Origin of the sequence: Streptomyces sp. Ru62, from assembly GCF_002920615.1 — a bacterium.
Taxonomy (GTDB): domain Bacteria; phylum Actinomycetota; class Actinomycetes; order Streptomycetales; family Streptomycetaceae; genus Streptomyces.
This window is the reverse complement of the sequence record NZ_PQSU01000005.1, coordinates 230,686-343,884: the sequence shown is the minus strand read 5'-3', so window position 1 is coordinate 343,884 and position 113,199 is coordinate 230,686. Positions and strand designations below refer to the sequence as shown.

The 113,199-nt window shown below is 71.9% G+C and carries 102 protein-coding genes, 4 pseudogenes and 1 riboswitch (2 of these 107 cut by a window edge); of the genes and pseudogenes, 74 read left to right on the top strand and 32 right to left on the bottom strand.

Going from position 1 to position 113,199, the window contains the following annotated elements; translation table 11 throughout:
- From C3492_RS09615 to C3492_RS09605, 3 genes and pseudogenes are all read left to right on the top strand, one after another.
- Positions 1–706 carry the 3' portion of an ABC transporter ATP-binding protein gene (locus C3492_RS09615; protein WP_103811304.1) on the top strand. Its footprint begins 1,100 nt before the window's first position, so only the last 706 of its 1,806 coding nucleotides appear in the window; the start codon falls outside the window, past its left edge; it ends in the stop codon at positions 704–706.
- A complete protein-coding gene (locus C3492_RS09610; protein WP_103811303.1) occupies positions 703–2,586 on the top strand; it encodes an ABC transporter ATP-binding protein in 1,884 nt (627 codons plus the stop codon). The genes C3492_RS09615 and C3492_RS09610 overlap by 4 nt, the downstream gene beginning before the upstream one ends.
- A gap of 70 nt (positions 2,587–2,656) precedes the next feature.
- A pseudogene (locus C3492_RS09605) lies at positions 2,657–3,529 on the top strand (alpha/beta fold hydrolase).
- Between the two features lie 22 nt (positions 3,530–3,551).
- Here C3492_RS09605 and C3492_RS09600 read toward each other — a convergent pair.
- Positions 3,552–4,061, bottom strand: a complete 510-nt coding sequence (locus tag C3492_RS09600; RefSeq protein ID WP_181140286.1) for an RICIN domain-containing protein — start codon at positions 4,059–4,061, stop codon at positions 3,552–3,554.
- 268 nt (positions 4,062–4,329) lie between these two features.
- The gene (gene glgX, locus C3492_RS09595; protein ID WP_181140285.1) at positions 4,330–6,573 is read right to left on the bottom strand and encodes a glycogen debranching protein GlgX; all 2,244 of its coding nucleotides are present in this window, start codon (positions 6,571–6,573) and stop codon (positions 4,330–4,332) included.
- Between the two features lie 230 nt (positions 6,574–6,803).
- On the opposite strand from glgX, the gene C3492_RS09590 reads away from it, so the two are divergent.
- The 6 genes from C3492_RS09590 to C3492_RS09565 all read left to right on the top strand — a co-directional run bounded on the left by C3492_RS09590 (position 6,804) and on the right by C3492_RS09565 (position 13,100).
- Complete coding sequence (locus C3492_RS09590; protein WP_181140284.1) at positions 6,804–8,027, top strand: Ig-like domain-containing protein; 1,224 nt, start codon at positions 6,804–6,806, stop codon at positions 8,025–8,027.
- A 158-nt stretch (positions 8,028–8,185) separates the two neighbouring features.
- Positions 8,186–9,415, top strand: coding sequence for an Ig-like domain-containing protein (locus C3492_RS09585; protein ID WP_181140283.1), 1,230 nt, complete (start codon positions 8,186–8,188; stop codon positions 9,413–9,415).
- A gap of 80 nt (positions 9,416–9,495) precedes the next feature.
- Complete coding sequence (locus C3492_RS09580; RefSeq protein ID WP_103811299.1) at positions 9,496–10,263, top strand: enoyl-CoA hydratase/isomerase family protein; 768 nt, start codon at positions 9,496–9,498, stop codon at positions 10,261–10,263.
- Between the two features lie 194 nt (positions 10,264–10,457).
- Entirely contained in the window at positions 10,458–11,066 is a 609-nt protein-coding gene (locus C3492_RS09575) for an ATP-binding protein (protein ID WP_181140282.1), read from the top strand.
- Between the two features lie 79 nt (positions 11,067–11,145).
- Positions 11,146–11,913, top strand: coding sequence for a polysaccharide deacetylase family protein (locus tag C3492_RS09570; RefSeq protein ID WP_374938333.1), 768 nt, complete (start codon positions 11,146–11,148; stop codon positions 11,911–11,913).
- Positions 11,913–13,100, top strand: a complete 1,188-nt coding sequence (locus C3492_RS09565) for a beta-propeller fold lactonase family protein (RefSeq protein WP_103811297.1) — start codon at positions 11,913–11,915, stop codon at positions 13,098–13,100. Before C3492_RS09570 ends, C3492_RS09565 begins: the two co-directional genes overlap by 1 nt.
- Here C3492_RS09565 and C3492_RS09560 read toward each other — a convergent pair.
- The gene (locus C3492_RS09560; RefSeq protein ID WP_103811296.1) at positions 13,067–13,720 is read right to left on the bottom strand and encodes a GNAT family N-acetyltransferase; all 654 of its coding nucleotides are present in this window, start codon (positions 13,718–13,720) and stop codon (positions 13,067–13,069) included. The two genes, C3492_RS09565 and C3492_RS09560, sit on opposite strands and share 34 nt — an antisense overlap.
- 48 nt (positions 13,721–13,768) lie before the next feature.
- Between C3492_RS09560 and C3492_RS09555 the strand changes: the two genes are divergently transcribed.
- Both C3492_RS09555 and C3492_RS09550 read left to right on the top strand, forming a co-directional pair.
- Positions 13,769–14,680, top strand: coding sequence for a MerR family transcriptional regulator (locus tag C3492_RS09555; RefSeq protein WP_103811295.1), 912 nt, complete (start codon positions 13,769–13,771; stop codon positions 14,678–14,680).
- Between the two features lie 59 nt (positions 14,681–14,739).
- Complete coding sequence (locus tag C3492_RS09550) at positions 14,740–14,952, top strand: EF-hand domain-containing protein (RefSeq protein ID WP_103811294.1); 213 nt, start codon at positions 14,740–14,742, stop codon at positions 14,950–14,952.
- 51 nt (positions 14,953–15,003) lie between these two features.
- Here the strand turns inward: C3492_RS09550 and C3492_RS09545 are convergent, their stop codons facing one another.
- Together C3492_RS09545 and C3492_RS09540 are read right to left on the bottom strand one after the other, a co-directional pair.
- A complete protein-coding gene (locus C3492_RS09545) occupies positions 15,004–15,837 on the bottom strand; it encodes an ABC transporter ATP-binding protein (protein WP_103811293.1) in 834 nt (277 codons plus the stop codon).
- Positions 15,834–17,519, bottom strand: coding sequence for a 2-isopropylmalate synthase (locus C3492_RS09540; RefSeq protein ID WP_103811292.1), 1,686 nt, complete (start codon positions 17,517–17,519; stop codon positions 15,834–15,836). The genes C3492_RS09545 and C3492_RS09540 overlap by 4 nt, the downstream gene beginning before the upstream one ends.
- A gap of 207 nt (positions 17,520–17,726) precedes the next feature.
- Between C3492_RS09540 and C3492_RS09535 the strand changes: the two genes are divergently transcribed.
- The gene (locus C3492_RS09535) at positions 17,727–18,419 is read left to right on the top strand and encodes a FadR/GntR family transcriptional regulator (protein WP_103811291.1); all 693 of its coding nucleotides are present in this window, start codon (positions 17,727–17,729) and stop codon (positions 18,417–18,419) included.
- A gap of 86 nt (positions 18,420–18,505) precedes the next feature.
- Here C3492_RS09535 and C3492_RS09530 read toward each other — a convergent pair whose 3' ends face one another.
- Complete coding sequence (locus C3492_RS09530; RefSeq protein ID WP_103811290.1) at positions 18,506–19,423, bottom strand: AraC family transcriptional regulator; 918 nt, start codon at positions 19,421–19,423, stop codon at positions 18,506–18,508.
- Between the two features lie 102 nt (positions 19,424–19,525).
- On the opposite strand from C3492_RS09530, the gene C3492_RS09525 reads away from it, so the two are divergent.
- Positions 19,526–20,518, top strand: a complete 993-nt coding sequence (locus C3492_RS09525) for a zinc-dependent alcohol dehydrogenase family protein (protein ID WP_103811289.1) — start codon at positions 19,526–19,528, stop codon at positions 20,516–20,518.
- A gap of 130 nt (positions 20,519–20,648) precedes the next feature.
- Positions 20,649–21,311, top strand: a complete 663-nt coding sequence (locus tag C3492_RS09520; RefSeq protein ID WP_103811288.1) for an NADPH-dependent F420 reductase — start codon at positions 20,649–20,651, stop codon at positions 21,309–21,311.
- Between the two features lie 32 nt (positions 21,312–21,343).
- Here the strand turns inward: C3492_RS09520 and C3492_RS09515 are convergent, their stop codons facing one another.
- Both C3492_RS09515 and C3492_RS09510 read right to left on the bottom strand, forming a co-directional pair.
- On the bottom strand, positions 21,344–21,901 hold the full coding sequence (locus C3492_RS09515; protein ID WP_103811287.1) for a glycoside hydrolase family 25 protein: 558 nt from the start codon (positions 21,899–21,901) through the stop codon (positions 21,344–21,346).
- Between the two features lie 36 nt (positions 21,902–21,937).
- A complete protein-coding gene (locus C3492_RS09510) occupies positions 21,938–22,969 on the bottom strand; it encodes a phosphatidylinositol-specific phospholipase C domain-containing protein (protein WP_181140280.1) in 1,032 nt (343 codons plus the stop codon).
- Between the two features lie 235 nt (positions 22,970–23,204).
- Between C3492_RS09510 and C3492_RS09505 the strand changes: the two genes are divergently transcribed.
- A complete protein-coding gene (locus C3492_RS09505; RefSeq protein ID WP_103811286.1) occupies positions 23,205–24,203 on the top strand; it encodes a M28 family metallopeptidase in 999 nt (332 codons plus the stop codon).
- A 78-nt stretch (positions 24,204–24,281) separates the two neighbouring features.
- On the opposite strand, the gene C3492_RS09500 is transcribed toward C3492_RS09505, so the two are convergent.
- The 4 genes and pseudogenes from C3492_RS09500 to gcvT form a co-directional block, all read right to left on the bottom strand.
- A complete protein-coding gene (locus C3492_RS09500) occupies positions 24,282–25,649 on the bottom strand; it encodes an L-serine ammonia-lyase (protein ID WP_103811285.1) in 1,368 nt (455 codons plus the stop codon).
- Between the two features lie 62 nt (positions 25,650–25,711).
- Positions 25,712–26,977 carry a serine hydroxymethyltransferase gene (gene glyA / locus C3492_RS09495; RefSeq protein WP_103811284.1) on the bottom strand — a complete coding sequence of 422 codons (1,266 nt, stop codon included), beginning with the start codon at positions 26,975–26,977 and terminating at the stop codon, positions 25,712–25,714.
- Between the two features lie 14 nt (positions 26,978–26,991).
- Positions 26,992–27,369 carry a glycine cleavage system protein GcvH gene (gcvH, locus tag C3492_RS09490; protein WP_014675120.1) on the bottom strand — a complete coding sequence of 126 codons (378 nt, stop codon included), beginning with the start codon at positions 27,367–27,369 and terminating at the stop codon, positions 26,992–26,994.
- Positions 27,370–27,507: 138 nt separating this feature from the next.
- Positions 27,508–28,625 (bottom strand): annotated as a pseudogene (gene gcvT, locus C3492_RS09485) (glycine cleavage system aminomethyltransferase GcvT).
- 155 nt (positions 28,626–28,780) lie between these two features.
- A riboswitch (glycine riboswitch) is annotated at positions 28,781–28,876 on the bottom strand.
- Between the two features lie 179 nt (positions 28,877–29,055).
- Here gcvT and C3492_RS09480 point away from each other — a divergent pair.
- The 10 genes from C3492_RS09480 to C3492_RS09435 all read left to right on the top strand — a co-directional run bounded on the left by C3492_RS09480 (position 29,056) and on the right by C3492_RS09435 (position 40,764).
- Positions 29,056–29,724, top strand: coding sequence for an AAA family ATPase (locus C3492_RS09480; RefSeq protein WP_103811283.1), 669 nt, complete (start codon positions 29,056–29,058; stop codon positions 29,722–29,724).
- Between the two features lie 66 nt (positions 29,725–29,790).
- Entirely contained in the window at positions 29,791–30,582 is a 792-nt protein-coding gene (locus C3492_RS09475) for an enhanced serine sensitivity protein SseB (protein ID WP_103811282.1), read from the top strand.
- 169 nt (positions 30,583–30,751) lie between these two features.
- The gene (locus tag C3492_RS09470; RefSeq protein WP_103811324.1) at positions 30,752–31,537 is read left to right on the top strand and encodes an enhanced serine sensitivity protein SseB C-terminal domain-containing protein; all 786 of its coding nucleotides are present in this window, start codon (positions 30,752–30,754) and stop codon (positions 31,535–31,537) included.
- Between the two features lie 350 nt (positions 31,538–31,887).
- Entirely contained in the window at positions 31,888–32,886 is a 999-nt protein-coding gene (locus C3492_RS09465; RefSeq protein WP_103811281.1) for an ABC transporter permease, read from the top strand.
- A 34-nt stretch (positions 32,887–32,920) separates the two neighbouring features.
- Entirely contained in the window at positions 32,921–34,696 is a 1,776-nt protein-coding gene (locus C3492_RS09460) for an ABC transporter substrate-binding protein (RefSeq protein WP_103811280.1), read from the top strand.
- Between the two features lie 72 nt (positions 34,697–34,768).
- Positions 34,769–35,776 carry an ABC transporter permease gene (locus tag C3492_RS09455; RefSeq protein WP_103811279.1) on the top strand — a complete coding sequence of 336 codons (1,008 nt, stop codon included), beginning with the start codon at positions 34,769–34,771 and terminating at the stop codon, positions 35,774–35,776.
- Positions 35,773–36,867 carry an ABC transporter ATP-binding protein gene (locus tag C3492_RS09450; protein WP_103811278.1) on the top strand — a complete coding sequence of 365 codons (1,095 nt, stop codon included), beginning with the start codon at positions 35,773–35,775 and terminating at the stop codon, positions 36,865–36,867. The genes C3492_RS09455 and C3492_RS09450 overlap by 4 nt, the downstream gene beginning before the upstream one ends.
- Entirely contained in the window at positions 36,864–38,567 is a 1,704-nt protein-coding gene (locus C3492_RS09445) for an ABC transporter ATP-binding protein (protein ID WP_103811277.1), read from the top strand. The genes C3492_RS09450 and C3492_RS09445 overlap by 4 nt, the downstream gene beginning before the upstream one ends.
- A gap of 98 nt (positions 38,568–38,665) precedes the next feature.
- Positions 38,666–40,057, top strand: coding sequence for a M1 family metallopeptidase (locus C3492_RS09440; RefSeq protein ID WP_103811276.1), 1,392 nt, complete (start codon positions 38,666–38,668; stop codon positions 40,055–40,057).
- Between the two features lie 47 nt (positions 40,058–40,104).
- The gene (locus C3492_RS09435; RefSeq protein ID WP_103811275.1) at positions 40,105–40,764 is read left to right on the top strand and encodes a trimeric intracellular cation channel family protein; all 660 of its coding nucleotides are present in this window, start codon (positions 40,105–40,107) and stop codon (positions 40,762–40,764) included.
- Here C3492_RS09435 and C3492_RS09430 read toward each other — a convergent pair.
- Positions 40,673–41,932 (bottom strand): esterase family protein, encoded by a 1,260-nt coding sequence (locus C3492_RS09430; RefSeq protein WP_103811274.1) that lies wholly within the window; start codon positions 41,930–41,932, stop codon positions 40,673–40,675. The genes C3492_RS09435 and C3492_RS09430 overlap by 92 nt on opposite strands.
- A gap of 165 nt (positions 41,933–42,097) precedes the next feature.
- Here C3492_RS09430 and C3492_RS09425 point away from each other — a divergent pair, with 165 nt between their 5' ends.
- Entirely contained in the window at positions 42,098–42,961 is an 864-nt protein-coding gene (locus C3492_RS09425) for a thioesterase family protein (RefSeq protein ID WP_103811273.1), read from the top strand.
- On the opposite strand, the gene C3492_RS09420 is transcribed toward C3492_RS09425, so the two are convergent.
- Positions 42,948–43,547: a TIGR03086 family metal-binding protein gene (locus tag C3492_RS09420; RefSeq protein WP_103811272.1), complete on the bottom strand. Its 600-nt coding sequence runs from the start codon at positions 43,545–43,547 to the stop codon at positions 42,948–42,950. The genes C3492_RS09425 and C3492_RS09420 overlap by 14 nt on opposite strands.
- A 100-nt stretch (positions 43,548–43,647) precedes the next feature.
- Between C3492_RS09420 and C3492_RS09415 the strand changes: the two genes are divergently transcribed.
- Positions 43,648–44,610 (top strand): YafY family protein, encoded by a 963-nt coding sequence (locus tag C3492_RS09415; RefSeq protein WP_103811271.1) that lies wholly within the window; start codon positions 43,648–43,650, stop codon positions 44,608–44,610.
- Positions 44,611–44,637: 27 nt separating this feature from the next.
- Here C3492_RS09415 and C3492_RS09410 read toward each other — a convergent pair whose 3' ends face one another.
- Complete coding sequence (locus tag C3492_RS09410) at positions 44,638–45,264, bottom strand: TetR family transcriptional regulator (RefSeq protein ID WP_103811270.1); 627 nt, start codon at positions 45,262–45,264, stop codon at positions 44,638–44,640.
- Between the two features lie 145 nt (positions 45,265–45,409).
- Between C3492_RS09410 and C3492_RS44140 the strand changes: the two genes are divergently transcribed.
- From C3492_RS44140 to C3492_RS09400, 3 genes are all read left to right on the top strand, one after another.
- The gene (locus C3492_RS44140) at positions 45,410–45,577 is read left to right on the top strand and encodes a hypothetical protein (RefSeq protein WP_014675136.1); all 168 of its coding nucleotides are present in this window, start codon (positions 45,410–45,412) and stop codon (positions 45,575–45,577) included.
- Positions 45,578–45,629: 52 nt separating this feature from the next.
- Positions 45,630–45,914, top strand: a complete 285-nt coding sequence (locus C3492_RS09405) for a DUF4190 domain-containing protein (protein WP_103811269.1) — start codon at positions 45,630–45,632, stop codon at positions 45,912–45,914.
- A 403-nt stretch (positions 45,915–46,317) separates the two neighbouring features.
- The gene (locus tag C3492_RS09400; RefSeq protein WP_103811268.1) at positions 46,318–47,487 is read left to right on the top strand and encodes a cysteine desulfurase family protein; all 1,170 of its coding nucleotides are present in this window, start codon (positions 46,318–46,320) and stop codon (positions 47,485–47,487) included.
- Here C3492_RS09400 and C3492_RS09395 read toward each other — a convergent pair.
- On the bottom strand, positions 47,480–48,166 hold the full coding sequence (locus C3492_RS09395; protein ID WP_103811267.1) for an N-acetylmuramoyl-L-alanine amidase: 687 nt from the start codon (positions 48,164–48,166) through the stop codon (positions 47,480–47,482). The two genes, C3492_RS09400 and C3492_RS09395, sit on opposite strands and share 8 nt — an antisense overlap.
- Positions 48,167–48,272: 106 nt before the next feature.
- Between C3492_RS09395 and mnmA the strand changes: the two genes are divergently transcribed.
- Complete coding sequence (mnmA, locus tag C3492_RS09390) at positions 48,273–49,403, top strand: tRNA 2-thiouridine(34) synthase MnmA (protein ID WP_103811266.1); 1,131 nt, start codon at positions 48,273–48,275, stop codon at positions 49,401–49,403.
- A gap of 28 nt (positions 49,404–49,431) precedes the next feature.
- On the opposite strand, the gene C3492_RS09385 is transcribed toward mnmA, so the two are convergent.
- Positions 49,432–50,223 carry an alpha/beta fold hydrolase gene (locus C3492_RS09385; RefSeq protein WP_103811265.1) on the bottom strand — a complete coding sequence of 264 codons (792 nt, stop codon included), beginning with the start codon at positions 50,221–50,223 and terminating at the stop codon, positions 49,432–49,434.
- Positions 50,224–50,286: 63 nt separating this feature from the next.
- Positions 50,287–50,610, bottom strand: coding sequence for a DUF427 domain-containing protein (locus C3492_RS09380; protein WP_103811264.1), 324 nt, complete (start codon positions 50,608–50,610; stop codon positions 50,287–50,289).
- A 66-nt stretch (positions 50,611–50,676) separates the two neighbouring features.
- Here C3492_RS09380 and C3492_RS09375 point away from each other — a divergent pair, with 66 nt between their 5' ends.
- The 5 genes from C3492_RS09375 (at position 50,677) to C3492_RS09355 (ending at position 57,693) form a co-directional block, all read left to right on the top strand.
- Positions 50,677–51,207, top strand: a complete 531-nt coding sequence (locus C3492_RS09375) for a TIGR00730 family Rossman fold protein (protein ID WP_103811263.1) — start codon at positions 50,677–50,679, stop codon at positions 51,205–51,207.
- A gap of 40 nt (positions 51,208–51,247) precedes the next feature.
- The gene (locus C3492_RS09370) at positions 51,248–51,946 is read left to right on the top strand and encodes an SDR family oxidoreductase (protein ID WP_103811262.1); all 699 of its coding nucleotides are present in this window, start codon (positions 51,248–51,250) and stop codon (positions 51,944–51,946) included.
- 31 nt (positions 51,947–51,977) lie between these two features.
- Positions 51,978–52,985: a methionine synthase gene (locus C3492_RS09365; RefSeq protein WP_103811261.1), complete on the top strand. Its 1,008-nt coding sequence runs from the start codon at positions 51,978–51,980 to the stop codon at positions 52,983–52,985.
- Positions 52,986–53,000: 15 nt separating this feature from the next.
- Positions 53,001–55,196 carry an NAD-dependent DNA ligase LigA gene (ligA, locus tag C3492_RS09360; protein ID WP_103811260.1) on the top strand — a complete coding sequence of 732 codons (2,196 nt, stop codon included), beginning with the start codon at positions 53,001–53,003 and terminating at the stop codon, positions 55,194–55,196.
- A gap of 259 nt (positions 55,197–55,455) precedes the next feature.
- Positions 55,456–57,693 carry a bifunctional diguanylate cyclase/phosphodiesterase gene (locus tag C3492_RS09355; protein ID WP_103811259.1) on the top strand — a complete coding sequence of 746 codons (2,238 nt, stop codon included), beginning with the start codon at positions 55,456–55,458 and terminating at the stop codon, positions 57,691–57,693.
- A 27-nt stretch (positions 57,694–57,720) separates the two neighbouring features.
- On the opposite strand, the pseudogene C3492_RS09350 reads toward C3492_RS09355, so the two are convergent.
- A pseudogene (locus tag C3492_RS09350) lies at positions 57,721–58,298 on the bottom strand (TetR/AcrR family transcriptional regulator).
- Between the two features lie 95 nt (positions 58,299–58,393).
- Here C3492_RS09350 and C3492_RS09345 point away from each other — a divergent pair.
- From C3492_RS09345 to gatB, 6 genes are all read left to right on the top strand, one after another.
- On the top strand, positions 58,394–58,765 hold the full coding sequence (locus tag C3492_RS09345; protein ID WP_103811258.1) for a DUF4267 domain-containing protein: 372 nt from the start codon (positions 58,394–58,396) through the stop codon (positions 58,763–58,765).
- A 70-nt stretch (positions 58,766–58,835) separates the two neighbouring features.
- On the top strand, positions 58,836–59,330 hold the full coding sequence (locus C3492_RS09340) for a cupin domain-containing protein (RefSeq protein ID WP_103811257.1): 495 nt from the start codon (positions 58,836–58,838) through the stop codon (positions 59,328–59,330).
- Between the two features lie 93 nt (positions 59,331–59,423).
- Positions 59,424–59,720 carry an Asp-tRNA(Asn)/Glu-tRNA(Gln) amidotransferase subunit GatC gene (gatC, locus tag C3492_RS09335; RefSeq protein ID WP_004925108.1) on the top strand — a complete coding sequence of 99 codons (297 nt, stop codon included), beginning with the start codon at positions 59,424–59,426 and terminating at the stop codon, positions 59,718–59,720.
- Between the two features lie 5 nt (positions 59,721–59,725).
- Entirely contained in the window at positions 59,726–61,228 is a 1,503-nt protein-coding gene (gene gatA / locus C3492_RS09330; RefSeq protein WP_103811256.1) for an Asp-tRNA(Asn)/Glu-tRNA(Gln) amidotransferase subunit GatA, read from the top strand.
- The gene (locus C3492_RS09325) at positions 61,225–61,464 is read left to right on the top strand and encodes a hypothetical protein (protein ID WP_103811255.1); all 240 of its coding nucleotides are present in this window, start codon (positions 61,225–61,227) and stop codon (positions 61,462–61,464) included. Before gatA ends, C3492_RS09325 begins: the two co-directional genes overlap by 4 nt.
- Positions 61,465–61,480: 16 nt before the next feature.
- Positions 61,481–62,995 (top strand): Asp-tRNA(Asn)/Glu-tRNA(Gln) amidotransferase subunit GatB, encoded by a 1,515-nt coding sequence (gene gatB / locus C3492_RS09320; RefSeq protein WP_103811254.1) that lies wholly within the window; start codon positions 61,481–61,483, stop codon positions 62,993–62,995.
- A 48-nt stretch (positions 62,996–63,043) separates the two neighbouring features.
- Here the strand turns inward: gatB and C3492_RS09315 are convergent, their stop codons facing one another.
- Positions 63,044–63,841: a methyltransferase domain-containing protein gene (locus C3492_RS09315; RefSeq protein WP_258055575.1), complete on the bottom strand. Its 798-nt coding sequence runs from the start codon at positions 63,839–63,841 to the stop codon at positions 63,044–63,046.
- 76 nt (positions 63,842–63,917) lie between these two features.
- On the opposite strand from C3492_RS09315, the gene C3492_RS09310 reads away from it, so the two are divergent.
- The 7 genes and pseudogenes from C3492_RS09310 to C3492_RS09280 all read left to right on the top strand — a co-directional run bounded on the left by C3492_RS09310 (position 63,918) and on the right by C3492_RS09280 (position 69,568).
- A complete protein-coding gene (locus C3492_RS09310; protein WP_103811252.1) occupies positions 63,918–64,226 on the top strand; it encodes a hypothetical protein in 309 nt (102 codons plus the stop codon).
- A 54-nt stretch (positions 64,227–64,280) separates the two neighbouring features.
- A pseudogene (locus tag C3492_RS09305) lies at positions 64,281–64,511 on the top strand (MMPL family transporter); the annotation flags it as partial.
- A gap of 17 nt (positions 64,512–64,528) precedes the next feature.
- On the top strand, positions 64,529–65,101 hold the full coding sequence (locus C3492_RS09300; RefSeq protein ID WP_103811251.1) for a GNAT family N-acetyltransferase: 573 nt from the start codon (positions 64,529–64,531) through the stop codon (positions 65,099–65,101).
- 57 nt (positions 65,102–65,158) lie between these two features.
- Entirely contained in the window at positions 65,159–65,758 is a 600-nt protein-coding gene (locus tag C3492_RS09295) for a hypothetical protein (RefSeq protein ID WP_103811250.1), read from the top strand.
- 240 nt (positions 65,759–65,998) lie between these two features.
- Positions 65,999–66,190, top strand: a complete 192-nt coding sequence (locus C3492_RS09290) for a hypothetical protein (protein WP_103811249.1) — start codon at positions 65,999–66,001, stop codon at positions 66,188–66,190.
- A 95-nt stretch (positions 66,191–66,285) separates the two neighbouring features.
- Positions 66,286–69,324 (top strand): AAA family ATPase, encoded by a 3,039-nt coding sequence (locus C3492_RS09285; protein ID WP_181140289.1) that lies wholly within the window; start codon positions 66,286–66,288, stop codon positions 69,322–69,324.
- Positions 69,325–69,361: 37 nt separating this feature from the next.
- On the top strand, positions 69,362–69,568 hold the full coding sequence (locus C3492_RS09280) for a DUF6191 domain-containing protein (protein ID WP_103811248.1): 207 nt from the start codon (positions 69,362–69,364) through the stop codon (positions 69,566–69,568).
- Between the two features lie 35 nt (positions 69,569–69,603).
- On the opposite strand, the gene C3492_RS09275 is transcribed toward C3492_RS09280, so the two are convergent.
- Positions 69,604–70,749, bottom strand: a complete 1,146-nt coding sequence (locus C3492_RS09275) for a sorbosone dehydrogenase family protein (protein WP_103811247.1) — start codon at positions 70,747–70,749, stop codon at positions 69,604–69,606.
- Between the two features lie 344 nt (positions 70,750–71,093).
- Entirely contained in the window at positions 71,094–72,092 is a 999-nt protein-coding gene (locus C3492_RS09270; RefSeq protein WP_103811246.1) for an aldo/keto reductase, read from the bottom strand.
- Positions 72,093–72,167: 75 nt separating this feature from the next.
- Here C3492_RS09270 and C3492_RS09265 point away from each other — a divergent pair, with 75 nt between their 5' ends.
- The 6 genes from C3492_RS09265 (at position 72,168) to serA (ending at position 82,119) form a co-directional block, all read left to right on the top strand.
- Positions 72,168–73,145, top strand: a complete 978-nt coding sequence (locus C3492_RS09265) for a 2-hydroxyacid dehydrogenase (RefSeq protein ID WP_258055573.1) — start codon at positions 72,168–72,170, stop codon at positions 73,143–73,145.
- A gap of 386 nt (positions 73,146–73,531) precedes the next feature.
- A complete protein-coding gene (locus C3492_RS09260; protein ID WP_181140278.1) occupies positions 73,532–76,549 on the top strand; it encodes a bifunctional diguanylate cyclase/phosphodiesterase in 3,018 nt (1,005 codons plus the stop codon).
- Positions 76,550–76,792: 243 nt separating this feature from the next.
- Positions 76,793–78,643 carry an acetolactate synthase large subunit gene (locus C3492_RS09255; RefSeq protein ID WP_181140277.1) on the top strand — a complete coding sequence of 617 codons (1,851 nt, stop codon included), beginning with the start codon at positions 76,793–76,795 and terminating at the stop codon, positions 78,641–78,643.
- A 20-nt stretch (positions 78,644–78,663) separates the two neighbouring features.
- The gene (gene ilvN, locus C3492_RS09250) at positions 78,664–79,188 is read left to right on the top strand and encodes an acetolactate synthase small subunit (RefSeq protein ID WP_103811242.1); all 525 of its coding nucleotides are present in this window, start codon (positions 78,664–78,666) and stop codon (positions 79,186–79,188) included.
- Between the two features lie 118 nt (positions 79,189–79,306).
- A complete protein-coding gene (gene ilvC / locus C3492_RS09245) occupies positions 79,307–80,305 on the top strand; it encodes a ketol-acid reductoisomerase (protein WP_014675170.1) in 999 nt (332 codons plus the stop codon).
- A gap of 224 nt (positions 80,306–80,529) precedes the next feature.
- Complete coding sequence (gene serA / locus C3492_RS09240) at positions 80,530–82,119, top strand: phosphoglycerate dehydrogenase (protein WP_103811241.1); 1,590 nt, start codon at positions 80,530–80,532, stop codon at positions 82,117–82,119.
- A 66-nt stretch (positions 82,120–82,185) separates the two neighbouring features.
- Here serA and C3492_RS09235 read toward each other — a convergent pair whose 3' ends face one another.
- Positions 82,186–83,718 carry an MFS transporter gene (locus C3492_RS09235; RefSeq protein WP_103811240.1) on the bottom strand — a complete coding sequence of 511 codons (1,533 nt, stop codon included), beginning with the start codon at positions 83,716–83,718 and terminating at the stop codon, positions 82,186–82,188.
- Positions 83,719–83,815: 97 nt separating this feature from the next.
- Here C3492_RS09235 and C3492_RS09230 point away from each other — a divergent pair, with 97 nt between their 5' ends.
- Positions 83,816–84,400 (top strand): TetR/AcrR family transcriptional regulator, encoded by a 585-nt coding sequence (locus tag C3492_RS09230; RefSeq protein WP_103811239.1) that lies wholly within the window; start codon positions 83,816–83,818, stop codon positions 84,398–84,400.
- Positions 84,401–84,412: 12 nt separating this feature from the next.
- Here C3492_RS09230 and C3492_RS09225 read toward each other — a convergent pair whose 3' ends face one another.
- Positions 84,413–85,702 (bottom strand): helix-turn-helix domain-containing protein, encoded by a 1,290-nt coding sequence (locus tag C3492_RS09225; RefSeq protein WP_181140276.1) that lies wholly within the window; start codon positions 85,700–85,702, stop codon positions 84,413–84,415.
- A 165-nt stretch (positions 85,703–85,867) separates the two neighbouring features.
- On the opposite strand from C3492_RS09225, the gene C3492_RS09220 reads away from it, so the two are divergent.
- The 5 genes from C3492_RS09220 to C3492_RS45500 all read left to right on the top strand — a co-directional run bounded on the left by C3492_RS09220 (position 85,868) and on the right by C3492_RS45500 (position 90,437).
- Positions 85,868–86,794 carry a proline dehydrogenase family protein gene (locus tag C3492_RS09220; protein ID WP_103811237.1) on the top strand — a complete coding sequence of 309 codons (927 nt, stop codon included), beginning with the start codon at positions 85,868–85,870 and terminating at the stop codon, positions 86,792–86,794.
- Between the two features lie 39 nt (positions 86,795–86,833).
- Positions 86,834–88,465 (top strand): L-glutamate gamma-semialdehyde dehydrogenase, encoded by a 1,632-nt coding sequence (gene pruA / locus C3492_RS09215; protein WP_103811236.1) that lies wholly within the window; start codon positions 86,834–86,836, stop codon positions 88,463–88,465.
- A gap of 96 nt (positions 88,466–88,561) precedes the next feature.
- Entirely contained in the window at positions 88,562–89,455 is an 894-nt protein-coding gene (locus C3492_RS09210) for an alpha/beta fold hydrolase (RefSeq protein ID WP_103811321.1), read from the top strand.
- Positions 89,452–89,973, top strand: a complete 522-nt coding sequence (locus C3492_RS09205; protein ID WP_103811322.1) for a GNAT family N-acetyltransferase — start codon at positions 89,452–89,454, stop codon at positions 89,971–89,973. Before C3492_RS09210 ends, C3492_RS09205 begins: the two co-directional genes overlap by 4 nt.
- Before the next feature lie 332 nt (positions 89,974–90,305).
- A complete protein-coding gene (locus C3492_RS45500; RefSeq protein WP_103811235.1) occupies positions 90,306–90,437 on the top strand; it encodes a hypothetical protein in 132 nt (43 codons plus the stop codon).
- A gap of 49 nt (positions 90,438–90,486) precedes the next feature.
- On the opposite strand, the gene C3492_RS09195 is transcribed toward C3492_RS45500, so the two are convergent.
- On the bottom strand, positions 90,487–92,043 hold the full coding sequence (locus C3492_RS09195; protein ID WP_103811234.1) for a metallophosphoesterase family protein: 1,557 nt from the start codon (positions 92,041–92,043) through the stop codon (positions 90,487–90,489).
- A 143-nt stretch (positions 92,044–92,186) separates the two neighbouring features.
- Here C3492_RS09195 and C3492_RS09190 point away from each other — a divergent pair, with 143 nt between their 5' ends.
- From C3492_RS09190 to C3492_RS09150, 9 genes are all read left to right on the top strand, one after another.
- Complete coding sequence (locus C3492_RS09190; protein ID WP_103811233.1) at positions 92,187–93,230, top strand: 3-isopropylmalate dehydrogenase; 1,044 nt, start codon at positions 92,187–92,189, stop codon at positions 93,228–93,230.
- A 236-nt stretch (positions 93,231–93,466) separates the two neighbouring features.
- The gene (locus C3492_RS09185) at positions 93,467–94,555 is read left to right on the top strand and encodes a branched-chain amino acid aminotransferase (RefSeq protein WP_103811232.1); all 1,089 of its coding nucleotides are present in this window, start codon (positions 93,467–93,469) and stop codon (positions 94,553–94,555) included.
- A gap of 232 nt (positions 94,556–94,787) precedes the next feature.
- Positions 94,788–95,510 (top strand): urease subunit gamma, encoded by a 723-nt coding sequence (gene ureA, locus C3492_RS09180; RefSeq protein WP_103811231.1) that lies wholly within the window; start codon positions 94,788–94,790, stop codon positions 95,508–95,510.
- Positions 95,507–97,249, top strand: a complete 1,743-nt coding sequence (locus C3492_RS09175) for an urease subunit alpha (RefSeq protein ID WP_103811230.1) — start codon at positions 95,507–95,509, stop codon at positions 97,247–97,249. The genes ureA and C3492_RS09175 overlap by 4 nt, the downstream gene beginning before the upstream one ends.
- 11 nt (positions 97,250–97,260) lie before the next feature.
- Positions 97,261–98,301, top strand: coding sequence for an agmatine/peptidylarginine deiminase (locus tag C3492_RS09170; RefSeq protein WP_103811229.1), 1,041 nt, complete (start codon positions 97,261–97,263; stop codon positions 98,299–98,301).
- A gap of 18 nt (positions 98,302–98,319) precedes the next feature.
- Positions 98,320–98,928 carry a TetR/AcrR family transcriptional regulator gene (locus C3492_RS09165; protein ID WP_103811228.1) on the top strand — a complete coding sequence of 203 codons (609 nt, stop codon included), beginning with the start codon at positions 98,320–98,322 and terminating at the stop codon, positions 98,926–98,928.
- 60 nt (positions 98,929–98,988) lie between these two features.
- On the top strand, positions 98,989–100,290 hold the full coding sequence (locus C3492_RS09160; protein ID WP_103811227.1) for an MFS transporter: 1,302 nt from the start codon (positions 98,989–98,991) through the stop codon (positions 100,288–100,290).
- Between the two features lie 284 nt (positions 100,291–100,574).
- Positions 100,575–102,185, top strand: a complete 1,611-nt coding sequence (cimA, locus tag C3492_RS09155; RefSeq protein WP_103811226.1) for a citramalate synthase — start codon at positions 100,575–100,577, stop codon at positions 102,183–102,185.
- A 13-nt stretch (positions 102,186–102,198) separates the two neighbouring features.
- Positions 102,199–102,624: a VOC family protein gene (locus tag C3492_RS09150; protein ID WP_103811225.1), complete on the top strand. Its 426-nt coding sequence runs from the start codon at positions 102,199–102,201 to the stop codon at positions 102,622–102,624.
- A 25-nt stretch (positions 102,625–102,649) separates the two neighbouring features.
- Here C3492_RS09150 and C3492_RS09145 read toward each other — a convergent pair whose 3' ends face one another.
- The 4 genes from C3492_RS09145 to C3492_RS09130 all read right to left on the bottom strand — a co-directional run bounded on the left by C3492_RS09145 (position 102,650) and on the right by C3492_RS09130 (position 106,014).
- A complete protein-coding gene (locus tag C3492_RS09145) occupies positions 102,650–103,252 on the bottom strand; it encodes a GPP34 family phosphoprotein (RefSeq protein WP_103811224.1) in 603 nt (200 codons plus the stop codon).
- Positions 103,253–103,274: 22 nt separating this feature from the next.
- Complete coding sequence (locus tag C3492_RS09140) at positions 103,275–103,565, bottom strand: muconolactone Delta-isomerase family protein (RefSeq protein ID WP_103811223.1); 291 nt, start codon at positions 103,563–103,565, stop codon at positions 103,275–103,277.
- 78 nt (positions 103,566–103,643) lie between these two features.
- The gene (locus C3492_RS09135; RefSeq protein WP_103811222.1) at positions 103,644–104,132 is read right to left on the bottom strand and encodes a hypothetical protein; all 489 of its coding nucleotides are present in this window, start codon (positions 104,130–104,132) and stop codon (positions 103,644–103,646) included.
- A 16-nt stretch (positions 104,133–104,148) separates the two neighbouring features.
- The gene (locus tag C3492_RS09130) at positions 104,149–106,014 is read right to left on the bottom strand and encodes a ricin-type beta-trefoil lectin domain protein (protein WP_181140275.1); all 1,866 of its coding nucleotides are present in this window, start codon (positions 106,012–106,014) and stop codon (positions 104,149–104,151) included.
- A 124-nt stretch (positions 106,015–106,138) separates the two neighbouring features.
- Between C3492_RS09130 and C3492_RS09125 the strand changes: the two genes are divergently transcribed.
- On the top strand, positions 106,139–109,153 hold the full coding sequence (locus C3492_RS09125) for a glycoside hydrolase family 3 N-terminal domain-containing protein (protein ID WP_103811220.1): 3,015 nt from the start codon (positions 106,139–106,141) through the stop codon (positions 109,151–109,153).
- 53 nt (positions 109,154–109,206) lie between these two features.
- Positions 109,207–110,577: a hypothetical protein gene (locus C3492_RS09120; protein WP_103811219.1), complete on the top strand. Its 1,371-nt coding sequence runs from the start codon at positions 109,207–109,209 to the stop codon at positions 110,575–110,577.
- A 10-nt stretch (positions 110,578–110,587) separates the two neighbouring features.
- On the opposite strand, the gene C3492_RS09115 is transcribed toward C3492_RS09120, so the two are convergent.
- Together C3492_RS09115 and C3492_RS09110 are read right to left on the bottom strand one after the other, a co-directional pair.
- The gene (locus C3492_RS09115) at positions 110,588–110,770 is read right to left on the bottom strand and encodes a DUF397 domain-containing protein (RefSeq protein WP_103811218.1); all 183 of its coding nucleotides are present in this window, start codon (positions 110,768–110,770) and stop codon (positions 110,588–110,590) included.
- Positions 110,767–111,588 (bottom strand): helix-turn-helix transcriptional regulator, encoded by an 822-nt coding sequence (locus C3492_RS09110; protein WP_103811217.1) that lies wholly within the window; start codon positions 111,586–111,588, stop codon positions 110,767–110,769. Before C3492_RS09110 ends, C3492_RS09115 begins: the two co-directional genes overlap by 4 nt.
- A gap of 112 nt (positions 111,589–111,700) precedes the next feature.
- On the opposite strand from C3492_RS09110, the gene C3492_RS09105 reads away from it, so the two are divergent.
- A complete protein-coding gene (locus tag C3492_RS09105; protein WP_103811216.1) occupies positions 111,701–112,138 on the top strand; it encodes an ATP-binding protein in 438 nt (145 codons plus the stop codon).
- A gap of 118 nt (positions 112,139–112,256) precedes the next feature.
- On the opposite strand, the gene C3492_RS09100 is transcribed toward C3492_RS09105, so the two are convergent.
- Complete coding sequence (locus C3492_RS09100; protein WP_103811215.1) at positions 112,257–112,862, bottom strand: YceI family protein; 606 nt, start codon at positions 112,860–112,862, stop codon at positions 112,257–112,259.
- A gap of 223 nt (positions 112,863–113,085) precedes the next feature.
- Here C3492_RS09100 and C3492_RS09095 point away from each other — a divergent pair, with 223 nt between their 5' ends.
- A protein-coding gene (locus C3492_RS09095) for a hypothetical protein (protein ID WP_014675203.1) crosses the window boundary here: on the top strand, positions 113,086–113,199 show its 5' portion. It continues 393 nt past the right edge of the window; 114 of the gene's 507 nt are visible here — the first part of the coding sequence; the start codon lies at positions 113,086–113,088; its stop codon lies off the right edge, out of view.

Here is a 113,199-nt window from a genome sequence, read left to right as displayed (position 1 = left end):
CGGCTCCCCGCCCCTGCTCACCGCCGTCGACCTGCACGTCCGCCCCGGCGAGTCCATGGCCCTCGTCGGGGCCACCGGCAGCGGGAAGACCACGCTCACCGCGCTCGTCCCCCGGCTGCACGAGGTGACCTCCGGGCGGATCACGCTCAACGGCGTGGACATCGCCACCATGTCCCGCGAGGAATTGCGCGGCAGGGTCGCCGTGGCCTTCGAGGAACCCACGCTGTTCTCCGCCAGTGTCGGTGAGAACGTGCTCATGGGCGCCCCGCGGGCCGCGGGGAAGGCGGAACTCGACCGGGCCCTCGCCATCGCCCAGGCCGACTTCGCGCACGCCCTGCCGCAGGGCACCGACACCCGCGTCGGCGAGCAGGGCCTCAGCCTGTCCGGCGGCCAGCGGCAGCGCCTCGCGCTGGCCCGGGCGGTGGTCGGCCGGCCCGAGTTCCTGGTGCTGGACGACCCGCTGTCCGCCCTGGACGTGCACACGGAGGCCGCCGTCGAGGCCGCGCTGCGCCAGGTGCTCGCCGACACCACCGCGCTGATCGTGGCCCACCGCCCGTCCACGGTGCTGCTCGCCGACCGCGTCGCCCTGCTCTCGGGCGGCCGCATCGCCGCGGTCGGCACCCACCAGGAACTGCTGCGTGAGAACGCCGAGTACGCCCGTCTGATGTCCGCCTCGGCATCCGGGGAACAGGAGGACTCCCGTTGACCACCACGACCCCCTCCACCCCCGCCGTCAGCGACGACGACACCGACGGGCCGGCCCGTCCCCGGGACCCGGGCGACCCGAGCGGCCCCGGCGACCAGTTCGACCGGGACGTCCTGCCCAGCCCGCCCGGCGCCACGGCCGCACTGCTGCGCTCGCTGCTCGCGCCCCTGAAGGCCCGGGTCACGCTCACCACGCTCCTGCTGCTGCTCCAGCAGGCGGCGGTGCAGGCGGGCCCGCTGCTGGTGGCGTACGCCATCGACACCGCCGTACCCGCGTTCCGGGACGACCGGAACGGACCGCTGTTCGCGGTCGCCGCCGGCTATCTGCTGTGCGCCCTCGCCTCCGGTGCGCTCCAGTTCGCGTTCATCGAGACCTCCGCCCGGGTCAGCCAGGACGTGCTGCTGGACCTGCGCGGGCGGATCTTCCGGCACGCGCAGGCGCTGAGCGTCGACTTCCACGAGCGGTACACCTCGGGCCGGCTGATCTCCCGCTCCACCACGGACGTCGAGTCGCTGCGCGAACTCCTCGACGAGGGGCTCCAGGAGCTGGTGACCGTCATCCTGTCCTTCGTCTACATCTCGGCGATGCTGCTCTGGCTCGACCTCGGCCTCGGCGCGGTCGCGGTGGCGTCCTTCCTGCCGCTGTACCTGCTCGTCCGGCTCTACCGGCGGCGCGCGGCGCGGGTGTACGGGGCGCGGTCCACGGCCATCGCGGCGGTGATCGTGAAGTTCGTGGAGACGATGAACGGCATCCGGCCGGTGCGCGCCTTCCGCCGCGAGGCCGCGAACGACGCCGAGTTCGCCGTGCTGAACGCGCGGCACGAGCGCACGAACGGCGACTCGCTGCTGGAGATGGCGCGCTATGTGGTCGGCTCCCGGCTGGTGGCCAACACCGCGGTCGCCGGGATCGTGCTCTGGGGTGCCTACCGGGTGGCGTCCGGCTCGCTGGAGCTGGGTGTGCTGGCGGCGGCCGTGCTGTACCTGCGCCGGCTGTACGACCCCATCGACCGGCTCGGCATGTTCCTGAACTCCTACCAGTCGGCCGCCGCCTCCCTGGAGAAGATCGCCGGGCTGCTGGCGCAGACGCCGTCCGTGCCGGAACCCGAGCACCCCCGCGAACTGCCGCCGCTGAAGAGCGAGTTCCCGGGGCGCGAGGTCGTCTTCGACGGGGTCCGGTTCGGCTACCGCACCGGCGGTGAGGTGCTGCCCCGCTTCGACCTGACCCTGCCCGCCGGGCAGACGGTCGCGGTCGTCGGCTCCACCGGCGCGGGCAAGTCGACCCTGGCCAAGCTGCTCGCCCGGTTCTACGACCCCTCCGCCGGGCGCGTGCTGCTGGACGGCGTGGATCTGCGCGAGCTGCCGATGCCCGAACTGCGGCGCGGGGTGGTCATGGTGACGCAGGAGGCGTTCCTGTTCTCCGGCACGGTCGCCGACAACATCGCCATCGGCCGGCCCGAGGCCACCCGGGAGGAGATCGAGCGGGCCGCGAAGGCGATCGGCGCGCACGAGTTCATCAGCGCCCTGCCCGACGGCTACGACACCGACGTCCGCAAGCGCGGCGGCCGGATCTCCGCCGGGCAGCGCCAACTGGTCGCCTTCGCCCGCGCCTTGCTCGCCGACCCGGCCGTGCTGATCCTCGACGAGGCGACCAGTTCGCTGGACATCCCGGGGGAGCGGGCGGTGCAGCGGGCGATGGCGACGGTGCTGCGGGGCCGTACCGCCGTGGTGATCGCGCACCGGCTCTCCACCGTGGAGATCGCGGACCGGGTGCTGGTGATGGAACACGGCCGGATCGTCGAGGACGGCCACCCGGACGAACTCATCGGCGGCACGGGCCGGTTCGCCGACCTGCACAGGGCGTGGCGGGACAGCCTGGCCTGACGTGCGGGGTACGGAAGTCTGCCGAAACCCGGTCGCCCTCGTCGGTACGCGGCTGGCAGGGTGCCCGGCCGTGCCCACCTTCTCGGCGTACGACGGGACCCGGCTCGCCTACCACGTGGCTGGGAACGGCCCTCCGGTGGTCTGTCTGCCCGGGGGCCCGACGGATTCCGCCTACCTCGCCGACCTCGGCGGGCTGTCCACGCACCGGCAGGTGGTCAGGCTGGATCTGCGGGGCATCGGCCGCTCCGTGACACCGCGGGGCACCGCCTCCTGCCCTTGCGACCGGCTTGTCGACGACGTGCAGGCCCTGCGCGCACACCTGGGCCCGGACCGGGCGGACCTGCTCGCGCACTGCGCCGGCGCGAATCCGGCCGTGCCGCGAATCCGGCCGTGCTCTGTGCGAGCCGCCACCCGGACAGCGTCGGCAGGCTCGCGCCGATCACGCCGAGCGTCCGGGCCGTCGGCCTCACGATCACCGGTGACCTCCGGCTCCGGACCGCGCGGCTGCGCCGGGAGGAGCCGTGGTTCCCGGAGGCGTTCGCGGCCTTGGAGGCGATCGTGGCGGGGAGGCCACCACCGACCGCCGGCAGGCCGTCGCACCGTTCTCCCACGGCCGCTGGGACGCGGCGGCCAGGGCCTGCCAGGCGACCCAGGACGGGCGGACGGACCCGGAGATCGTCGCTGCCTTCGGCGCCGAAGGAGCCTTCGCCCCGGCGGCCAGCCGCGCCGGGCTCGCCCGGTTCCCGCGGCCCGTCGTCCTCCTGGCCGGCGAGGCCGCCCCGGCAGCCCCTCCCGGCACCGCGGCCGAGTTCGCGGCCCTCTTCCCGGACGCCGGCTCGTCGTCCAGCCCGTCGCCTGGCACTACCCGTGGCTCGACGACGCCGACCGGTTCACGGCGGCCGTCGCGGGGTTTCTGGGGCCGGCCACTGCGCCGTCGTCATAGCCCCGGCCGGGGACCACCACCCTCAGTGGTCCAACTGGCCCCATCGCTGATCGGGGTTTCCGTTGCACGGCCACTGAATCGCCTTGGCTCCAACGGCGGAGCCCTTTGTGCCCAGGCACATCTGCGAATTCCTGTTGATCATCTGGTACCAGCCCGCACTGGAACCCTTCTGCCAGTACCACAGCTGGTCCTTGTTTCCATTGCAATCCCACACCGTGGCGGTCGCGCCGGACGCCTTGGAGACGCCATTGATGCCCAGACACTGGCCATTGTCGTTGGTCACCCGGTAGTAGGTGCCGTGGGAATCGCTCCCCATCTTGTTGAAGTGCCAGGACTGATCGGGGTTGCTGTTGCAGTACCACTGCAGGGCGTTCGTCCTATTGGCTCCGCCCTGGCTGCCCAGGCAGTAGTTGTTGTCGTTCATGAGCCGGGGGCCGGACGCCGCCGATGCCGACGGCGCCATTCCCGCGAACATGGACAATGCGGCCGACATGGCACTTGCCACGATCGAGACGCGCGCGAGCTTGTTCATAGCAGGCATCACTCCATGAATGAACTCGGCGTCGACTCGCCGAGTGATTGAGAGCTGAGAAGTTATCAGATGACAATCACGGCGGAACAGTTGACCGAAAGGCAGTTGATTGAAATCCCAATGATTGAAACTGCGTCTTTCATCTCTGTCGGCGCGCCAAATGGACCGGTGCGCCAAATGGCGGCCGACACCAGAGAAAAGGTGCTGCGACCCAAGGGCGTTGCACTCGGAAGCCGTGACTCGCGTCACACGCGGCTCTCACACAGGTTCAGGCCACTCTCAGCAGCAGCACCGCCCGCGCCGGGACGGTGATCTCCGCCCCCGCCCGGTGGACCGTACCCGGCGCCCGGTCCTGCTCCTCCGCCGAGGTGTCCACGACCACCTCGTACCGCTGCGCCCACGGCGGGCCGGGCAGTACGAAGCCGGTCGGGCTCTCGCCCGCGTGCAGCACGGCGAGGAAGCTGTCGTCCACCACCGGAGCGCCCCGCTCGTCGCGGCCCGGGATGTCCCGGCCGGACAGGTACATGCCGAGCGTGGCGGCGGGCGCGTACCAGTCGCCCTCGGTCATCTCCGCGCCCCGCGCGGTGAACCAGGCCAGGTCGCGCAGCCCGTCCGCGGTCTGGGCGCGGCCGGAGAAGAAGGCCCGCCGGCGCAGCACCGGATGCCGGTGGCGCAGCGCGATCAGCCGCGCGGTCAGGTCGAACAGCGCCCGCCAGCCGGGCTGCTCCAGCAGCGACCAGTCCAGCCAGCTGATCTCGTTGTCCTGGCAGTAGGCGTTGTTGTTGCCGCGCTGGGTGCGGCCCAGTTCGTCGCCGGCGACCAGCATGGGCACACCGGTGGACAGCAGCAGGGTCGTCAGCAGGTTCCGCAGCTGCCTGCGGCGCAGGGCCCGTACGCCCGCGTCGTCGGTCTCGCCCTCGGCGCCGCAGTTCCAGGAACGGTTGTCGTCCGTGCCGTCCCGGTTGTTCTCGCCGTTGGCCTCGTTGCGCTTGGTCTCGTACGACACCAGGTCGCGCAGGGTGAAACCGTCGTGCGCGGTGACGAAGTTGACGGAGGCGTAGGGGCGCCGGCCGCCCCAGGCGTACAGGTCGCTGGAGCCGGAGAGGCGGTAACCCATCTCGCGCACGTCGGGCAGGGCGTGCCGCCAGAAGTCCCGGACCGCGTTGCGGTAGCGGTCGTTCCACTCGGTCCACAGGGGCGGGAAGGCGCCCACCTGGTAGCCGCCGGAGCCGATGTCCCACGGCTCGGCGATCAGCTTCACCCGGCGCAGCACCGGGTCCTGGGCGATGACCGCCAGGAACGGGGAGAGCATGTCGACGTCGTGCATCGAGCGGGCCAGCGCCGCCGCCAGGTCGAAGCGGAAGCCGTCCACGCCCATCTCCGTCACCCAGTAGCGCAGCGAGTCGGTGATCAGGCGCAGCACCTGGGGGCGGACCACGTGCAGGGTGTTGCCGCAGCCGGTGTAGTCGGCGTACCGGCGGGCGTCGTCCTGGAGCCGGTAGTAGCCGCGGTTGTCGATGCCCTTCAGGGACAGCGTGGGGCCCAGCTCGCCGGCCTCCGCGGTGTGGTTGTAGACCACGTCCAGGATGACCTCGATGCCGGCCGCGTGCAGCGCGCGCACCATCCGCTTGAACTCGCCGACCTGCTGTCCGGTCGTGCCGGAGGCCGCGTAGGCCGCGTGCGGGGCGAAGTAGCCGATGGAGTTGTAGCCCCAGTAGTTCCTCAGGCCCCGGCGCAGCAGGTGGTCCTCGTGCGCGAACTGGTGCACCGGCAGCAGCTCGACGGCCGTGACGCCCAGCTTCACCAGGTGGTCGATCGCGGCCGGGTGTGCCAGGCCCGCGTAGGTGCCGCGCAGCTCCTCGGGGACGCCGGGGTGCAGCTTGGTGAAGCCCCGCACGTGCAGCTCGTAGATCACCGAGTCGGCCCACGGCGTCTTGGGGCGCCGGTCGTCGGACCAGTCGTCGTCATCGTGGACGACGACCCCCTTCGGGACGTACGGCGCCGAGTCCCGCTCGTCGCGCACGGTGTCGGCGACCGACTGGTCCGGCCAGTCCCGCACGTGCCCGTACACCTCCGGCGGCAGGCCGAACTCGCCGTCCACCGCGCGCGCGTACGGGTCGAGCAGCAGCTTCGCCGGGTTCCAGCGGGCGCCGGTCCACGGGTCCCAGCGGCCGTCCACCCGGTAGCCGTAGCGCTGGCCCGGCATCACACCGGGCACGAAGCCGTGCCAGATCTCGTGCGTCAGTTCGGTCAGCGGGATCTGCGTCTCCCGGCCGCCCTCGTCGAAGAGGCACACCCGGACCGCCTCCGCACCGGCCGCCCACAGCGCGAAGTTGGTGCCCGCCACCCCGTCCGGGCCGGCCCGGAACCGGGCCCCCAGCGGGGTGGGCGCACCCGGCCACACCGCCGGGACGGGCGGTACGGCCCGCCGGGCGCCGTTCACCGCCGCCGGTTGCCCGCTGCCCGTGGCCGGCCCCCCGGCCGGTGCCCGCTGCTCGGCTGCGCTCGTCACTGCCGCCCCTCTTCCCAGTGGCTCGCCCGAGGGGCGCGACCGGTCGCGCCGGGCGGCCGGGGGCGCTCTCGGCACCCCGGCCACCCGGTCCGACCGCGCCCCGACGGCTCCGACGCGGGCCGGGGGTCCCCTGCGGGGGGACCCCCAACGTGTCGTCCTTCCCTCTGTTCTGCCCAGCGCGTGGCTCGCACTCACGTTTCCCCGGAGCGGGCCCGGTCGTTGGGTCTCGCGTGAGGCACGTAACTGGACGCGCACGGCGCGCGGGGGCCGCGCTGGCCGCCGTACTGACATGGGCGGGGCTGCTCGCGGGCTGCTCCATGGACGGCTCGGGCCCCCTGGGCATGGGCGGGGCGCTGGGCAAGCCCCCGGCCCCCGAGGACGTCATCCGAGTGACCCCCGACGACGGCAGCAAGGCCGTACGTCCGGGCGACCGGCTACAGGTACGGGTGCCCGGCGGGCGCCTGGAGAAGGTGACCGTGATCAAGTCGCAGGACGCGCAGGAGACACCGGTCCCGGGGCGCATCAGCGAGGACGGGCTGACCTGGCGTCCCGACGAGGACCGGCTGGCGCTGGCCGCCCGGTACACCGTCGACGCGGTCGCGCTGGACTCCCACGGCCGCCGCTCGGCCCGGCACACCACCTTCACCACCTACGTCCCCGACCGGCGGTTCATCGCCTACGTCAGCCCCGAGAACCGCGCCACCGTCGGCACCGGCATGATCGTCTCGCTCTCCTTCAGCCAGGAGATCACCGACCGTGCCGCCGTCCAGCGCGCGGTCCGGGTCAGCGCGCGGCCCCCGGTCGAGATCCGCCCGCACTGGTTCGGCAAGGGCCGCCTGGACTTCCGCCCGGAGCGCTACTGGAAGCCCGGCACCGAGGTGACCGTCGACCTGGACCTGCGGGACGTCCAGGGCGCCCCCGGGATCTACGGCCTGCAGGACAAGACGTTCTCCTTCACCGTCGGCCGCAGCCAGACCTCCGTGGTCGACGCGGCCCGGCACACCATGGACGTGCGGCGCGACGGACACCTCCTCGCCACCGTCCCCATCACGGCGGGCGCGCCCAAGCACCCGACGTACAACGGGAAGATGGTGGTGATGGACATGCTGGAGGTCACCCGCATGAACAGCCAAACGGTCGGTCTCGGCGCCGAGTACGACATCCCCGACGTCCCGCACGCCATGAAGCTCACCGACTCCGGCACCTTCCTGCACGGCAACTACTGGGCGCCGGACGCCCCCGGCCAGGTCAACGTCAGCCACGGCTGCGTGGGGCTCATGGACGTCAAGGGCGGCAGTTCGGACACCCCGGCGGGCTGGTTCTTCGACCGCAGCCTCGTCGGGGACGTCATCGAAGTGGTCAACAGCAAGGACAAGACCGTCGCCCCGGACAACGGCCTCGGCGGGTGGAACATGGGCTGGAAGGAATGGAAAGCGGGCAGCGCGGTGAAGTAACCAGGTGAGGGGGCGGGGCGCGGGGTACGGGTGCCGGGCGGAAGTTGCGACGGAACGGTGACATTCGCCTGACACCCAGCTCAAATCCTGGCAGTTAATATGCGCGCACAATGTGGTGGGGAGCGGGCCTGACCAGGTCCGCTGGAGGGGAGAACAACGTGAACACGCGGCCTGTGGCGGGGGCGTCGGCAAGGAGGCGGCGAGGCCGTGGGGGACTGGCAGTCATAGCCGGTGCCCTGGTGCTGTCGCTCGCCGCGTGCGGCGGGGGCGGCGACTCGGGCTCCGGGGACGGGAAGGGCAAGGGCGCCGGCAGCCAGAAGGGCGAGCAGTCCACGGCCGCGGTCAGCATCGCGCCCAAGCCCGGTGCCACCGGCGTCGACACCAGCGGGGCGCTCAAGGTGAGCGTCGCCCAGGGCAAGCTGACCGAGGTCACCGTCAAGGACGCCAAGGGCACCGAGGTCGAGGGCGCGATATCCGGCGGCGGCGCCTCCTGGACGCCGTCGACCCATCTGGCCGCCGGCACCAAGTACACGGTGCACGCGGTCGCCAAGGACTCCGAGGGCCGCGAGGCCGCCGAGGACTCCACCTTCACCACGCTGACCCCGAAGAACACCTTCGTCGGCTACTTCACCCCCGAGGACGGCTCCACGGTCGGCGTCGGGATGCCGTTCTCCATACGCTTCACCCGGGGCATCACCAGCCCGGACGCGGTCGAGAAGGCCATCCGCATCAAGACCGAGCCGGCCGTCGACGTCGAGGGCCACTGGTTCGGCAACGACCGCCTGGACTTCCGCCCCGAGAAGTACTGGAAGGAAGGCACCAAGGTCACCGTCGACCTCGACCTGGACGGCGTCGAGGGCCGCGACGGCGTGTACGGCAAGCAGCGCAAGACCGTGAAGTTCACCATCGGCCGCAACCAGGTCTCCGTCGTGGACGCCAAGAAGCACACGATGAAGGTCACCCAGGACGGCAAGGTCATCAAGACCATCCCGGTCACCACCGGCAAGCCCGGCTACGACACCTGGAACGGCCAGATGGTCATGAGCGAGAAGCTCGCCGTCACCCGCATGAACGGCGAGACCGTCGGCTACGGCGGCGAGTACGACATCAAGGACGTCCCGCACGCCATCCGCCTGACCACCTCCGGCACCTTCATCCACGGCAACTACTGGGGCGGCGGCGCCTTCGGCAACTACAACGCCAGCCACGGCTGCGTCGGCCTGCGCGACGTGCGCGGCGGCTACGACAGCTCCGTCCCGGCGGCCTGGTTCTTCAACCACTCGATGATCGGCGACGTGGTGGTCGTCAAGAACTCCCACGACGCCACGGTGGCCCCCGACAACGGCCTCAACGGCTGGAACATGTCGTGGGCCGACTGGAAGAAGTGAGCCCCGTCTGACGTAAGGGCCCGGTGCTGTGACCTACGGCACCGGGCCCATTGTCGTTAGTGGCCGTTAACCTGACCCCCATGACCGTCACTCTCGAAGTCGCCGAAGGCGTCGGCACCCTGCGGCTCGACCGGCCGCCGATGAACGCGCTGGACATCGCCACCCAGGACCGGCTGAAGGAGCTGGCCGAGGAGGCCACGGACCGCGACGACGTGCGCGCCGTGGTGATCTACGGCGGCGAGCGGGTGTTCGCGGCGGGCGCGGACATCAAGGAGATGCAGAACATGGACCACGCGGCGATGGTCCGGCGCTCCCGCGCCCTCCAGGACTCCTTCACCGCCGTCGCCCGCATCCCCAAGCCCGTCGTCGCGGCCATCACCGGCTACGCCCTCGGCGGCGGCTGCGAGCTGGCCCTGTGCGCCGACTACCGCATCGCCGCCGACAACGCCAAGCTCGGCCAGCCCGAGATCCTGCTCGGCCTGATCCCGGGCGCCGGCGGCACCCAGCGGCTGCCCCGGCTGATCGGCCCCTCCAAGGCCAAGGACCTGATCTTCACGGGCCGTCAGGTCAAGGCCGACGAGGCCCTCGCCATCGGCCTGGTGGACCGCGTCGTACCGGCCGCCGAGGTGTACGAGCAGGCGCACGCCTGGGCCGCGCGGCTCGCCCAGGGCCCGGCCATCGCGCTGCGCGCGGCCAAGGAGTCCGTCGACACCGGTCTGGAGGCCGACATCGACACCGGGCTCGCCGTCGAACGGAACTGGTTCGCGGGTCTGTTCGCCACCGAGGACCGCGAGCGCGGCATGCGCAGCTTCGTGGAGGAGGGGCCGGGCAAGGCCAAGTTCGTCTGACCGTCAACCGCGTGAACGCCCCGCCGACTGCCGCGGGTCGCCTTGCAATTGACGCGTCGTCTCATTCGGGTCCCTCGATGGGGCGGTTTATGGGAGCCTTAACGCAACCTTAAGCCTGCCTTGTCGAGGGAGCCCGTCGATTGCCCGGAAGTGAGCCGTCGCCGCAGGTCAACCGGGCTGTGCCGGACATCGACATGCCGACGGCATATGCCGATCGGCGGGCGCGGGGCGGGGGCGTGCGGGGGGCGTATTCCTCCGGAACGGCCCCCAAGACGGCTCCGGACGGCCATCATGGGGGCATGGCGGGGCTGGAGGGCATCGAACAGCCGCGGGGAGACAGCCGTGCGGCCGCGGCACGCTGGTCACCCGCGGTCGAGGACGAACAGGGGCTCAAGGCGCTCGAACTGTTCGGAAATCCGACGGAGGCGGAGGTCCCGCTGCCGTCCCGCCCGGAGTCCGCGGCCACCGCCCGTCGGCTCGCCCAGGTCGTCGTCCTGCGCACCTGGCGGCTCACCCCCAAACTGGCCGAGGACACCGTCCTGCTCGTGTCGGAACTCGTCGGCAACGCCGTACGGCACACCGGAGCGCGCGTCTTCGGCCTGCGGATGCGCCGCCGCACCGGCTGGATCCGGGTCGAGGTCCGCGACCCCTCGCGCGGGCTGCCCTGTCTGATGCCGGTCCAGGAACTGGACGTCAGCGGACGCGGACTGTTCCTCGTCGACAAGCTCGCCGACCGCTGGGGCGTCGACCTGCTGCCGCGGGGCAAGACGACGTGGTTCGAGATGAGGGTCGCCGACCGCTGAGGTTCGGCGGGGTGTCCGGTTGCGCCATCTGCGGCGCCAATCGCCCTTTTTCTCACCGATCGCCCCTTAAATGGTGCAGGTGACCCCCACCCACCGCCGTGATGTGCTGCGCACCGGGGCCGGAATCGTCGCCGGCGGTGCGCTCGCCGCCGGATGCGGCACCGGACACGCCGCCCGGCCCCCCGCCTCGGCCGCCCCCATGCCGTCCTCGGCAGAGCCCCCGGCGGGACCCCGGGCCTATCCCGGCCGGCCCGCCCAGATCACCCACGGCCCCCGCACCCGCCCCCAGGTGGCCCTCACCTTCCACGGCCAGGGGGACCCCGCCCTCGCCCGCGCCCTGCTCGACACCGCCGAACAGCGCGGTGCGCGGCTGACCGTGCTCGCCGTCGGCGCCTGGCTGGACCAGCACCCGGACCTCGCCCGCCGCATCCTCGACGGCGGCCACGACCTCGGCAACCACACCCAGCGGCACATCGGCGTCAACACCCTGCCCGAGGCGGAGGCCCGCCGGGAGATCACCGATTGCGCCGCGCGGCTCAAGCGGCTCACCGGCTCCATCGGCACCTGGTTCCGCCCCTCCCGCGCCCCGGCCGCCTCGCCGCTCGTCGCCCGGCTGGCCCGCGCCGCCGGCTACCCGCACGTGCTGTCGTACGACGTCGACTCGCTCGACTACACCCGCCCCGGCGCCGCCGCCGTCACCCGCGAGGTCCTCGCCGGCGTACGCAACGGATCGGTGGTGAGCCTGCACTTCGGATACCCCGACACGGTCGCCGCCCTCCCCGACGTCCTGACCGAACTCGGCCGCCGCGGACTGCGCGCGGTCACCACCACGGAGCTGCTGAGCTGATGCGAACCACGAAAGCCGCCCGCCTGCTGGCCGCCGGTGCCGCCGTCACCGCCCTGACGCTGCTCTCCGCGTGCGGTGACGGGTCCCGCGACCACGCGGACGAGGCCGCCGCCAGCAAGGCGCCGGTCCAGCCGCAGGTGAAGAAGCCGCTGGTCGACGTGTTGCCCGGGATGCCACCGGTGGACGACCCGGCCGACCTCTACGCCGCCGACCGGCCGAACCGGCTCTCGCCCGTGGTCAAGGACTTTCCCTCCCGGGTGTACGTCCCCAACACCAACTCGGACACCGTCACCGTCATCGACCCCGCCACCTACCGGATCGTCGAGACCATCCCGGTCGGCCGCCAGCCCCAGCACGTCGTGCCGTCCTGGGACCTGAAGACCCTCTGGGTCAACAACGACCTCGGCAACAGCCTCACCCCGATCGACCCGCGGACCGGTCGGGCCGGCAAGCCGGTCGCCGTGCACGACCCGTACAACCTGTACTTCACGCCCGACGGCAAGTACGCCGTCGTCATGGCCTCCATGGACCGCCAACTGGTCTTCCGCGACGCGCACACCATGAAGGTCGTCAAGGCCGTCCCGGTGAGCTGCTACGGCGTCAACCACGCCGACTTCTCCATCGACGGCCGCTACTTCATCGTCTCCTGCGAGTTCAGTGGCGAGATCCTCAAGGTCGACACGGCGCGCATGAAGGTCGTGGCCCAGGAGAAGCTGCCGCTCCACGGCGCCATGCCGCAGGACGTCAAGGTCTCCCCGGACGGCAAGCTGTTCTACATCGCCGACATGATGGCGGGCGGCCTGTGGATCCTCGACGGCGACAGGTTCACCCGGCCCCGGTTCCTCGCCACCGGCAAGGGCGCTCACGGCCTCTACATCAGCCGCGACTCCCGGGAGATGTACATCTCCAACCGGGGCGAGGGCTCCATCTCGATCTTCGACTTCACACGGAACCGGCTCACCAAGAAGTGGCACCTGCCCGGCGGCGGCAGCCCCGACATGGGCGGGGTCTCCGCCGACGGCAAGGTCCTGTGGCTGTCCGGCCGGTACAACTCCGAGGTCTACGCCATCGACACCCGCACCGGCGCCCAGCTGGCCCGCGTCAAGGTGGGCAGCGGCCCGCACGGCCTCGCCGTCTACCCCCAGCCGGGCCGCTACTCACTGGGGCACACCGGCATCTTCCGCTGAAGCAGCAGTTCCGCGCCCACCGGACGGTACCCGGCGGCCTGGAACGCCCGCAGGCTGCGGGCGTTCCCCGGTGCGACCTGCGCCCACAGCGGCTCCGCGGCGAGCTGCCGGGCGGCGGTCACCAGCAGCCGCCCGAGCCCCCGGTGCCGGGCGTCCTCGGCCACCTCGACCGACACCTCCAGCCGCCCGGCGACCCCACGCCCCATGACCAGCACCCCGCCGTCGGCCACCCAGGCCCGCACTTCGTCCCGGCGCCCCTGGGCGTACCGGATCCGGGGGTGGCCGGCGTCCTCGATCTCCGTCAGCGCGAGCGGCGGCTCACCCGGCAGCGGGTCGCCCACCAGCACCGCGTCGACCGTCTCGGCCCGGCGTCCGGTCCGGTCCAGGAGGGCGGTCAGGAAGCGCGGGTGCATCGTGGCCGCCAGGGCATCGCAGTCCAGGGCGCGCAGCGTCCCGCGCACCCACTCCGGGTCCTCGTCGGTGACGACCACCGAGTGCGCGGTGAAGGACAGCACCCCGGCGTCCCGCGGTGAGGGCTGTGCCACGACCGTCGTACCGCCGTCCGCCGGCGGGAAGACACCGGCCGCCACCGCGTCGAGAATGTCCCGCAAGGTCTCCAAGGCCCGCTCCTTGAGTCTCCACCCACTGGAAGGCCCAGACTCGCAGACATGATCGAGGACGGCACCGGACTTCTCACCATCGGCGAGCTGGCCCGCGCCACCGGACTGAGCGTGCGCACCATCCGCTACTGGTCCGACGCGGGCGTGCTCACCCCGGTGACCCGGTCCGCCGGCGGCTACCGCCTCTACGACGCCGGCGGCGTCGCCCGCCTGGAGCTGATCCGCACCCTGCGCGAACTGGGTCTCGGCCTGGCGGACGTGCGCGGGGTGCTGTCCGGCGAACGGACCGTGGCCCAGGTCGCGGCCACGCACGTGGCGGCGCTGGACGCGCAGATCCGGTCGCTCGGGGTGACCCGTGCGGTGCTGTCCACCGTGGCGCGACGCGGTTCGACCGCGGAGGAGATGACACTCGTGAACAAGCTGGCGCGACTGTCCGCCGCCGAACGGCAGCGGATCATGGAGGAGTTCGTGGCGGAGACGCTGCACGGGCTCGACACCGTGGACCCCGACATCCGGGAGCGGATGCGGCGCACCGCCGTCCACCTGGCGGAGGACCCCACACCCGAGGAGGTGGACGCCTGGGTGGAGCTGGCCGAGATGCTCCAGGACCCCGGGTTCCGCGCGCGGATGCGCCGGGCCGTCGAGTTCAACGCGGCCGACCGGCGGCCCGGTGAGCCGCGCGGGCGGTCGCTGTGGTTCGCCAAGCGGCTCGTGGAGCTGGTGGCGCCGGTCCGCGAGCGTGGCGTCGACCCCACCGGGCCCGGGGCGGAGGAGGTGCTGGACGAACTGTTCGGCGACGCCGACCGGGGTGCCGTACTGGACCGCATGACGGCCGGCTTCGACGAGCGCGTGGCCCGCTACCGGGAACTGGTCGCCGTGGTGAACCGGCAGCCCGCGCCACCGCACGCCGAGGACTTCGCCTGGGTGGTCGCCGCACTCCGCGCTCGTGAGGGCCGTTAATCTGACCAGCGTCAGTACGCCAGCACGGCATGAGAAACACGACCAAAAGGGGCGGATCGGTGGCGGACATCGAGGAAGCACGCAAGCAGTTCCAGCGGATCGACGCGGACGGTGACGGATTCATCACCGCAGCGGAGTTCAAGTCCGCCCTCGCGCAGCAGGGTGACTGGAACGTCACCGAGACGGTCGCGGAGGCCGTCATCAGGACCCGCGACCTCAACGGCGACAAGGTGCTGTCGTTCGACGAGTTCTGGGCCTACCTGAGCAAGTGACCCGCCGGCGACAGGGGGTGCCCGCCCCGAGCGGCCCGGGCACCCCCTTCGTCATGCCGTCACCCCGTCACGCCGTGACGCCTCGCGCCGGATCCGTACGCTCCAGCGCCCCTCGTGCCGCTCCAGCGTCAACGGCAGGTCGAAGCACTTGCCGACCTGGTCACCGGTGAGGACCGACGCGACCGGCCCCGAGGCCAGCACCCGTCCGTCGCGCAGCAGCACGGCGTGCGTGGTGCCCGCCGGCAGCTCCTCCAGATGATGGGTGACCAGCACCGTCGCCAGCGCCGGATGAGCCGCCCGCAGCTCCTCCAGTGCGTCGATCAGCTGTTCCCGGCCGGGCAGGTCGAGGCCGGTCGCCGGCTCGTCCAGGAGCAGCAGCCGCGGCTCGGGCATCAACGCCCGCGCGATCAGCGTCCGGCCGCGCTGTCCCTGCGAGAGCGTCGGCCACCGGGCGTCCCGCAGCGCCCCCAGCCCCAGCGTGCCCAGCAGCGCCTCGGCCCGCTCGGTCTGCTCCGGGGTGGGCCGCCACCGGGGGACCGGCTCGACCGAGTTCGTCGCCCCGGTGAGCACCACGTCCCGTACCCGCAGCGGCGAGGTCAGCGGATGGCGCGGGTCGACGTGCCCGACCAGGGTCCGCAACGCGCGCAGGTCCACCCGGCCCAGCCGGTGTCCGAGCACCTCCACCGCGCCCCGGGTCGGATGGACCACCGCGCCGAGCAGCCCCAGCAGGGTGGACTTGCCCGCGCCGTTGGCGCCGAGCAGCGCCCAGTGCTCACCGGCCCGGACGGTCAGCGAGACCTCCTGGAGGATGGGCCGCCCGTCCCGGACGACGTGCACGTCCTCGGCGCGCAGCACCTCCGGCACCTCCGTCGTCGGATCCGTCATCGCACCGCCCGGTTCACCGCGGACAGCACCGCGTGCACGGCGGCCGACGGTCCCGTTCCCGCGCCCCAGGCCGTGACACCGCCGACCCGGCACTCGGCGAAGGCCGCCGTCCCGTCCTGGCCGAAGTCCAGGACCTCGGCCGCGACGCCCGCACCGGCCAGCGCGTCGACGAAGGCGGTCAGCGGGCCGGCGCCCGTGCCCTCGTGGTCGCCGACGCGGTCCCCGGCCTCCAGGGTGCACACGAAGCGGTGCGCACCCGGGGCCTGTTCGTGCACGGACCAGGCGTGCAGCCGTACCGCCGGGCCGTCCGTCAGGTAGGTCGCCCGGAACAGCTCGTACAGCTCCTTCGGCGTCGCCTCCCGCCCGCTGTCGTCCGTCGCCTGCTGCACGACCCGCGCGAAGTCGGGCCGCATCCGCGCAGGCAGGTCGATGCCGTGGTGCGTGCGCAGCAGGTACGCCACCCCGCCCTTTCCGGACTGGGAGTTGACGCGGATCACCGCCTCGTACGACCGCCCCAGGTCCGCCGGGTCGATCGGCAGGTACGGCACCGACCACGGCGCCTGCGCCTCCGGCACCCCCGACTCCCGGGCGCGGCGGGCGTGCTCGGCCAGTCCCTTGCCGATCGCGTCCTGGTGCGTGCCGGAGAACGCCGTGTGGACCAGCTCCCCGGCATAGGGGTGCCGCGGGTGCACCGGCAGCCGGTTGCAGTGCTCCACCGTCTTCCGCACGGCGTCGATGTCGCCGAGGTCGACCATGGGGTCGACGCCTTGGGCGTACAGGTTGAGGGCGAGGGTCACCAGGTCGACGTTACCGGTGCGCTCGCCGTTGCCGAACAGGCAGCCCTCCACCCGCTGGGCACCGGCCAGCACGGCGAGTTCGGCGCAGGCGACCCCGGTGCCGCGGTCGTTGTGCGGATGCACCGAGAGGATCACGGAGTCCCGGCGGGCGAGGTTCCGGTGCGCGTACTCGATCTGGTCGGCGTAGACGTTGGGCGTGGCGATCTCCACGGTCGCCGGGAGGTTGTGGGTGACCGGGCGGTCCGGGCTCGCGTCCCACAACTCCGTGAGCCCGTCGCACAGTTCGAGGACGAAGTCCGGCTCGGTCAGGTTGAACGTCTCCGGTGAGAACTGGAAGCGGATGCCGGGCGTGTCCCCGGCCCGCCGGGCCATCTGCTCAGCCGCCCCGCGCACGGTCCGCCACACCTCGGCCCGGCCGCGGCCGAGCACCACCTCACGCCAGACCGGCGAGGTGGCGATGTACAGGTGGACCACGGCCCGCGGCAGCCCCTGGATCGCGTCGAAGGTCCGGTCGATCAGATCGGCGCGGGCGGGAGTGAAGACGACGGGTGTCACGTCGTCCGGCACGGCTCCGCCGTCCGCCAGGTGCCGGACGAAGTCGAAGTCCGCGCGGCTCGCGGACGGATAGCCGACCTCGATCTCCTTGAAGCCCACCGCCACCAGCAGGTCGAAGAAGCGGCGCTTGCGGGGCGTGTCCATGGGCTCGGCCAGCGCCTGGTTGCCGTCGCGCAGATCCACGGGAACCCAGAGCGGGGCGCGTTCGATCCGGGCGGTGGGCCAGTCCCGGTCGGTCACGGGCACGCTCACCCGGTCCTGGAAGGGGCGGTAGCGGTGGTACGGCATCGGGCTGGGCCGCTGGGGGTTCCAGACGGGCGTGGTGGTCATCGTCGGCTGCCTCTCGGCTCGGTCGGACGGTGACCGGCGGCACGGGGCCCCGCGGCGGGGCGCCGGTCGCGTCAAACCCCGCCGCGGCAGCCGAGAAGGAGCAGACCGCGATGCGTCATGCCGGGTACGCTAGCGACACATCAGCTCCTCAGACAAGTGAGAATCGGTCCGCACACCCCGTATCCCCTCAGCAAGTTGGTGACCTCGATGCCGCTCGGTGCCCTCCGCCCCAGCCCGCTGGTCGAACAGGCCGCGCAGCGCCTGCGGGAGCAGATCGCCGCCGGGCACTGGCCCGTCGGCGCCAAGCTGCCCGGCGAGACCACCCTCGCCAGGGAACTCGGCGTCGGCCGCTCCACGGTCCGCGAAGCCCTGCGCGCCCTCGCCGGCGCCGGGCTGGTCCGGCCCCGGCACGGCGCCGGCGTCTTCGTCATCGCCACCGAGCCCGCCGAGGACTGGCCCACCCGGCTGCGCCGGGCCGCGGTCACCGACGTCTACGAGGTCCGCATGGGCGTGGAGGTGCAGGCGGCCCGGCTCGCCGCGCGGCGCCGTACCCCCGAGGACGTCACGGCGCTGCGGGCGGCGCTGGAGCACCGCCGTACGGCCTCCGCCGGGGACGACGCGGGTTTCGTGGACGCCGACATCGCCCTGCACGCGGCCGTGGTCGCCGCCGCTCACAACCCTGTGCTCACCGGCCTGTTCACCGAGTTCCTCCCCGCCCTGCGGGAGGGCCTGGTGACCCTGCTGGACCTCACCCGGCTGCGCGCGCAGGACCCGGGCACCGGCGACGACACCCACGCCGCCCTGGTCGACGCCATCGCCGGGGCGGACGCGGACCGGGCGGCGACCGTCCTGCTGACCGAGCTGGACCGGACGCTGGAGCTGCTGCGCGAGCGAGGGTGAGGGGTACGCCCAACCAGCGGCGCTGCGCCGCTGCGGGCCTGCGGGCCTGCGGGCCTGCGGCCCGGCGGTCCTGCGGCCCACCGGGTTCAGGACGCCTTGCCGCGGTACCGGCCCGGTGTCATCCCGTGCTCCCGTTTGAACGCCTTGGCGAAGGCGAACTCCGAGGTGTAGCCGGTGCGCGCGGCCACCTCACGCAGGGACAGGTCGTCGTGGCGCAGCAGCCGGCCCGCCGTCGTCATCCGCCACCAGGTCAGGTACGTCAGCGGCGGCTCGCCCACCAGCGCCGTGAACCGGCGTGCGAAGGCCGCGCGGGACAGCCCACCGGTGGCACCCAGTTCCGCGACCGTCCAGGAACGGGCCGGGTCGCCGTGGATCGCGCGGAGCGCCGCCGCGACCGCCGGGTCGGCCAGCGCGGCCGACCAGCCCCGGGCCCGGCCCGCCGCCCGCTCGCTCTCCCACCAGGCCCGCAGGATGTACAGCAGCAGGGTGTCCAGCAGCGAGGTGACGATCGCGTCGGTGCCCGGCCGCCCCTCCTCCAGCTCCATCCCGAGCAGCTCCACCGCCGCCCGCAGCGAACGATTGCCGCCCACCCGGGCCGGCAGGTGCACCACCTCGGGCAGCTCGGCCAGCAGGCGGTGCGCCCGGTCCCGGTCGAGCCGGTAGGTCCCGCACAGGGTGACGGTGTCCGGGCAGCCCTCGCGCGGTTCGCCGGGCGGTCCGCTCCAGGTGCCGTCCGGCAGCCGCCGCATCTCCCGCGGCGCCACATCGAGCCCGCTGACCAGCGCGTGCCCCTGCCCGTGCGCCAGGAAGACGACATCCCCCGGTGCCAGCGCCACCGGCTCCCCGTCCCGCGGGACCAGCCAGGCCGAGCCGCGCAGCACCACATGGAACCCGGCCTCGTCGGAGTCGGCCCACCGCTGGCCCCAGGGCGCGTACTGGTACCTGCGCGCGGAGTGCGGCCGGCCGGTGCGCATGGCGGCGACCACGTCGCTCAGCACGTCCATGCGGCGACTCTAACGGGCAGTGCGGCAGGCAGAGACGATCGGACAGGAAACCGAGACAGAGGGACATGGATCGTCCACGGCACGGGACTTAGCGTCGACGACATGACAACCACCGCACGCACCGTGCTCTTTCACGAACTCGGCGGCCCCGACGTCCTCGGCGTCGAAGAGGTCGAGCTGCCCGCGCCCGGCCCCGGCGAGGTCCTGGTCAGGGTGGAGGCGCTGGGCCTCAACCGTGCCGAGGCCCTCTTCCGCGCGGGCGGCTACTACTACCAGCCGACCCTGCCGGCCTCCCGCAACGGCTACGAGGCGGCCGGCGAGGTGGAGGCCGTGGGCGAGGGCGTCACCGGCTTCGCGCCGGGCGACAAGGTCCTGGCCGCCGCCAACTTCGAGCTCAGCGCCCACGGTGTGCACGCCGAACGGGTCCTGCTGCCCACCGACGCCCTCGTCCCGCGCCCTGCCGGCGTCGACGCGGTCACCGGCGCCGCCGTCTGGCTGACCTACACGACGGCCTACGGCGCCCTGGTCGAGCGGGCCGGACTGGTCCCCGGGCAGCGGGTGCTGATCACCGGTGCCTCCAGCGGGGTCGGCACCGCCGCCATCCAGGTGGTCCGCCGGGCCGGCGCCGTCCCCGTCGTCACGACACGCACCGAGGCCAAACGGCGGCGTCTGCTCGACCTGGGTGCCGAGCACGTGATCGTCAGTGAGGACGAGGACGTGGTGAAGGAGACCCGCAGGGTGACCGGCGGACGGGGCGTGGACATCGTCCTGGACGCGGTCGGCGGCCCGGGCTTCGCCGCGCTCGGTGACGCGGTCGCCCCCGACGGCACCCTGGTCAGCTACGGCTGGCTCGACGAGCAGCCCATCCTGCTGCCCCGGCAGTGGCCGCTCACCGTCCACGGGTACGCCAACTTCGTGATCACCGGCGATCCGGAGGGCCGCCACCGCGCCGCCCACTACCTCGGCGCCGGGCTCGGTGACGGCACCCTGCGCCCGGTGATCGCCGAGGTCTTCGACGGCCTGGACCGGATCGCGGACGCCCACCGGCTGATGGAGTCCAACGAGCACACGGGAAAGATCGTGGTACGGGTCTGAGCGCGCCGCGCGCCGCGCGCCGGCCGGGCGGCGTCACCGCTTCGGCGCATGGCGCGGAATAGTCCAGCGTTCAGCGAGGTTGACGCGGGAACGTCTGCATGCACATGCATAGATCATCCGGAGGTCAGCCATGAAGATCGGCATCATCGGCGCGGGGAACATCGGCGGCAACCTCACCCGGCGGCTCACCGCCCTCGGCCATGACGTCTCCGTCGCCAACTCCCGTGGCCCCGAGACGCTCCGTGACCTCGCGGAGGAGACCGGCGCCACCGCCGTCCGGGCCGAGGACGCGGCCGAGGGCGCCCAGGTCGTGGTCGTCACCGTGCCGCTGAAGGCGGTCCCGGACCTGCCCGCCGGCCTGCTGGACGGCGCGGCCGAGGGCGTCGCGGTGATCGACACCGGCAACTACTACCCGCAGCAGCGGGACGGCCGGATCGCGGCCATCGAGGACGAGGGCCTCACCGAGAGCCGCTGGACCGAGCAGCACCTCGGCCACCCGGTGATCAAGGCCTTCAACGGCACCTATGCGCAGGACATCCTGGACCGGCCCCGTCCCGCGGGCGACCCCGAGCGCATGGCCCTCCCGGTCGCGGGCGACGACGAGGCGGCCAAGCGGATCGTCCGCGACCTGATCGACGAACTCGGCTTCGACACGGTCGACGCCGGCACCATCGCCGACTCCTGGCGCCAGCAGCCCGGCACCCCGGTCTACGGCCTGCGCGCCGGCACCGAAGCGGTACGCAAGGCCCTCGCGGAGGCCTCCCCGGAGCGCCCGGCCGACTTCCGGGGCTGACCCGGGGTGAGGCGGTGGGGGCCACGGGCGCGTCATGCGCTCGTGGCCCACTCCTTCAGTGCCGCCTTGCTGGCGAAGTCCGTGACGTCCTTGTCGTGGGGTTCGCTGGTGTACTGGTGGAACCGCCACTTGGCCTTGATCCGGGGCTTGCCCGCGGTGACGTAGTCGGCTATCCACAGCCCGTCCCCGGCGTAGGAGGTGGTGTCGATGTTCAGCCAGAAGTGGCGGTTGCAGTAGAGCACCACCCGGTTGTCCGGCCGTAGTTCCTTCAGTTTGCGGATGAAGCGGTCCTTCTCGGCGTTGCTCGCGTGGGTGCCGTCGCCGGTGGTCTCCCAGTCGACGGCGAGGAGGTCGCCGCGGCGCTCCGGGGCGTGGCTGAGGAAGTACTCGGCCTGGGCGGTGAGGTTGCCGGGCCACAGGAAGTGGTAGAAGCCGACGACCAGGCCCGCGTCGCGGGCGTGCTTGGTCTGGGCGGCGAGTCTGGGGTTGACGTACGAACGGCCCTCCGTCGCCTTGATGAAGACGAAGGAGAGACCGTTCGTCGCGTAGGAGGAGGACTGGTAGGCGCTCACGTCGATGCCATGCAGCATGTGAAGGTTGTCCCCCGTGAGCGCCGTTCCGGAACCTCAGCTTCGGATGGTCACCGAACTCAGCACGGCGGCGGACTTCGCGGACCAGTCCGAGGTGATCAGGCTCGCGTGGTTCTTGGCCGACAGAGCCAGGCGCGCGGCGACTTCGGCGTCCGTCGGGTTGGTGGAGGAGATCGCCGGTGAGACGTTGTGGGCGTCCGTGGTGATCAGGATGTAGTGGTTCGCGGAGTAGAACGAGGTGTCGTAGCCGTTGTTGACGTACGTGGCCGCGTCACCGTCGAAGAACACGAACCAGGGGCGGATCGAGGCGTCGTAGCGGCTGGTGCGCGGGTCGCCGTTCGCGGCGCCGAGGACGACCGGGAAGGCCTGGGCCGCCGAGATGTTGCCGGCCGCCTTCAGGTCCCGCAGGTGGTCGCCGTACTCCTCGTCCGTCCAGTAGTGGTCGAACGGGTTGGACTGCTCCACCGTGCCCGGGATCAGGTCGAGGAGGAACTTGCCCTTGAGGGAGTCCCGGGCGGGCCAGGCGTCGGCCTTCGCCGCCGCGTCCAGCGTGCCGTACGTCCCGCCGAGCAGGTCGGCCGGCTTGTAGACGCTGCTGCCCAGCTTCTGCGCGACGAGCGTGTCGAACTCGTCCGGTCCGAGGCCCGCGTTGTCGTTGAAGCCGACCTTCATCTCGACCTTGACGACGATCGGCGGGTGGTCGGGGTGGAGCTGGTTCCAGGCGGCCATGTTGTCCAGGCAGCTGCCGAGGTCCTGGTTGCGGCTCTTGCTGTACAGCTCGCCCGGGGTCTTCGCGGCCTCGCAGTTGTTGTCGTTGCCCAGCGGGTTGCTGTGGCTGACCCGCCAGCGGTGGCTGATGCTGTCGACGTAGACGTCCAGCTCCAGCAGCGAGGCACCGGAGTCCAAGGCCTGGGCGAAGTAGGTGTACTTGGCCTTGTCGTACGCGTTGTGCGTGCCGATGGCCGTCGTCTCGGAGAACTTCGGCGACGCCGCGTGGGCGTTGCCCGGCAGCACCACCAACACAGCGGCGGCCCCCACGAGCGCCGCCAGCCGTCTCAATCCGCGCATGCGCCAACTTCCCTTGGTCGGAGGAGAATTGGCGGCAGCGTAGGCGGGTGCGGTTATCGCACGGTAGCCCCAGGGGGAACATCGGCCGGGAGGACGGCCGCAGGCTCCTGATCCGGCCGATCTCGCGGGTCGGGGCTTGACCAGTTCTTGGCATGCGCATGACTCTCAGGGAGAAAGGTACGGCTCCCCAGGCCCGACCCTCACCTTCCGTTTCCTCACCCCACAAGGAGACACAGTGCGAGCACCACGAAGAGCCACCCTGACAGGCCTCGCGCTCGTCACGGCCGCCGCCGGCCTCACCGCGCTGCCCCTGAGCGCCGAAGCGGCCTCCCCGCGCACCCCGGTCCCCACCCTGACCGCGGCCGCGCCCGACATCGACGTCACCAGGGTCCAGGCACACCTCACCGAACTGGGCGCCATCGCGATCCGCAACGGCGGCAACCGCAGGTCGACCGGCCAGGGCTACCGCGACTCGGTCGCCTATGTGAAGGGCAGGCTCCAGGCGGCCGGTTACACCGTGACCGAGCAGTCCTGCACCTCCGGATGCACCCGTGGCGCCGGACCCAACCTGATCGCCGAGTGGCCCTACGGCGACGCGTCGAAGGTCTACATGTTCGGCTCACACCTCGACGGCGTCTCCGCCGGACCCGGCATCAACGACAACGCCTCCGGCAGCGCGGCTCTCCTGGAGGTCGCGCTGAAACTGGCCGAGACCCGCCCCTCGATGGCGGCCCGCGTCCGTTTCGGCTGGTGGACGGACGAGGAGCAGGGCCTCAACGGCTCGGACTTCTACGTCCGTTCCCTCACCTCCGCCCAGCGTTCGGCGATCAAGGCGTACTACAACTTCGACATGGTCGCCTCGCCCAACGGCGGATACTTCATCAACCACATCGGCTCCACCGCCGCCGCACCGATGAAGGCGTACTGGGACTCGCTGAACCTCCGGCCCGAGGAGAACACCGAGGGCGCGGGCCGCTCCGACGACTACTCCTTCGAGGCCTACGGCATCGCGACCTCCGGCTACGCCATGGGCGCGAGCGCCCGCAAGACCTCGGCGCAGGCGGCCAAATGGGGCGGCACGGCGGGCGCCGCGTACGACCGCTGCTACCACTCCTCCTGCGACACCACCGCCAACATCAACGCCACCGGCCTGAACCGCAGCGCCGACGGTGTCGCCTACACACTGTGGAAGCAGGCGGTCTCGGCCACCACCCCGACCCGGACGCCACGCTGACGACCGGCCGACCCGCCCACGAGACGGCGAAGGGGGGCGGATCCTCGGAATCCGCCCCCCTCCCGGCATCCGGCCGGGCTAGCACTCGATGATGTTCACCGCGAGCCCGCCCCGCGCCGTCTCCTTGTACTTCACGCTCATGTCCGCGCCGGTGTCCTTCATGGTCTTGATGACCTTGTCCAGGGACACCTTGTGCGAGCCGTCGCCGCGCATCGCCATCTTCGCCGCCGTGACGGCCTTCACCGCGGCCATGCCGTTGCGCTCGATGCACGGGATCTGCACCAGGCCGCCGACCGGGTCGCAGGTCAGGCCGAGGTTGTGCTCCATGCCGATCTCGGCCGCGTTCTCCACCTGCTCGGGGGAGCCGCCGAGCACCTCGGCGAGCGCGCCCGCCGCCATGGAACAGGCGGAGCCCACCTCGCCCTGGCAGCCGACCTCGGCGCCGGAGATGGAGGCGTTCTCCTTGAAGAGCATGCCGATCGCGCCGGCGGCCAGCAGGAACCGCACGACGCCGTCCTCGTCGGCGCCCGGCACGAAGTTGATGTAGTAGTGCAGGACCGCCGGGATGATGCCGGCCGCGCCGTTCGTGGGGGCGGTCACGACCCGGCCGCCCGCCGCGTTCTCCTCGTTCACCGCCATCGCGTAGAGCGTGATCCACTCCATGGCGTGCGCCAGCGGGTCGCCCTCGGCGCGCAGCTGGCGGGCCGAGACGGCCGCGCGGCGGCGGACCTTCAGACCGCCGGGCAGGATGCCCTCGCGGGACATGCCGCGCTCCACGCACGCGCGCATCACCCGCCAGATCTCCAGCAGGCCCGCGCGGATCTCCTCCTCGGAGCGCCAGGCCCGTTCGTTCTCCAGCATCAGCGAGGAGATCGACAGGCCCGTCTCCTTCGTCAGGCGCAGCAGCTCGTCACCCGTGCGGAAGGGGTACTTCAGGACCGTGTCGTCCAGCTTGATCCGGTCCGCGCCCACCGCGTCCTCGTCGACGACGAAGCCGCCGCCCACCGAGTAGTACGTCTTGGTGAGCAGCTCCTTGCCGTCGGCGTCATAGGCCCACAGCGTCATGCCGTTGGCGTGGTACGGCAGGGCCTTGCGGCGGTGCAGCACGAGGTCCCGGTCGAAGTCGAAGGCGATCTCGTGCTCGCCCAGCAGCCGGATCCGCCCCTCCGCCTTGATCGCTTCCACGCGCGCGTCCGCCGTCTCCACGTCCACCGTGCGCGGCGAGTCGCCGGTCAGGCCGAGCAGGACGGCCTTCGGGGTGCCGTGGCCGTGCCCGGTCGCGCCCAGGGAGCCGTACAGCTCCGAGCGGACGGTGGCGGCCTGCTCCAGAAGGCCTTCGTTGCGCAGGCGGCGGGCGAACATCCGCGCCGCCCGCATCGGGCCGACCGTGTGGGAGCTGGACGGACCGATGCCGATCGAGAACAGGTCGAAGACCGAGATGGCCACGGTCACTCCTCAAGACAGCAGGGGGGTGGTGGGGCACCCTCGGCGGGTGCCCCACCGGGGACTCACTTGTTCAGGCCCGGGTACAGCGGGTGCTTGTCGGCGAGCGCCTTCACGCGCGCCTTCAGGGCCTCGGCGTCGTAGGACGGCTTCAGCGCCTCGGCGATCACGTCCGCGACCTCGGCGAAGTCCTCGGCCGTGAAGCCGCGGGTCGCCAGGGCCGGCGTACCGATACGCAGACCCGAGGTGACCATCGGCGGCCGCGGGTCGTTCGGGACGGCGTTGCGGTTGACCGTGATGCCGACCTCGTGGAGCCGGTCCTCGGCCTGCTGCCCGTCCAGCTCGGACGCGCGCAGGTCCACCAGGATCAGGTGCACGTCCGTGCCGCCGGACAGCACGTTCACGCCGGCCTCGCGGGCGTCCGGGGCCGTCAGGCGCTCGGCGAGGATGCGGGCACCCTCCACCGTACGACGCTGGCGCTCCTTGAAGTCCTCCGAGGCCGCGACCTTGAAGGACACCGCCTTGGCCGCGATCACGTGCTCCAGGGGGCCGCCCTGGAAGCCCGGGAAGACGGACGAGTTCAGCTTCTTCGCGAAGTCCTTCTTGGCGAGGATGATGCCGCCGCGGGGACCGCCCAGCGTCTTGTGGGTGGTGGAGGTGACCACGTCGGCGTACGGCACCGGGTTGGCGTGCAGACCGGCCGCGACCAGGCCCGCGAAGTGCGCCATGTCGACCCACAGGTACGCGCCCGCCTCGTCGGCGATGCGGCGGAACTCGGCGAAGTCGAGCTGCCGGGGGTACGCCGACCAGCCCGCGATGATCACCTTGGGGCGGTGCTCCTTGGCGAGCCGCTCGACCTCGGCCATGTCGACCAGGCCGGTCTCGGCGTCCACGTGGTACGCGACCACGTCGAACTGCTTGCCGGAGAAGTTCAGCCGCATGCCGTGGGTCAGGTGGCCGCCGTGCGCCAGGTCCAGGCCGAGGATGGTGTCCCCGGGCTGGGCCAGCGCGAAGAGGGCCGCCTGGTTCGCGGAGGCGCCGGAGTGGGGCTGCACATTGGCGTACTCGGCGCCGAACAGCTCCTTGACCCGGTCGATGGCGATCTGCTCGGCGACGTCGACGTGCTCGCAGCCGCCGTAGTAGCGGCGGCCCGGGTAGCCCTCGGCGTACTTGTTCGTCAGGACCGACCCCTGGGCCTCCATCACCGCGAGCGGCGCGAAGTTCTCGGAGGCGATCATCTCCAGGGTCGACTGCTGGCGGAGCAGCTCGGCGTCGACCGCGGCGGCGATCTCCGGGTCCAGCTCGTGCAGGGGCGTGTTCAGGACAGTCATACGGCTACGACTCCTCAGCCGGCGGAAAAGGCGGTGTACTCGTCGGCGGAGAGCAGGTCGGCCGGCTCCTCCGCGACGCGTACCTTGAACAGCCAGCCACCCTCGAAGGGGGCGGAGTTCACCAGCGACGGGTCGTTGACGACGTCCTCGTTGACCTCGGTGACCTCGCCGGTGACCGGCGAGTACAGGTCGGACACCGACTTCGTCGACTCCAGCTCGCCGCAGGTCTCGCCCGCGGACACCGTGGAGCCGACCTCGGGGAGCTGGACGAAGACGACGTCACCGAGCGCGTTGGCCGCGTGCTCCGTGATGCCGACCGTCGCGACGCCGTCCTCGGCGGCCGACAGCCACTCGTGCTCCTTGCTGTAGCGCAGCTGCTGGGGGTTGCTCATGGCCTGAATTCTCCTGTACACGCGAGGGTGCTGATGACGGGGAAACTAGGGAAACCGCTGGTGAGCGGGCGAATGTGCGCAGCGTCACGCCCCGGCCACGGGACCGGGGTCCCCGGGAGGCGCGACCGCGCCCAGTGTCTACTTCTGGCGCTTGTAGAACGGCAGCGCCACGACCTGGTACGGCTCGTGGGTGCCCCGGATGTCCACGCCGACGCCCTCGGTGCCCGGCGCCGCGTGCGCCGCGTCGACGTAGGCCATGGCGATCGGCTTGCCCAGGGTGGGGAGGGGGCGCCGGAGGTGACCTCGCCGATCACCTCCCCGCCGGCGACGACGGCGTACCCGGCGCGCGGCACCCGGCGGCCCTCGGCGACCAGGCCGACCAGGACCCGCGGCGGGTTCTCCTGGGCCCGGGCGGCGGCCTCGGCGAGCGCCTCGCGCCCGACGAAGTCGCCCTCCTTCTCGAACTTGACCACGCGGCCGAGCCCGGCGTCGAACGGGGTGAGGGAGGTGGTCAGCTCGTGCCCGTACAGCGGCATGCCCGCCTCCAGGCGCAGCGTGTCCCGGCAGGACAGCCCGCACGGGACCAGTCCGGCGCCCTCGCCCGCCTTGGTCAGCGCCTGCCACAGCTCGACGGCGTGCTCCGGCCTGACGAACAGCTCGAAGCCGTCCTCGCCGGTGTAACCCGTGCGGGCGATCAGCGCCGGGACGCCGGCGACCGTGCCGGGCAGACCGGCGTAGTACTTCAGGCCGTCGAGGTCGGCGTCGGTGAGGGACTTCAGGATGCCGGGGGACTCCGGGCCCTGCACGGCGATCAGCGCGTACGCGTCCCGGTCGTCCCGTACCTGGGCGTCGAAGCCCTCGGCGCGCTCGGTCAGCGCGTCCAGCACCACCTGGGCGTTGGAGGCGTTGGCCACGACCATGTACTCGGTCTCGGCGAGCCGGTAGACGATCAGGTCGTCCAGGATGCCGCCGTCGGCCCGGCAGATCATCGTGTAGCGGGCGCGGCCGACGCCGACGGAGGCGATGTTGCCGACCAGGGCGTGGTTCAGGAACGCGGCGGCCTGGTCGCCGGTGACGGTGATCTCGCCCATGTGGGAGAGGTCGAAGAGACCGGCCCTGGTCCGCACGGCGAGGTGCTCGTCGCGCTCGGAACCGTAGCGCAGGGGCATGTCCCAGCCGGCGAAGTCGGTCATCGTCGCACCGAGCGCGCGATGCACGGCATCGAGCGCGGTGTGGCGGAGTTCAGTGCTGCTCATCGGACGGTCGTCTCCCAAGGCGAGCGGACAGGCGAGGAACGTTCCTCCCCATCTGTCATCGGAACCTGAGAGGTTCGCCACGACCGCCACAGGGACGATCAGGGCTTGCACCTTGGGTGGAGCCACTGACACAGCGGCCCGCTTTTCAGATGTGCCTCGCCCGCGCGGTAACGGGGCCTGAGAGATTCAAGGGAGGGACTTGCTCCTTCGGCGTCCCAGCCCGGGGCTGGGAACTCTCCCGCGCGGATTCAAGCGGCCGGTATGCAGTTGGCGGGCACATCATTGCACGCCGCTCCCCGCCCATCCAGAGCGTGCTCCTTGTGACCGAGCTGTGGCAGAACGCACACGAACCTCCTACCCTTGCCCATTACCTTCTCTTTACATAGAACGGGCATGGGGATGACCGAGCCCACTGGGGAGGACGATCACGGTGAACAGGACATCTGCCTACGCCACCGACGCCGGCGTCGCGGTGCCGGGGCAGCCCTCCGCCCTGGCCCGCGGGCGCCGCGCGGACCGCCCCGCCCCGGTCGTCCGCGACCTGCGCGACCGCGCGGGCCGCAGCCCGCACGCCCTGCTCTTCGGCCCCCGCGACCTGGTGGTGATCACCGGTCTGCCCGGCAGCGGCAAGTCCACCCTGATGCACCGCGCGGTCACCGGCCACCGTGTCGACTCCCAGGACACCCGCGACCGCTGGGACGCCCGCGTCCCCCGCTCCGTCCCCTACGCCCTCTACCGCCCCCTGGTCCGCCTCGCCCACTACGCCGCGCTGCGCCGGGCCCTGCGCACCGGCGAGGGCGTCGTCGTGCACGACTGCGGCACCCAGCCCTGGGTGCGCGCCTGGCTGGCCCGCGAGGCCCGGCGCCGCGGCGCCACCCTGCACCTGCTCGTGCTCGACGTCAGCCCCGAGACGGCCCGGGCGGGCCAGCGTGAGCGCGGCCGGGGCGTCTCCCGCTACGCCTTCCGCCGCCACCGCCGTACGACCGCCCGGCTGCTGCGCGCGGTGGAGAAGGGGGAGCTGCCCGCGGGCTGCGGCGCGGCGGTGCTGCTGGACCGGGAGGCGGCGGACGTCCTCAGCCGGGTCGGCTTCGCACGGTGAGGCACGGTCACAGCCACCCGCTAGCCTTCTTGCTCACAGCAGTGGTTCCCAGCAGGCGGTAGGCAGATGGACTTCCCGGCGAACATCCCAGCGGACTTCCCGGCACAGGCACACCCCCACCCGCACGGCGGTTGGCCCGGCAACGAACTGGAGGAGGTGCTGTCGGCCTCCCTCGGCATCCCCGCGGCGGCCGGCCGGATCATCGAGGTCCTCGGCCGCAGCTTCCTGTGGATACCGCTGCCCAACGGCGGCGGCCCGCACAGCGGGCCGCTGGACCTGCCGACGATGGAGATCGACGGCCAGGTGTACGTCCCGGTGTTCAGCTCCGAGGAGCAGCTGCGCCAGGCGGCCGGTCCCCACATGTCGTACACCATCGCCCCCGCCGTGGAGTTCGCGCGCGGCCTGCCGCCGCAGGCGGGCGTCGCGGTGAATCCGGGCGGTGTGGTCGGCATCCCGCTGCCGCCCGACGCCGTGGCCGAGCTGTGCCGTGCCGGCCGCACCCCGCTCGACGGGCCCGGCACCGGCGGCCGGGTCCGCCTCTTCGAACCCGACTGGCAGGACGACCCGGTCGACTTCCTCTCCGCGGCCTCCGCCGAGTTCGCGGGGACCGGCGTGGTCCTCACCGCCCGCCGCTGCCTGGCCGCCATCGAGACGGCCGACCCGGTGATGTTCGTGGGCGTGGAACTCTCCCAGTGGGAGGGCGACATCCGGACCCTGCCCCTGGACGCCCTCGGCCGGGCCCTCGGCAAAGTCCCGGTCAAGTGGCCGGTCAACCTGGTCCTCATGGACGTGGCCGATGACCCGGTCTCCGACTGGCTGAAAACGAACGTCCGGCCCTTCTACCAGTACGGCCACTGACGCACCGAAGGGGCGCGGGGAACGGCGCGACCAGCCGCAGACGACCCGCGCCCGCGCACGAACCCGAAGCCCCGAGCTGCCAGGCGCTTAAGCTGTCTCCAAACGAGGGGCAAACAAAGAAGGGCCGGTACACCAGGTGAGCGCGAGCCACAGCGGCAGCGTCGAGCACATGCTGCGCCAGGTCACCCCGGGACGCTACGACGCCTACGAGGCCCTGCTCCGCGCCCTCGCCACCCCCTCCTCCGGCCAGGTCTGGATGCTCCTGTGGCACGGCCAGGCCGGCTCCCCGGACGCCCAGTACGGGGACATGGAGGTGGACGGCTTCCACTACGCCCCCTGCGTCACTTCCGCCCAGGAACTGTCGGCCAGCGGCTGGAACCGGTCGTACGAGGTGGTCGACGGCCTGGACGTGGCCCGCACGCTCTACCCCGACCACTACGGCCTCTGGCTCAATCCGCACGCCCCGGGCGGCGGCGTCGGCATCCCCTGGCTGGATCTGCGCCGCATCGCCACCGGCCTGGACCGCCAGCCCGCCGGCCCGCTCAGCCTGTCGGAACCCGGCATCGAGATCCCGCAGTTCTACGCCCTCCTCGCGCAGAACGCGCACCGCACCCCCGCGCTCCGCTCGCTGCGCCGCGCCTGGGTCCAGCCCGCCCTCGGGGCGCCGTATCTCGCCATCGGCCTGGACGTCTACGACACCACGCCGGCCGCCGTCGACTCGGTGCGCGCGATGATGCAGCAGTCCATCGGCGCGGTCCCGGAGGGGCTGCCGGTGTCGACGGTCGCGATGACCGACGGCTACGACCCGGTGGTGATGTGGATGCGGGCCAACGCGCGTCCGTTCTACGACCGCGAGGCGCACGCCCCCGCGCCGCAGCCGCAGCTTCAGGCGCCGGTCCCGCCGCAGGCCCCGGCCGGCGGGTACGGCTACCCACCGGTGCACGGCGGTTACTGACAACCAGGCGGAGTTGCAGGGTTTTTGACGCCGGGTCCCAGAATTTACAGGGACGACACACTTCTGCGCGCGTAGACATCGCCCGATCGCCCCGAAGTGCGCAGATTCGCCGTTCTGCCCCAACTGGCCCGCGTCCGATACCCGTTACCCACGGATCGGATAACGGAATCCCCTGGACTGCATCACGGTTGCGCATACTTTCGCCGTCAGCTCTGGCGGGTGATCACAAAGACGCTGAAGACTCCCGACTCAGACATGAGGTCGAGACCTCATGTTCGATGGCAAGTCGACAAAGCCGCAATCCGCGGCAGGCGCAGGCCGGTCACCACCGGCGAGAGGGGTCGCACACCGTGACCGCACCGATCGAGACCACCGGGGCGGCAGCCGAGGCACAGCCGGAGGCTGTGCTGGAGGGTGCCGGTAAGGGGCAGATCGAGGGTCGTTCCCTGGGCCAGATCGCCTGGACCCGGTTCAAGAAGGACAAGGTCGCCGTCGCGGGCGGCGTCCTCGTGATCCTGCTGATCCTTCTCGCGATCCTCTCCCGCCCCATCCAGGCCCTCTTCGGCCTCGACCCCAACGCCTTCCACCAGGACCTGATCACGCCCGACACCTCGCTGCCCAAGGGCGGCTGGGGCGGCATGAGCCTGGACCACCCGCTCGGCGTGGACCCGAAGTTCGGCCGTGACATCGCCACCCGCATCCTGGAGGGCTCCTGGGTCTCGCTGGTGGTGGCGTTCGGTGCGACCGTCCTGTCCAACGTCATCGGCGCGATCATGGGCGTCGTCGCGGGTTACTACGGCGGGCGGGTCGACGCCGTCATCAGCCGGCTGATGGACACGTTCCTCGCCTTCCCCCTCCTGCTCTTCGCGATCGCCATCTCCGCCACCCTCCAGGGCGGCGCGTTCGGTCTCACCGGGCTGCCGCTCCACCTGAGCGTGCTGATCTTCGTCATCGGTTTCTTCAACTGGCCCTACCTGGGGCGGATCGTGCGAGGCCAGACCCTCGCCCTGCGCGAGCGCGAGTTCGTGTCCGCCTCCCGGGGCATGGGCGCCAAGGCCCCGTACATCCTGTTCCGGGAGCTCATGCCCAACCTGGTCGGCCCGATCATCGTCTACTCGACGCTGCTCATCCCGACCAACATCCTCTTCGAGGCGTCCCTGAGCTTCCTCGGCGTCGGCATCCAGCCGCCGCAGGCGTCCTGGGGCGGCATGCTCCGCGAGGCGGTCAACTACTACAAGGTCGACCCCCAGTTCATGATCGTCCCCGGTCTCGCCATCTTCGTGACCGTCCTGGCGTTCAACCTGCTCGGTGACGGTCTCCGCGATGCTCTCGACCCGCGCAGCCGCTGACGCCTGCCACAGAGAGCCCGAAAAGTTTCCAACAATGGAGGGGAAAGCTCCCATCATGCGAAGGTCAGCGCTGGCCGCGATCGCGGCCATCGGCTCCGCCAGCCTGTTTCTTGCGGGTTGCAGCAAGGCCGATGACAACAAGAACGAGAACGGCAACACCAAGTCGGCCGGCGCCAACGCCGCGACCAAGGGCGTCGTGAACGTGTCCGACAAGAAGGGCGGCACGGTCACCTACGAGATGTCCGACGTGCCGGACTCCTTCGACCCGGGCAACACGTACTACGCCTACATGTACAACCTCAGCCGGCTGTGGGCCCGCCCGCTCATGACCTTCAAGCCCGGTCCCGGCGAAGAGGGCAACACCCTGGTCCCGGACCTCGCCGCGAGCAAGGGCGTCCCGAGCGACGGCGGCAAGACCTGGACGTACAAGCTGCGTTCGGGCCTGAAGTACGAGGACGGCTCGCCGATCACCTCGAAGGACGTCAAGTACGCCGTCGAGCGCTCGAACTTCGCGCGTGACGTGCTCTCCCTCGGCCCGAACTACTTCCAGCAGTTCCTGGCCGGCGGCGACAAGTACAAGGGCCCGTACAAGGACAAGAGCGACAAGGGCCTGTCCTCCATCCAGACGCCGGACGACACCACGATCGTCTTCCACCTCAAGCAGGCCTTCCAGGAGTTCGACTACCTGGTCGCCGCCCCGCAGACGGCCCCGGTGCCCAAGGCGAAGGACACCGGCGTCGACTACGTCAAGCACATCGTGTCCTCCGGTTCCTACAAGTTCCAGAGCTACGACGACGGCAAGCAGGCCGTCCTCGTGCGCAACGAGAACTGGGACCCGAAGACCGACCCGCTGCGCAAGCAGCTGCCGGACAAGATCGTCGTCAACCTGAAGGTCAACCCGGAGAAGATCGACCAGGACGTCATGGCGGGCGACGCCATCGACCTGGCCGGCACCGGCGTCCAGGCCTCGACCCAGGCCGACGTCCTCACCGACCCCGCCAAGAAGGCCAACACGGACAACACCTACGGTGGCCGTCTGGTCTACATGGCGATCAACACCAAGGTGAAGCCGTTCGACAAGGTCGAGTGCCGCAAGGCCGTCCAGTACGCGATCGACAAGGTCTCGGTGCAGACCGCCGAGGGCGGCCCGATCCGCGGTGACGTCGCCTCCACCGTGCTGCCGCCGGACATCCCGGGCTACAGCAAGGCCGACGTCTACGCCACTTCCGGCAACAAGGGTGACGCCGCCAAGGCCAAGGAGCAGCTCAAGGCCTGCGGCAAGTCCTCCATCTCGACGAACATCTCGGCCCGTTCGGACCGTCCGCAGGAGATCGACGCCGCCACGGCGATCATCAACTCGCTGAAGAAGGTCGGCATCAACGCCAGCCTGAAGCAGTACCCGTCGGGCAAGTACTTCACCGACTACGCGGGTGTGCCGAAGTTCACCGAGAAGCAGAACATCGGCCTGATCATGATGCAGTGGGGTGCCGACTGGCCCTCCGGCTACGGCTTCCTGCAGCAGATCCTGAACGGCAAGGCGATCAGCCAGTCCGGCAACACCAACCTGTCGCAGTACAACAACAAGGACGTCAACGAGCTGCTGGGCAAGGCGATCGGCACTCAGGACACCAACGAGCGCAACAGCCTCTACACGCAGATCGACAAGAAGACCATGGACGACGCCGTCCTGGTCCCGCTGACCTACTTCAAGGTCCTCCTGGGCCGCCCGCAGAGCTACACCAACCTGGTTTCGACGGCGGCCTTCAGCGGTCAGTACGACTACCTCAACATCGGCGTCGCGTCGAAGTAGCAGCCCCGGAAGGCAGGTGAAGGCATTGGTGCCCGCGGGCTTCGCGGCCCGCGGGCACCAGCGCCGGTCCCCGTGATCTCGTACATCCTCCGCCGGACGATCGCGGCAGTGATCCTGCTGCTGGTCGTCTCCGCGGTCACCTTTGCCATCTTCTTCCTGCTGCCACGGCTCGCCGGCCAGACAGCGGACCAGCTGGCGCAGCAGTACATCGGCAAGAGCCCGTCCAAGGCGGACATCGCCGCGGTCAAGCACAATCTCGGCCTGGACCAGCCGGTCTACGTCCAGTACTGGCACTTCATCAAGGGGATCGTGGCCGGTGCCGACTACAACGTCGGTCCCACCACGGTGCGCTGCGACGCGCCGTGCTTCGGCTACTCCTTCAAGACCCACGAGGCGGTCTGGCCGCAGCTCACCAGCCGGTTGCCGGTGACGGTCTCGCTGGCCGTGGGCGCCGCCGTGCTGTGGGTCCTGTCGGGCGTGGCGATCGGTGTCGTCTCGGCACTGAAGCCCCGTTCCTTCTTCGACCGCGCTTCCATGGGTGTCGCGCTCGCCGGTGTCTCGCTCCCCATGTTCTTCACGGGCAACCTGGCGCTCCTGCTCTTCACCGAACAGTGGCCGATCTTCGGGACCACCTACGTCCCGTTCACCGAGAACCCCTCGCAGTGGGCCAACACCCTCTTCCCGGCGTGGTGTTCGCTCGCGCTCCTCTACTCCGCCATCTACGCGCGGCTCACCCGCTCGGGCATGCTGGAGACGATGAACGAGGACTTCATCCGCACGGCCCGTGCCAAGGGCCTGCGCGAGCGCAACGTCGTGGTCCGGCACGGGCTGCGCGCGGCCCTCACCCCGATCATCACCGTGTTCGGCATGGACCTCGGTCTGCTGCTCGGCGGCGCCCTGATCACCGAGTACGTCTTCTCGCTGCACGGCATCGGCGAGTACGCGGTGAAGGCCATCACCGACAACGACCTGCCCCCCATCCTCGGCGTGACCCTGCTCGCCGCCTTCTTCGTCGTGATCGCAAATCTCCTGGTGGACGTGCTCTACGCCGCCGCCGACCCGCGGGTGAGGCTCTCGTGACCGAACTCTCCAAGACCGGCGCCGCGGTGGGCGAGCTCACCGAGTCCGGCAAGGCACCCGAAGCCTTCCTGGAGGTCCGCGACCTCAAGGTGCACTTCCCGACCGACGACGGCCTGGTGAAGTCCGTCGACGGGCTCAGCTTCTCGCTGGAGAAGGGCAAGACCCTCGCCATCGTGGGCGAGTCCGGCTCCGGCAAGTCCGTCACCTCGCAGGCCATCATGGGCCTGCACCGGCTCGGCACCCGCGGCAAGAACGTGCGGATGTCCGGCGAGATCTGGCTGGACGGCAAGGAACTGGTCTCCGCCGCCCCGGACGAGGTGCGCAAGCTCCGCGGCCGGGAGATGGCGATGATCTTCCAGGACCCGCTGTCCGCGATGCACCCCTACTACAAGGTCGGCGACCAGATCGTCGAGGCCTACCGGGTGCACCACGACGTCAGCAAGAAGGTCGCCCGCGCCCGGGCCATCGAGATGCTCGACCGCGTCGGCATCCCCGAGCCCGCCAAGCGCGTCGACGGCTACCCGCACGAGTTCTCCGGCGGTATGCGCCAGCGCGCCATGATCGCCATGGCGCTGGTGAACAACCCCGAGCTGCTCATCGCGGACGAGCCGACCACCGCCCTCGACGTGACCGTCCAGGCGCAGATCCTCGACCTGATCCGTGATCTGCAGAAGGAGTTCGGCTCCGCGGTCATCATGATCACCCACGACCTGGGTGTGGTCGCCGAGATCGCCGACGACGTCCTCGTGATGTACGGCGGCCGGTGCGTGGAGCGCGGTCCGGCCGACGAGGTCTTCGAGCAGCCGCAGCACCCCTACACCTGGGGCCTGCTCGGCTCGATGCCCCGCATCGACCGCGAGACCTCCGAACGGCTCATCCCGGTCAAGGGCTCGCCGCCGAGCCTCATCAACGTCCCCTCGGGCTGCGCCTTCCACCCCCGCTGCCCGTACGCGGACATCCCCAAGGGGAACGTCACCCGCACGGTGCGCCCCGAGCTGGAGCTGGTGGGCGCCGGGCACTGGTCCGCCTGCCACCTCTCGGCCGAGGACCGCCGGCGGATCTGGACCGAAGAGATTGCGCCCAAGCTGTGAGTGAGACCAAGAAGACGGACACCGTCGCCGAGGCCGCGGTCCCGAAGCAGGCGTCGGCTCCCGAGGAGCGGGACGTCCTGCTCAAGGTCGAGGGGCTGACCAAGCACTTCCCGATCAAGAAGGGCATCCTGCAGCGGCAGGTCGGCGCCGTGAAGGCCGTCGACGGCATCGACTTCGAGGTGCGCAAGGGCGAGACCCTGGGCGTGGTCGGCGAGTCGGGCTGCGGCAAGTCGACCATGGGCCGGGTCATCACCCGCCTCCAGGACCCGACCGGCGGGAAGATCACCTTCGAGGGCCAGGACATCACGCGGCTGAGCACCGGGCAGATGCGCCCGCTGCGCCGCGACATCCAGATGATCTTCCAGGACCCGTACGGCTCCCTGAACCCCCGGCACACCATCGGCTCGATCGTCGCGGCGCCCTTCCGGCTTCAGGGCGTGGAGCCCGAGGGCGGGGTGAAGAAGGAGGTCCAGCGGCTCCTCGAACTGGTCGGTCTCAGCCCCGAGCACTACAACCGCTACCCGCACGAGTTCTCCGGCGGTCAGCGCCAGCGCATCGGCATCGCCCGCGCGCTCGCCCTGAAGCCGAAGCTCGTCGTGGCGGACGAGCCGGTCTCCGCGCTGGACGTGTCGATCCAGGCGCAGGTCGTGAACCTGATGGACGACCTCCAGCAGGAGCTGGGCCTGACCTACGTGATCATCGCCCACGACCTCTCGGTCGTCCGGCACGTCTCGGACCGCATCGCGGTGATGTACCTCGGCAAGATCGTGGAACTCGCCGACCGCACCTCGCTGTACGAGTCGCCGATGCACCCGTACACCAAGGCGCTGATGTCGGCCGTGCCGGTGCCGGACACGAAGCGCCGGGGACAGAAGAGCGAGCGCATCCTGCTGCGCGGCGATGTGCCCTCGCCCATCGCCCCGCCCTCCGGCTGCCGCTTCCACACCCGGTGCTGGAAGGCGACGCAGATCTGCAAGACGACCGAGCCCCCGCTCGTGGAGCTGCGGCCGGGCCAGCGGGTCGCCTGTCACCACCCCGAGAACTTCGCCGACCAGGCCCCGCAGGACACGGTCCTGCTGACGGCGGCGAAGGAGGCGTCGGAGCTGGTACCGGACGCGGTTCTCTCCGAGGGCCCGGCCGAGAAGGAACCGGTGGCGGAGAAGGCGAAGGCGACGGCCGCGGAGGAGACGGCTGCTGCCGAAGCCGCGACGGCTTCCGAGGCGACGGCTTCCGAGAAGGAGGCGGCGTCTGAGGAGGCGTCGGCTTCCGAGGACAAGCCGGCGGTTTCTGAGGACGAGCCGGCCTCCGAGGAGAAGGCGGTGTCCGGCAAGGCGGCCTCCGCGGAGAAGGCGGCTTCTGACGAAGAGGCTTCCGAGGCAGCTTCCGAAGAGGGCGCATCCGAGGAGGACGCGGCTTCCGAAGAGGAGGCTTCCGAGGCGGCTTCCGAGGAGGCGGCGGCTTCCGAGAAGGCCGCGGCCTCCGGTGCGAAGACCGGTCCCGGAGCCAAGGTCTCGGCCGGGAAGGCCGCGGCCGACGCGCCCGCCGAGGAGCCCACCGCCTCCACCGGCACCGCGGCCGACGCTCCGGCGGAGGGCTCGGGTGACACCGAAGCCGTCGCCGAGGAGGCCGGCCGCGAGGCCGCGACCGAGGCCACCGGCAAGGCGTCGGGCGCCGACTCCCAGGAGTCAACCGACAAGTAGCGCATGACAACTAGGTAAAGTCATGTACATGTCCAAGCGGGAGAGTGCAGAGTCGTCCGTGTCCGACCACTGATCGGCACGCTCGAAAGGGACGACACATGGCACTCTCCCGTTCGGCACGTCTGGGGGCTGTCGCCACCGCGGCAGCCTCCTTCCTCGTCATCGCCGCCTCCTCCGCCCCCACCCCCGGCGCCCCCGGCATCGGCGACCCCTACTTCCCCCGGCTGGGCAACGGCGGCTTCGACGCCCGCCATTACCGTCTGGACATCGCCTACGCGCCGGACACCGGTCGCCTGGACGGCCGTACGACCCTCACGGCCCGCGCCACCCAGAAGCTCTCCTCCTTCGACCTCGACCTCCAGCAGCTAGAGGTCACCGGTGTCCAGGTCGACGGCAGACCCGCGCGGTTCACGCGCGACGGCGACGAGATCACCGTCACCCCGCGCCACCCGCTCGCCGCGGGACGGGACTTCACCGTCTCCGTGACCTACGGCGGCGTACCGCAGGCCCTCGGCGGGCCGATCGTCTTCGGCTCCGACTACGGGTGGATGAAGACCCCCGACGGCGTCTTCGTCGCCTGCGAACCCAACGCCGCCTCCACCTGGTTCCCGTCCAGCGACCACCCCGCCGACAAGGCCACCTACGACATCCGGATCAAGGCTCCCCGGGGCCTGACCGGCGTCTCCAACGGCCGGCTGGTGTCGACGTACGACAAGGGCGGCTCGACGTACACCCACTGGCGGGAGTCGAAGCCGATGGCGACCTACCTCGCCACCGCCACCATCGGGAAGTTCGACGTGCGCACCGGGCGCACCCCCGGCGGCACCCCCATCTACGTCGCGATCGACCCCGTGCTCAAGAACAGCAACAACGTCGACGTGTACGCCGTCACGGCCGCCGCCACCGACTACTGGTCGCAGGTCTTCGGGCCGTACCCCTTCGAGGAGACCGGCGCGATCGTCGACGACATGCCGGAGGCGGGGTTCTCGCTGGAGGTGCAGAGCAAGCCCGCCTACTCGGCCGTGCGCAACGAGTCGACCATCGTGCACGAACTGGCCCACCAGTGGTTCGGCGACTCGGTGAGCGTGGCCCAGTGGAAGGACATCTGGCTCAACGAGGGCTTCGCCACCTACGCCCAGTGGCTGTGGGCCGAGCACCAGGGCACCCGCAGCGCCCACGACTCCTTCCTGGCCGGCTACGACTCCCGTCCCGCCGACTCCGCCTTCTGGCAGATCAAGGTCGCCGACCCGCAGCGGGACACGATGTTCGCCTCCGCCGTCTACCAGCGCGGCGCGATGACGCTCCAGGTGCTGCGCGAGCGGATCGGTGACACGGCCTTCTTCAAGCTGCTGCCGGCCTGGACGAGGCTCCACCGGTACGGCAACGCGGACACCGCCGACTTCATCCGCCTCGCCGAGCGCGTCAGCGGGCAGCAACTCGACGATCTCTTCGACACCTGGCTGTTCACCACAGGGAAACCCGCCCTGTGAGCCTGGCTTTGTAAGGTTCACGCACTCCGACAGGTGAGAATGTCAGGGTGCAGCTCCAGCAACTCTTCAGTCCCTCCGTCCAGCACACGCTCGATGTGATCGGCATCTTCGTGTTCGCGATCTCCGGCGCCCTGCTGGCCGTACGGAAGAACTTCGACGTGTTCGGCATCGCCGTCCTCGCCGAGGTCACCGCGCTGGGCGGCGGGCTGTTCCGCGACCTGGTGATCGGGGCCGTACCCCCGGCCGCCTTCACGGACCTGGGGTACTTCGTCACCCCGCTGCTCGCCACGCTCGTCGTCTTCTTCCTGCATCCGCACGTGGAGCGCATCCAGGCGGCGGTGCTCGTCTTCGACGCGGCCGGCCTCGGCCTGTTCTGTGTCAGCGGTACGACCAAGGCGTACAGCTACGGCCTCGGCCTGACCGCGTCGGCGACGCTGGGCCTCGCCACCGCCGTGGGCGGCGGCGTCCTGCGGGACGTGCTGGCCAACGAGGTGCCCTCGCTGCTGCGCTGGGACCGCGACCTGTACGCGGTCCCGGCGATGGTCGGCGCCACGATGGTCGTCCTGTGCATCCGCTACGACGTGCTGACCCCGTTCACCAGCGGGCTCGCGGTGATCACGGCCTTCGTGCTGCGCCTGCTCGCGATGCGGTTCCACTGGCGAGCGCCGCGCGCGTGGAACCGCCGGTCGACGGTGACCGAGGAGTAGTCCCGGGAGCGGCCCCGGCGACGGAGGTGTCCCGCCCCTTGGCGTGGCTCTGGCCCATCTGGAGGGTCAGCCAGCGGAAGACGGTGTCGACCTGCGGGCGCCACAGCGCCATCGTGTGACCGCCCGCGCTGCGCGGCAGGAACACCACCCGTACGGTGGTCGGCGCCTTGGCGACGGCCTCCAGGGCCATGCCCGCCTGGTAGCCGTCGCCGGACTCGCCGGAGAGGTACAGCGCGATCCGGGGCGGCACGGCCGCCTGCCTGAGCAGCAGATAGGGGTTGTTCGCGGCGCGCAGGGCGGGGGTCTGGGCGGCGAGGGAGTCGCGTTCGCCGATCGGGTCGTTGTAGCCGGACATGCTCACCGCGGCCCGGTACCGGTCGGGGTGGGCCACGGCGAGCTTCACCGCGCAGTGCGCGCCCGCCGAGTACCCGGCCACCGCCCAGCCGCGGGGGGCCGGCTGGGCCCGGAAGTTGTCCATGACCATCTTCGGGACGTCGACGCTGAGCCAGGTGTCGGCGTTGACCTGCCCCGGGATGTTGGCGCAGCCCGTGTCCACGCCGGCCAGCAGGTTGGTGCGCGGGGCGACCAGGATGAACGGCGCCACCCGGCCGCTCCTCATCAGGGGCAGCAGCTGCTCGTGCGCCCTGAGCGCCCCGAACCACGCCTTCGCGGAACCGGGGTAGCCCGGCAGCAGCTCCACCACCGGGAACCTCCTGTTCCGGTAGGCCGGTTCGTCGTACTGCGGCGGCAGCCAGACGTAGACCTCGGCGTTCACTCCGGAGACCCGGCCCCTGAGCTGGGTGACGCGGACTCCGCCGGCCGCGCGCATACCGGGCCCGTCGGCGGCCGTGAAGGTCTGCCTGACCTTCGGCAGCCGGGTCACCGTGATGCCGCCGGTGCCGTCCTTGCCGAGGTCGGCGGCCTGCTGGACGTGGTCGCCGGTGCCGAGCAGGTCGGCCCAGTTGTCGTAGAGGTTGTTCTGGTTGTTGACCAGTACGAAGACCAGGGTGACGGCCGTGCCCTGGGCGAACAGCAGCATGAGGACCCGGGCCGTGGTCCGCAGCGGCTTGGGCCCGCGCATCCGCGACCACAGGACGAGCGGCAGTATGAGGGCGACGACCGACAGCAGGACGGTCGTGCAGAGGAACGGGGTCCCGGTGAGGCTCATGTCCCCATAGAGGGTGATCCGCGGCCGGGGGTTGTGGACGGGTCCGGACACTTACCGAGAAATTGCCGGAACCTCACCCTGGCGCGGGAGCGGATCATCCGTTGATCACCTCGCACCACAGCAAGAAAGCTACCGCTTAGTAGTTTTCTGCTGTACCGTTCAGCCATGCCAGAAGCAGCTTCCGCCCCCTCCCCATCGCGGGCCCTGATCGGCGACAGCGAGTTCGACCGCGACACCGCGGTCACCCGGCGCGAGCCCGGCGTCTACGACATCGACCTCTCGGCCGGCTGGACCATCATCAGCGCCGTCAACGGCGGCTACCTGCTGGCCGTGCTCGGCCGGGCCCTCGCGGACACCCTGCCGCACCCGGACCCCTTCTCCGTCACCGCGCACTACCTGACCGCCTCCCGCCCCGGCCCGGCGGTCGTCCGCACCGAGACCGTCCGCACCGGCCGCACCCTCTCCACCGGGCAGGCCTCGCTCTTCCAGTACGACGACGAGGGCAACGAGGTCGAACGCATCCGCGTCCTCGCCTCCTACGGCGACCTCGCCACCCTCCCCGACGACGTCCGTACGACCGCCACCCCGCCCGCGATGCCTCCGCTGGAGCAGTGCTTCGGGTCCGAGGACGGGCCCGCCCCGGTCGAGGGCAGCTCCGCCATCGCCGACCGGCTGATGCTCAAGCTCGACCCCGCCACCCTCGGCTGGGCGCTCGGCGCGCCCTCCGGCAAGGGCGAGATGCGGGCCTGGTTCGGTCTCGCCGACGGCCGGGACGCCGACCCGCTCTCGCTGCTCCTCGCCGTGGACGCCCTCCCGCCCACCGCCTTCGAACTGGGCCTCAAGGGCTGGGTGCCGACCGTGGAACTCACCGTCCACGTCCGCCACCGCCCGGCCCCCGGCCCGCTGCGGGTGTCCATCACCACCCGCAACCTGGCCGGCGGCTTCCTGGAGGAGGACGCCGAGGTGTGGGACAGCGCGGACCGCCTGGTCGCCCAGTCCCGTCAGCTGGCCCGGGTCAGGCTCGGCTGAGCGGCTCGCGCCCCAGCCAGGCCGCCAGTTGCTCGTAGGGGCCGGCTTCCACCGGCTCCTCGCGGCGGGCCTCGAAGGGCGTCTCCGCACCGCGCGGACGGGTGTCCGGCAGCACCGCGCGAGCCGTCGTGAGCGCGAACCCGGCCAGCTCCGCGTCGAGTTCACTCGTGGCGCCGATCGCCTCGGCCAGGTCCCAGGTGTGCGTGACGATCTCCATGACGTAACCGGAGAGCGCCGCGTGGCCGGGGACCTCGCCCCAGGGCACCCGCACCGGGCTCACCATCCGCTCGTCGCTCTCCCAGGCCTTGAGGACACGGACCCGCACCTCGTCGTAGGCCGCGGCCCAGCCGTCGTCCCCGACGCCGTCCGCGGACGGGTGCACGGCGAGCCCGTCACCGCCCTCGCCCACCACCGCGATCCGCCGGGTGCCGCCGACGACGTGGCTCAGCAGATCGCGGACGTCGAACTCGCTGCAGGGCGTCGGCCGGTTCAGGTCTTCGGGGCGCACGGTCTTGATCAGGGCGGCCGCCTGCTCGGTGGCGCGGACGTACACGGGTCGCGGGTCGATGAAGCCGGTGCTGGTCATGGTGTGCCTCTCCTCGGTCGGTGAGGCGAGGATGCCCGGATAACCTGACAACGGGCGTCAGCATTTGCGCGGCACTTCGCGGCGGCGGGATCCTGGCGCGGTGAAGTCCGACCGGCTGCTCTCGATCCTGCTGCTCCTGCAGACCCGGGGCCGCGTCCCCGCGCCCGAACTCGCCGACCGGCTGGAGGTGTCGGTCCGCACCATCTACCGGGACGTCGAGTCGCTGTCCGCCGCCGGTGTCCCCGTGTACGCCGAGCGCGGCCGGCACGGCGGCATCGAACTCCTCCCCGGCTTCCGCACCGACGTCACGGGGCTGACCGCCGACGAGTCCCGCGCCCTGTTCATCCTGGCCGCGCAGGGCGCCCATGCCGCGCTCGGTCTCGACGCGGCCCTCGGCTCGGCCCTGCGCAAGGTGATGGCCGCGCTGCCGGCGCCGCACCGGCCCGCCGCCGAGGTCACCAGCCGCCGCGTCCTGGTCGACGCCACCCGCTGGAAGAGCGGCCCGCGGCAGGCGGCCGACCTGGACGTGCTCCAGGACGCCGTGTTCTCCGACCGGCGCCTGAGGCTGCGCTACCGGCACAGCGGGGAGCGGGAACCGCGGACGTACACCGTGGACCCCTACGGCCTCGTCGCCAAGGCCGGGGTCTGGTACCTGGTCGCCGACCGGCGCGGCCGGCCCCGGCTGTTCCGCGCCGACCGCGTGCGCGCGGCCCGGCTGCTGGACGAGCCCGTACGACGCCGGCCCGGGGTGGAACTCGCCGACGCCTGGGAGCTGTTGCGCCGGCAGGTGGAGGAGCGGGAGAACGAGATCGAGGTCACCGTGCGGGTACGGCGTGAACTGCTCGACATGTTCCAGCGCATGGCCGCCGCACAGCTGACGGCTCCGCCCGAGGACGACGGCACGAGCGAGTGGGTCACCGCACGGCTGGCCTACCCGGTGCTGCGCGCCGTACGCCAACTCCTTGCGTTCTCCGACCGGGTGGAGATCCTGGACCCGCCCGAGGCCCGCGCGGAACTGCTGGCCGGGGCCCGCTCCGTCACGGCCCTGTACCAGCAGGGCTGAGCGGGAGCCCGTCCGTACCGGGACGGCTCAATCCAGCCAGTGGCCGCGGCCGATGCTGATGAGCCGGAGCTGGCGGGTGGCGAGTCGCGTCACCCGCTCCCGCTCGGGCGCCGGGGCCTCCAGCGCCTCCAGGAACAGGGAGGCGGTGATGAGCATCTGGTCGACGTAGAGGTGCGCGAGCATCAGCAGGTCGTCGTCGCTCCAGCCCGCCGCCTCCGGGTCCTTGGCCAGCTCGGCCTTCACCTCCTCGGCGAACCGGTGCAGTTGGGCCCGGATGGCCTCGCGCACCGGCTGGACTCCGCCATGTCGCTCCCGGGCGATGAAACGGACATGTGCGGGGTACGCGTCTACGTGACGGGCGATCAACTCGATGGCACGCGTGATGCGTTCCTCGCTGTCGCCCGTGGTGGACACCGTCGTCCGCACCATCGGATGCAGGCTGCCCAGTGCCTCGTCGACCAGGGCCACACCCAGGTCGGCGGTCGAGCGGAAGTGCCGGTAGAAGGCCGTCGGGGCGACACCGACGGCCCGGGTGACCTCGCGCAGGCCCAGGCTGCTCAGGCTCTGCTCCTCCAGCAGCGCGAGCGCCGCGTCGAGGAACGCCTGCCGGGTCTTCTGCTTCTGGGCCTGCCGGATGCCGAGGGTGTGACTCATGTCATCCAGTTAACAACTGTTCTCCGGAATTGAAAAGCCGTCGGGAGCGCTAGACTCGGAGTCAGTGAACAACTGTTACTACAACTGTTCACCCAAACTTCACACCGGCTGAACACGAGGCATATCGGAGGGGGGATCTGATCCCATGCTGTTCCTCGTCGCCGCACTCATGCTGCTCGGCGTCGTGCTGGGCACCGTCGCTCACGCACCGCTGACCGTCACCGCCGTCCTGGCCGCCGTCATCGCGGTCTGGCTCGGCGTCTTCGCGATCCGCGAGCGCCACGGGCGCCGCCGCCACACCTCGGCCAACTGACCGCGCAATCCTGGCCAGCCGCCCCCGGAAAGGACTTCAGGAGCTGAGCATCATGCACCTCACCGCACCGGCCACCGGCCGCACCCGCACCGACACCCGCCCGCGCCCCCGCGACGCCGACGGCATGGCCGTCGCGTCCTTCATCCTCGGCCTCCTCGGCCTGCTCGTCCTCAACCTCTTCCTCGGCCCGATCGCCATCGTCCTGGCCGCGGTCGCCCTCTGGCGCGGCACGACCCGCCGGGGACGCGCCTACCTCGGCCTGACCCTGGGCCTCGCCGACCTGGCCGTCCTGGTGATCGCGATGGAACTCTCGGGCACGGTGTCCTGGAGCCTGTGACCACCGCGGCAACGCGGCCGAGCCCCTGACCGCACCCACACGGCCACCGCGCCGCTCCGGCCGCGCCGCCGCATCGCGACACCCGCACGGCCGCTGTCCCGCCGGACCGACTGCGCCGCGGCCCCGCCGTACCCGCACGGCCGCTGTCCTGCCCACGCGCCGGCCGGCCGCACCGCCGCACCCGCCGTGGGCAATCGTTCCGCAGGGCGGAACGGGTGGGCACGGCCCGCAGCGCCATGTGTTGCCGCCACCGAGTCCAGGCGTGGCCGACGCGAGGCGCCCGCAGCGCCGGGTGTGCCGCGACCAAGTCCGGGCGCGGCCGACGCGAGGCGCCGAAGTCAACGGCACCGGCACCCACTCGCTGCCGAGGCCCACCGCAGGGGCGCCGTAGAATCGCCTCACCATGGCTTACCTCGACCACGCCGCGACCACCCCGATGCTCCCGGAAGCGGCGGAGGCGTTCACCGCCCAGCTGAGCATCACGGGCAACGCCTCCTCCCTCCACGCATCCGGCCGCCAGGCACGCCGTACGGTCGAGGAATCCCGCGAAACCCTCGCGGAAGCCCTCGGCGCCCGCCCCAGCGAGGTCGTCTTCACCTCCGGCGGCACCGAGGCCGACAACCTCGCCGTCAAGGGCCTGTACTGGTCCCGCCGAGGCGCCGACCCGGCCCGCACCCGCATCCTGGCCAGCCCAGTCGAGCACCACGCCGTACTGGACGCCGTGCACTGGCTCGGCGAGCACGAGGGCGCCACCGTCGAGTACCTCCCCGTCGACTCCCACGGCCGCGTCCACCCCGAGGCGCTGCGCGAGGCCATCGCCCGCGACCCCGCCGATGTCGCCCTGGCCACCGTGATGTGGGCCAACAACGAGATCGGCACGGTCATGCCGATCCGCGAACTGGCCGACGTCACCGCCGAGTTCGGCATCCCGCTGCACGCGGACGCGGTCCAGGCCTTCGGTCAGGTCCCGGTCGACTTCGAGACCTCGGGCCTGGCCGCCATGACCGTCTCCGGGCACAAGATCGGCGGCCCTTACGGCATCGGTGCACTGATCCTCGGCCGCGAGCACAGCCCCGTACCCGTCCTGCATGGCGGCGGCCAGGAGCGGCACGTGCGTTCCGGCACGCTGGACGTCCCGGCCATCGCCTCCTTCGCCGTCGCCGGCCGGCTCGCCGCCGAACAGCGCGAGTGGTTCGCACGCGAGATCGGCGCCCTGCGCGATCAGCTGATCGACGCCGTGCGCCGCGCCGTACCGGACGCGATCCTCGGCGGTGATCCGGCGCCCGAGGGCCGGCTCCCGGCCAACGCCCACTTCACGTTCCCCGGCTGCGAGGGCGACTCCCTGCTGCTCCTGCTGGACGCCCAGGGCATCGAGTGCTCCACCGGCTCCGCCTGCACCGCGGGCGTCGCCCAGCCCAGCCATGTCCTCCTCGCCACCGGCACCGACCCGGACCTGGCCCGCGGCACCCTGCGCTTCTCCCTCGGCCACACCTCCACGGAGGCGGACGTCGAGGCCGTGGCCAAGGCGATCGGCCCGGCGGTGGAACGCGCCCGCGCGGCCGGGCTCACGTAGCCGCGCGGGGGGACGCGGACGCCCCGGCCCTCTCCCGCTCGGCCCGGACCAGGCGTATGTACCGGTCCCAGTCCCAGAACCGCCCCGGATCGGTGTGGTCCGTCCCCGGCACCTCCACGTGCCCGATGATGTGCTCGCGGTCCACGGGCATGCCGTACCGCTCGCAGATCGCCGCCGTCAGCCGCGCCGAGGCCGCGTACATCTCGTCCGTGAAGGACGAGGCGTCCTCCACGAAGCCCTCGTGCTCTATCCCGACGCTGCGTTCGTTGTACTCCCGGTTGCCCGCGTGGAAGGCCACGTCCAGCTCCCGGACCAGCTGGGTGACCCGCCCGTCCTTGCGCACGATGTAGTGCGCCGCCGCCCCGTGCCCCGGGTCCCGGAAGACCTTCACCGCGGACGCGTAGCCACCCTGGGTGACATGGACGACCACCCGGTCCACCCGGTAGTCGGACGGCCGGTCCGCGAGCCGGTAGTTCGCCGCGGAGGCCCCCACCCAGCGCGCGCCCCGGAAGTCCACCGCGCCCGCCACCCGCGGCTTGTCCACCCCGGGCATCCGCCACCACAGCCGGGACAGCTCCTGACGGGCCAGCACGGCCGTGCCCACGGCCGCCGCGGCCCCGCCGACCAGCAGGGCCCGCCGCCCCAGCCGCCGGTCCGTGTCGTCCTTCGTCGCGCCCATGCCCGCCCCCGTCGCCGCCGGTGTCACCGGCCCCGTCGTCACCCTCTGCGATCGTCAACGGATACCAGGCCGACGCGGTTCCCGCGCCCCGTACCCTGGAAGGGCTATGACTGACACCCCGCAGCGCACCCGCCCCCTCCGCGTCCTCGCCGCCATGTCCGGCGGAGTCGACTCCGCCGTCGCCGCCGCGCGCGCCGCGGAAGCAGGCCACGACGTCACCGGCGTCCACCTCGCGCTCTCCGCGAACCCGCAGTCGTTCCGCACCGGCGCGCGGGGCTGTTGCACCATCGAGGACTCGCGCGACGCCCGCCGCGCGGCCGACGTCATCGGCATCCCGTTCTACGTCTGGGACCTCGCCGACCGCTTCCGCGAGGACGTCGTCGAGGACTTCATCGCCGAGTACGAGGCCGGCCGCACCCCGAACCCGTGCCTGCGCTGCAACGAGAAGATCAAGTTCGCCGCCCTGCTGGACAAGGCGCTGGCCCTCGGCTTCGACGCCGTCTGCACCGGCCACTACGCCAAGGTGATCGTGAACCCGGACGGCTCCCGCGAGCTGCACCGCGCCTCCGACATGGCGAAGGACCAGTCGTACGTCCTCGGTGTGCTGGACGAGAGGCAGCTCGCGCACGCGATGTTCCCGCTCGGCGACACGGTCACCACCAAGGAGGAGATCCGCGCGGAGGCCGAGCGCCGGGGCCTGGCCGTGGCCAAGAAGCCCGACTCGCACGACATCTGCTTCATCGCCGACGGCGACACCCAGGGCTTCCTGGCCAAGCGGCTCGGCAAGGCCGAGGGCGACATCGTGGACGAGTCCGGCGCCAAGCTGGGCACGCACGAAGGGGCGTACGGCTTCACCATCGGCCAGCGCAAGGGCCTGCGGATCGGCACCCCGGCCCCGGACGGCAAGCCGCGCTACGTCCTGGACATCTCCCCGGTCACCAACACGGTCACCGTCGGCCCGGCCGACGCCCTGGACGTCACCGCCCTCACCGCGATCAAGCCCCGCTGGTGCGGCACCGCCCCCACCGGCCCCGGCACCTACACCGCCCAGCTGCGCGCCCACGGCGGCGAGACCGAGGTGACCGCCGAGCCGGTCGACGGCGAACTGCGCGTGACGTTCACCGAGCCGGTCCGCGGCGTCGCCCCCGGCCAGGCGATCGTCCTGTACGACGGCACGCGCGTGGTGGGCTCGGCGACGATCGCGTCGACCACGCGCGCGACGGCAGCGGCGGTCTGAACCGGCCCCCGTCCCGCGCGGAGCGGCCCTAGGTGTGCTGTCCCGCGAGGAACTCCGCCAGCACCGGCCCCAGCACATCCGGTTCCACCGCGTGGGTCTGCCCCTCCAGGACCCGGTACGTGCCCTGGGGCACCGTCTCGGCGATCTCCCGGGACGCCGCGCGCAGCCACTCCGGGCTCGCACCGCCCGCGACCGCGAGCACGGGCACGCCGATCGCGGCGAGCCGGTCCCGGGGGAGCAGGCCGTCGCCCATGACCGCGTCGTCGTGGGCGAGGCTGGGCGCGACGGCCTCCATGCCGGCCCACATCGGCGACTCCCGGGCACGCTGGATCATCTCCTCGCCGAGGCCCGTCAGACGCAGGAACAGCTCCACCGCGTCCCCGCGCCGGCCCTCGCCGAGCGCCTTGCCCAGTTGCTCCTTGTAGGTGGCCTCACGCGCGGCACCGCCCGCCAGGTGGTCGGCGTAGGGCACCTCGTAGACCGCCGCGCGGGCGACGGGCAGCCCGCTCGCCGCCGCGCGCAGGACCAGCGCGCCGCCCGAGGAGGCCCCGAAGAGCGCGGCCTCCCCGCCCACCGCGTCGATGAGCGCGGCCAGGTCCTCGATCTCGCGGTCGACCTCGTACGGCGCCGTGTCGCCGCTCGCGCCGCGGCCCCGGCGGTCGTAGACGACGGCCGTGCAGCGGTCCGCGAGGCGCTGGGCCAGGGGCGCCACGGTGCCGCCGGTGGACATCGCGCCGCTCACCAGGATCACCGTGGGCCCCTGGCCGATCACTCCGTACGCGAGGGGGGTGCCGTCGCGGGAAGTCGTCTTCTTGTCCATGGCCGTGCAGACTGCCGCACGGCGCGGCAGTCATCGGTCACGACACGGCGATGCCGGGGGTGGTCATGCGACCTCGGTGTCGTAGAAGCAGTAGTGGTCCTTGATCTCCGTCACCCCGTCCTCGGGGTCCGGATACGCCCAGACGAGGTCCGGCGCGTCCGGCAGCGACCAGTAGGACGCCGTGCCCTTGAAGGGGCACACGGTGTGCGTGTCGGACGGCGTCAGCAGATCGAGGCGGACGTCCTCGGCGGGGATGTAGTACCTGACCGGGCAGCCCGTCTCGCGCAGCTCCAGGGGCCGGTCGGACTCCGCGAGCACCTGGTCGCCGTGCACGACGCGCACGTGCCGCTCGCTCTTCTGGATCGTGATCGTGTGTCCTTCGCTCATACCCGTTCAGCGCCGGGACGGGCCGCGCTTCTTCCCGCCCGGCGCGGGGACCGTACGGTAGAGGCCATGAACATCTGCGTCTTCCTGTCCGCCGCCGACCTCGACGAGCGTTACACGCGTCCCGCGCGCGAGTTCGCGGAACTGCTCGGCAAGGCCGGCCACACGCTCGTCTGGGGCGGTTCCGACGTCGGTCTGATGAAGGTGGTCGCCGACGGCGTGCAGGAGGCGGGCGGCAGGCTGCTGGGCGTCTCCGTGGAGTTCCTGGCGAACAAGGCGCGGCCCGGCGCCGACGAGATGATCATCGCGGCCGACCTCGCCGAACGCAAGAAGCTGCTGCTGGAGAAGGCCGACGCCGTGGTGATCATGGTGGGCGGCACCGGCACGCTGGACGAGGCCACCGAGATCCTGGAGCTGAAGAAGCACGGCCGCACCGAGAAGCCGGTCGTGCTGCTGAACACGGCGGGCTTCTACGACGGCCTGCGCGAGCAGTTCCGCCGCATGGAGGCCGAGGGCTTCCTGCCCCGCCCGCTGGCCGAGCTGGTCTTCTTCGCCGACGAGCCGGTCGCGGCCCTCGCCCACCTGGAGGCCGCGACATGAGCGGCTGCCGCCGAGGGGCTCGGCGCCCACTGATGCGAGCATGGCACGCATGGCTACTCATGTGATCACCGGGGCGGGTTCCGGCATCGGCGCGGCCGTGGCCCGCCGGCTGCACGCGCGCGGGGACGAGATCGTGCTCCACGCGCGCGACGCGGGCCGCGCGAAGGAACTGGCGGCCGGGTTCCCCGGCGCGCGCACCCTCGTCGGCGACCTGGCGGACCCGGACAAGCTGTCCTGGGCGTTCTCCCACCAGACGCTCCCGGACCGGGTCGACTCCCTGCTGCACATCGCCGGAGTCGTCGACCTCGGGGAGGTCGGCGACCTCACCCCGAAGTCCTGGCGCCACCAGCTCAACGTCAACCTGATCGCCCCGGCCGAGCTGACCCGGCACTTCCTGCCGCAGCTGCGGGCGGCCCGCGGCCATGTGATCTTCGTCAACTCCGGCGCCGGCCTCTCCGCCAGTGCCGGGTGGTCCGCGTACGCCGCCTCCAAGCACGGTCTGAAGGCCCTCGCCGACTCCCTGCGCCAGGAGGAGCACGCGAACGGCGTCCGCGTCACCTCGGTCTACCCGGGCCGCACCGCGAGCCCCATGCAGGCCAAGGTGCACCAGCAGGAGGGCAAGGAGTACGACCCGTCGAAGTGGATCGACCCCGAGTCGGTCGCCACGACGATCCTGACCGCCCTGGACCTCCCGAGGGACGCGGAGATCAACGACCTGACGGTACGTCCGGGGCGCTGACCCCGTCCGGAGGGTTCCGTAGGCTTCCCTGGTGAGCGAAAACAGCCAGTTCAGGTTCCCGGGGGCCACGGGCGTCGGTTCCCTGCCCGGCGGGGACGCGCAGGAAGCCGCCAAGACCGCCACCGGGTCCTTCGAGGACTTCCCGTTCCTCCCGGAGCTGCCCGCGCGCGGGCCCGGCGCCGACATGATCGGCCGGACCGCCGGGATGCTGGTCGAGCTGTACGCGCGCGTGGAGCCCAGCGGATGGCGGATCGGGGACCGGCCGGGCCGGGACACCAAGCGGGCCAGGTCCTGGCTGGGCGAGGACCTGGACGCCCTGGAGGAGTACACCCAGGGCTACGAGGGCGACCTGAAGGTGCAGGCCGTCGGGCCGTGGACGCTGGCCGCCGCCCTGGAGCTGAAGAACGGCGAGGCCGCCCTGTCGGACGCCGGCGCCTGCCGGGACCTCGCCGCCTCGCTCGCCGAGGGGCTGCGGCTGCACCTCGCCGAGGTGCGACGCCGCGTCCCGGGCGCCCGGATCGTCCTCCAGCTCGACGAGCCCTCCCTCACGGCCGTCCTGCGCGGACAGGTCCGTACGGCGAGCGGCTACCGCACCCACCGGGCCGTGGACCGGCAGATCGTGGAGGCCACGCTCCGGGACGTCGTCGGCGCGCACGCCGGCGGGCCGGTGGTGGTGCACTCCTGCGCCCCGGACGTGCCGTTCGCCCTGCTGCGGCGGGCCGGCGCGGCGGCCGTCTCCTTCGACTTCGCGCTCCTCACCGAGCGTGACGACGAGGCGGTCGGCGAGGCCGTGGAGGGCGGTACGCGGCTGTTCACCGGTGTCGTGCCGGGCACGGACGGCCCGTTGTCAGACCCTGCGGGTAGCGTCATGGGTGTCAGGACGTTGTGGCGCAGGCTGGGGCTGCACCCGGGGCTGCTCACGGAGGCGGTCACGGTGACCCCGGCGTGCGGGCTGGCGGGCGCTTCCCCCGCGTACGCGCGCCAGGCGCTCGCCCACTGCGTCCGGGCGGCGAGATCCCTCGCGGACAACCCTGAGTAACGGGAGGACAACACGGTGGCCGGCGACAAGCAGGCGGAGACGACGGCGGTGCCCGCCGAGGCCCGCGACAAGCACGCGCAGCTGGCGGAGCAGGTCGAGGAGCACCGCTTCCGGTACTACGTGAAGGACGCTCCCGTCATCAGCGACGCGGAGTTCGACCAGCTCCTCAAGTCCCTGGAGGCCCTGGAGGAGCGGTATCCGGAGCTGCGCACCCCGGACTCGCCCACCCAGAAGGTCGCGGGGTCGTACGAGACGGAGTTCAGGGCGGTCGAGCACCGCGAGCGGATGCTCTCGCTCGACAACACGTTCAACGACGACGAGCTGGCCGCCTGGGCCGACCGCATCGCCAGGGAGCTGGGCGACCAGACGTACCACTTCCTGTGCGAGCTGAAGGTGGACGGCCTCGCGGTCAACCTCACCTACGAGAAGGGCCGCCTCACCCGCGCGGCCACCCGCGGTGACGGCCGTACCGGCGAGGACATCACGCCGAACGTCCGGACGATCGCCGAGATCCCGGACCGCCTGGGGGGCGACAAGGTTCCCGACCTGGTGGAGATCCGCGGCGAGGTCTACTTCCCGATGGAGAAGTTCCTCGAACTGAACGAACGCCTGGTCGCGGCCGGCGACAAGCCCTTCGCCAACCCCCGCAACGCCGCCGCCGGTTCGCTGCGCCAGAAGGACCCGCGGGTCACCGCCACCCGCCCGCTGCACATGGTCGTCCACGGCATCGGTGCCCTGGAGGGCTTCACGGGCATGACCCGGCTCTCGCAGGCGTACGAGCTGCTGAAGAGCTGGGGCCTGCCCACCTCCCCGCACAACCGCGTGGTCGACGACCTCGCCGGGGTAAGGGAGTTCATCGCGTACTACGGCGAGAACCGCCACTCCGTCGAGCACGAGATCGACGGTGTCGTGGTCAAGCTGGACGAGATCCGCCTCCAGGGCCGGCTCGGCTCCACCGCGCGGGCGCCCCGCTGGGCGATCGCCTACAAGTACGCGCCGGAGGAGGTCAACACCAAGCTCGTCGACATCAAGGTGGGCGTCGGCCGCACGGGCCGGGTCACGCCGTACGCGCAGGTCGAGCCGGTCACGGTCGCGGGCAGCGAGGTGGAGTTCGCCACCCTGCACAACCAGGAGGTCGTCAAGGCCAAGGGCGTGCTCATCGGCGACACCGTGGTCCTGCGCAAGGCCGGTGACGTCATCCCGGAGATCCTCGGTCCGGTGGTCGACCTGCGGGACGGCAGCGAGCGGGAGTTCGTGATGCCGGGCGAGTGCCCCGAGTGCGGGACGCCGCTGCGGCCCATGAAGGAGGGCGACATCGACCTCCGCTGCCCCAACGGCCGTACCTGCCCGGCCCAGTTGAGGGAGCGTGTTTCCTACCTCGCCGGCCGGGAGTGCCTGGACATCGAGCACTTCGGCGCGGTGGCCGCCGCCGCGCTCACCCGCCCGCTGGAGCCGGCCGACCCGCCGCTGGTGGACGAGGGCGACCTGTTCGACCTGACGGTGGAGAAGCTGCTGCCCATCAAGGCCTACGTCCTCGACCCGGACAGCGGTCTGCCCAAGCGCGACCCGAAGACCGGCGAGGAGAAGGTCGTCACGGTCTTCGCCAACCAGAAGGGCGAGCCGAAGAAGAACACCCTCGCCCTGCTGGCGAACATCGAGGCGGCCAAGTCCCGTCCGCTCGCCCGCTTCCTGAACGGGCTGTCGATCCGGCACGTGGGACCGGTGGCCGCGCAGGCCCTCGCGCGCGAGTTCCGGTCCATCGACCGCATCGAACAGGCGACCGAGGAGGAGCTGGCGGCCACCGACGGCGTCGGCCCCATCATCGCCGCCGCGCTCAAGGAGTGGTTCGCCGAGGACTGGCACCGCGAGATCGTCCGCAAGTGGAAGGCCGCGGGCGTCCCCCTGGAGGACCAGTCGTCCGGCGAGGAGGAGGGGCCGCGTCCGCTGGAGGGGCTCACGGTCGTCGTCACCGGCACGCTGGAGAACTTCACCCGGGACGGCGCCAAGGAGGCGTTGCAGCGCCAGGGCGCGAAGGTGACCGGTTCGGTGTCGAAGAAGACCTCGTTCGTCGTTGTGGGTGACAACCCCGGATCGAAGTACGACAAGGCCATGCAACTGAAGGTTCCCGTGCTGAACGAGGACGGTTTCGGCGTCCTGTTGGAACAGGGCCCCGAAGCGGCGGCCGAAGTCGCGCTTCCGACCGGGGAGTAGCGGTTGAAGGCCACCCGATCGGCGCATATCAGATGCATACGGGTGGCCCGGGCGCATTCGGGCAACCGTCGGAGACCGCTGCCCGTGGAAGCCTTCCGCGGCCTACTGTTGAGGTGTGCGCCTGCCGTGCCCAGCTACGGCTGGGGCATCTCCGTGCTCTCCAGAGGCACGGAGAGGGTTTCTTCGACGCGGAGCTGCTGATGGTTGTCGGGCATCGGGCCGCGTGGCGTGGGCACCGCCGGCTGTGAGAGGGACGGGAATGGAACCGACCGAGAGCGCCGCCCCGGACTCATGGCTGCGCCTGCGCCGCCGCGCGGGCGCGTGGCGGGGGAACCGGTGGACCGGACGGGCCGACGCGCGCACGGCGGTGCAGCCGCGCCCGGCCGGACCGGGTACCGCCACCGACGCCCGCAGGCCCCTGCCCGCCGTCGCGCCCGCCCCCGGGCTGGCCGGCGCCGACACCGAACGGCACCTGTCCTGGCCCGCGCTGCCCGCGGCCGCCGTGGCCGCCGCCGGGTTCGTCCTGGGCGCCGGCTTCTACCGCGCCTACACCGGGCGCCACGCCCTCTTCCCCGGCGGCACGGTCGGCTGGTCACTGGCCCTGCTCACCGGCGTCATCGTCGGCCACCTCGTGATGCTGGGCCGCGCCCGCTGGTGGGGCGGCACCGGATCGGGCGCAGCCCTCACCCTCGCCGTCCTGCTGCTGTACGGCTGGGTGCCCGCCGGCCTGGTCAGCCTCACCGTCGTCGTCCTGGTCGGCATCGCCCGCCGCAACCGCTGGCGGCAAGGGGTGCTGCACGGCGCGGTGGACATCCTCGGCATCGGCGTCGGCGCCCTGCTCCTCGGTGCGTTCGGCCGCGTCCCGAGCGTCGAGGAGCCCTGGCGGCCCGGCACCTGGAGCGTCGCCACGGCACCCGAGATCGTGCTGGTCGCGGTCGCCTACCTCGCCGTCAGCCGCGGCCTGTTGTGGTACCTGCACGCCCCGCGCGGTGGCGGGGTGCCCACCGTCGCCCGCACCGCCCTGGTCCGGCAGGGCCTGGTCGCCGTCGCCCTGCTCGGCATCGCGCCGCTGCTGTGCGTCGTCGCCGATGCCCAGCCGATCCTCCTCCCGCTGTTCGCCATCCCGCTCATCGCCCTGGACTCCACGCTGTGGATGGCCCGCGCCCGCGCCGAGGAGCAGTTGCGCGACCCGCTGACCGGGCTGCCCAACCGGCAGTGGCTGCTGGAGCGCATCTGGACCGCCCTGGACGACGCCGACCGCATCGGGGCGCGCTCCGCACTCATGCTGATCGACCTCGATCGGTTCCGGTCGGTGAACGACACCCTCGGTCATCTGGCCGGCGACCGGCTGCTGCTCCAGATCGCCGACCGGCTGCGGCTCGCCCTGCCGCGCGGCGCCGAGGCCGCCCGGCTCGGCGGTGACGAGTTCGCCGTCTTACTGCCCGTAGCCGACTCCACGACGTCGGCCACCCGCGTCGCCCGCGGCCTCGTCTCCGCCCTCAGCTCCCCGCTCGACCTGGACGGGCTCACCCTCGTCCTGGAGGCCAGCGCCGGCGTCGCCGTCTTCCCCGACCACGCGCTCGACGCCGAAGGGCTCCTGCGCCGCGCCGACGTCGCGATGTACCAGGCGAAGAGGGACCGTACGGGCGTCGAGGTGTACGAGTCCAAGCGGGACTCCAACACCCCGGACCGCCTCGGCCTGCTGGGCGACCTGCGCCGGGCACTGGACGCGCACGAGGTGCAGCTCCACTACCAGCCCAAGGTCCGCTTCGACGGACAGGTCGCCGGCCTGGAGGCCCTGGTCCGCTGGGTGCACCCCGAGCGCGGGAAGGTACCGCCGGACGAGTTCATAGCCATAGCCGAGTCCTCGGGGCTGATGCCCCACCTCACCGAGTACGTCCTGGAGACCGCACTCGGCCAGGTCGCCCGGTGGCGCGCACAGGGCCTGCGGGTGCCGGTCGCCGTCAACGTCTCCCCGCGCGACGTCCACACCCCCGGATTCGCCGGATCTGTCGCCGCGCGCCTCGCCCGGCACGGTGTCCCCGCAGGAGCGCTCCAGCTGGAGATCACGGAACACGTCCTGCTGGAGGACCCGCAGCGCGCCGCCGACACCCTCGCCGGGCTCACCGGGCACGGCGTGAAGATGTCCCTCGACGACTTCGGCACCGGGTACTCGTCGCTGGTGCACCTACGGCGGCTCCCGGTCAGCGAGCTGAAGATCGACCGCTCCTTCGTGGCCCGGCTGGCCGTCGACGCCCAGGACGCGGAGATCGTGCGCTGCACGGTGGACCTCGCGCATTCGCTGGGCCTGCTGGTCGTCGCCGAGGGCGTCGAGGACGACGAGACGTGGGAGCGGCTGCGGGACCTGGGATGCGACGCGGTGCAGGGCTGGCTGGTCGCCGCGGCGATGCCGCCCGACGAGACCACGGCCTGGCTGCTGGCCCGGGGCTCCCGTGGCTGGCAGCGGCCGCGCGCCGCGCTGCCCGCGGCGGAGTAGTCCGCGGCCGAGGGGTCCCCGGCCGGCCTAGCTCCCCGCGAAGTGGCCGACGAGCAGCGCCAGGCGCGCCCCGTGCGCGTGCTCCGGCAGCCTGCCGCTCCGCACCAGGGTCACCAGGCCGTGCAGCCCCGCCCAGAACGTCTCCGTCAGCAGTCCGAGGTCATCGTCCTCGGCCGCGATCGGCTCCACCGCGAAGAGCAGTTCGGCGAAGGCCTCCCGCAGTGGTGCCGGCGCCTCCTCCGCGGCGAACGGCAGGGGCACCAGGTGGGTGAACATCGCGTCGTAGAGGGCGGGCCGGCGCCTGCCGAAGGACGTGTACGTCTCCGCCACCGCCGTCAGTGCCTCCCGCGTGCCGCGCGCCGCCGTGCGGGCCCGCCGTAGCTCCGCCGCCAGGTCGGCGCACCCCTGCACCGCGACCGCCGCCATGATCGCGTCCTTGCCCCTGAAGTGGCTGTAGAGAACCGGCTGCTGTGCTCGATCCCGGCGGCCAGCCTGCGCGTGGTCACCGCGTCCCAGCCCTCGGCCTCCGCCGGCTCCCGGGCGGCCGTGACGATCAGCCGTTCGCGTTCGGCTCGTTCGCGCTCCCGGCGCGTCTCGATCGACATGCCTAGATTCTAGCAATGCTAGCCAATCTGTCGATGCTCTGCTAGCTTCGCTCCCACATCTAGCGCCGCTAGCGAACGAAGCGGGAGAACAGCACATGACCGTCACCGCGTACACCCTGGCCGTCCTGCTCGACCTGTTCTGCGTGTTCCTCGGCTACCGGTTCTGGTTCCGGCCCGGCCCCGCGGCGGCCGGCTACGGGGTCCCCGCCGACCCGCACGGCGACGCCCGCGCGTACCTGTCGGTCAAGGGATCCAGGGACGGCGCCTTCGGGCTGGTGGGCCTCGCCCTGCTCGCCTTCGCCGGCGCCCGCGCCGAGGCCTGGTTCATGGTCTGCGTCGCACTGGTCCCGCTCGCCGACACGCTGATAGTCCTGCGCAACGGCGGTGCGAGAGCCGTCGCCTTCGGGATCCACTTCGCCACCGCGGTCGTTGTACTGATCAGTGCCGGACTGCTCTTCGCGGTCTGACCCACACATGGTCCGACCCGCACACGGTCCGACCCGCACACGGTCGACTCACACACAAGGGGGATCCATCATGTCGCTGTTCGTGCCCGAGTTCGATGACACCGTGCTCGTCCGGGACGCCGGGGCCGAGGTCGTCGGCGGTGCGCCCGTCGCCGTCAAGCTGCTGGCCGACAGCAGCGCCAGCGGCGGCGCGCTGTCCACCGTGCGCGTCACGCTCGCCGAGGGCGCCGACGGGGCCCGTCCGCATGTGCACCACAACTCGGCCGAGATGTTCTACCTGCTCGACGGCGAGGCCGAGGTGCTGTCCGGCGACGACGTGGTCACCGCCGGGCGCGGCGACCTGATCATCGTCCCGCCGGACCGGCCCCACGCCTTCGCCGCCGTCCCCGGCAGCACCGCGGACCTGCTCATCGTCATCACCCCGGGCGTCGAGCGCTTCGAGTACTTCCGCCACCTCCAGCGCATCCGTCTCGGCGAGGCCACCCCGGAGAGCCTGCTGGAGGTCCAGGAGCTGTACGACAACCACTTCCTGAGGAGCGACGCCTGGGACGGGCGGCGCCGCTGAGACCGGGGCCGGGGGAAACCGTTTCACGGTCACAGCGCCCCGCCCCCTAGGATTGGGCCCAAACCACACACACTCACCCCAGAGGATCGCTGCATGCCTGGCATCACGCGCGAGGAGGTCGCCCACCTCGCCCGGCTGGCGCGTCTGGAGCTGAAGCCCGAAGAACTCGATCACTTCGCGGGACAGCTGGACGACATCATCGGCGCGGTCGCCCGCGTCAGCGAGGTCGCCGACCAAGACGTACCGCCGACCTCCCACCCGCTGCCGCTGACGAACGTCATGCGGCCGGACGAGGTCCGTCCCTCGCTCACCCCCGAGCAGGCGCTCTCCGGCGCCCCGGCACAGGAGCAGCAGCGTTTCAAGGTGCCGCAGATCCTGGGGGAGGAGTGACCGCCATGACGGACAAGAACAGCATCATCCGGCTCACCGCGGCCGAGACCGCCGCGAAGATCGCCTCCGGCGAGCTCACGGCCGTGGAGGTCACCGAGGCCCACCTCGCCCGGATCGAGGCCGTCGACGAGAAGGTGCACGCCTTCCTCCACGTCGACCGCGAGGGAGCCCTCGCCCAGGCCCGTGCCGTGGACGAGAAGCGGGAGCGCGGCGAGAAGCTCGGCCCGCTGGCCGGCGTCCCGCTCGCGCTCAAGGACATCTTCACCACCGAGGGCGTGCCCACGACCGTCGGCTCGAAGATCCTGGAGGGCTGGATCCCGCCGTACGACGCGACGCTCACCAAGCGGCTCAAGGCCGCCGACGTCGTCATCCTCGGCAAGACCAACATGGACGAGTTCGCCATGGGGTCGTCGACGGAGAACAGCGCCTTCGGCCCGACCGGCAACCCGTGGGACCTCACCCGCATCCCCGGCGGTTCCGGCGGCGGCTCCTCCGCCGCGCTGGCCGCGCACATGGCCCCGCTCGCCATCGGCACCGACACCGGCGGCTCCATCCGCCAGCCGGCCGCCGTCACCGGCACGGTCGGGGTGAAGCCGACGTACGGCGCGGTCTCCCGCTACGGCATGGTCGCCTTCTCCAGCTCGCTCGACCAGGGCGGCCCCTGCGCGCGCACGGTGCTCGACGCGGCGCTGCTGCACGAGGTCATCGCCGGGCACGACCCGCTGGACTCCACCTCCATCGACGCCCCGGTCCCGCCGGTGGTCGAGGCGGCGCGCAACGGCAGCGTCGCGGGCATGCGCGTCGGCGTGGTCAGGCAGTTCCGCGGCGAGGGCTACCAGGCGGGCGTCATCCAGCGGTTCGACGAGTCGGTCGCGCTGCTGAAGGAGCTGGGCGCCGAGATCGTCGAGCTGGACTGCCCGTCCTTCGACCTCGCCCTGTCGGCGTACTACCTGATCGCCCCGTCCGAGTGCTCCTCCAACCTCGCCCGCTTCGACGGCCTGCGCTACGGCCTGCGGACCGGCGACGACGGCACGCACTCCGCCGAGGAGGTCACCTCCCTCACCCGGGAGGCGGGTTTCGGCCCCGAGGTGAAGCGCCGCATCATGCTCGGCACGTACGCCCTGTCGAGCGGCTACTACGACGCGTACTACGGCAGCGCCCAGAAGGTCCGCACGCTGATCAAGCAGGACTTCGACAAGGCCTTCGAGCAGGTCGACGTGATCGTCTCCCCGACGACCCCGACCACCGCCTTCGCGATCGGCGAGCGCGCCGACGACCCGATGGCGATGTACCTCGCGGACCTGTGCACCATCCCGACCAACCTGGCGGGCAACGCGGCCATGTCCCTGCCCTGCGGCCTCGCCCCGGAGGACAACCTCCCGGTCGGCCTGCAGATCATCGCCCCGGTGATGAAGGACGACAGGCTGTACAAGGTGGGCGCCGCCGTCGAGGCCGCCTTCGTGGAAAAGTGGGGTCACCCGCTGCTGGAGGAGGCACCGTCGCTGTGAGCGCACTGACCAAGGCCAAGGGCTTCAGGAAGTCCAGGTCCGGTACGTACCTGTCCATGGCCGCCACCGCGTTCGGCGCGGTCGGCGCCGCGAAGCAGATCAAGAAGGCCCGCGCCGAGAACGACACGCTGCGGCTCGTCGACGCCGTCGTCACCGCCGCCGGCATCGTCACCGGCCTCGCCATCCTGTACCGCGAGCTGAAGCGGCTGGGCGACGACGACGTCCTGCTGGGCTGAGAGGGAAGTTTTCACCGTGACCACCACGACCGACCTGGTGTCGTACGAGGACGCGCTGGCGTCGTACGACCCCGTCATGGGCCTTGAGGTCCATGTCGAACTCGGCACCAAGACGAAGATGTTCTGCGGCTGCTCGACGGCGCTCGGCGCCGACCCGAACAGCCAGACCTGCCCGGTCTGCCTCGGCCTGCCCGGCGCGCTCCCGGTCGTCAACGCGACCGGCGTCGAGTCCGCGATCAAGATCGGTCTCGCGCTGAACTGCGAGATCGCCGAGTGGTGCCGCTTCGCCCGGAAGAACTACTTCTATCCGGACATGCCGAAGAACTTCCAGACCTCCCAGTACGACGAGCCGATCGCCTTCAACGGCTACCTCGACGTGCAGCTGGAGGACGGCGAGGTCTTCCGCGTGGAGATCGAGCGCGCCCACATGGAGGAGGACACCGGCAAGTCGACGCACGTCGGCGGCGCCACCGGCCGTATCCACGGCGCGTCCCACTCCCTGCTGGACTACAACCGCGCCGGCATCCCGCTGATCGAGATCGTCACCAAGCCGATCGTGGGCGCCGGCGAGCGCGCCCCCGAGGTGGCCAAGGCGTACGTCCGCGAGCTGCGCGAGGTCATCCGGGCCCTCGGCGTGTCCGAGGCCCGCATGGAGATGGGCCAGATGCGCTGTGACGTCAACCTGTCGCTGATGCCCAAGGGCGGCGACAAGTTCGGCACGCGCTCGGAGACGAAGAACGTCAACTCCCTGCGCTCGGTGGAGCGTGCGGCCCGCTTCGAGATCCAGCGGCACGCGGCCGTCCTCTCCGGCGGCGGGACCATCGTCCAGGAGACCCGCCACTTCCACGAGGACACCGGGTCCACGACCTCGGGCCGCGTGAAGGAGGAGGCCGAGGACTACCGGTACTTCCCGGAGCCCGACCTGGTGCCGGTCGCGCCCTCGCGCGAGTGGGTCGAGGAGATCCGCGCGGCCCTGCCCGAGCTGCCGCTGGCCCGCCGCACCCGGCTGCTGGCCGAGTGGGGCATCTCCGCCGGCGACATGCAGGCGATCCTCAACGCCGGTGCGCTGGAGCCGATCGTCGCCACCATCGACGCCGGTGCCGACGCCGCCTCCGCCCGCAAGTGGTGGATGGGCGAACTGGCGCGCAGCGCCAACGAGTCCGGCAAGGCGCTGGAGGAGCTGGCGATCACCCCGCAGCAGGTGGCCCGGGTCACCGAGCTGGTCGCGAAGGGTGACCTGAACGACAAGCTGGCCCGCCAGGTCATCGAGGGCGTCCTCGCGGGCGAGGGCACCCCGGACGAGGTCGTCGACAAGCGCGGTCTGAAGGTCGTCTCCGACGACTCCGCGCTCGGTACGGCCGTCGACGAGGCCATCGCCGGCAACCCGGGCATCGCCGACAAGATCCGCGGCGGCAAGGTGGCCGCGGCCGGCGCCCTGGTCGGCGCGGTCATGAAGGCCACCCGCGGCCAGGCCGACGCGGCCCGCGTCAAGGAGCTGATCCTGGAGAAGCTGGGCGTCGGCGAGGGCTGACGGCAGGCGGTGTACGGCCCCGGAGGGACGCCCTCCGGGGCCGTACGGCTAACTGCGGCGTCCCACGACCCGGGCGAACCCCAGCAGGCGCCCCTGGTCGGCCCTCAGCAGCTCCACCGAGTCCCGTGCCAGCCCGGCCATGAACGCGCTCGGGCTCTCCTCGGCGCACACCTCGCTCCACAGCAGCCAGTCCCGCCAGCCGTCCTCAAGCCAGTCGGCGGTCTCGACGGTCACGGCACCCGTGCGCGTCCAGTTCCGGCGCCACCAGCCGGGGGAGTGGAACGCCCAGAACCCGGGGTCCCAGTGGGCCTTGAGGTGCTCAGGCGGCTCGGCCCCGGCGATCTCCTCCCGCACCGACGGGACCACCACCCCGATCCGCCCGCCGGGCTTCAGCAGCCGGGTCAGCGTGGGCAGGTAGAGGTCGTTCGTGCCGAAGTACTGGTAGGCGTCGACGGACACGATCGCGTCGAACGAGGCTTCGGCGAACGGCAGATCGTGCGCCTCGGCGAAGACGGGCAGCACCCGGTCGGCCACACCCGCCTCGGCGACGCGTCCGGCGTTCTCGTCCGGCTTCACCCACAGGTCGGCCGCGGTGACCTGGAGGCCGTACTCCCTGGCCAGGAAGACGGAGGTCATGGCCCGTCCGCAGCCCAGGTCGAGCACCCGGGCGCCGGACGGCAGCCGGTCGAGGCCGAGCGCGGGAGCCAGCCACTCCAGCAGCCACAACGCGTGCGGCCCCATCTGGTTCTCGATGGTCCAGCGGACGTCGTAGCCGTTGCTGCGGGGGTGGCGCGGATGGGTGAGACGGCTGAGGAGCGCCTCGGGGGTTCTCGGTTTCTCGGTCACGAGCAACCATGCCTAGCAGCCGGAGGCACCGCCCCGCACCAGGGTTTCCGGGCCGGGGAAGGTACGCTCGCCCGCCATGAGTGGACGCACCGATTCCGACATCGAGCCCCCGATAACCGAGGAGCCGGAGGGGTACGTCGAGGACGCCCGGCGGGCCCGGTGGACCGCGGCCGGCACCGGAGCGCTCCTCTGCCTCGCGGGGCTCGCCGCCTCCCTGCTGCGGCTCACCGGGTCCGCACCCGCCCGCGTGCCCGCGGCCTACGCCCTCGGTGCCGCCGTCTGCGCGCTCGCTGCGCTGCTCGGCTCCAAGGGCCGTACCCGCAGGGCCCTGTGGCTGCTCGTCGCCGGGACGATGGTCATGGCACTCGGGGACCAGTCCGACTGACGTTTCGTCAGTTCGGCCGCCACCTCTCCGCGCCCCCGGAACCTGCCCGGTCACAGCGGCGACCGCGTCATCGCCATGTTCGGCATCGCGCTCGCCTCCGCCGTCGCCCTCGACGCCTTCGTCCTGCGTACCCTGCTCGTGCCGGCCCTGGTACATCTGCTCGGCGCCGCCACCTGGTGGCTGCCCGGCCGGCTGGAGCGCCGCCTGCCGCGCCTCAGCACCGAGCCGTCCGGGTGCCGCGCGGCGCGCGGACGGGCTCGGCCGGGTCCCGGTGCACGACCTACGGAAGGAAGAACGGCACGATGTATGCGATATCGCTCGGTGACGGCGCCGAACTGCGGCCCCTGGAGGTCTGGCACGCGGAGGAACTGCTCGCCAACATCGACCGGGGGCGGGAGTTCATCGGCCGGCACATCGGTCTGGCCGACGCGGTGTCCGACCTCGACGGCGCCCGCGGGTGGCTGAAGGCGTACGCCGACAAGCGCGCCGCCGACGCCGGCGGCCTGCACGGCATCTGGCTGGACGGCAAGCTCGTCGGCGGCCTGCTGTTCCGCGTCTGGGACACGCCGGGCGGGGTCTGCGAGGCCGGCTGCTGGCTGGAGCCGGCCGCGGCCGGACGCGGACTGGTCACGCGCGGGATGCGGGTGCTGCTCGACTGGGCCTTCGAGGAGCGCGGCATGCACCGGGTGGAGTGGCAGGTGTCCTCGGCCAACGAACCCAGCATCAACGTGGCCCGGCGGCTCGGCATGACCCGCGAGGGCGTGCTCCGCGAGAACTACCGGCACCGGGGCGTGCGCACCAGCACCGAGATCTGGTCGGTCCTCGCGCCCGAGTGGCGTGCGGCACACACGAGCGGCACGCACAACGATCATTAGCGGCGCGCACAACGATCATTAAGGGACCTCTCAGACAGCGTCCGTACGGTGCCAGGCATGGCAACGAAGACAGCGGAAGGCGCCACGGGCGGCACTGAGGCCGGCACCGAGGCGCGCAAGGACGACGAGACGACGACGGCCGGTCCTGCCGGGGAGCAGACCGCCGGGGAGCAGACCGCGGAGCAGCAGGCCGCCGGGGAGATCACGGAAGCCGACGGCGGCGAGGCAGGCGATGCGACGGAAGCCGCCGGTGGCAAGGCGCCCTCCGGGGTCGGCCAGGGCGCCGGCGCCGTCGTCTCGGCGGCGCTGGGCCTGGTCTCGCTCAGCGGCGGCTGGATCGGCACCGTCGCGTCCGCGCGCGAGCAACTCGTCGGCCAGCTCCGGACGTCCTCCACCGCGAGCGTCGCCACGCAGATCAAGGAGGTCTACGGCGACGCCTGGCACACCACCGCCCTGTGGGCCGGCCTGTTCGCGCTGGCCGCACTGATCACCGGCGTGGTCGTGCTGGCCCGGCCCGCGTTCGGCACCCCCGGCCGCCCGCAGGCCGCCTGGATCAAGTCGGTCGCCTGGGCGGGCGTCTCGCTCGGCGTCATCGGACTGCTGCTCGCCGTCCTGAAGTATTCCGACGCCCTGCTCGGCCTGCCCTCGACCGGCTGAGAGGGGGCCGCCGGGAACCCCCAGCGCCGGGGGGTCTTAGGGCCGGGAACCCCAGCCCCGAGGGGTCTTAGGGCGTGCGTGAGCGAGTCACCGCCGCCCTAAGGCCCCTTACGCGCGTGTGCGGCCCGCCGCCCGCCCGAAGATGCGGCACTCTCCCGATGTGGCGGACCCGCCTGGGAGACGAGGGTGGAGGCGTCGCGGAAAGCGGCACACGACACCGTCCCTCCCGGAGGATTCGCCATGTACGACCTCGAACTGCACCGCCTCCGCTCCGCCGAGCTGCGTCGCACGGCCGAGGAGGACCGCCTGGCCCGCGAGGCCGTACGGTCCCGTCGCGCCGCCCGCCGTGCCGAGCCCGCCGGCGGCGGTGCCCCGGCCGCCGAGTCGCATACCGACCGCCCCCGCCGGCACCGGCTGCCACGCACCGCATGACCCTGCCGTCCGCCGGTCCGGCGCTGCCGGCCATCGGTACGACCATCACACAGAGGCTGTGGAAAACCGGTGCCGGGCCGTCCCGGCCCCGTGCGATGCTCGGGCCCGTGGAGAACAGGTCCGTCAGTCCCGTGTTCGTCGGCCGCACCGACGAGCTGGACACGCTGAACGACGCGCTCGCCCGTGCCGCCGCGGCCGAGCCGCAGGCGCTGCTGCTCGGCGGCGAGGCGGGCGTGGGCAAGACCCGCCTCGTGGAGGAGTTCGCCACCGCCGCCGCCCGGCACGGCGCCGTCGTCGCCGTCGGCGGCTGTGTGGAGATCGGTGCGGACGGGCTGCCGTTCGCCCCCTTCTCCGCCGCGCTGCGCGCCCTGCGCGACGCCCTGCCCGAGGAGTTCGCCGCGGCGGCGGCCGGCCAGGAGGAGGAACTCGCCCGGCTGCTGCCCGACCTCGGCGAGGCCGGCGCCGGCCGCCACGACGAACAGGGCATGGCCCGCCTGTTCGAACTCACCGCCCGGCTGCTGGAACGGCTCGCCGCCGAGCACACCGTCGTCCTCGTCCTGGAGGACCTGCACTGGGCCGACGCCTCCACCCGCCACCTCCTCGCCTACCTCTTCCGCACCCTGCGCGCCGGCCGCCTCCTCGTCCTGGCCACCTACCGCTCCGACGACATCCACCGCCGGCACCCGCTGCGCCCGCTCCTCGCCGAACTGGACCGGCTGCGCACCGTCCGCCGCATCGAACTCGCCCGCTTCACCCGCGAGGAGGCCGGCCGCCAGATCGCGGGCATCCTCGCCGCCGAACCCGACCCCGCCCAGGTGGACGAGATCTACGCACGCTCCGACGGCAACGCCTTCTTCATCGAGGAACTCGCCGTCGCCGCCACGGCGGGCGGCTGCGCCGGCCTGAGCGACTCCCTGCGCGACCTGCTCCTCGTCCGGGTCGAAGCGCTGCCCGAGAGCGCCCAGCGGGTCGCCCGGATCGTCGCCGAGGGCGGTTCCACGGTGGAGTACCGGCTGATCGCCGCCGTGGCCCGGCTCGCCGAGGACGATCTCATCGAGGCGCTGCGGGCCGCCGTCGGCGCCAACATCCTCACCGTCACCCGGACCGGCGACGGCTACCGCTTCCGGCACTCCCTGGTCCGCGAGGCCGTAGCCGACGACCTGCTGCCCGGCGAACGCTCCCGGCTCAACCGCCGCTACGCCGAGGCCCTGGAGGCCGACCCGACGCTGGTCCCGGCCGACGCCCGCGTGATGCGCCTGGCCAGTTACTGGTACCACGCCCACGACGCCGCGAAGGCGCTGCCCGCCGTCCTCGCCGCCGCCGTCGTCGCTCGGCGCCGGCACGCCTACACCGAGCAACTGCGGCTGCTGGAGCGGGCGATGGAGCTGTGGGACGGCGCCCCCGAGGAGATCCGTTCCGCCCTGCGCCCGGTCGACTACGCCGAGGTCTATCCCCCGTGCGGCTGCGACCCGGCCACCACACCGCTGCGCTACCTCGACCTGCTGGCCGAGGCGGCCGTGGCGGGCCGCTTCGGCGGCGAGCGCGAACGCGCCCTGAAGATCACCAAGCGGGCCCTGCGCCTCCTGGAGGAGGAGCCGGACCCGCTGCGCGCCGCCTGGTTCTGGGTGCAGCGCTCCCGGCTGGTCCAGGCCATGGCGCGCGGCGACGGCCGGCAGGAACTGGCCACCGCCCAGGACCTGGTGCGCGGACTGCCGCCGTCCGAGGTGCACGCGGAGGTGCTGGCGGTCGCCGCCAGATGGTCCATGCAGCGCCGGCCTGGCCCCGAAGCCCTGGCCGACGCCGAGCGGGCCGTGGAGTACGCCCGCATGGTCGGCGCCCGTGAGACCGAGCTGGACGCCCGCCTCACCCTGGGCGGCCTGACCGTGGAGTCGGGCGAACCGGAGGCCGGTCTCGCGGAGATGCGGCAGGTGCTGCGGGACACCCGCGCGGAGGGCATGCACCAGGTCGCGGCCCGCGCCTACGTGAACCTGCCGTCCGTGCTGCAGAGCGTCGGCCGGGACCGGGAGGCCGTGCCCCTGCTGCGCGAGGGCATCGAGTTCTGCCGCGACCACGGACTGCTGGACTCCGGGGCCTGGATGTGGGGCAACCTGTCCGAGGCGCTGTACTCGCTCGGCCAGTGGCAGGAGGCCGCCGAGGCCGCCGCGCACGCCACCCGGGTCGGCCACGGCGCCATGCCCCGTGGCGCGGGCGCCCTGGTGCAGGCCCACCTCGCCCTCGCCCGAGGCGACCTCGCCGAGGCCGGCCGGCACCTCGCCGCCGCCCGCGCCTGGTACGGCAGCCATGACCCGATGCCCCAGCAGTCCCTGCCCGTGGCCCGCGTCACCCTCGGGGTCGCCGCCGCCGAGGGACGGATCACCGACGCCCGAGCGGCACTGCTCCCGGCCCTGGACGCCGGCTTCCCGCCCGGCACCCACTGCTACGGCTGGCCGCTGCTGCTGGCCGCCGCCACCGCCGAGGCCGACGCCCGCACCCTGCCCGCCGCCCTGCCCGGCCGCGCCGAGACCCTCGACCGCCTCTCGACGGCCGTACGGACCCTCACCACCGGCGTCCCGCTCTGGCAGGCCTACGGCCAGTGGACCCGCGCCGAACTGCTCCGCGCACAGGGCCGGGACACCGCCGACACCTGGTCCCCGGTCGTCACCGCCTTCGAGTGCCTGGACCGGCCCTACGCCCTCGCCCGGGTCCGCCACCGCCTGGCCGCGGCACTGCTGGCCGAGGGCGGCGACGACGAGCGCGAGCGCGCGGTGGAACTGCTCCGGCTGGCCGCGGCGGTCGCCGCCCACCTCGGTGCGCGGCCCCTCGCCGACGCCGTCGCCCGGCTCGCCCAGCGCGCCCGCCTGACCCTGACCGGCGCCCCACGCCAGACCCCCGCCGACCCGGCCGCGGCGCTCGGCCTCACCAGCCGCGAACGGGACGTCCTGCACCTGGTCGCGGCCGGCCGCACCAACCGTCAGATAGCCGCGGAACTGTTCATCTCCCCGAAGACCGCGAGCGTCCACGTCTCCAACATCCTCGGCAAGCTCGGCGTCTCGGGCCGCGGCGAGGCGGCGGCGGTGGCCCACCGGCTGGGGCTGTTCGCCGCCGGGACGCTCACTGCCGAAACACCGGGCTGACACCTACGCTGGAGAAAACCGGCAGTGAGGGGGAGCCGTGTTCAACGCCTTCGAGGAACTGTTCGCGCCCGGCCGCAAGCACACCCGGGACGAGCAGAACCGGCTGGAACTGACCCGCGAGGACGTGGGCGACAACGACCCCGGCCGCGGCCCCATAGACCTGACCTCCGGGAAGGCGGTGATACGCCTGCCGGGAACGGCGCCGGCCGAGCCGGAGCCCGAAGCGCTCACCGAGGACGAGTAGCCGCGCGGCTCATCGAAGGCGAGCAGGCGCGCCGCTCACCGCACCCGCACCTCCAGCACCCGGTCGTCCCCCTTCTTCGGGTGGCCGCGGCCGTCCGTGTTGCTCGTCACCAGCCAGAGCCTGTCGCCGCCCGCCGGGACGGCGGTACGGAGGCGGCCGTAGGCCCCCGTCAGGAACGCCTGCGGGGCGGCCGAGGCCGACGTGCCGTTCAGCGGGACGCGCCACAGACGCGCGCCCTTCAGGCCCGCCATCCAGATCACCCCGTTCACGTAGGCGATGCCGCTGGGGGAGGCGTCGTCGGTGTGCCACTGGGCCACCGGGTTGTGGAAGCCGGTGCCGGAGGTCCTGCCCTCGGCCCGAGGCCAGCCGTAGTCGTCACCGGGCTTGATCGCGTTCAGCTCGTCCCAGGTGTCCTGGCCGAACTCCGAGGCGAACAGCCGCTGCCTGTCGTCCCAGGCCAGGCCCTGGACGTTCCGGTGGCCGTACGAGTACACGGGCGAGCCGGGGAACGGGTTGCCCGGAGCCGGTTCGCCCTCCGGGGTCAGCCGCAGGATCTTGCCGCCCAGCGACTTCCTGTCCTGCGCCAGGCCCTTCTCCCCGCTCTCTCCGGTGCCCGCGTACAGCATGCGGTCGGGGCCGAACGCGATCCGGCCGCCGTTGTGGATGAAGCCCTTGGGGATCCCCTTGAACACCGTGTCGGGAGCGCCCAGTTGCTCACCGGCCGGCTTCCGCTCGTCGTACAGCATGCGGACGATGCGGTTGTCCGAGGCCGAGGTGAAGTAGGCGTAGACCATGTGGTCCGAGGCGAAGCCGGGGGAGAGGGCGATGCCCAGCAGGCCGCCCTCGCCGGCCGGTGAGACCCCGGAGACCGTGCCCAGCTCGGTCGTCCGGCCGGTCTTCTCGTCGATCCGGCTGATCGTGCCCTCGTTCCGGGAGGAGACCAGCAGACCGCCGCCGGGCAGCGGAGCCAGCCCCCACGGCGTCTTCAGCCCCTCGGCCACCGTGCGCAGCACCTTCACCGAGCCCTTGGCCGGAGGTACCGGCGCGGCCGGGGCGGATCCGCGCCCGGAAGCGGTGGCCCCGGAGGTCGTCGCACCCGGCGCACCGCCAGGGGCGTCCCCGCCGCCGGAGGAACAGCCGGCCGTCAGCAGGAGGGCGGCCACGGCCAGCCCGGCAGGCACAGCTCTACGTCGCACGATCACGGTTCCCTTCGCCGCGGCGGTCCGGTGGCGCTCCACAGGCGGGCCAGACGGCACGCTCTCCCTCTCATACACCGGCCACGCCCCCTCGGGTTCCCGATCCCCGACGACCGACCACGGAAACCTCGGCGCGCGTCCCTCGGGCGGTGGGCAGCCCGGACACCTCGGTCCACGGGCGTCGGGTGGCTGTCAGCCCGGGCATGTCGGTCCCCGTGGCCGTCAGGCGGCCGTCGGCCGGGCGCTTCGGTCCGCATCCCTCGGGCGGCCGGCACCCCGGATATTTCGGCCCGCGACTCCTGGGCGACCGGTGGCCCCGACGCCGTGTCTCAGTCCCACGAGCCCTGGGCGGCCGGCAGGCCCGACACCTCCGCCAGGTCCTCCGCGGTCAGCCGCAGCCCGGCGGCCGCCGCGTTCTGCGCCGCCCAGCGCTCCCGCTTGGTGCCCGGCAGCGCGATCACGTGCCGGCCCTGCGCCAGCACCCAGGCCAGTGCCACCTGGGCCGGGGTCACGTCCTCGCCGTGCCGGCGGGCTATGCGCCGCAGGCCCGCGACGATCGGCTGGTTGGCCGCCATCATCTCGGCGGTGAACCGGGGATGCCGCGCGCGCACGTCGTCCGGTTCGAAGCCCTCGCCCGGCGTCAGCGTGCCGGTCAGGAAGCCGTTGCCCAGCGGCATCGCCGCCAGGAAGCCCACACCGCGCGCCTCGCACCACGGCAGCAGCTCCCGCAGCGCCTCCGGCGACCACACCGACAGCTCCGCCTGCACCGCGGCCACCGGGAACACCTGCTGCACCCGCTGCAACTGGCGCAGCGTCGTGTCGTACAGCCCGGCGCCCGGGCGGCGCCCCCCGCGCGCCCCCACCGCGCACAGACCGAGGGCCCGCACCTTGCCGGCCCGCACCAGGTCCGCCATCGCGCCCCAGGTCTCCTCGACGGGTATCTCCGGGTCGGCGCGGTGCAGCTGGTACAGATCGATCACATCGGTCTGGAGCCGCCGCAGCGAGGCGTCGCAGGCCCGCCGCACATAGCCGGGGCGGCCGTTGGCCACGATGTGCTGCTCGCCCACCAGCAGCCCCACCTTCGTGGACACGAAGGCGTCCCGGCGCCGCTCCCTGAGCACCCGGCCCAGCAGGAGCTCATTGGTGAACGGGCCGTACATGTCCGCGGTGTCCAGCAGGTCGCAGCCCAGGTCCAGCGCCCGGTGCACCGCTCTGACCGACTCGTCACCCCGCTGTCGCGATCCGCTGTACGCCCAGCTCATCGGCATGCATCCGAGTCCGACGGCCCCCACCGCGAGCGCCCCCGCGCCGATCGTCCTGCGCTCCACCTGCTCGTGAACCTCCCTCAGCCCGGCCCCCAACCTAACCTCTGCGCGCGGACGTGCCTGACATAGCCTCCTGGCATGAGTGCAGACGTGTGGCTTCCCATTCCGCCCGAGGAGATCGAGGGGCTGCCCGAGGGGCCCCGGTACCTGTTCTGGGACGGGGGAGAGGACGGCGCGCAGCCGTACCCCGGCGACCCGGCGGAGTGCGCCGTGTACGTGGTGCCGTACATGAAGCGGCTGTCGGTCCGGGTGGGTCCCCTGGAGCACCTGACGAACGTGCGGCTCATCCAGACGCTCACCGCCGGTGTCGACGACATCACCGGGCAGCTCTCGGTGATCCCGCCGGGTGTGCGGTTGTGCAACGCGCGCGGGGTGCACGAGACGAGCACGGCCGAGCTGGCGCTCACCCTCACCCTCGCCGCGCTGCGCGGCGTCCCCGGCTTCGTCCGAGCCCAGCAACAGGAGCGCTGGGTGGGCGGTTTCCACCCCGCCCTCGCCGACAAGAGCGTGCTGATCGTCGGGTACGGGGCCATCGGTGCCGCCATCGAGGACCGGCTCGTGCCGTTCGAGGTCGCGCGGGTGGCGCGCGTCGCGCGCTCCGGTCGCACAACCGCGCGCGGTCCAGTGCATCCGATCACCGATGTGCTTCCTCTGCTTCCACACGCGGATGTCGTGATCCTCTGCACCCCGCTGACGGAGGAGACCCGGGGGCTCGTCGACGCCGACTTCCTCGCCCGGATGAAGGACGGCGCGCTGCTCGTCAACGTCGCGCGCGGGCCCGTCGTGGACACCAAGGCGCTCCTCGCCGAGCTGGAGCGGGGCCGGATCACCGCCGCCCTGGACGTCACCGATCCCGAGCCGCTGCCCCCCGGCCACCCCCTGTGGCAGGCGCCCGGAGTGCTGATCAGCCCGCATGTCGGCGGGCCCTCCTCGGCCTTCCTGCCCCGCGCCGGGAGGCTGCTCGCGGACCAGTTGACCCGGTTCGTGAACCGGCAGCCCCTGCGGAACGTGATCCTTACGACCGGACCCGAAACCAGGGGAGCAAACGGGCGCTAGGCCGCTTCCGGCACCCTCCGCAACCTTTCGGACGCGGCCCGTACCCGTATCACCGCTGGTCGTCACGGAGCGTAGAGAGGCTATGTCCCTGAGTGACGATACTGGTGTATCGTCCCCGACAGGGGCTGCGCCGCTGACCACTCGGCGCCGGGGATGGACATTTCAGATTCGTGAGGGGGGCGACGGGCGATGCACGGCCTATGGACGAACGATCCGACGCGGCGGAGCCGCCGACGGCGACCCTGGCGCACGGCCGCGCGCAGGCGGGGCCACCACACCGGCCACCACAGCCACCACCAGCGCAGGCACAGCGGTCGACGCAGGCATGCGCACCCAGCGCACCGGGACCGTCGGGACACGGGAGCGGCGCTCACCGGGAGGCCCCGGTGAGCGCCCCGCCCTCCGTGACGACCACCCTCGACGGAGCGGCGCGCGCACCGCACCCGCACGAGGTGCCGCCGCCCCGCCGGCCGGCCATCGGCGACAACACCCGGCTGATGGAACAACTCGTCCTCGCCCTGATCTGCGCGGCCTACGCCGTCGGAGCCGCGTTCGACTGGGGTGCGAGTCAAGTCGCGCTGATCATGGGCGACTTCGGCCTGAGCGCGGCGGCGGGCACCGCCGCCGTCTCCTGCTTCCTGTACGCGCGCAGCCGGCGTGTGCGCTTCCGCTCGGCCTGGCTGCTGTTCGCCCTCTCCTCGCTGATGGCCGCGCTGGGCAACGCGGTCTGGGGCTGGTACGAGGTCGTGCTGGACCGCCCCGTGCCCAGCCCCAGCTATGCCGACCTGTTCTTCCTCTGCTTCGCACCGCCCGCCATCGTCGGCCTGCTGGTCCTCGCCAAGCGGCCGGTGACGAAGGCGGGCTGGATCTGCCTGGGGCTGGACGCCTGGCTCATCGGCGGCTCGCTGCTCACCCTCTCGTGGAGCCTCGCCCTCGCCCAGGCGGCCCGGATCGAAGGCTCCAGCGTGGCGCACGCCGCGCTGTCGCTGGCGTACCCGCTGCTCGACATCGCGCTCGTCAGCATGGTCCTCGCCCTGCACTTCCGCCGCGCCCCGGGCAACCGCACGGCGGTGAACACCGCGATCGGCGCGCTCGCGCTGACCGTGATGTGCGACGCCCTGTTCACCTCGCCGCTGCTGCACAGCAGCTACCGCTCCGGGCAACTGCTGGACGCGGGCTGGTTCGCCGGTTCACTGCTGCTCGCCTACGCACCCTGGGCTGCGCCCCGGCGCCGGCGCGCGCGGGAGGCACGCGCGGGGGACGGGCACACGCGCGTGGTCCACGAGCACATGCCGGGCCGGCGGAGCACGGGCCGGCACCTGCCCCTGTCCGCGCCGGCCGGCGAGCACACCCGGTACCCGTCCGGCCGGCCGCTCACCGGCTCCCTCGCCGCCCTCACCCCGTACCTCGCCGCCGCGGTGTGCACCCTGGGCATCCTGTACAACGTCCTGAACGGCCGCAGGCCCGATCACGTGGTGCTGATCACCGCGGGCGCCGTGGTGCTGGCGCTCGTCATCCGGCAGGGGATCATGCTGCTGGACAACATCACCCTCACCCAGGAACTGGCGCAGAAGGAGAACCACTTCCGTTCCCTGGTGCAGGGCTCCAGCGACGTCATCATGATCGCCGCGCCCAACGGCATCCTCCGGTACGTCTCCCCGGCCGCCGCCGGGGTGTACGGCAGATCCGCCGAGGAGCTGGTGGGCACCGAGCTCGCCGGGCTCATCCACCCGGAGGACCTGGGCTGCGTGGTGCACGAGGTGCGCCGTTTCCTCGCCGCCAGCCCGCTGGAGGAGCCCACCACCCGCATCGAGTGCCGGTTCCGCTCCGGCGACGGCGGCTGGCTCAACGTCGAGTCGACCGTCAACCGGCACCACGGCGGGCTGATCTTCAACAGCCGGGACGTGACCGAGAGGGTGCGGCTGCAGGCCCAGTTGCAGCACAACGCCGAGCACGACCCGCTGACCGACCTGCCCAACCGCGCGCTGTTCACCAAGCGGGTGCAGCAGGCCCTGTCCGGCCGACGGGCCACCGACCGGGGCGCGGCCCTGCGGGGTACGGCGGTGCTCTTCATCGACCTGGACGGCTTCAAGGCCGTCAACGACACGATCGGGCACCAGGCCGGGGACGAACTGCTCATCCAGGCCGCCCGCAGACTCCAGGACGCGGTCCGGCAGGGGGACACCGCGTCCCGGCTGGGCGGCGACGAGTTCGCGGCCCTGATCGTCGGGGACGGCACCCGGGACCGGGCCGCCCGGGAGCGGAACATCCTGGAGCTCGCCGACCGCCTCAGGGTGACCCTCTCCCACCCGTACGCCATCGACGGCAACGACGTCAGGGTCAACGCCTCCATCGGCGTCGCCTTTGCCGAACCGGGACTCGGCGCGGGCGAGTTGCTGCGCAACGCCGACCTGGCGATGTACCGCGCGAAGTCGGCCGGGAAGGGCCGGGTCGAGCTGTACAAGCCGCAGATGCAGCAGGACGTCGTCCGCAAGGCGGAGCTGGCCACGCGGTTGCGTGCCGCGCTGCACGACGGCGAGTTCGCGCTGCTGCACCAGCCCGTGGTGTGCCTGCAGAACGGCCGGATCACGGCGGTCTCGGCACAGGCCCGCTGGCGCTCCTCACAGGGGGTGCTGTTCACACCGGCCGAGTTTTTGCGGGTGACCGAGGACGGTGACAAGACCGCCGAGCTGGACCGCTGGATCCTGCGGGAGGCCGTGGAGCAGGCGGCCGAGCGGGCCGCGACCGGCATCGTCGTCCCCGTGGCGGTCCGGATGAGCGCCCGGCGGCTGCTGGACCGCTCGATGCCGCTGGGCTCGGTGGAGACGCTGCTGACCCGGCACGGGCTGCCGCCCGGGGCGCTGGTCATCGAGTTGTGCGAGACAGATCCCCGGGTCTCCCTGGACGAGTTGGAGCGGCGGCTGACCGCGCTGAGCCGGCTCGGGGTGCGGATCGCGCTGGACGGCTTCGGCAGCGGCTACGCGGCCATCACCGCCCTCAGGAGGCTGCCGGTGGACATCCTCAAGCTCGACCGAGGTCTGGTCGAGGGCGTGGTCGAGTCGGCGCGGCTGCACAAGATCACCAGTGGTCTGCTGCGGATCGCCGGCGATCTCGGGCTCCAGTCGGTCGCCGAGGGCGTGGACCTGCCCGAGCAGGTGGTCGCGTTGCGCGCGATGGGCTGCACCCACGGGCAGGGCATGGCGTTCGCCGGTCCGCTGGACGAGTACCGGCTGCGCCGGGCGCTCGGATCCGGCCACTACCCGGTGCCGCACGCCCCGGCCGAACCGGCGTTCGCGGGCAGCGCGAGGGAGCCCGAGAGGGTGTACACCGGAGGTGTCCCGGCTGTCTTCGGAGGCGGCAGTGCCCTTCGCTCACATTCTGAGACTCCCGTCCCACCCACTTGACACGTGGTGCGTGCCGGGGGGAGGGTCAGTGCCATGCGCACCCGAATTCTCGTACTTGGACAGCGCGTCGGCTGAGCTGGGACCCACCGGAGGACGATCCGGAATCCCCAGCGACCTCACCGGCGCGCTCCCCTCGCTTGCCTTGCGGCACGAGGGGTTTTTTGTTGCACGAGCGCCTTTCGTGCAGCGCTCGAAATCCGCCCGAACCTCGCAAAAACCCTCAGCATCGAGAAGAGAATGCCGATGACCGAGCAGGCCACCGGGGCCCACCATCCGCAGCCGCGGCCCCGTTCCGGAGGACAGCAGTCCGCCCCCGTCGAGCACGTCACGGGTGCGCAGTCCCTCATCCGCTCCCTTGAGGAGGTCGGCGCGGACACGGTATTCGGCATTCCGGGCGGTGCGATCCTGCCGGCGTACGACCCGTTGATGGACTCCACCCGGGTGCGGCACGTGCTGGTCCGGCACGAGCAGGGCGCGGGCCACGCGGCCACCGGTTACGCGCAGGCCACCGGCAAGGTCGGCGTCTGCATGGCGACCTCCGGTCCGGGCGCGACGAACCTGGTGACGCCGATCGCCGACGCGCACATGGACTCCGTGCCGCTGGTCGCGATCACCGGCCAGGTCGCCTCCAAGGCGATCGGCACGGACGCCTTCCAGGAGGCGGACATCGTCGGCATCACGATGCCGATCACCAAGCACAACTTCCTGGTCACCAAGGCCGAGGACATCCCCCGGGTGATCGCGCAGGCGTTCCACATCGCCTCCACCGGCCGCCCCGGCCCGGTCCTCGTCGACATCGCCAAGGACGCCCTGCAGGCGAAGACCACCTTCTCCTGGCCGCCCGTCATGGACCTGCCCGGCTACCGCCCGGTGACCAAGCCGCACGCCAAGCAGATCCGCGAGGCCGCCAAGCTGATCACCGCCGCCCGCCGGCCCGTCCTGTACGTCGGCGGCGGCGTCCTCAAGGCCCACGCCACCGCCGAGCTGAAGGTCCTCGCCGAGCTGACCGGCGCCCCGGTCACCACCACCCTGATGGCGCTCGGCGCGTTCCCCGACAGCCACCCGCTGCACCTGGGCATGCCCGGCATGCACGGCAGCGTCGCCGCCGTCACCGCGCTGCAGAAGGCCGACCTGATCGTGGCCCTCGGCGCCCGCTTCGACGACCGCGTCACCGGCAAGCTGGACAGCTTCGCCCCCTACGCCAAGATCGTCCACGCGGACATCGACCCCGCCGAGATCGGCAAGAACCGCGAAGCCGACGTGCCGATCGTCGGCGACGCCCGCGAGGTCATCGCCGACCTGGTCCAGGCCGTCCAGAAGGAGCACAGCGAGGGCCACCAGGGCGACTACACCGCCTGGTGGAGCGACCTGAACCGGTGGCGCGAGACCTACCCGCTCGGCTACGACCAGCCCGGGGACGGCTCGCTCTCCCCGCAGGCGGTCATCGAGCGCATCGGGCAGCTCGCCCCCGAGGGCACGATCTTCGCGGCGGGCGTCGGCCAGCACCAGATGTGGGCCGCGCACTTCATCCAGTACGACACGCCCGCCACCTGGCTGAACTCCGGCGGCGCCGGGACGATGGGCTACGCGGTCCCGGCCGCGATGGGAGCCAAGGCCGGGCAGCCGGGCCGTACCGTCTGGGCGATCGACGGCGACGGCTGCTTCCAGATGACCAATCAGGAGCTGACCACCTGCGCCCTGAACAACATCCCGATCAAGGTCGCCATCATCAACAACGGCGCCCTCGGGATGGTCCGCCAGTGGCAGACCCTCTTCTACAACCAGCGCTACTCCAACACCGTGCTGCACAGCGGCCCCGAGGACATCAACCCGGAGGCCAAGGGCACGCGCGTGCCGGACTTCGTGAAGCTGTCCGAGGCGATGGGCTGCGTGGGCCTGCGCTGCGAGCGCCCGGAGGACCTGGACAAGGTCATCGCGGAGGCCAACTCCATCAACGACCGCCCGGTCGTCGTGGACTTCATCGTCCACGAGGACGCGATGGTCTGGCCGATGGTCGCCGCCGGCACCTCCAACGACGAGATCATGGCCGCCCGGGACGTCCGCCCCGACTTCGGCGACAACGAAGACGACTGAGCGAGGAAGAGCAAGAAGACATGTCCAAGCACACGCTCTCCGTCCTGGTGGAGAACACGCCGGGCATCCTCGCCCGCATCGCCGCCCTGTTCTCCCGGCGCGGATTCAACATCGACTCGCTCGCGGTCGGCGTCACCGAGCACCCCGACATCTCCCGCATCACCATCGTGGTGGGCGTCGAGGACCTGCCGCTGGAGCAGGTGACCAAGCAGCTCAACAAGCTCGTCAACGTGCTGAAGATCGTGGAGCTGGAGCCCGGTCAGGCCGTGCAGCGTGAACTCGTTCTGGTGAAGGTCCGCGCCGACAACGAGACCCGCTCGCAGATCGTGGAGATCGTCCAGCTGTTCCGCGCCAAGACCGTCGACGTCTCCCCGGAGGCCGTGACCATCGAGGCCACCGGTTCCGGCGAGAAGCTGTCCGCCATGCTCAAGATGCTGGAGCCGTACGGCATCAAGGAGCTGGTCCAGTCCGGCACGATCGCGATCGGCCGTGGCGCCCGTTCGATCACGGACCGCTCGCTGCGCGCTCTCGACCGGACGGCGTAAGACTGGGAACGGGCGGCCGGCGATCAACGGCCGCCCGTATGCCGAGACCCCCGAACTTCCTTCCCGCCCGCCGTCATACGGTGGGACGCACCACCTGCACACAAGGAGAGAACCCAAAGTGGCCGAGCTGTTCTACGACGCCGATGCCGACCTGTCCATCATCCAGGGCCGCAAGGTCGCGGTCATCGGCTACGGCAGCCAGGGCCACGCCCACGCCCTGTCGCTGCGTGACTCCGGTGTGGACGTGCGTGTCGGTCTGCACGAGGGCTCGAAGTCCAAGGCCAAGGCCGAGGAGCAGGGCCTGCGCGTGGTGACCCCGGCCGAGGCCGCCGCCGAGGCCGACGTCATCATGATCCTGGTCCCGGACCCGATCCAGGCCCAGGTCTACGAGGAGTCCATCGCGCCGAACCTGAAGGACGGCGACGCGCTGTTCTTCGGTCATGGCTTCAACATCCGCTTCGGTTTCATCAAGCCGCCGGCGGGTGTGGACGTCTGCATGGTCGCGCCGAAGGGCCCGGGTCACCTGGTGCGCCGTCAGTACGAGGAGGGCCGCGGCGTGCCCTGCATCGTGGCGGTGGAGCAGGACGCCTCCGGCAACGCCTTCGCGCTGGCCCTGTCGTACGCCAAGGGCATCGGCGGCACCCGCGCCGGCGTCATCAAGACCACCTTCACCGAGGAGACCGAGACCGACCTGTTCGGTGAGCAGGCCGTGCTGTGCGGTGGTACGGCCGCGCTGGTGAAGGCGGGCTTCGAGACGCTGACCGAAGCGGGTTACCAGCCGGAGATCGCCTACTTCGAGTGCCTGCACGAGCTGAAGCTGATCGTGGACCTCATGTACGAGGGCGGTCTGGAGAAGATGCGCTGGTCGATCTCGGAGACCGCGGAGTGGGGTGACTACGTCACCGGTCCGCGCATCATCACCGACGCCACCAAGGCCGAGATGAAGAAGGTCCTCGCCGAGATCCAGGACGGTTCCTTCGCCCGGAACTGGATGGACGAGTACCACGGGGGCCTGAAGAAGTACAACGAGTACAAGAAGCAGGACTCCGAGCACCTGCTGGAGACCACCGGCAAGCAGCTGCGCAAGCTGATGAGCTGGGTGAACGAAGAGGCGTAAGCCTGCTGACAGGGGCCGGGGCGGACTGCTCCGGCCCTGTTGTCCAACCCGTCCAGCCCCGGACGGGTGATCCTTCCGCGGAGGCGTAATACGACGGCCGCCACGCCACTATGCTTCTGCACAACACGCGTCAGGCCCACAGCGTCGTGCGTCTTCCGCGGCTAGCCCCTCCTCCGCCTGCGGCCGTCGGGACGGCCGTCCGCATCGCACATGTGAGGACTCACGTGAGCTCGAAACCCGTCGTACTCATCGCTGAAGAGCTGTCGCCTGCCACCGTCGACGCACTCGGTCCGGACTTCGAGATCCGGCACTGCAACGGAGCGGACCGCTCCGAGCTGCTGCCGGCCATCGCCGACGTGGACGCGATCCTGATCCGTTCGGCCACCAAGGTCGACGCCGAGGCCATCGCCGCCGCGAAGAAGCTCAAGGTCGTCGCCCGGGCCGGCGTCGGCCTGGACAACGTCGACGTCTCCGCCGCCACCAAGGCCGGCGTGATGGTCGTCAACGCCCCCACCTCCAACATCGTGACCGCCGCCGAGCTGGCCTGCGGTCTCATCCTCTCCACCGCCCGCAACATCCCGCAGGCCAACGCCGCGCTGAAGAACGGCGAGTGGAAGCGCAGCAAGTACACGGGCGTCGAGCTGGCCGAGAAGACGCTGGGCGTCGTGGGCCTGGGCCGCATCGGTGCCCTCGTCGCGCAGCGCATGTCCGCCTTCGGCATGAAGGTCGTCGCCTACGACCCCTATGTGCAGCCCGCGCGGGCCGCGCAGATGGGCGTCAAGGTGCTCTCCCTGGACGAGCTGCTGGAAGTCTCCGACTTCATCACCGTCCACCTGCCCAAGACCCCGGAGACGCTCGGCCTCATCGGCGACGAGGCGCTGCGCAAGGTCAAGCCCAGCGTCCGCATCGTCAACGCCGCGCGCGGCGGCATCGTGGACGAGGCGGCGCTGTACTCGGCACTGAAGGAGGGCCGGGTCGCCGGCGCCGGCCTCGACGTGTACGCCAAGGAGCCCTGCACCGACTCGCCGCTCTTCGAGCTGGACCAGGTCGTCTGCACCCCGCACCTGGGCGCGTCGACGGACGAGGCGCAGGAGAAGGCCGGTATCGCCGTCGCCAGGTCCGTCCGCCTCGCCCTCGCCGGTGAGCTGGTGCCGGACGCCGTCAACGTCCAGGGCGGTGTCATCGCCGAGGACGTCAAGCCGGGCCTGCCGCTCGCCGAGCGCCTCGGCCGCATCTTCACCGCGCTCGCCGGTGAGGTCGCCGTCCGCCTCGACGTCGAGGTCTACGGCGAGATCACCCAGCACGACGTGAAGGTGCTGGAGCTGTCCGCGCTCAAGGGCGTCTTCGAGGACGTGGTCGACGAGACCGTGTCCTACGTCAACGCCCCGCTGTTCGCGCAGGAGCGCGGCGTCGAGGTCCGCCTCACCACCAGCTCGGAGTCCGGCGACCACCGCAACGTGGTGACCGTGCGCGGCACGCTGGGCACCGGCGAGGAGGTGTCGGTCTCCGGCACGCTGTCCGGCCCGAAGCACGTCCAGAAGATCGTCGCGGTCGGCGAGTACGACGTCGACCTCGCGCTCGCCGACCACATGGTGGTGCTGCGCTACGAGGACCGCCCGGGTGTCGTCGGCACCGTCGGCCGCATCCTCGGTGAGGCGGGCATCAACATCGCCGGCATGCAGGTCGCCCGGGCGGCCGTGGGCGGGGAGGCGCTGGCCGTGCTGACCGTCGACGACACGGTGGGCTCCACCGTTCTGGCCGAGGTCGCCTCCGAGATCGGCGCGACGTCCGCCCGCTCGGTGAACCTGGTCTGATCCACCTGTGCCGCAACGCCGGGCGGGCCGAGGGGTACCTCGGCCCGCCCGGCGTTCTGCCGTCGCCTACTTCCGCCCGGCCTCGGTCCTCCGCAGCGTCAGCGCCGCTCCCACCGCCGCCAGCACCAGGACCACCGCGCCCGCGACGGCCGCGCCCCGCATTCCGCTGGTGAACGCCTCCCGTGCCGTCGCGAGGAGGGACTCCCCGGTCCGGCCCGGCAGCCGGGCCGCGTCGGCCAGCGCACCGCCCAGGGTCTCGCGGGCCTCGGCCGGAGCGGCGGCCGGCATCGCGTGGCGGTAGACCGCCGTACCGATGGAGCCCAGCACCGCCATGCCGAGTGCGCCGCCGAACTCGGTGCCGGTCTCCAGGAGGGAGGAGGCGGTGCCCGCCCGCTCCGCCGGTGCCGCGCTCATCGCCAGGTCGGTCAGCTGGGACATCACCATGACCGCCCCGCAGGCGAGGACGCCGGCGGCGGCCAGCACCAGCCACAGGGAGTCGGTGCCGACGAGGGCGAGCAGGACGTAGCCGGCCGCGCTGACCGCGAAGCCGCAGGCGACGACGTGTCCGCGGGGGACGCCCCGCTGGACGAGCTGGGCGGTGACCGGTCCGGCGACCCCGATGAGGACCGACGGCAGCAGGCTCCACAGGGCCGCCTCCAGCGGGCTCTTGCCCAGGACGGACTGGAGGTACTGCGTGGTGAAGACGGCCGAGCCCATCATCCCGAACGCGCTGACGAGCGTCAGGACCAGCGACGGGGTGAAGCCGTGGCCCCGGAAGAGGGCCGGGGGGATCAGCGGTGAGGCGCCGGTGCGCTGGCGCCTCACGAACAGTGCCGCGAAGAGCAGGCCGACGGTGATCGAGACGGCGTACCCCGGGTTCCATCCCTCGGAGGGGATCTCCTTCAGGCCGTAGACGACGGGGAGCACGGCGGCCAGCGACAGCGGGACGCTCAGCCAGTCGAAGCGGCCGGGCGCGGGGTTCCTCGACTCGGGCAGCAGCACCGGGCCGAGGAGGAGCAGCAGCGCCATCGCGGGCAGGTTGACCAGGAAGACCGAGCCCCACCAGAAGTGCTCGACCAGGACGCCGCTCATCACCGAGCCGAGGGCGATGCCGCCGGTCATCACCCCGGACCACATGCCGATCGCCTTCGCCCGCTGGGCCGGGTCGGCGAACATCGTGCGCAGCAGGCCCATCGTGGAGGGCATCAGGGTGGCGCCGCCGATGCCGAGGACCGCGCGGGCCGCGATCAGGGTCTCGGCGCTGTTCGCGTAGGCCGCGAGGAGCGAGGCGGCGCCGAAGGCCGCGGCGCCCATGAGGAGGAGCCTGCGGCGGCCGACGCGGTCGCCGAGCGAGCCCATCGTCAGCAGCAGGCCGGCCAGGACGAAGCCGTAGACGTCGAAGATCCACAGCTGCTGGGTGCCGCTGGGGCGCAGGTCGGCGCTGATCGCGGGGGTCGCGAAGTACAGGACCGAGACGTCCATCGAGACCAGGAGCAGCGGCAGCATCAGCACGCCGAGCGCGGTCCACTCGCGGCGGCCGGCGCGGGCGGGTGTCCCGGCGTCGGCGGGGTCGGTGGTGCTCGTCGGGTTCGTCGTCATGCCGAGGACTGTACGAGCGTCTTAAACGCTTGTCTAGGACGAATGTATAGGTCATGTGTCTAGGACGACTGTATGGATCGAGGGGTAGGGTGGGGCCATGGGACACCGTGAGGATCTGCTCGAAGGCGCCAAGCGCTGCCTGCTGGAGAAGGGCTTCCTGCGCACCACCGCGCGCGACGTCGTCAAGGAGTCGGGCACCAACCTCGCGTCCATCGGCTACCACTACGGCTCGAAGGACGCGCTGCTGGTGCAGGCGTACATCTCGCTGATCGAGGAGGTCGGCGAGCGTTTCGACCCCGGCCTGGAAGGCGAGATGACGCAGCCCCCGGGCTCGCTGGAGCGCTTCCAGGAGGTGTGGGCCGGGATCATCCGGACCGTGCCCGGGGCACGGGCCATCTGGCTGCTCAGCTTCGAGCTGATGTTCCAGGACGACCGGCTCGAAGAGGTGCGCAAGCTGCTCGCCGAGGCTCAGAAGGAAGGCCGGGCCGGACTCGTCCCGATGTTCAACGGCGTCCCGGAGTCCGACCTGGACGAGGAGACGATCGACACCGAGGGGCGCCTCTACCAGACCCTCCTCAACGGCCTCATGGTCCAGTGGCTCTTCGACCCCGGCACGGCGACCACCGCCGAGCAGCTCACCGAGGGGCTGCGGCGGGTGATCCGGCAGGCCGCGCGGAGCTGACCGAGCCAGGCGTCACAGCCGCGCCCGCTTCAACGCCATGTGCAGCAGCAGCCGGTCCTCCCCGTCGTCCAGGTCCAGGCCGGTCAGCTGCTCCACGCGGGACAGGCGGTAGTAGAGGGTCTGGCGGTGGATGCCGAGCTCCGCCGCCGTGCGGCCGGCCTGCCCGGCGCAGTCGAGGTACACCTCGGCCGTGCGGGCCAGCTCCCGGTGGGCGGGGGAGAGGAGCGGGCCGACCACCCGGTCGTGCGCGGCCTCCGCCGGCAGCGCGGTCAGCAGCCGGTACGCCCCGATCCGCGCCCACTGCGCGACCGGCCCGAACCGCGGCTCGGCCAGCGCGGCCCGCGCGGCGGCCGAGGCCTCCTGCCAGACCGTGCCCAGCTCGGTGAGGCCGGTGCGGGGCTCGCCGACCCCGGCGGCGCAGCCGGTGACCCCGGAGATCCGGGCCCCGGCGGTGAAACCCGCCGCGACCGCCGCCGCCACCCGGGCCCCCGCCCCGCGCGCCGCGCCGCCCGACGCCCCACGGACCCCGTCGGCCTCCTTCAGCAGCCGCGCGGCGGCCGCCAGCGCGGGCGTGCTGGACTCCGTGGTCCGCAGGCGGACCAGCAGCGCGAGGCTCTGCCCCGAGGCGCCCCACGGCAGCGTGCACAGCGCCGTGGCGTGCGGGATCGTACGGGGGGCGGGCGCGTCGTCCGGATCGGCCGACGGCCACGGCGCCACGCAGACCAGCGTGTGCGGGCCGTCCGCGCGGGGCCCCAGCGCGGTGCGCAGCTCGGCCACCGCCATGTCCCGCTGCCAGCCGCGTTCCGCGGTGAGCACGGCCCGCAGCTCCCGGCTCAGCCCCGCCCCGGCCTCCGCCTCGTCCGCGAGCAGCGCGCCGATCCGGCCCGCGACCCGCAGGGCGGCGGCGAGCTGGGCGTCGGTCGGCCCGGGATCGCCGTCCAGGAGCCAGACGTAGCCGAGGACGACGCCCCGGTGGCGTACCGGCAGACAGATCCGGCCGCGGTAGACACCGGCCTCCGGGCTGGGCGGGATGCGGACCGGTCCGGTCGCGCGCGTGATGCCGAAGCCCTCGAACCAGGCGCGGACCGTGGCCGTGGAGCGCCGGGTCAGGATCGAGCGGGTGCGCACCGGATCCAGCGCGGTCGGGTCCAGCTCGTCCTCGCTGTCGTAGGCACCGAAGGCGATCAGCTCGAAGTCACGGTTCTCCAGGGTCGCCGGCACCCCCAGCAGCTCGGAGATCTCGTCCACCAGCTCCTGGTAGTCCGCCTTGAATTCAGCCGCCACCCGGGCATTCTCCCCCATTTACCGGCCGCCTTCATACATCTGTCTGAGATCCCGGGCACGGATGCGTGACAGCTGTCGATGGCCGACGATCGGAGAGATCCTTAGGTTTCACGGTGGTTCTCCGTGCCGTACCCGAATCGTCGGGTGATGGCCTTATTTGGTGCTTGTCTGTGGAGGTGCCCCGTGCTGGGTCCCGTGATTCTCGCCGCGTCGCGCAGCGACCGGATGCGACGCCTGATCTCGGCGGCCCCGGTGACCAAGCAGGTCGTCGACCGCTTCATCCCCGGCGAGACCGTGGCCGACATCGTCCCGATCATCAAGGACCTCACGGCCAAGGGCCTGGAGCTGACGATGGACGTCGTCGGCGAGGACATCACCACGCCCGAGCAGGCCACCGCCGCCCGGGACGCCTACCTGGCGCTGATCGACCACCTCAAGGACCTGGGGCTGGGCGAGCGCGTGGAGATGTCCGTCAAGCTGTCGATGTTCGGCCAGGCGCTCCAGGGCGGCCACGAACTGGCGCTCGCGAACGTCCGGCCGGTCGTCGAGGCCGCCGCCGCCATCGGTACCACCGTGACGCTCGACGCCGAGGACCACACCACCCTCGACTCGATGTTCGCCATCCACGAGGAGCTGCGGAAGGACTTCCCGCAGACCGGCTGCGTCATCCAGGCCTACCTCTTCCGCACCGAGGCCGACGCCCGCCGCCTCGCCGCGAGCGGCAGCCGCGTCCGCCTGGTCAAGGGCGCCTACAAGGAACCCGCCGAGGTCGCCTACCAGCAGAAGCACGAGATCGACAAGGCCTACGTGCGCATCCTGAGGACGCTGATGGAGGGCGAGGGCTACCCGATGATCGGGTCCCACGACCCGCGGCTGATCGCCATCGCCCAGGAGCTGGCCCACAAGGCCGGCCGTAAGCTCGACGAGTACGAGTTCCAGATGCTGTACGGCATCCGCGGCGAGGAGCACCTGCGGCTGGCCGCCGAGGGCCACCGCATGCGCGTCTACACCGCCTACGGCACCGACTGGTACGGCTACTTCATGCGCCGCCTGGCGGAGAAGCCGGCCAACCTCCGGTTCTTCCTCCGCAGCATGGTCAGCAAGGGCTGAGCCCGCACACCCGCTCACGTACAAGGAGTTACGGATCTCATGGACGCTGTGACCCAGGTCCCCACCCCCGTCAACGAGCCGGTGCACGGCTACGCCCCCGGCTCGCCCGAGCGCGCCCGGCTGGAGGCCAAGCTCAAGGAGCTGGCCGAGAACCCGATCGAGCTGCCGATGACGATCGGCGGGGAGAAGCGGCTGGGCGGCGGCGAGCCGTTCGAGGTCGTACAGCCGCACAACCACAAGGCCGTCATCGGCACCGGCCGCCACGCCACCCAGCAGGACGCGAAGGACGCCATCGACGCGGCCCTGGCCGCCGCGCCGGCCTGGCGCTCGATGTCCTTCGACGACCGCGCCGCGATCATCCTGCGCGCCGCCGAGCTGCTGGCCGGCCCGTGGCGCGAGACGATCGCCGCCTCCACCATGCTGGGCCAGTCCAAGACCGCCCAGCAGGCCGAGATCGACACCCCCTGTGAGCTGGTCGACTTCTGGCGCTTCAACGTCCACTACGCCCGTCAGATCCTGGCCGAGCAGCCCCCGGCGAACTCCCCGGGCGTGTGGAACCGCCTGGACCACCGCCCGCTGGAGGGCTTCGTCTACGCGATCACGCCGTTCAACTTCTCGGCCATCGCGGGCAACCTGCCCACCGCCCCCGCCCTGATGGGCAACGTGGTGGTCTGGAAGCCGTCCCCGACGCAGACCCACGCGGCCGTCCTCCTCATGCGGCTGCTGGAGGAGGCGGGCCTGCCCAAGGGCGTCATCAACCTGGTCACCGGCGACGGCATCGAGGTCTCCAAGGTCGCCCTGGAGCACCGGGACCTCGCGGGCATCCACTTCACCGGCTCGACCAAGACCTTCCAGTACCTGTGGAAGACGGTCGGCAACAACATCGAGAAGTACCGCTCCTACCCGCGTCTGGTCGGCGAGACCGGCGGCAAGGACTTCCTCGTCGCGCACCCGTCGGCCGACCGCGCGGTGCTGAAGACGGCCCTCACCCGGGGCGCCTTCGAGTACCAGGGCCAGAAGTGCAGCGCGACCTCCCGCGCCTACATCCCGGCGTCGATCTGGAACAGCGGTTTCAAGGAGGAGTTCGCCGCCGAGGTCGACTACCTCACCATGGGTGACGTCACCGACCTGTCGAACTTCATCGGCGCCGTGATCGACGAGCGTGCCTTCGCCAAGAACAAGGCCGCGATCGACCGCGCCAAGGCGGACCCGTCCTGCACGATCGTCGCGGGCGGCAGCTACGACGACTCGGTCGGCTACTTCGTCCGTCCGACCGTCATCGAGTGCACCGACCCGGAGAACGAGGTGTTCACCACCGAGTACTTCGGCCCGATCCTCGCGGTGCACGTCTACGAGGACGACAAGTACGACGAGATGCTGACCCAGATGGAGTCGGTGTCGGACTACGCCCTCACCGGCTCGGTCATCGCGAACGACCGCGCGGCGGCGGCGTACACGATGGAGAAGCTCCGCTTCGCCGCGGGCAACTTCTACATCAACGACAAGTCGACCGGTGCCGTCGTCGGCCAGCAGCCCTTCGGCGGCGGCCGCGCCTCCGGCACCAACGACAAGGCCGGCGCCCCCCAGAACCTCCTGCGCTGGACGCTGACCCGCGCCATCAAGGAGACCCTGGTCGCGCCGACCGACTACACCTACCCGCACATGGGCTGACCAGCCCCCCGAGCACGGCCCGGGAAGCCCGACACCGAGCGGGCTCCCCGGGCCGTTCCCATGCGCCCGGCGGCCGTCCCCCGGCACACTGGGCGCATGACGGAGGCAGCCGACGCAGTACCCGCCGACGCCCGAGCGGCCGCCGGGGAAGCGGTCACGGCCGACGACGGGGTCCGGCTGTGGGCGGCGCGGCCGGACGGCGGGGGAGACCCGCTGGTGCTGTGCCACGGCGGGCCGGGGCTGTGGGACATGTTCGGCGACGTGGCCGCGCTCCTCGCCGACCGGACGCCCGTCGTCCGCTGGGACCAGCGCGGCTGCGGCCGCTCGGAGCGGTGCGCGGGACCGTGGACGACCGCCCGGTTCGTGGCCGACCTCGACGCCGTACGGCGGCACTTCGGACTGGAACGGATGGCGCTGCTCGGCCACTCCTGGGGCGCGCAGCTGGCGCTGAGCTACGCACTGGCCCACCCGGAGCGGGTGAGCAGGCTCGTCTACGTGTCCGGCACGGGCATCGGCCCGGACGCCGACTGGCACCCCGCCTACACCGCCGGCTTCCTCGCCCGGCTCGGCGACCGTCCCGAACGGCTCGCCCGCCGGCGGGAGCTGGACGGCCGGCCGGAACCCGACGAGGCCGCGGAGCGGGAACGGGCCGTGCTGCGGTGGTCGGTGGAGTTCGAGGACCGGGAACGCGCGCCGGAGCACGCCCGGCGCATGGCCGAGCCCTGGTTCGGGGTCAACCAGGCGTGCAACAAGGCGCTGAACGAGGAACGGAGGCGGACCTGGGGCACACCCGGGCTGCGCGCGGCCTGCGCCCGCCTCGACGTGCCCGTGCTGAGCGTCGACGGAGCGCGGGACATCCGTCCCCGCACCGCCGTTGACTCCCTCGCCGCGGTCCTGCCCCGCGCCCGCCGGGTGGTCCTGCCCGCCGCAGGACACCTGCCGTGGGTGGAGGACCCGGCGGGCTTCCGGCGCGCCGTGCCGGCGCCATGACCCTGCGGCTCGCTCACACCGCCGACCTGGACGTGGCCGAACTCCGGGCCGTACGCGCCCTGTTGGACGACGCCTTCGACGGGGACCTCTCCGACGCGGACTTCGAGCACGGGCTGGGCGGAATGCACGTGCTCGTCCGGGACGGTGCCGGGCTCGCCGCTCACGGAGCCGTCGTGATGCGGCGGGTGCGGCACCGGGGGCGCTGGCTGCGCACGGGGTACGTGGAGGCCGTCGCCGTGCGGGCCGACGTACGGCGGACCGGGCTCGGCGGGCGGGTCATGGCCGAGCTGGAGCGGGTGGTCGACCGGGCCTACGACCTCGGCGCGCTCTCCGCGAGCGACGAGGGGGCGCCGCTGTACGCCGCCCGGGGCTGGCGGCGCTGGGCCGGGCGGGTGTACGCCCTCTCGCCGGACGGGATCGTCCGGCTGCCCGAGGAGGAAGGCGGCCTGTACGTGCGGGGCGCCCTCGACCCGCACGGGGAACTGGTCTTCGACTGGCGGGACGGGGACGTCCTCTGACGGCCGCCGACGTCGCACGCCCGCCGTACGGGCCCTGATCCGCGTTCTGCGCTCCCTTGGCCAAGGCTCCCCCGGACGCACGAACTCCCAGCTCAGCGCGGTGTGATCCAGTTCGCCGTCTCAGATAGTAGGAAGTCCGAGTAATTGTGCAGACAGACACGGACCACTCCCTTAGGTTTGTAGGAGCCGAACGTCTCGCTCGATCCAGCGAATGGCGGTCGTGAGCCGGGCCCCGTGCAGGCAACCCCTGCGGCCGGTGCTCCCCGCCCCTTCCGGCGTCTCGTAACCCCCTTCCTTGCCGTGCTCCACGTATGCCGAAGGAGTCGATCGCCATGGCCGAGACGACCGTCCGCCGCCGAGTCCGCCACGTGTCCCGCACGAGCGAGTCCGACCGCAGGAACGCCGCCGCCGCCCTCCAGCGCGCCCTGGACCGCCGGGACAACGGCGGCGAGACCGGCCACTGAGCCGGACCACCGGCCGGGAGCCGCATCCCGACGGGGTGCGGCGCGGCGCTCATCCGCCGTGCCGCACCTCGAAGTGGTCGATCCGCCGCCCGTCCTGGCCCAGCGCCGACACCGCGAGCCGTGGCGCCGCGCCGGCCCGGACCTCCACCGACAGCAGCGAGAAGCCGGTGTAGCGCACCCGCGACCACTCCACCGTCTCCGGCACCCGGTCCCCGCCCTTCGTCCACGCGAAGGTCTCCACCGCCCGGTGCCGGGTGACGTGTCCCTCGTAGCTGTCCTTGACGCCCGGCGGGAAGCCGTACAGGTCACGGCCGCCGCCGCCCGCCGTGATGTACACGGTGCCGTCCCGGCCGGGGTCGGTGGAACCGCCGACGGGCACCGCCCGGCCGACCGCGCCGTCCTTGATCGCGTCGGTGCGCTCGTACACATGGTTGTGGCCGTTGATCACCAGGTCCACCCGGTGCTTCGAGAACAGCGGCAGCCACTCCCGCCGGACGCCCCCGTCCGAGGCGTGCCGCGAGGTGGAGTAGGCGCAGTGGTGGAAGAAGACGACCACGAAGTCGATGCCGTCGGCCGCGCGCAGCCGCCGCAGCGTCCGGTCCAGCCACGCCGTCTGCCGGCCGTGGCTGAGCCCGAGGTTGGCGGGGATCTCGTACGACACGTCGTTGGCGTCCAGCGCGACGAAGCCGGCGTTGCCGTAGGTGAACGCGTAGGCGCCCGGTGTGCCGTGCGGATCGAATCCGGTCTCCGGCAGGGAGAAGCGGGCGAGCTGGCCGCCGTAGCCGTCCGGTGAGTACCAGGCCTCCATGTCGTGGTTGCCGGTGGTCACCATCCACGGCACGGACCGTGCGACCGGCTCGTTCTGCTTCAGGAACAGGTCCCAGAAGGCGGGGTCGTAGCCGTCCGTCGTCCGGCCCGTGCCGCTGACGTCCGCGTAGCAGATGTCACCGGCGTGCAGATGGAAGGCGGGCTTCTGGCGCAGCACCAGATCGTCGTTGGCGTGCGCCGCCCGGCCCACGCCCTGGTCGCCGAAGGCCGTGAACACGAAGCGCTCCGGACGCGCGGGCGCCGTGCGGAAGGAGGCGATGGCCGCGCGATGGGCGGGGGCGGTGGGTTCCCAGCCGTCGTGGCCGACGCCGTAGTAGTACGTCGTGCCGGGCGCGAGGCCGTCCACGGACGCGTGCGCGTAGTACTGCTCCAGCGCGGGCCGCACGCCCTCCACCCCGGGCGTGCGCAGCGGGCGGATCTCGGCCGGGACCCGGCGCCCGAGGTCGTCGGGGCGCGCGCCGACCCGCACGTACGGCCGCTTCACCGCGAACGGCACCTGCCAGGAGATCCGCATCCGTGTCCGGGGGTCGGAGCCGAAGGCCAGATGCCGGCCGAACGGGGCGACCGCCGAGCCCGGCACCCGCGAGGTGGCCGATCCGGCCGGCCCCGGCCTCGCGCCGGACGCGGTGCCGCAGCCGGTCAGCAGGCCGCCCGCCACCGCGCCCGCCGTCACCAGCGTGCGGCGGCGCACCATGCGGCCGCGCAGGTACTCGTACTGCTCGGCCAGGCTCAGCCGCTCGGCGAGCGGGCGGGGGATGCCGACGTCAGGAGTGTCCATGTCCCGGAACGTTCCACCGGTGCCCGACATCCTTGCCGCGCACGGGTGAACGTCGACCGACGGGAGGACACCGGCAGCCTGTCCGGGTGTCCGTATGGCGGACGGTACGTGTCATCACCTGGGACGAGGAGTAGGGTGCCCGCATGTCTCGCAGCATCAATCTCGCAGTGATCCCCGGTGACGGCATCGGCCAGGAGGTCGTGGCCGAGGGTCTGAAGGTCCTCTCCGCCGTCCTGCCGCAGGATGTGAAGCTGGAGACCAAGGAGTACGACTTCGGCGCCAAGCGCTACCACGCCACCGGTGAGACCCTCACCGACGCCGACCTCGACTCCCTCAGGCAGCACGACGCCATCCTGCTGGGCGCCATCGGCGACCCGTCGGTGCCGTCCGGCGTGCTGGAGCGCGGCTTCCTGCTCAAGCTCCGCTTCGCCTTCGACCACCACGTCAACCTGCGTCCGTCGAAGCTGCTCCCGGGTGTCGCCACCCCGCTCGCCGGCCAGCCGGAGATCGACTTCGTCGTCGTCCGGGAGGGCACCGAGGGCCCGTACACCGGCAACGGCGGCACCATCCGCAAGGGCACCGCGCACGAGGTCGCCACCGAGGTGTCCGTCAACACGGCCTACGGTGTCGAGCGCGTCGTCCGCGACGCCTTCGAGCGCGCCCAGGCCCGCCCGCGCAAGAAGCTCACGCTGGTCCACAAGAACAACGTGCTGACCTTCGCCGGGCACCTGTGGACGAACGTCTTCAACAAGGTGGCCGAGGAGTACCCCGAGGTCACCACGGACTACATCCACGTCGACGCCGCGACCATCTACCTGGTCACCGACCCGGGCCGGTTCGACGTCATCGTCACCGACAACCTCTTCGGCGACATCATCACCGACCTCGCCGCGGCCGTCTCCGGCGGCATCGGCGTGGCCGCCTCGGGCAACATCAACCCCACCCGCGAGTTCCCGTCCATGTTCGAGCCGGTCCACGGCTCGGCCCCGGACATCGCCGGCCAGGGCAAGGCCGACCCCACCGCCACCGTCCTGTCCGTCGCCCTGCTGCTGCGCCACCTCGGCTACGACACCGAGGCCGACCGGATCGACGCGGCGGTCGCCGCCGACCTCACCGAGCGCGCCGGAAAGCCGGCCCGCTCCACCTCCGGGATCGGCGACGCGCTCGCCGTACGCGTAGCCGGCTGACCCGCCGCGCTACACCGAGCCGCCGGGTCGCCACCGCACCCGGCGGCTTTTCCTGTGCCTCGCCGGGTGCCACCATCGAACCTTGGGCCGCTTCACCCCGATTCCGTCCGCTACCGCCCCCCGCGCGATAATCGAACGCGGAGCCGCGATATGAGGGAAGGCTCGGACGTCCTAGCACCGACGACCGGGAGGTGTGAGCGCGGCCCGTCACTACAACCGGTGAAGGACAATCACTCATGACGACGCCCACGATCGAGCTCAAGCCCTCCGCCACCCCGCTCGCCGCCGCGGAACGCGAGGCGATCCTCGCCGACCCGGGGTTCGGCCGCCACTTCACCGACCACATGGTGACGATCAAGTGGACCGAGGGCCGCGGCTGGCACGACGGCCAGCTCGTTCCGTACGGGCCGATCTCCCTGGACCCGTCCACGCACGTCCTGCACTACGGCCAGGAGATCTTCGAGGGCCTGAAGGCCTACCGCCAGCCCGACGGCTCGGTCGCGCTGTTCCGTCCCGAGGCCAACGCCCGCCGCTTCCGCAACTCCGCCCGCCGCATGGCCATGGCCGAGCTGCCCGAGGAGCTGTTCATCGCCGCGCTGGACGCGCTGCTCACGCAGGACGCCGACTGGGTCCCGCCGCACGGCGGCGAGGCCTCCCTCTACCTGCGGCCGTTCATGTTCGCCACGGAGGCCGCGCTCGGCGTGCACCCGGCGAACGAGTACCTGTTCATGCTGATCGCCTCCCCCTCCGGCGCGTACTTCGCCGGCGGCGTGAAGCCGGTCACCATCTGGGTCTCCGAGGACCACGTCCGCGCCGTCCCGGGCGGCACCGGCGACGCCAAGACCGGCGGCAACTACGCCGCGTCCCTGCTGCCGCAGGCCGAGGCCGCCGCGCACGGCTGCGACCAGGTCGTCTACCTCGACGCGGTCACCCGCACCAAGGTCGAGGAGAGCGGCAGCATGAACGTCGCGTTCGTCTACGGCGACCGGATCGTCACCCCGTCGCTCACCGGCTCCATCCTGGAGGGCATCACCCGCGACTCCCTGCTCCAGGTCGCCCGTGACCTCGGCTACACCGCCGAGGAAGGGGTGATCACCCTCCAGCAGTGGCGCGAGGACGCCGCCTCCGGTGCGCTGACCGAGGTCTTCGCGTGCGGTACCGCCGCCGTGGTCACGCCGATCGGTCACGTCAAGACCAAGACCGACCAGTGGTCCCACGGCGACGGCACGCCCGGGCCGGTCACCGGGCGTCTGCGCGAGGCTCTGCTGGGCATCCAGCGGGGCCTGACCGAGGACAAGCACGGCTGGATGCACCGGGTCGGTTAAGAGCGCGGCCTGGAGCGCCCCGGAGGGGGTGTCGGGTGTCCGCGGGTCCAGCTCGGCTGGTCACGCGGCCCCCGCACCCCCTCCGGGGCGTTTTTCGTTGGGCACCCTACCGCTTGGCCATGCTAGAGCGCTGCTCAAGTGAATTGTGTCCGCTGCCCGGTCAGTGCTTCTCTTTGCTGGATTCCCTGTTTAGAGTGTTGCTCTAACTGGGAAAGCAAGGAGGTGCCGTGCCGTGCGACTGACCCCCACGGAACGTGACCGGCTGCTGCTCTTCGGGGCCGCCGAGCTGGCCCGGGCCCGCCGGGCGCGCGGCCTGCGGTTGAACGTCCCCGAGGCCACGGCGCTGATCGCGGACACCGTCTGCGAGGCCGCCCGCGACGGCAAGCGGCTCGCGGAGGCCGTCGAGGCGGCCCGGTCGGTGCTCGGTCCCGAGGACGTCCTGCCGGGTGTCGTCGACGTCGTCACCGAGGTGATGGTCGAGGCCGTCTTCGACGACGGCTCCCGGCTCGCGGTCGTCTCCGACCCCATCGGCCGGGGGTCCCCCCGCGAAGCAGGGGGAGGCCTGGGCCCGGACGCCCCGGGCGCCCTGCTCCCCGGTCCCGAGCACGCCGACCCCGAGCCCGTCCTCCGGCTCCGCGTCACCAACACCGCGAGCGTGCCGGTCTCCGTCACCTCCCACTTCCACTTCTTCGAGGCCAACCCGCGCCTCGACTTCGACCGCGAGCGCGCCTACGGCATGCGGCTCGCCGTACCCGCCGGCTCCTCGGTCCGCTTCGGGCCCGGGGAGAGCGAGGAGGTCGGGCTCGTGCCGATCGGCGGCGAGCGGATCGCCATCGGCTTCGCCGGACTGGTCGACGGCCCGCTGGACGCGCCCGGCGCCAAGGAGGAAGCCCTCCGCAGGGCCGCCGCCTGCGGATACCTGGGAGCGACACCGGAAGGAGGCGAGGAGCGATGAGCCGCTCGAAGGGCCGCGAGGTGAGCCGGTCGATCCACGTCGACCCGCACGCCTACGCCGCCACCCACGGCCCCCGCGCCGGCGACCGCGTCCGCCTCGGCGACTCCGGGCTCACCGTCCGCGTCGAGTCCGACTCCCAGCAGTACGGCGACGAGTTCCTGGCCGGCTTCGGCAAGACCGCCCGCGACGGACTGCACCTGAAGGCCGCCGCCGTCCGGGACACCTGTGACGTCGTGATCAGCAACGTCATCCTGATCGACGCGGTGCAGGGGATCAGGAAGGTGTCCATCGGCATCCGTGAGGGCCGCATCAGCGCCATCGGGCGGGCCGGCAACCCCGACACCCTGGACGGCGTTGACGTCGTCGTCGGCACCGGCACCTCCATCGTCTCCGGCGAGGGGCTCATCGCCACCGCCGGCGCCGTCGACACCCATGTGCACCTGCTGTCGCCGCGCATCATGGAGGCGTCCCTCGCCTCCGGCGTCACCACGATCATCGGGCAGGAGTTCGGCCCGGTGTGGGGCGTCGGCGTCAACTCGCCCTGGGCGCTGCGGCACGCCTTCAACGCCTTCGACGCCTGGCCGGTCAACATCGGCTTCCTGGGCCGGGGTTCGTCCTCCCACGGCGCTCCGCTCGTCGAGGCCCTGGCCGAGGGCGGGGCGAGCGGCTTCAAGGTGCACGAGGACATGGGCGCCCACACCCGCGCGCTGGACACCGCGCTGCGGGTCGCCGAGGAACACGACGTCCAGGTGGCCCTGCACAGCGACGGATTGAACGAGTGCCTGTCGGTCGAGGACACCCTCAGGGTGCTGGAGGGCCGCACGATCCACGCCTTCCACATCGAGGGCTGCGGCGGCGGACACGTGCCCAACGTGCTGAAGATGGCCGGCGTCCCGAACGTCATCGGCTCCTCCACCAACCCCACCCTGCCCTTCGGCCGGGACGCGGTCGCCGAGCACTACGGCATGATCGTCTCCGTCCACGACCTGAAGCCCGACCTGCCCGGCGACGCCGCCATGGCCCGCGACCGGATCCGCGCCGGCACGATGGGTGCCGAGGACGTGCTGCACGACCTGGGCGCGATCGGCATCACCTCCTCCGACGCCCAGGGCATGGGCCGGGCCGGTGAGACGGTCCGCCGCACCTTCGCCATGGCCGGAAAGATGAAGGCCGAGCTGGGGCCGCTGCTTCCCCATGACGGGGAGGCCGGCGACCGCGAGGGCGACGACAACGCGCGCGTCCTGCGCTACCTGGCCAAGCTGACCATCAACCCGGCCATCGCGCACGGCCTCGCCCACGAGGTCGGCTCGATCGAGGTGGGCAAGCTCGCCGACATCGTGCTGTGGCGCCCGGAGTACTTCGGGGCCAAGCCGCAGCTCGTCCTCAAGGCCGGCTTCCCGGCGTACGGCGTGGTCGGCGACCCCAACGCGGCCACCGACACGTGCGAACCGCTCGTGCTGGGCCCGCAGTTCGGGGCGTACGGCGCCACGGCCGCCGACCTCTCGGTCGCCTTCGTCGCCCGCGCCGCCGTCGACCAGGGCAACGACCGGATGCCGACCCGGCGCAGAAGGGTCGCCGTGCGCGGCACCCGGGGCATCGGCCCCGCCGACCTGCGCCTGAACTCCCGTACCGGAGCGGTGGACGTCGACCGGCGCACCGGCCTGGTCACCCTCGACGGCGAGCCGATCCGCTCGGAACCGGCCGAGTCCGTCTCCCTCAACCGCCTCTACTTCCTCTAAGGACCCGTGCCATGAGCACCCCCGCCGCCGACGGCTTCCGCATGCCCGCCGAGTGGGCGCCCCACGAGCGCACCTGGATGGCCTGGCCGAGCCCCAACCCCACCTTCGACGACCCGGCCGACCTGGCCGCCGCCCGGACCGCGTGGGCGTCCGTGGCCCGCGCCGTCCGCCGCTTCGAGCCGGTGACGGTCGTGTGCGGCCCCGGCCAGTCCGAGGACGCCCGGGCGCTGCTCGGCCCCGGCGTCGACACCGTCGAGCGGGACCTGGACGACGCCTGGATGCGGGACATCGGCCCCACCTTCCTCACCGACGGCCGGGGCCGGCTCGCCGCCGTGGACTGGACGTTCAACGGCTGGGGCGCCCAGGAATGGGCCCGCTGGGAGCACGACTCCGGGATCGGCGCGTACGTCTCCGGCCTCGCGGGCGCCAGGACGTACGCCTCGAAGCTGGTCAACGAGGGCGGTGCGATCCACGTCGACGGCGAGGGGACCGTGCTGCTCACCGAGACCGTGCAGCTCGGCCCCGAGCGCAACCCGCACTGGACCAAGGAGGAGGTCGAGGCGGAGATCCACGCCCACCTCGGCACCAGCAAGGCGATATGGCTGCCGCGCGGCCTGACCGGCGACTACCCTCCCCACGGCTTCGGCACCCTCGGCCATGTCGACATCGTCGCCGCGTTCGCCCGGCCGGGTGTCGTGGTCGCCCACCACCAGCCGGACCCGGCCCACCCCGACCACGAGGTCACCCAGGAGGTCATCGGCCTGCTGAAGTCGGCGACCGACGCCCGGGGCCGCCGCCTGGAGGTCGTGGAGGTCCCCGCGCCGGCCGCCCTGGAAGCCGACGGCCACTGGGCCGACTACTCCTACATCAACCACTACCTCTGCAACGGCGGCGTGGTGCTGTGCGGGTTCGACGACCCGCGCGACGAGATCGCCGCGGGCATCTTCCGGCGCCTGTTCCCGGAGCGGACGGTGACGCTGGTCGACGCGCGTACGATCTTCGCGGGCGGGGGCGGTATCCACTGCGTCACGCAACAGCAGCCGAGGGTCTGACACACACGGGAGCAGCAGATGACCGGTGCGGGCCGGGCACGCAGGAACGCGCCGCCGCGCGAGGAGGTCCTCGCCGCCGCCATGGACATGATCGCCGAGCGCGGTCTGGAGAAGCTCACCATGGCGGGGCTGGGCCGTGAGGTCGGCATGAGCAGCGGCCACCTGCTGTACTACTTCCGCTCCAAGGACGAGCTGCTGCTCCGGACGCTGGAGTGGAGCGAGGGCCGGCTGGGCGCGGAGCGGGGCCGCCTGCTGGCCGGTCCCGGGACCGCGCGGGAACGCCTGTCGGCCTACGTCGACCTGTACGTGCCCGACGGCCACCGCGACCCGCACTGGACGCTGTGGCTGGAGGTCTGGAACCGGTCGCAGAACGCCGACGACGACGCGCGTGCCCGGCAGGCCGCGATCGAGGGCGCGTGGCACCGCGACCTGGTCGCGCTGATCGCCGAGGGCGTCTCGCGGGGGGAGTTCCGTCCGGTGGACGCGGACCGCTTCGCGACGAGGCTGCGCGCGCTGCTGGACGGGTTCTCGATCCACGTGGCGATCGGCTTGCGGGGCGCGGACAGGGGCCAAGTCCTCTCGCACGTCCGGGAGTTCATCGAGGACGGGCTCGCCGCGACCCCCTAGCGGCGCACGTCCGGCGGCGCATCGGAATCGTTTCCTCCGCGGGCGGGCAGGTAACGGCCCATGGGACGACAACACTGGAAGAAGATCTGGGTCGGCTCGGCGGGCAACATGGTCGAGTGGTTCGACTGGTTCGTGTACGCGAGCTTCGCCACGTACTTCGCCGGCGCGTTCTTCCCGAGCGGCAACCCCACCGCCCAGCTGATGAACACCGCCGGCATCTTCGCCGTCGGCTTCTTCATGCGCCCCGTCGGCGGCTGGCTGCTGGGCAGGGTCGGTGACCGCAAGGGCCGCAAGGCGGCGCTGACCCTCACCGTCACGCTCATGTCGGCCTCGGCGGTCCTCATCGCCGTCGCCCCCACCTACGGGGTCGCCGGCTACGGCGGAGCCCTCGTGCTGCTCGTCGCCCGCCTGCTCCAGGGCCTGTCGGTGGGCGGCGAGTACGCGGCCAGCGCCACCTATCTGACCGAGGCGTCCGACCCGAGGCGGCGCGGCTTCGCGTCCAGCTTTCAGTACGTGTCCATGACCGCCGGCCAGATCGTCGGCCTCGGCCTGCAGATCGTCCTCCAGCGCACCATGTCCGACGACGCCCTGCACAGCTACGGCTGGCGCATCCCGTTCGTCGTCGGCGCGCTCGGCGCGGCCGTCGTCTTCTACCTGCGCCGCACCATGCTGGAGACGGAGGTGTACGAGGAGGACACCTCGCACTCCGAGGAGCGCGGCACCCTGCGGGCGCTGTGGCGGCACAAGCGGGAGGCGTTCCTGGTGATCGCCCTCACCATGGGCGGCACGGTGGCGTACTACACGTACACCACCTACCTCACGAAGTACCTCTCCAACTCGGCGGGGCTGTCCAAGGAGACCGCCACGCTGGTCTCGTTCACCGCACTGATCGTCTTCGCGTGCCTCCAGCCGCTCGCGGGCGCCCTCTCCGACCGCATCGGACGCCGCCCGCTGCTGATCACCTTCGCCGTCGGCTCCACCTTCCTGACGGTCCCGATCATGACGCTGCTCCGGCACGCGGACGGCTACTGGCCCGCCCTCGGCCTCGCCCTGCTCGCGCTGGTCGTGGTCACGGGCTACACCTCCATCAACGCCTGTGTGAAGGCCGAGCTCTTCCCGACCGGCGTCCGCGCGCTCGGTGTCGCCCTGCCGTACGCCATCGCCAACGCCCTCTTCGGCGGCACCGCCGAGTACGTCGCCCTGTGGTTCAAGAAGGGCGGCATCGAGTCCGGCTTCTACTGGTACGTGGCCGGCTGCGCCGCCGTGTCCCTCGTGGTGTACGTCACCATGCGGGAGACCAAGGACCTGGACCTGGCCCGGGTGAGGGCCGGCGAGGATTCCACGCTGACGCCCGCATCCTGAGACGGACGGTGAGCCGGGGGCGGAGCTGTGCCAGACTGCCCCCGTGCTCTCGTTCGCCATGATTATTGGCAGCAGGCGCGCCGGTCCGCAGTGACCACCTCGTACGACCAGGTGCGGGTGGCCACCGTCGTCCTCGACCCGCGCGCAGACCTCTCGCACCCGCGAGGGGTTTTTTCGTTTTCCGGCCCACCCTCAGCCGGTGACGGAGCGCGAGGGAGCATGGAGGAACGGTGGAGCCGGTCATTCCGGTAAAGACCGAAGATTTCCCACAGGAGCCTTGAGACATGACCGAGACGGCAACCAGCGAGCTCGACGACTCGTTCCACGTCTTCGACACCACGCTGCGCGACGGCGCGCAGCGCGAGGGCATCAACCTCACCGTCGCGGACAAGCTCGCCATCGCCCGGCACCTGGACGACTTCGGCGTGGGCTTCATCGAGGGCGGCTGGCCCGGCGCGAACCCCCGCGACACGGAGTTCTTCGCCCGCGCGCAAGCGGAGATCGACTTCCGGCACGCCCAGCTCGTCGCCTTCGGCGCCACCCGCCGCGCCGGCACCACAGCCGCCGAGGACCCGCAGGTCAAGGCCCTGCTCAGCTCGGGCGCCCCGGTGATCACCCTGGTCGCCAAGTCGCACGACCGGCACGTGGAGCTCGCGCTGCGCACCACCCTGGACGAGAACCTGGAGATGGTCCGCGACACCGTGTCGTACCTGCGCGAGCAGGGCCGCCGGGTCTTCGTGGACTGCGAGCACTTCTTCGACGGCTACCGCGCCAACCCCGAGTACGCCAAGGCGGTCGTCCGCGCCGCCTCGGAGGCCGGCGCCGACGTCGTCGTCCTCTGCGACACCAACGGCGGCATGCTCCCCGCCCAGGTCCACGCGGTCGTCGCCACCGTCCTCGCCGACACCGGCGCCCGGCTCGGCATCCACGCCCAGGACGACACCGGCTGCGCGGTCGCCAACACCCTGGCCGCCGTCGACGCGGGCGCCACCCACGTGCAGTGCACGGCCAACGGATACGGCGAGCGCGTCGGAAACGCCAACCTGTTCCCGGTCGTCGCCGCCCTGGAACTGAAGTACGGCAAGAAGGTGCTGCCCGAGGGCCGGCTGCGCGAGATGACCCGCATCTCCCACGCCATCGCCGAGGTCGTCAACCTGACGCCGTCGACCCACCAGCCGTACGTGGGCGTGTCGGCCTTCGCGCACAAGGCCGGCCTGCACGCCTCCGCCATCAAGGTCGACCCGGACCTGTACCAGCACATCGACCCCGAGCTGGTCGGCAACACCATGCGCATGCTCGTCTCCGACATGGCGGGCCGCGCCTCGGTCGAGCTGAAGGGCAAGGAGCTGGGCATCGACCTGAGCGGCGACCGGGAGCTGGTCGGCCGGGTGGTCGAGCGGGTGAAGGAGCGGGAGCTCAAGGGCTACACGTACGAGGCGGCGGACGCCTCGTTCGAGCTGCTGCTGCGCGCCGAGGCCGAGGGCCGGCCGCTGAAGTACTTCGACGTCGAGTCCTGGCGGGCCATCGTCGAGGACCGGCCCGACGGCACCCACGCCAACGAGGCCACGGTCAAGCTGTGGGCCAAGAGCGAGCGGATCGTCGCCACCGCCGAGGGCAACGGCCCGGTCAACGCCCTGGACCGCGCCCTGCGTGTGGCCCTGGAGAAGATCTACCCGCAGCTCGCCAAGCTGGACCTGGTCGACTACAAGGTCCGCATCCTGGAGGGCAAGCACGGCACCTCCTCCACCACCCGCGTGCTGATCTCCACCTCGGACGGCTCCGGCGAGTGGGCCACGGTCGGCGTGGCCGAGAACGTCATCGCCGCCTCCTGGCAGGCCCTGGAGGACGCGTACACGTACGGCCTCCTCCGTGCGGGCGTGGAGCCCGCTCAGTAGCCACAGTGGAGGCATGACCTCACCAACGCAAGACGTGCTGTCCCGGGCCCGCGTCGCGACCCGGCTGCCCGCCCGGGACCTGGACCGGGCCCGCCGCTTCTACGCCGAGAAGCTCGGCCTGTACCCGGTGGACGAACGGCCCGGCGGACTGCTGTACCGCTGCGCGGGCGTGGACTTCGTCGTGTTCCGCTCGACGGGGGCCTCGCCCGGCACCTTCACCCAGATGGCCTTCGAGGTGGACGACATCGAGGCGGCCGTCACCGAGCTGCGCCGCCGGGGCGTCGAGTTCCAGGAGGTCGACGTGCCCGGCTTCCGCACCCGGGACGGCATCGCCGAGATCGAGGGCAACTACCCGAGCAAGGGCGCGCGGGCCGAGCGGGGCGCGTGGTTCCGGGACAGCGAGGGCAACCTGCTGGGCATCGGCCAGCTGATCCTGTGAGGCCCGCCGGCCGGTCCGGTGCCGCTCAGGGCGCCCGCCAGATGTTGTCGAAGGCGATGTTCTCGATGCGGCGCCGCTCGCGCACCGCCTCCAGCTCGGTGACCGCGTCACCGACCGCCGCCAGGACGGTGATCACCGCCTCGTCGTCGAGTCCGGAGGAGGCCGTCCGGTCGGGCTCGATGCCCAGCGTGCCCGCGAGGCCCGTCAGCACCGGGTCGTGGGAGTCCCAGCGGTCGGTCGCGTGCCGCCGGGCGGCCGTGTCGGCCGGGGTCTCGGTCCCGCCCCGGCCCGGCCACCAGTGCCGGCGCTTCCCGGTGAGCTGCCCGTCCGCCTCCAGGACGTCCCGGTAGGCCACGGCCAGCCCCTCGCCGCGCCGCCACAGCCAGTCCTCGACCGTCTCGTACGGCTCCTCGCGGACGAGCCGCGCCCCGGCCTCGTCCAGCAGCCGGTCACCCGTGGTCAGCACCGGGCCGGGCACGATGCGCTCACCGTCCAGGGTGAGCGCCCGGACACCGAGCAGGTCGATCAGCTCGGCCCCGGCGAGCGCCAGCGACAGATCGCCCTGCTCGACGGGGCGCTCGCCCGGTACGTCCAGGCTGACGAGGAACAGGTCCTGCGGTGTCGTCATGGGGGCTCCAGGTCACCGGCCGTCAGCTGCGGCCGGGGTCGTTCGGATGGGACTCCAGCGGAGTGACGGTGAGCTGCATCCAGGGTCGCAGCGGCAGCGTACCGAGGACCCGCTCGTGCAGCTGCGCCTCGTCGTCGGCCCGCCAGACGCCGATGCTGCGCAGCTCCCCGACCGGCCGCCACAGCCGCAGCAGATGCCCCGTGGCGGCCAGTTCCCGGGCCCGGACGGCCTCGGCGGCCCGCCGCCGCGCGACCTCTTCCTCGGGGGTGCCGTCGGGCACCGAGGTGGTGATCTCGACCAGGAACTCGCGCATGATCCCTCCCTCGGTGGGTGGCCGGCCGGCTGGGGGCCGGCCCCCTTCATCGTCCCCCAGCCGCCGGACGGGCGCCGCTCAGCACGAGTCGGCGGCGAGCCGCTCGAACGCGGCGAGGCTCATCGCCCGGTCGTCCGCCCAGACCTGGCCGGGCTTCAGCCGGTCGATCTGCTCGCCGGTGAACTCCACGACCCCGTTGTAGGAGTCGCCGCCGACGTAGTGCCCGAACCGCAGGACGTACCGGTGCCGGGGCAGGAGGCGCTGGGCGCCCCGGTGACGGGCGTGCCAGGCGGCGGGCGGGTCGAAGAGGGGGAAGTCGGCGTCGCCGCGCAGGCCGTCCTTCTTCACGTCCCACCCGGTGCTGACAGGGCCCTTCCCCGCGCCCCGGGCCCGCCCGTCCAGGGCCGGGCCCTGATAGCCGTCGTCACCGCACGGCCGGAACACGGCGTACGGCGTCCCGTCCGGCGCGGCCCGCACCCCCGCGAGCGGCAGGTCGACGGCGCCGCAGCCGCTGAGCAGCAGCGTCCCGCCGACGATCCCCGCCGCCACGGCCCCCGTACGTCGCATGGTCCGCCTCACCGCCTCACCGCAGGGTCCACTTCTGGTTGGCGGCGCCGGTGCACGACCAGATCTGGGCCCGTGCCCCGTTCGCCGACGAGTTGTCGGTGACGTCCAGGCACTTGTTCGCCGCCGTGTTCACCACATCACCCGTGGACGCGTTGTACGACCACCGTTGGGCACCGGTTCCGTTGCAGTCGTACAACTGCACCTTGGCCCCGTCCGCCGTCGAACCGGAGCTCACGTCCAGACACTTGCCGAGCGCCTGGATCGACCCGTCGGCCTGGACGGTCCACTGCTGGGCCGCGCTGCCGTTGCAGTCGTAGAGCTGCACCGCCGTGCCGTTGGCGCTCGAACCGCCCGCCACGTCCAGGCACTTGCCGGCGAGGCCCACGAAGGCCCCGGTCCTGGCGCCGCCGCCGGACTGGGTGCCGGACCAGGTGAAGGTGGCCGAGGTGTTGCCGGGCAGCGAGTAAGTGGCGTGCTGCGAGCCCCAGTTGATGGTGACCGTCCGGGCCGACGAGGAGTCGTTGTACGCGATCAGCGCCTTGCTGCCGTCCGGGTTGCGCCAGGCCACGTTCGGTACCGCGGTGGAGGCGGTGGAGGCTATGCGCTGGGCACCGGGGCGGACGAACTTGGTCAGGTGGCCCATGTCGTAGTACTCGACGGTGTAGTCCACGGTCCCGCTCGCGCCGTCGCCGTTGTGCACGGTGATCAGGCCGGTGCAGGTGCCGCAGCCGCCGTTGTGCGGGCCCATGTTCTGGTCCACGGCCAGCGACCACTTGGTCACCGACTTCGCCCAGTTGCGGGTGTAGTCGATGATGTTGGACATGTCCTCGCGCTGCTGGTCGGCGATCCAGGTGCCACCGGAGTGCTCGGTGCCGAAGGCGTCCAGCGCGGGGTACTGGTTGTGCACGGTGGTCTGCTTGGCGATGTCACCGCCGTAGCCGTGCCAGGCGATGCCGCCGAAGTTGGGGTGGCTGCGGACGGCCGGGTCGTCCACGGTCTGGGCCGCGTAGGAGTCGTAGACGTCCCAGTTCCAGTCGTGCGCCAGCACCTTGGTGGTCAGGCCCGCCGACTGGAGCTTGGGCAGCAGCTCGTTCTTGGTGAAGTAGGCGAGGCCGCTGGCGTTCCAGCTCATCGACGGGTAGCCGGAACAGCAGGTCGGCTCGTTCTGCGCGGTGACGTACGAGACGTTGATCCCCTGGTCCTTGTACGCCTGGAGGTACTTCACGAAGTAGGAGGCGTACGCCCCGTAGTCCTCGGCCTTCAGCCAGCCGCCGTTGAGCGAGCCGCTGTCCTTCATCCACGCCGGCGCGGTCCACGGCGAGGCCATCACGGTCAGGGAGGGGTTGAGCTGGAGCGCCTGCCTGGTGAGCGGGACGACGTCGGCCAGGTCGTGCGCGATGGAGAACTTCGCGAGGGACGGGTCGGTCTGCCCGGCCGGCACGTCGTCGTAGGTGTAGCCGTAGCGGGCGAGGTCGGAGGCGCCCATGGGGTTGCGCAGGAACGACAGGCCGATGCCGTCGGTCGGCGAGAACAGCTTGCGCATGGTCGCGTCCCGGGTCGCCTGGGACAGCGCCCCGCTGCTGTTCATCAGCCAGGCGGCGGTGTCCGTGAAGGACGCGCCGCCACCGGTGAAGGTCTGGTAGCGGGTGTTCTCGTCGACGGTGATGTTCTCGCCGCTCCCGCCCGTCCCGGACTGGAACGCGAACGGCGTCTGCGGCTGGAGGCCGCGCACGACGTGCCGGCCGGCGGAGTCGTCGGTGGTGGTGAGCCAGGCGGTGACCTGCTCACCGGCCGCGTGCGCGGGGGGTACGGCCACACTGAGACCGGCTGCGGAGAGCAGCCCGGCGAGCAACAGCCGGACTGTGCGGGGGGATCTCCTCATGGTGCGTCGCCCTTCCTCTCGGATCGGCAGAGCTGACGGGTCGTCTTGACGGGGGTGTGTGCCCCTAGTTAACTCACGGCGTGAGCTAAGCCCTGAGTGAACCACGAGAGCCGAGGGAAGGTCCATGCGAAGAACCGCCCTGCTCGCCTCCGCCGCACTCCTCGCCGGTCTGCTGCCCTGGGCGGCGACCGCGCGAGCCGCCGAGGAGCCCGCCCCCGTACCCGTCGACCGCTTCGAGGGCGAGGTGCCCTTCGCCTCCCAGCCCGCCGAGGGCATCTTCACCTGGGGCGGCGACTCCGACGACCCGCCCACGCTCCGCCTCGCCGACCGCGCCGACGCCCCCGAGGGCGGCAAGGTCCTCGCCGGCGGCTACGACATCAGCGGCTACGGCGGCTTCACCCACGACTTCGCCGCCACCGCGCCCGCCCACGACTGGTCCGCCCACCAGGGCATCCGGTTCTGGTGGGAGGGACGGAACAACGGCAAGAAGATCGCCTTCGAGATCAAGGACGGCGGGGCGAACGGCGAGGCGTCCGAACTGTGGACCACCTCCTTCACCGACGACTTCACCGGCTGGAAGCAGATCCAGCTCCCCTTCACCGACTTCACCTACCGCACCGACTACCAGCCCGTCGGAGGCATCGACCACGTCCTGGGCCTGAAGGAGATGTGGGGCTACGCTCTCACCCTCCCGGCCGGCACCAAGGGCGACTTCGCCATGGACGGCGTGGAGCTGTACGGCAGGGCCGACCAGGCACTGCGCGCCTCCGTCACCACCGACGCACCCGTCCACCCGGTCGAGGAGGGCGGCACGGCCGAGGTGAAGGTCACCGTGGCCACCACCGGCGAGCAGCCCCTCACCGACCCCGTGACCGTCACCTACGCCACCGGGGACGGCACCGCGACCGCCGGCCAGGACTACACCCCCGTCTCCGGCACCCTCACCTTCCCGGCCGGCACCGCCTCCGGCACCGCGCGGACCATCGCCGTGCCCACCCGCCGGGACCGGGCGGCCGAACCCGCCGAGACCGTCCCCCTGAAGCTCACGGTCACCGGCGCGAAGGCTCCCGCCGAGACCCCGCAGGTCGTGATCGACGCGCACGGACTGCCGTACCTGAACGCCAAGCTGCCGGTGAAGAAGCGGGTCGCCGACCTGCTGAGCCGGATGTCCCTGGCGGAGAAGGCCGGCCAGATGACCCAGGCCGAACGCGGCGCGATGACCCAGCCGAACGACATCGCCGCCTACGCCCTCGGCTCCCTGCTCTCCGGCGGCGGCTCGACGCCCACGCCCAACACGCCCGAGGCGTGGGCGAAGATGATCGACGCCTTCCAGCTGCGGACCCAGGCGACACGCTTCCAGATCCCGCTGATCTACGGCGTCGACGCGGTCCACGGCCACAACAACCTCTCCGGCGCCACGGTCATGCCGCACAACGTCGGCATCGGCGCCACCCGTGACCCCCAACTGGCGTACCAGACCGGCGCGGTGACGGCTGCCGAGGTCCGCGCGACCGGCGTCCCCTGGGACTTCGCGCCCTGCCTGTGCGTGAGCCGCGACGAACGCTGGGGCCGCTCCTACGAGTCCTTCGGCGAGGACCCGGCACTCGTGGACTCCATGGAGACCGTCATCCAGGGCCTCCAGGGCCGCGCCGACGGCAAGGACCTGAAGCGCGACGACAAGGTGCTCGCCACGGCCAAGCACTTCGTCGGCGACGGCGGCACCGCCTACGGCTCCTCCACCACCGGGAAGTACACCATCGACCAGGGCGTCACCAAGGTCACCCGCCAGGAGCTGGAGGACATCCACCTCGCGCCGTTCCGCACGGCCGTCGAGCGGGGCGTCGGCACGGTGATGCCGTCGTACTCCTCCCTCGACATCGCCGGCGACGGCAAGGGCGCGGTGAAGATGCACGCCCGCGGCGACATGATCAACGGCGTGCTCAAGGGCCGCATGGGCTTCGACGGCTTCGTCATCAGCGACTGGAACGCCATCGACCAGCTGCCCGGCGACTACGCGTCCCACGTCCGCACCTCGGTCAACGCGGGCGTCGACATGATGATGGTGCCGTACACCTACAAGGAGTTCAGCAGCGCGCTCACCGACGAGGTGAAGGCGGGCCGGGTCAGCGAGAAGCGGATCGACGACGCCGTCTCCCGCATCCTCACCGAGAAGTTCGAGCTCGGCCTCTTCGAGCACCCCTACGCCGACACCAGCGGGGCCGCCGCCATCGGCTCCCCGGCCCACCGGGAGGTCGCCCGCCGGGCCGCCGCCGAGTCGCAGGTGCTGCTGAAGAACGCGGGCGGATTGCTGCCGCTGAAGAAGAGCGAGAAGGTGTACGTCGCCGGGTCCAACGCCGACGACATCGGCAACCAGACCGGCGGCTGGACCCTCACCTGGCAGGGCGCCTCCGGGAACACCGTCCCCGGTACCACCATCCTCCAGGGTCTGCGCGAGGCCGGCGGGAACGTCACCTACTCCAAGGACGCCTCCGCTCCCACCGGCGGCTACGACGTCGGGGTGGTCGTGGTCGGCGAGACCCCGTACGCCGAGGGCGTCGGCGACGTCGGCAACGGCCACGACCTGAACCTGTCCGCCGCCGACCGGGCCGCCGTCGACAAGGTGTGCGCGGCCATGAAGTGCGCGGTGCTGATCGTCTCCGGCCGCCCGCAGCTCGTCGGCGACCGGCTGGACGAGATCGACGCCCTGGTCGCCTCCTGGCTGCCCGGCACCGAGGGCGAGGGCGTCGCCGACGTCCTCTACGGCAAGCGCCCCTTCACCGGACAGCTCCCGGTCACCTGGCCCAAGTCGGAGGCGCAACTGCCGATCAACGTGGGCGACACGGCGTACGACCCGCAGTTCCCGTACGGCTGGGGCCTGACCACCCGCACCGAGGTCCCGAAGGGCGGTACGGCCACCCTGCGCGACCTCGCCGTCCGGGCGGCGAAGGCCGAGCGGCACCGCGACGACCGCACCGGCCGCGCGCTGGTCACCCGGGCCCGGCTGCTCGTCCAGCAGAAGGCGGACGGCCACCTCACGGCCGCCGTGGCGAAGCCCTTCGCCGACGCCGACCACCTGCTGCTGACCGGCAGGTACGGAAAGGCGGTGGAGAAGCTGGCGGAGGCGTACCGGGCGGTCTGATTCCGACGCGGGACGAGTGACCGCTTTGGAGGGGCTTCGGGTAGTTTCAAGGTATGAAGGCCGTGCCGCGCACCCGAAGCCTCCCCGCTCTGCTGCTGGCCGCCCTCGCCCTGGCGCTGACGACCCTGTTCGCGCCCGGGGCGAGCGCGGACACCAGCGTCTCCACGATCGCCCAGGCCCTGCGCAAGAGCCCGGTCTACGTCGACCCGGCGGCCCGGGACCAGCTGTCCGCCGCGGACGCCGACACCCTCGCCACCCGGATCAAGGACGCGGACAAGCCCCTGTTCATCGCCGTCCTCCCGGCCGGCCACCCCACCGCGAACCTCTTCGCCGACCTCCGCTCCGCCACCGGCGTCACCGGTCTCTACGGCATCCGCCTCGGCGACCGCTTCGACGCCCGCGCCGACTCCTCCGTCATGTCGGCCACGGCCCGGCAGAACCTGGTCCGCAGCGTCCAGGGCGAGGACGCCAAGGCCCAGCTCGCCGACTTCACCGACCGCGCCCTGGCCAACATGGGCGGCCACGCCCCCAGCAGCTGGGGCGGCTCGGCCGACGGCGGCGGTGCCTCGGCCACGGCACTGATCACGACGGCCGCCGTCCTGGTGGCCGCGGGCGGAGGCGCCTACGCGCTGGTCCGCCGCAACCGCCGGCGCCGCGAGGAGGAGCAGCGGGCCGCCCTGGACCGGCTGCGGGTGGTCGTGGACGAGGACATCACCGCGTTCGGCGAAGAACTCGACCGCCTGGACTTCCACCCCTCGGAAGCGGGCGCCGACGACACGATGCGCGCCGACTACGAGCGCGCGCTGGACGCCTACGAGACCGCCAAGCAGCGCATGGCCGCGGCACGGAAACCGGAGGACGTCCGGTCGGTCACCGAGGCGGTGGAGGACGGCCGCTTCTCGCTCGCCCAGCTGGCCGCCCGCCGCGAGGGCCGCCCGCTCCCGGAGCGCCGCCCGCCCTGCTTCTTCGACCCCCGGCACGGCCCCTCGGTCTCCGACGCCACCTGGACCCCGCCCGGCGGCGCCCCGCGCCAGGTCCCGGTCTGCGCGGCCGACGCCACCCGTCTGGCCGACGGCCGCGACCCCGTGATCCGCGAGGTCGACACCGACTACGGCCGCCGCCCCTACTGGGACGCCGGCCCGGCCTACGGCCCCTGGGCCGGCGGCTACTTCGGCGGCGGCCTCCTCCCCGGTCTCCTCGTCGGCACCCTGCTCGGCAGCGTGATGGCGACTCCGTCGTACGCCGCCGACTACGGCGCCGGATACGGCGACTTCGGCGGGGGCGGCTACGAGGGCGGCGACGTCTCCGGCACCGACTTCGACCCCGGCGACTTCGGCGGCGGCTTCGGCGACGGAGGCGGTTTCGACGGCGGGGGCGGGGGTGGGGACTTCGGCGGGGGCGGCGACTTCGGCGGCGGCTACTGAGCGGTTCCGCTCAGCGGGCGATGCCGTCGAGGAAACGGGTCCAGGTGGCGGGGGAGAGGGTGAGGGTGGGGCCGGGGGTGTTCTTGGAGTCGCGGATGTGGATGGTGGTGGGGGTGGTGGCTACTTCGAGGCAGTCGCCGCCCTCACTACCGCTGTAGCTCGACTTGAACCATGCCAGTGCTGCGGTCTTCATGACTCTCCTAGCAGTCCCATCAGAAGGCGCTCGCTCTTGTCGCAGGAGAGCGCCTGTGACCGCAGCATCCCATACTTGTGGTAATAGTCGCTGACCTCTTCCGGGTCATCCACGAGGAAGCTCGCGCGCTGGACTTCCAGGTAGACCAGCCGCTCGTGCTCCGGGGTCTCCAGGAGCACCATAGGCCCGTCGAGTGCCGCGTGAGGCCGCTGGTGCATGGGCATGATCTGGAAGCTCATGTGAATGGGTCGCGTGTACTCCAGGATCTGCCGGATCTGCGCACGCATCACCTCCGGCCCGCCGACCTCCCGCCGCAGGATGCTCTCTTCCAGGATGAAGTGCCCCACCGGTGGCCTGTCCCGCTGCCAGATCAACTGTCGTTCTATGCGGGCCTGCACCCACTGCTCGGCGGTCTCGCTCCCGATCGCCGGGTAACGGTAGTCGAACACGGCGCGGCAGTACTCAGGCGTCTGGAGGAGCCCCGGAACCGCCAGGCTCTGGTACGAGAGGACGCCCACCGCCTCCTGCTCATGATCCACCAGCCCCTGCGCGAACTGGACGATCCGGTCCCGTACCGGCAGCTTGGCCACCACCACCGTCAACGCCCCACCGGTGTCGAGGAGTTCGTCGAACTGCTCGGCGCGGTCCGGCTGTAACGCCAGCCTCCCCTGCTCGATCGACCTCACCGTGTCGACCGCGAGGTTCGCCGACTCCGCGAACTGTTCCTGCGTGAGGCGGGCCTTCTTCCGGAAGTGCGCCAGCAGCGCGCCGACCGCGTACCACGAACCGACCTTCTTGGGCCTCGATGCCACGTGCATGGCCGTTCCTTTCCCCCGTACGCACGCCAAGCTCTCGTAGTGGACTCGTAGCAATGAGAACTACGACCTCACTCACTGACCCAGTGTAGTGACGCACAGTGACACTCGCGGCATGAACGCAGAACCCCGACACCCCCGCACACGCCAGACCCTCTACCGCAGGGACCGCAGGTCGGTACGGCTCGCGCGGGAGTTCGCCCACCAGGCGATGACGGACTGGGCCACGGCCGAGCGCCGCGACGACGTACTGCTCTGCGTGAGCGAGCTGGCGACCAACGCCCTCCTCCACGGCGTCCCCGCAGGCCGAGGCTTCCTGCTCCGGCTGACCCTGCACACGGACGGCGTCCTCCGCGTCGAGGTGCACGACAGTGGCCCGGGTGAGGTGCGGGCTCCGGAGCCGACTCCGGACTCGGAACACGGCCGGGGACTGCTCCTCGTCGCGGCCCTCGCGGACAAGTGGGGGGTGGGGGAGCGGAGCCCCGGCAAGATCGTGTGGTGCGAGTTCGCGGTGCGGGGTGACGAGGTGGCCGTCCCAGGCCGGCTGCGCTGAGCGTGCGGTGACGTGACCGCCGGTCCGGTAGTTCGGTGACGGACTCACCGAGCGACCGGACCGACGGGCACCTGTTGCCGACGGGCCCCGTGCCCACCCCCCGTCGGCTGCCGGAGGCTCACGCGTTCTTGATCGCCGAGATGTCGAAGACCAGCTTGATCTTGTCGGAGACCAGGACGCCGCCCGTCTCCAGCGCCGCGTTCCAGGTCAGGCCCCACTGCGAGCGCAGGATCTCGGCCTTGCCCTCGAAGCCGACGCGCTCGTTGCCGAACGGGTCCTTCGCGGCGCCGTTGAACTCCAGGTCGATGGTGAGCGGCTTGGTGACGCCGAGCAGGGAGAGGTCGCCGGTGATGCGGTAGTCGTCGCCGCCCAGCGACTCGGCCTTGGTGGAGCGGAACGTCATGACCGGGTGCTCGTCGATCTTGAAGAAGTCGGACGACTTCAGGTGGCCGTCGCGGTCGGTGTTGCCGGTCTCGATGCTGGCCATCTGGACGTCGAGCGTGGCCGTGGACTTCGTGGGGTCGGCGCCGTCGAGGTGGAGCGTGCCGGTGAAGTCCTGGAAGCCGCCCTTGACGTTGGTGACCATGGCGTGCCGGGCGACGAAACCGATCGTGCTGTGGGACGGGTCGATCGTGTAGTCGCCGGTCAGCGCGGTCAGGTCGGGGCCGGCGGTGGCCTGCGCGGCGGGGGCGGGGGTGGTGTCCTTGCGGCTGAAGATTCCCATGGCGAGCTCCTTGTGGTTCTTGTTGAACGTTAAACCAACCTGCGAGACAGACAGTAGCCCCATTCGGTTCGGTTTTCAACATCATCCGCAGCGTGTTTGCGTGCGCGCGTCGAGTAACCGGGTCCGCCCTCTGGCGCACCGGTCGATCGCTCGGGCACCATCTGGCTGCACCACCTGCACAGCCGACCCACAGGACGCACGGCCCACCGCAGGAAAGGTCCCCATGAAGCCGCTCAAGACCCGCTCGCTGCTCACCGCGCTCGCCCTCGTCGTCGCCCCCGGCGTGGCCGTCCTCGGCACCGCCACCGACGCCTTCGCCGTCACCAAGATCAGCCAC

What these genes read in the sequence shown, in the direction of transcription:
- C3492_RS09575 (WP_181140282.1), top strand. Translation starts at nt 10,458, where the DNA reads ATGCCGACGGCATATGCCGATCGGCGGGCGCGGGGCGGGGGCGTGCGG.
- C3492_RS09310 (WP_103811252.1), top strand. Translation starts at nt 63,918, where the DNA reads ATGAGTGGACGCACCGATTCCGACATCGAGCCCCCGATAACCGAGGAG.
- C3492_RS09345 (WP_103811258.1), top strand. Translation starts at nt 58,394, where the DNA reads ATGACCGTCACCGCGTACACCCTGGCCGTCCTGCTCGACCTGTTCTGC.
- C3492_RS09470 (WP_103811324.1), top strand. Translation starts at nt 30,752, where the DNA reads ATGCTGCGCCAGGTCACCCCGGGACGCTACGACGCCTACGAGGCCCTG.
- C3492_RS09545 (WP_103811293.1), bottom strand. Translation starts at nt 15,837, where the DNA reads ATGACGGATCCGACGACGGAGGTGCCGGAGGTGCTGCGCGCCGAGGAC.
- C3492_RS09370 (WP_103811262.1), top strand. Translation starts at nt 51,248, where the DNA reads ATGGCACGCATGGCTACTCATGTGATCACCGGGGCGGGTTCCGGCATC.
- C3492_RS09195 (WP_103811234.1), bottom strand. Translation starts at nt 92,043, where the DNA reads ATGGACACTCCTGACGTCGGCATCCCCCGCCCGCTCGCCGAGCGGCTG.
- C3492_RS44140 (WP_014675136.1), top strand. Translation starts at nt 45,410, where the DNA reads ATGCTGTTCCTCGTCGCCGCACTCATGCTGCTCGGCGTCGTGCTGGGC.
- C3492_RS09600 (WP_181140286.1), bottom strand. Translation starts at nt 4,061, where the DNA reads ATGAACAAGCTCGCGCGCGTCTCGATCGTGGCAAGTGCCATGTCGGCC.
- C3492_RS09515 (WP_103811287.1), bottom strand. Translation starts at nt 21,901, where the DNA reads ATGCTGCATGGCATCGACGTGAGCGCCTACCAGTCCTCCTCCTACGCG.
- C3492_RS09565 (WP_103811297.1), top strand. Translation starts at nt 11,913, where the DNA reads ATGCGAACCACGAAAGCCGCCCGCCTGCTGGCCGCCGGTGCCGCCGTC.
- C3492_RS09425 (WP_103811273.1), top strand. Translation starts at nt 42,098, where the DNA reads ATGCCAGAAGCAGCTTCCGCCCCCTCCCCATCGCGGGCCCTGATCGGC.
- C3492_RS09225 (WP_181140276.1), bottom strand. Translation starts at nt 85,702, where the DNA reads ATGGGGGAGAATGCCCGGGTGGCGGCTGAATTCAAGGCGGACTACCAG.
- C3492_RS09140 (WP_103811223.1), bottom strand. Translation starts at nt 103,565, where the DNA reads ATGCGCGAGTTCCTGGTCGAGATCACCACCTCGGTGCCCGACGGCACC.
- C3492_RS09135 (WP_103811222.1), bottom strand. Translation starts at nt 104,132, where the DNA reads ATGCGACGTACGGGGGCCGTGGCGGCGGGGATCGTCGGCGGGACGCTG.
- C3492_RS09400 (WP_103811268.1), top strand. Translation starts at nt 46,318, where the DNA reads ATGGCTTACCTCGACCACGCCGCGACCACCCCGATGCTCCCGGAAGCG.
- C3492_RS09555 (WP_103811295.1), top strand. Translation starts at nt 13,769, where the DNA reads ATGATCGAGGACGGCACCGGACTTCTCACCATCGGCGAGCTGGCCCGC.
- C3492_RS45500 (WP_103811235.1), top strand. Translation starts at nt 90,306, where the DNA reads ATGGCCGAGACGACCGTCCGCCGCCGAGTCCGCCACGTGTCCCGCACG.
- C3492_RS09165 (WP_103811228.1), top strand. Translation starts at nt 98,320, where the DNA reads ATGACCGGTGCGGGCCGGGCACGCAGGAACGCGCCGCCGCGCGAGGAG.
- C3492_RS09160 (WP_103811227.1), top strand. Translation starts at nt 98,989, where the DNA reads ATGGGACGACAACACTGGAAGAAGATCTGGGTCGGCTCGGCGGGCAAC.
- C3492_RS09100 (WP_103811215.1), bottom strand. Translation starts at nt 112,862, where the DNA reads ATGGGAATCTTCAGCCGCAAGGACACCACCCCCGCCCCCGCCGCGCAG.
- gcvH (WP_014675120.1), bottom strand. Translation starts at nt 27,369, where the DNA reads ATGAGCAACCCCCAGCAGCTGCGCTACAGCAAGGAGCACGAGTGGCTG.
- C3492_RS09265 (WP_258055573.1), top strand. Translation starts at nt 72,168, where the DNA reads ATGAGTGCAGACGTGTGGCTTCCCATTCCGCCCGAGGAGATCGAGGGG.
- C3492_RS09120 (WP_103811219.1), top strand. Translation starts at nt 109,207, where the DNA reads ATGAAGGCCGTGCCGCGCACCCGAAGCCTCCCCGCTCTGCTGCTGGCC.
- C3492_RS09420 (WP_103811272.1), bottom strand. Translation starts at nt 43,547, where the DNA reads ATGACCAGCACCGGCTTCATCGACCCGCGACCCGTGTACGTCCGCGCC.
- C3492_RS09380 (WP_103811264.1), bottom strand. Translation starts at nt 50,610, where the DNA reads ATGAGCGAAGGACACACGATCACGATCCAGAAGAGCGAGCGGCACGTG.
- C3492_RS09385 (WP_103811265.1), bottom strand. Translation starts at nt 50,223, where the DNA reads ATGGACAAGAAGACGACTTCCCGCGACGGCACCCCCCTCGCGTACGGA.
- C3492_RS09185 (WP_103811232.1), top strand. Translation starts at nt 93,467, where the DNA reads ATGACGACGCCCACGATCGAGCTCAAGCCCTCCGCCACCCCGCTCGCC.
- C3492_RS09150 (WP_103811225.1), top strand. Translation starts at nt 102,199, where the DNA reads ATGACCTCACCAACGCAAGACGTGCTGTCCCGGGCCCGCGTCGCGACC.
- cimA (WP_103811226.1), top strand. Translation starts at nt 100,575, where the DNA reads ATGACCGAGACGGCAACCAGCGAGCTCGACGACTCGTTCCACGTCTTC.
- ilvN (WP_103811242.1), top strand. Translation starts at nt 78,664, where the DNA reads ATGTCCAAGCACACGCTCTCCGTCCTGGTGGAGAACACGCCGGGCATC.
- C3492_RS09170 (WP_103811229.1), top strand. Translation starts at nt 97,261, where the DNA reads ATGAGCACCCCCGCCGCCGACGGCTTCCGCATGCCCGCCGAGTGGGCG.
- C3492_RS09460 (WP_103811280.1), top strand. Translation starts at nt 32,921, where the DNA reads ATGGAGGGGAAAGCTCCCATCATGCGAAGGTCAGCGCTGGCCGCGATC.
- C3492_RS09290 (WP_103811249.1), top strand. Translation starts at nt 65,999, where the DNA reads ATGTACGACCTCGAACTGCACCGCCTCCGCTCCGCCGAGCTGCGTCGC.
- C3492_RS09440 (WP_103811276.1), top strand. Translation starts at nt 38,666, where the DNA reads ATGGCACTCTCCCGTTCGGCACGTCTGGGGGCTGTCGCCACCGCGGCA.
- mnmA (WP_103811266.1), top strand. Translation starts at nt 48,273, where the DNA reads ATGACTGACACCCCGCAGCGCACCCGCCCCCTCCGCGTCCTCGCCGCC.
- C3492_RS09295 (WP_103811250.1), top strand. Translation starts at nt 65,159, where the DNA reads ATGGCAACGAAGACAGCGGAAGGCGCCACGGGCGGCACTGAGGCCGGC.
- gatA (WP_103811256.1), top strand. Translation starts at nt 59,726, where the DNA reads ATGACGGACAAGAACAGCATCATCCGGCTCACCGCGGCCGAGACCGCC.
- C3492_RS09230 (WP_103811239.1), top strand. Translation starts at nt 83,816, where the DNA reads ATGGGACACCGTGAGGATCTGCTCGAAGGCGCCAAGCGCTGCCTGCTG.
- C3492_RS09340 (WP_103811257.1), top strand. Translation starts at nt 58,836, where the DNA reads ATGTCGCTGTTCGTGCCCGAGTTCGATGACACCGTGCTCGTCCGGGAC.
- C3492_RS09175 (WP_103811230.1), top strand. Translation starts at nt 95,507, where the DNA reads ATGAGCCGCTCGAAGGGCCGCGAGGTGAGCCGGTCGATCCACGTCGAC.
- C3492_RS09115 (WP_103811218.1), bottom strand. Translation starts at nt 110,770, where the DNA reads ATGAAGACCGCAGCACTGGCATGGTTCAAGTCGAGCTACAGCGGTAGT.
- C3492_RS09395 (WP_103811267.1), bottom strand. Translation starts at nt 48,166, where the DNA reads ATGGGCGCGACGAAGGACGACACGGACCGGCGGCTGGGGCGGCGGGCC.
- C3492_RS09205 (WP_103811322.1), top strand. Translation starts at nt 89,452, where the DNA reads ATGACCCTGCGGCTCGCTCACACCGCCGACCTGGACGTGGCCGAACTC.
- C3492_RS09145 (WP_103811224.1), bottom strand. Translation starts at nt 103,252, where the DNA reads ATGACGACACCGCAGGACCTGTTCCTCGTCAGCCTGGACGTACCGGGC.
- C3492_RS09405 (WP_103811269.1), top strand. Translation starts at nt 45,630, where the DNA reads ATGCACCTCACCGCACCGGCCACCGGCCGCACCCGCACCGACACCCGC.
- C3492_RS09520 (WP_103811288.1), top strand. Translation starts at nt 20,649, where the DNA reads ATGAAGATCGGCATCATCGGCGCGGGGAACATCGGCGGCAACCTCACC.
- C3492_RS09410 (WP_103811270.1), bottom strand. Translation starts at nt 45,264, where the DNA reads ATGAGTCACACCCTCGGCATCCGGCAGGCCCAGAAGCAGAAGACCCGG.
- C3492_RS09300 (WP_103811251.1), top strand. Translation starts at nt 64,529, where the DNA reads ATGTATGCGATATCGCTCGGTGACGGCGCCGAACTGCGGCCCCTGGAG.
- C3492_RS09105 (WP_103811216.1), top strand. Translation starts at nt 111,701, where the DNA reads ATGAACGCAGAACCCCGACACCCCCGCACACGCCAGACCCTCTACCGC.
- C3492_RS09375 (WP_103811263.1), top strand. Translation starts at nt 50,677, where the DNA reads ATGAACATCTGCGTCTTCCTGTCCGCCGCCGACCTCGACGAGCGTTAC.
- C3492_RS09255 (WP_181140277.1), top strand. Translation starts at nt 76,793, where the DNA reads ATGACCGAGCAGGCCACCGGGGCCCACCATCCGCAGCCGCGGCCCCGT.
- C3492_RS09210 (WP_103811321.1), top strand. Translation starts at nt 88,562, where the DNA reads ATGACGGAGGCAGCCGACGCAGTACCCGCCGACGCCCGAGCGGCCGCC.
- gatC (WP_004925108.1), top strand. Translation starts at nt 59,424, where the DNA reads ATGCCTGGCATCACGCGCGAGGAGGTCGCCCACCTCGCCCGGCTGGCG.
- C3492_RS09430 (WP_103811274.1), bottom strand. Translation starts at nt 41,932, where the DNA reads ATGAGCCTCACCGGGACCCCGTTCCTCTGCACGACCGTCCTGCTGTCG.
- C3492_RS09235 (WP_103811240.1), bottom strand. Translation starts at nt 83,718, where the DNA reads ATGACGACGAACCCGACGAGCACCACCGACCCCGCCGACGCCGGGACA.
- C3492_RS09130 (WP_181140275.1), bottom strand. Translation starts at nt 106,014, where the DNA reads ATGAGGAGATCCCCCCGCACAGTCCGGCTGTTGCTCGCCGGGCTGCTC.
- C3492_RS09510 (WP_181140280.1), bottom strand. Translation starts at nt 22,969, where the DNA reads ATGCGCGGATTGAGACGGCTGGCGGCGCTCGTGGGGGCCGCCGCTGTG.
- C3492_RS09110 (WP_103811217.1), bottom strand. Translation starts at nt 111,588, where the DNA reads ATGCACGTGGCATCGAGGCCCAAGAAGGTCGGTTCGTGGTACGCGGTC.
- glyA (WP_103811284.1), bottom strand. Translation starts at nt 26,977, where the DNA reads ATGACTGTCCTGAACACGCCCCTGCACGAGCTGGACCCGGAGATCGCC.
- C3492_RS09525 (WP_103811289.1), top strand. Translation starts at nt 19,526, where the DNA reads ATGACAACCACCGCACGCACCGTGCTCTTTCACGAACTCGGCGGCCCC.
- C3492_RS09355 (WP_103811259.1), top strand. Translation starts at nt 55,456, where the DNA reads ATGGAACCGACCGAGAGCGCCGCCCCGGACTCATGGCTGCGCCTGCGC.
- C3492_RS09580 (WP_103811299.1), top strand. Translation starts at nt 9,496, where the DNA reads ATGACCGTCACTCTCGAAGTCGCCGAAGGCGTCGGCACCCTGCGGCTC.
- C3492_RS09530 (WP_103811290.1), bottom strand. Translation starts at nt 19,423, where the DNA reads ATGGACGTGCTGAGCGACGTGGTCGCCGCCATGCGCACCGGCCGGCCG.
- C3492_RS09540 (WP_103811292.1), bottom strand. Translation starts at nt 17,519, where the DNA reads ATGACCACCACGCCCGTCTGGAACCCCCAGCGGCCCAGCCCGATGCCG.
- C3492_RS09285 (WP_181140289.1), top strand. Translation starts at nt 66,286, where the DNA reads ATGCTCGGGCCCGTGGAGAACAGGTCCGTCAGTCCCGTGTTCGTCGGC.
- pruA (WP_103811236.1), top strand. Translation starts at nt 86,834, where the DNA reads ATGGACGCTGTGACCCAGGTCCCCACCCCCGTCAACGAGCCGGTGCAC.
- C3492_RS09535 (WP_103811291.1), top strand. Translation starts at nt 17,727, where the DNA reads ATGCCGCTCGGTGCCCTCCGCCCCAGCCCGCTGGTCGAACAGGCCGCG.
- C3492_RS09125 (WP_103811220.1), top strand. Translation starts at nt 106,139, where the DNA reads ATGCGAAGAACCGCCCTGCTCGCCTCCGCCGCACTCCTCGCCGGTCTG.
- C3492_RS09475 (WP_103811282.1), top strand. Translation starts at nt 29,791, where the DNA reads ATGGACTTCCCGGCGAACATCCCAGCGGACTTCCCGGCACAGGCACAC.
- C3492_RS09190 (WP_103811233.1), top strand. Translation starts at nt 92,187, where the DNA reads ATGTCTCGCAGCATCAATCTCGCAGTGATCCCCGGTGACGGCATCGGC.